This window comes from Mesobaculum littorinae, assembly GCF_004011175.1.
Taxonomy (GTDB): Bacteria; Pseudomonadota; Alphaproteobacteria; order Rhodobacterales; family Rhodobacteraceae; genus Tranquillimonas; species Tranquillimonas littorinae.
Window position 1 is genome coordinate 621,530 of the sequence record NZ_RQXX01000002.1, and the last position, 112,601, is coordinate 734,130.

104 protein-coding genes and 2 tRNA genes (2 of these 106 running past the window's edge) are annotated in these 112,601 nt (G+C 69.5%); 74 read left to right on the forward strand and 32 right to left on the reverse strand.

All coding sequences use genetic code 11. The features are described 5' to 3' along the window. A protein-coding gene (glmM, locus tag EKE94_RS07615; protein ID WP_127905989.1) for a phosphoglucosamine mutase crosses the window boundary here: on the forward strand, nt 1-371 show its 3' end. Its footprint begins 985 nt before the window's first position; the window shows 371 of its 1,356 coding nt (coding positions 986-1,356); its start codon lies off the left edge, out of view; its stop codon occupies nt 369-371. Nucleotides 372-853: 482 nt separating this feature from the next. Here the strand turns inward: glmM and EKE94_RS07620 are convergent, their stop codons facing one another. The 3 genes from EKE94_RS07620 to ccmI all read right to left on the reverse strand — a co-directional run bounded on the left by EKE94_RS07620 (nt 854) and on the right by ccmI (nt 3,176). Continuing rightward, nucleotides 854-1,078: a DUF1289 domain-containing protein gene (locus EKE94_RS07620; RefSeq protein ID WP_235855959.1), complete on the reverse strand. Its 225-nt coding sequence runs from the start codon at nt 1,076-1,078 to the stop codon at nt 854-856. Between the two features lie 122 nt (nt 1,079-1,200). Next, nucleotides 1,201-1,677 (reverse strand): Holliday junction resolvase RuvX, encoded by a 477-nt coding sequence (ruvX, locus tag EKE94_RS07625; RefSeq protein WP_127905991.1) that lies wholly within the window; start codon nt 1,675-1,677, stop codon nt 1,201-1,203. Then, nucleotides 1,674-3,176, reverse strand: coding sequence for a c-type cytochrome biogenesis protein CcmI (gene ccmI / locus EKE94_RS07630; RefSeq protein WP_235855931.1), 1,503 nt, complete (start codon nt 3,174-3,176; stop codon nt 1,674-1,676). Before ccmI ends, ruvX begins: the two co-directional genes overlap by 4 nt. Before the next feature lie 208 nt (nt 3,177-3,384). On the opposite strand from ccmI, the gene EKE94_RS07635 reads away from it, so the two are divergent. From EKE94_RS07635 to EKE94_RS07660, 7 genes are all read left to right on the forward strand, one after another. Beyond that, a complete protein-coding gene (locus EKE94_RS07635; RefSeq protein WP_127905992.1) occupies nt 3,385-4,629 on the forward strand; it encodes a sarcosine oxidase subunit beta family protein in 1,245 nt (414 codons plus the stop codon). Between the two features lie 130 nt (nt 4,630-4,759). Further along, nucleotides 4,760-4,936 (forward strand): hypothetical protein, encoded by a 177-nt coding sequence (locus EKE94_RS18635; protein ID WP_164870856.1) that lies wholly within the window; start codon nt 4,760-4,762, stop codon nt 4,934-4,936. A 168-nt stretch (nt 4,937-5,104) separates the two neighbouring features. Beyond that, nucleotides 5,105-5,476, forward strand: a complete 372-nt coding sequence (locus tag EKE94_RS07640) for a hypothetical protein (protein ID WP_127905993.1) — start codon at nt 5,105-5,107, stop codon at nt 5,474-5,476. Nucleotides 5,477-5,788: 312 nt separating this feature from the next. Next, nucleotides 5,789-6,106 carry a sarcosine oxidase subunit delta gene (locus EKE94_RS07645; protein WP_127905994.1) on the forward strand — a complete coding sequence of 106 codons (318 nt, stop codon included), beginning with the start codon at nt 5,789-5,791 and terminating at the stop codon, nt 6,104-6,106. Beyond that, nucleotides 6,103-9,108, forward strand: coding sequence for a sarcosine oxidase subunit alpha family protein (locus EKE94_RS07650; protein WP_127905995.1), 3,006 nt, complete (start codon nt 6,103-6,105; stop codon nt 9,106-9,108). Before EKE94_RS07645 ends, EKE94_RS07650 begins: the two co-directional genes overlap by 4 nt. Beyond that, nucleotides 9,101-9,730, forward strand: coding sequence for a sarcosine oxidase subunit gamma (locus tag EKE94_RS07655; protein WP_127905996.1), 630 nt, complete (start codon nt 9,101-9,103; stop codon nt 9,728-9,730). Before EKE94_RS07650 ends, EKE94_RS07655 begins: the two co-directional genes overlap by 8 nt. A gap of 415 nt (nt 9,731-10,145) precedes the next feature. After that, nucleotides 10,146-10,745 (forward strand): superoxide dismutase, encoded by a 600-nt coding sequence (locus EKE94_RS07660; protein ID WP_127905997.1) that lies wholly within the window; start codon nt 10,146-10,148, stop codon nt 10,743-10,745. A 182-nt stretch (nt 10,746-10,927) separates the two neighbouring features. Here the strand turns inward: EKE94_RS07660 and EKE94_RS07665 are convergent, their stop codons facing one another. Together EKE94_RS07665 and EKE94_RS07670 are read right to left on the reverse strand one after the other, a co-directional pair. Beyond that, entirely contained in the window at nt 10,928-11,122 is a 195-nt protein-coding gene (locus EKE94_RS07665; protein ID WP_127905998.1) for a hypothetical protein, read from the reverse strand. 403 nt (nt 11,123-11,525) lie between these two features. Then, nucleotides 11,526-12,146, reverse strand: a complete 621-nt coding sequence (locus EKE94_RS07670; protein ID WP_127905999.1) for a DedA family protein — start codon at nt 12,144-12,146, stop codon at nt 11,526-11,528. Nucleotides 12,147-12,446: 300 nt separating this feature from the next. Here EKE94_RS07670 and EKE94_RS07675 point away from each other — a divergent pair, with 300 nt between their 5' ends. Together EKE94_RS07675 and EKE94_RS07680 are read left to right on the forward strand one after the other, a co-directional pair. Beyond that, the gene (locus EKE94_RS07675; protein ID WP_127906000.1) at nt 12,447-12,692 is read left to right on the forward strand and encodes a hypothetical protein; all 246 of its coding nucleotides are present in this window, start codon (nt 12,447-12,449) and stop codon (nt 12,690-12,692) included. Between the two features lies 1 nt (nt 12,693). Next, nucleotides 12,694-13,137, forward strand: coding sequence for a host attachment family protein (locus tag EKE94_RS07680; protein WP_127906001.1), 444 nt, complete (start codon nt 12,694-12,696; stop codon nt 13,135-13,137). Between the two features lie 309 nt (nt 13,138-13,446). Here EKE94_RS07680 and EKE94_RS07685 read toward each other — a convergent pair whose 3' ends face one another. Then, nucleotides 13,447-14,007 (reverse strand): LOG family protein, encoded by a 561-nt coding sequence (locus EKE94_RS07685; RefSeq protein WP_127906002.1) that lies wholly within the window; start codon nt 14,005-14,007, stop codon nt 13,447-13,449. A 150-nt stretch (nt 14,008-14,157) separates the two neighbouring features. Between EKE94_RS07685 and EKE94_RS07690 the strand changes: the two genes are divergently transcribed. The 8 genes from EKE94_RS07690 (at nt 14,158) to EKE94_RS07720 (ending at nt 24,728) form a co-directional block, all read left to right on the forward strand. Next, on the forward strand, nt 14,158-16,737 hold the full coding sequence (locus EKE94_RS07690) for a LysM peptidoglycan-binding domain-containing protein (RefSeq protein WP_127906003.1): 2,580 nt from the start codon (nt 14,158-14,160) through the stop codon (nt 16,735-16,737). Between the two features lie 78 nt (nt 16,738-16,815). After that, entirely contained in the window at nt 16,816-18,672 is a 1,857-nt protein-coding gene (locus tag EKE94_RS07695) for an ABCB family ABC transporter ATP-binding protein/permease (RefSeq protein ID WP_127906004.1), read from the forward strand. 346 nt (nt 18,673-19,018) lie between these two features. Continuing rightward, entirely contained in the window at nt 19,019-19,669 is a 651-nt protein-coding gene (locus EKE94_RS07700) for a hypothetical protein (RefSeq protein ID WP_127906005.1), read from the forward strand. Nucleotides 19,670-19,994: 325 nt separating this feature from the next. Beyond that, nucleotides 19,995-21,326 carry an outer membrane protein assembly factor BamB family protein gene (locus EKE94_RS07705; protein ID WP_235855932.1) on the forward strand — a complete coding sequence of 444 codons (1,332 nt, stop codon included), beginning with the start codon at nt 19,995-19,997 and terminating at the stop codon, nt 21,324-21,326. Nucleotides 21,327-21,417: 91 nt separating this feature from the next. Continuing rightward, on the forward strand, nt 21,418-22,881 hold the full coding sequence (der, locus tag EKE94_RS07710; RefSeq protein ID WP_127906007.1) for a ribosome biogenesis GTPase Der: 1,464 nt from the start codon (nt 21,418-21,420) through the stop codon (nt 22,879-22,881). Between the two features lie 272 nt (nt 22,882-23,153). Further along, the gene (locus EKE94_RS18640) at nt 23,154-23,327 is read left to right on the forward strand and encodes a hypothetical protein (protein ID WP_164870857.1); all 174 of its coding nucleotides are present in this window, start codon (nt 23,154-23,156) and stop codon (nt 23,325-23,327) included. A 6-nt stretch (nt 23,328-23,333) separates the two neighbouring features. After that, on the forward strand, nt 23,334-23,909 hold the full coding sequence (locus EKE94_RS07715; RefSeq protein ID WP_127906008.1) for an ankyrin repeat domain-containing protein: 576 nt from the start codon (nt 23,334-23,336) through the stop codon (nt 23,907-23,909). A 3-nt stretch (nt 23,910-23,912) separates the two neighbouring features. Then, on the forward strand, nt 23,913-24,728 hold the full coding sequence (locus EKE94_RS07720; protein WP_127906009.1) for a hypothetical protein: 816 nt from the start codon (nt 23,913-23,915) through the stop codon (nt 24,726-24,728). Between the two features lie 80 nt (nt 24,729-24,808). On the opposite strand, the gene serS is transcribed toward EKE94_RS07720, so the two are convergent. Then, nucleotides 24,809-26,098 (reverse strand): serine--tRNA ligase, encoded by a 1,290-nt coding sequence (gene serS, locus EKE94_RS07725; RefSeq protein ID WP_127906010.1) that lies wholly within the window; start codon nt 26,096-26,098, stop codon nt 24,809-24,811. An 88-nt stretch (nt 26,099-26,186) separates the two neighbouring features. Then, nucleotides 26,187-27,737, reverse strand: a complete 1,551-nt coding sequence (locus EKE94_RS07730) for a pentapeptide repeat-containing protein (protein ID WP_127906011.1) — start codon at nt 27,735-27,737, stop codon at nt 26,187-26,189. A gap of 256 nt (nt 27,738-27,993) precedes the next feature. Here EKE94_RS07730 and yajC point away from each other — a divergent pair, with 256 nt between their 5' ends. The 5 genes from yajC to EKE94_RS07755 are packed head-to-tail and all read left to right on the forward strand — an operon-like array spanning nt 27,994 to nt 32,110. After that, entirely contained in the window at nt 27,994-28,317 is a 324-nt protein-coding gene (gene yajC, locus EKE94_RS07735) for a preprotein translocase subunit YajC (protein ID WP_127906012.1), read from the forward strand. Nucleotides 28,318-28,326: 9 nt separating this feature from the next. Continuing rightward, nucleotides 28,327-29,988: a protein translocase subunit SecD gene (secD, locus tag EKE94_RS07740; protein ID WP_127906013.1), complete on the forward strand. Its 1,662-nt coding sequence runs from the start codon at nt 28,327-28,329 to the stop codon at nt 29,986-29,988. Nucleotide 29,989: 1 nt separating this feature from the next. After that, entirely contained in the window at nt 29,990-30,967 is a 978-nt protein-coding gene (secF, locus tag EKE94_RS07745; protein ID WP_127906014.1) for a protein translocase subunit SecF, read from the forward strand. Between the two features lie 7 nt (nt 30,968-30,974). Next, nucleotides 30,975-31,742, forward strand: coding sequence for a TSUP family transporter (locus tag EKE94_RS07750; RefSeq protein WP_127906015.1), 768 nt, complete (start codon nt 30,975-30,977; stop codon nt 31,740-31,742). 14 nt (nt 31,743-31,756) lie between these two features. Next, nucleotides 31,757-32,110: an Mth938-like domain-containing protein gene (locus EKE94_RS07755; RefSeq protein ID WP_127906016.1), complete on the forward strand. Its 354-nt coding sequence runs from the start codon at nt 31,757-31,759 to the stop codon at nt 32,108-32,110. 182 nt (nt 32,111-32,292) lie between these two features. On the opposite strand, the gene EKE94_RS07760 is transcribed toward EKE94_RS07755, so the two are convergent. Further along, nucleotides 32,293-32,925, reverse strand: coding sequence for a DnaJ domain-containing protein (locus EKE94_RS07760; protein ID WP_127906017.1), 633 nt, complete (start codon nt 32,923-32,925; stop codon nt 32,293-32,295). 74 nt (nt 32,926-32,999) lie between these two features. Between EKE94_RS07760 and EKE94_RS07765 the strand changes: the two genes are divergently transcribed. Continuing rightward, a complete protein-coding gene (locus EKE94_RS07765; RefSeq protein WP_127906018.1) occupies nt 33,000-33,257 on the forward strand; it encodes a BolA family protein in 258 nt (85 codons plus the stop codon). 15 nt (nt 33,258-33,272) lie between these two features. On the opposite strand, the gene EKE94_RS07770 is transcribed toward EKE94_RS07765, so the two are convergent. Continuing rightward, on the reverse strand, nt 33,273-33,773 hold the full coding sequence (locus tag EKE94_RS07770) for a DUF4177 domain-containing protein (RefSeq protein ID WP_127906019.1): 501 nt from the start codon (nt 33,771-33,773) through the stop codon (nt 33,273-33,275). A 148-nt stretch (nt 33,774-33,921) separates the two neighbouring features. Then, complete coding sequence (gene gatB, locus EKE94_RS07775; protein WP_127906020.1) at nt 33,922-35,433, reverse strand: Asp-tRNA(Asn)/Glu-tRNA(Gln) amidotransferase subunit GatB; 1,512 nt, start codon at nt 35,431-35,433, stop codon at nt 33,922-33,924. Nucleotides 35,434-35,602: 169 nt separating this feature from the next. Here gatB and EKE94_RS07780 point away from each other — a divergent pair, with 169 nt between their 5' ends. Next, entirely contained in the window at nt 35,603-36,190 is a 588-nt protein-coding gene (locus EKE94_RS07780; RefSeq protein WP_127906021.1) for a transglycosylase SLT domain-containing protein, read from the forward strand. 89 nt (nt 36,191-36,279) lie between these two features. Continuing rightward, nucleotides 36,280-37,089 carry a transglycosylase SLT domain-containing protein gene (locus EKE94_RS07785; RefSeq protein ID WP_407940877.1) on the forward strand — a complete coding sequence of 270 codons (810 nt, stop codon included), beginning with the start codon at nt 36,280-36,282 and terminating at the stop codon, nt 37,087-37,089. Nucleotides 37,090-37,387: 298 nt separating this feature from the next. Here EKE94_RS07785 and EKE94_RS07790 read toward each other — a convergent pair whose 3' ends face one another. The 3 genes from EKE94_RS07790 to pepN all read right to left on the reverse strand — a co-directional run bounded on the left by EKE94_RS07790 (nt 37,388) and on the right by pepN (nt 41,811). Continuing rightward, a complete protein-coding gene (locus EKE94_RS07790; protein WP_127906022.1) occupies nt 37,388-38,269 on the reverse strand; it encodes a lysophospholipid acyltransferase family protein in 882 nt (293 codons plus the stop codon). A 148-nt stretch (nt 38,270-38,417) separates the two neighbouring features. After that, on the reverse strand, nt 38,418-38,978 hold the full coding sequence (locus EKE94_RS07795) for a type 1 glutamine amidotransferase domain-containing protein (RefSeq protein ID WP_127906023.1): 561 nt from the start codon (nt 38,976-38,978) through the stop codon (nt 38,418-38,420). 265 nt (nt 38,979-39,243) lie between these two features. Then, complete coding sequence (gene pepN / locus EKE94_RS07800) at nt 39,244-41,811, reverse strand: aminopeptidase N (protein WP_127906024.1); 2,568 nt, start codon at nt 41,809-41,811, stop codon at nt 39,244-39,246. A 136-nt stretch (nt 41,812-41,947) separates the two neighbouring features. Between pepN and EKE94_RS07805 the strand changes: the two genes are divergently transcribed. The 5 genes from EKE94_RS07805 (at nt 41,948) to EKE94_RS07825 (ending at nt 48,100) form a co-directional block, all read left to right on the forward strand. Then, nucleotides 41,948-42,181, forward strand: a complete 234-nt coding sequence (locus EKE94_RS07805) for a hypothetical protein (RefSeq protein ID WP_127906025.1) — start codon at nt 41,948-41,950, stop codon at nt 42,179-42,181. A gap of 211 nt (nt 42,182-42,392) precedes the next feature. Beyond that, nucleotides 42,393-43,172, forward strand: coding sequence for a gamma-glutamyl-gamma-aminobutyrate hydrolase family protein (locus EKE94_RS07810; protein ID WP_127906026.1), 780 nt, complete (start codon nt 42,393-42,395; stop codon nt 43,170-43,172). Between the two features lie 919 nt (nt 43,173-44,091). Continuing rightward, nucleotides 44,092-44,784, forward strand: a complete 693-nt coding sequence (locus EKE94_RS07815; protein WP_127906027.1) for a D-lyxose/D-mannose family sugar isomerase — start codon at nt 44,092-44,094, stop codon at nt 44,782-44,784. A gap of 237 nt (nt 44,785-45,021) precedes the next feature. Beyond that, nucleotides 45,022-46,596 (forward strand): Re/Si-specific NAD(P)(+) transhydrogenase subunit alpha, encoded by a 1,575-nt coding sequence (locus EKE94_RS07820; protein WP_127906028.1) that lies wholly within the window; start codon nt 45,022-45,024, stop codon nt 46,594-46,596. A 13-nt stretch (nt 46,597-46,609) separates the two neighbouring features. Beyond that, a complete protein-coding gene (locus EKE94_RS07825) occupies nt 46,610-48,100 on the forward strand; it encodes an NAD(P)(+) transhydrogenase (Re/Si-specific) subunit beta (RefSeq protein WP_127906029.1) in 1,491 nt (496 codons plus the stop codon). A 137-nt stretch (nt 48,101-48,237) separates the two neighbouring features. Here EKE94_RS07825 and EKE94_RS07830 read toward each other — a convergent pair whose 3' ends face one another. Next, complete coding sequence (locus EKE94_RS07830; protein WP_127906030.1) at nt 48,238-48,936, reverse strand: corrinoid protein; 699 nt, start codon at nt 48,934-48,936, stop codon at nt 48,238-48,240. 235 nt (nt 48,937-49,171) lie between these two features. On the opposite strand from EKE94_RS07830, the gene EKE94_RS07835 reads away from it, so the two are divergent. Continuing rightward, a complete protein-coding gene (locus EKE94_RS07835) occupies nt 49,172-50,254 on the forward strand; it encodes a PA0069 family radical SAM protein (protein WP_127906031.1) in 1,083 nt (360 codons plus the stop codon). A 93-nt stretch (nt 50,255-50,347) separates the two neighbouring features. Here the strand turns inward: EKE94_RS07835 and EKE94_RS07840 are convergent, their stop codons facing one another. Together EKE94_RS07840 and EKE94_RS07845 are read right to left on the reverse strand one after the other, a co-directional pair. Next, nucleotides 50,348-51,031: an NUDIX hydrolase gene (locus tag EKE94_RS07840; protein ID WP_127906032.1), complete on the reverse strand. Its 684-nt coding sequence runs from the start codon at nt 51,029-51,031 to the stop codon at nt 50,348-50,350. A 58-nt stretch (nt 51,032-51,089) separates the two neighbouring features. Then, entirely contained in the window at nt 51,090-51,488 is a 399-nt protein-coding gene (locus EKE94_RS07845) for a DUF983 domain-containing protein (protein WP_127906033.1), read from the reverse strand. Between the two features lie 175 nt (nt 51,489-51,663). On the opposite strand from EKE94_RS07845, the gene EKE94_RS07850 reads away from it, so the two are divergent. From EKE94_RS07850 to EKE94_RS07865, 4 genes are all read left to right on the forward strand, one after another. After that, nucleotides 51,664-52,287, forward strand: coding sequence for an EF-hand domain-containing protein (locus EKE94_RS07850; RefSeq protein WP_127906034.1), 624 nt, complete (start codon nt 51,664-51,666; stop codon nt 52,285-52,287). Nucleotides 52,288-52,385: 98 nt separating this feature from the next. Beyond that, nucleotides 52,386-52,976 (forward strand): RNA polymerase sigma factor, encoded by a 591-nt coding sequence (locus tag EKE94_RS07855; protein ID WP_407940878.1) that lies wholly within the window; start codon nt 52,386-52,388, stop codon nt 52,974-52,976. Next, nucleotides 52,963-53,439: a hypothetical protein gene (locus tag EKE94_RS07860; protein WP_127906036.1), complete on the forward strand. Its 477-nt coding sequence runs from the start codon at nt 52,963-52,965 to the stop codon at nt 53,437-53,439. Before EKE94_RS07855 ends, EKE94_RS07860 begins: the two co-directional genes overlap by 14 nt. Nucleotides 53,440-53,442: 3 nt before the next feature. After that, a complete protein-coding gene (locus EKE94_RS07865) occupies nt 53,443-54,114 on the forward strand; it encodes a periplasmic heavy metal sensor (protein ID WP_127906037.1) in 672 nt (223 codons plus the stop codon). A gap of 112 nt (nt 54,115-54,226) precedes the next feature. Here the strand turns inward: EKE94_RS07865 and EKE94_RS07870 are convergent, their stop codons facing one another. Then, complete coding sequence (locus tag EKE94_RS07870) at nt 54,227-55,651, reverse strand: diguanylate cyclase (RefSeq protein ID WP_127906038.1); 1,425 nt, start codon at nt 55,649-55,651, stop codon at nt 54,227-54,229. 105 nt (nt 55,652-55,756) lie between these two features. Between EKE94_RS07870 and EKE94_RS07875 the strand changes: the two genes are divergently transcribed. Beyond that, entirely contained in the window at nt 55,757-56,035 is a 279-nt protein-coding gene (locus EKE94_RS07875; protein ID WP_127906039.1) for a DUF3572 domain-containing protein, read from the forward strand. Nucleotides 56,036-56,045: 10 nt separating this feature from the next. On the opposite strand, the gene EKE94_RS07880 is transcribed toward EKE94_RS07875, so the two are convergent. Then, nucleotides 56,046-56,492: a MarR family winged helix-turn-helix transcriptional regulator gene (locus EKE94_RS07880; RefSeq protein WP_127906040.1), complete on the reverse strand. Its 447-nt coding sequence runs from the start codon at nt 56,490-56,492 to the stop codon at nt 56,046-56,048. A 35-nt stretch (nt 56,493-56,527) separates the two neighbouring features. On the opposite strand from EKE94_RS07880, the gene EKE94_RS07885 reads away from it, so the two are divergent. From EKE94_RS07885 to EKE94_RS07900, 4 genes are all read left to right on the forward strand, one after another. After that, entirely contained in the window at nt 56,528-57,283 is a 756-nt protein-coding gene (locus tag EKE94_RS07885) for an HAD family hydrolase (RefSeq protein WP_127906041.1), read from the forward strand. A gap of 420 nt (nt 57,284-57,703) precedes the next feature. Beyond that, on the forward strand, nt 57,704-59,734 hold the full coding sequence (locus EKE94_RS07890; RefSeq protein ID WP_127906042.1) for a DUF4153 domain-containing protein: 2,031 nt from the start codon (nt 57,704-57,706) through the stop codon (nt 59,732-59,734). A gap of 321 nt (nt 59,735-60,055) precedes the next feature. Then, nucleotides 60,056-60,733, forward strand: coding sequence for a heme NO-binding domain-containing protein (locus EKE94_RS07895; RefSeq protein ID WP_127906043.1), 678 nt, complete (start codon nt 60,056-60,058; stop codon nt 60,731-60,733). Next, nucleotides 60,730-61,785, forward strand: a complete 1,056-nt coding sequence (locus EKE94_RS07900) for a diguanylate cyclase domain-containing protein (RefSeq protein WP_127906044.1) — start codon at nt 60,730-60,732, stop codon at nt 61,783-61,785. The genes EKE94_RS07895 and EKE94_RS07900 overlap by 4 nt, the downstream gene beginning before the upstream one ends. Nucleotides 61,786-62,123: 338 nt before the next feature. On the opposite strand, the gene EKE94_RS07905 is transcribed toward EKE94_RS07900, so the two are convergent. Together EKE94_RS07905 and EKE94_RS07910 are read right to left on the reverse strand one after the other, a co-directional pair. Next, the gene (locus EKE94_RS07905) at nt 62,124-62,918 is read right to left on the reverse strand and encodes a lytic murein transglycosylase (RefSeq protein ID WP_127906045.1); all 795 of its coding nucleotides are present in this window, start codon (nt 62,916-62,918) and stop codon (nt 62,124-62,126) included. Between the two features lie 154 nt (nt 62,919-63,072). Next, on the reverse strand, nt 63,073-63,645 hold the full coding sequence (locus EKE94_RS07910) for a hypothetical protein (RefSeq protein ID WP_127906046.1): 573 nt from the start codon (nt 63,643-63,645) through the stop codon (nt 63,073-63,075). Nucleotides 63,646-63,881: 236 nt separating this feature from the next. On the opposite strand from EKE94_RS07910, the gene argS reads away from it, so the two are divergent. The 9 genes from argS to EKE94_RS07955 all read left to right on the forward strand — a co-directional run bounded on the left by argS (nt 63,882) and on the right by EKE94_RS07955 (nt 72,347). Next, nucleotides 63,882-65,603 (forward strand): arginine--tRNA ligase, encoded by a 1,722-nt coding sequence (gene argS, locus EKE94_RS07915; protein ID WP_127906047.1) that lies wholly within the window; start codon nt 63,882-63,884, stop codon nt 65,601-65,603. Nucleotides 65,604-65,722: 119 nt separating this feature from the next. After that, complete coding sequence (locus EKE94_RS07920; RefSeq protein WP_127906048.1) at nt 65,723-66,844, forward strand: SPOR domain-containing protein; 1,122 nt, start codon at nt 65,723-65,725, stop codon at nt 66,842-66,844. 3 nt (nt 66,845-66,847) lie between these two features. After that, entirely contained in the window at nt 66,848-67,855 is a 1,008-nt protein-coding gene (locus EKE94_RS07925) for a glycoside hydrolase family 3 N-terminal domain-containing protein (protein WP_127906049.1), read from the forward strand. Then, nucleotides 67,848-68,666: a segregation and condensation protein A gene (locus EKE94_RS07930; RefSeq protein WP_235855933.1), complete on the forward strand. Its 819-nt coding sequence runs from the start codon at nt 67,848-67,850 to the stop codon at nt 68,664-68,666. Before EKE94_RS07925 ends, EKE94_RS07930 begins: the two co-directional genes overlap by 8 nt. 250 nt (nt 68,667-68,916) lie before the next feature. Further along, entirely contained in the window at nt 68,917-69,480 is a 564-nt protein-coding gene (gene scpB / locus EKE94_RS07935; RefSeq protein ID WP_127906325.1) for an SMC-Scp complex subunit ScpB, read from the forward strand. A 118-nt stretch (nt 69,481-69,598) separates the two neighbouring features. Beyond that, nucleotides 69,599-70,390, forward strand: a complete 792-nt coding sequence (locus EKE94_RS07940) for a midas domain-containing protein (protein ID WP_127906051.1) — start codon at nt 69,599-69,601, stop codon at nt 70,388-70,390. 86 nt (nt 70,391-70,476) lie between these two features. Then, on the forward strand, nt 70,477-71,313 hold the full coding sequence (locus EKE94_RS07945; protein WP_127906052.1) for a cytochrome b/b6 domain-containing protein: 837 nt from the start codon (nt 70,477-70,479) through the stop codon (nt 71,311-71,313). After that, complete coding sequence (locus tag EKE94_RS07950) at nt 71,310-72,071, forward strand: molybdopterin-dependent oxidoreductase (protein ID WP_127906053.1); 762 nt, start codon at nt 71,310-71,312, stop codon at nt 72,069-72,071. Before EKE94_RS07945 ends, EKE94_RS07950 begins: the two co-directional genes overlap by 4 nt. 63 nt (nt 72,072-72,134) lie before the next feature. Continuing rightward, complete coding sequence (locus EKE94_RS07955; protein ID WP_127906054.1) at nt 72,135-72,347, forward strand: hypothetical protein; 213 nt, start codon at nt 72,135-72,137, stop codon at nt 72,345-72,347. Between the two features lie 432 nt (nt 72,348-72,779). On the opposite strand, the gene EKE94_RS07960 is transcribed toward EKE94_RS07955, so the two are convergent. After that, nucleotides 72,780-73,649 (reverse strand): hypothetical protein, encoded by an 870-nt coding sequence (locus EKE94_RS07960; RefSeq protein WP_127906055.1) that lies wholly within the window; start codon nt 73,647-73,649, stop codon nt 72,780-72,782. Between the two features lie 374 nt (nt 73,650-74,023). Here EKE94_RS07960 and EKE94_RS07965 point away from each other — a divergent pair, with 374 nt between their 5' ends. The 4 genes from EKE94_RS07965 to EKE94_RS07980 all read left to right on the forward strand — a co-directional run bounded on the left by EKE94_RS07965 (nt 74,024) and on the right by EKE94_RS07980 (nt 76,058). Next, on the forward strand, nt 74,024-74,377 hold the full coding sequence (locus EKE94_RS07965) for a hypothetical protein (protein WP_127906056.1): 354 nt from the start codon (nt 74,024-74,026) through the stop codon (nt 74,375-74,377). Beyond that, nucleotides 74,377-74,874 (forward strand): lipocalin family protein, encoded by a 498-nt coding sequence (locus tag EKE94_RS07970; RefSeq protein WP_127906057.1) that lies wholly within the window; start codon nt 74,377-74,379, stop codon nt 74,872-74,874. Before EKE94_RS07965 ends, EKE94_RS07970 begins: the two co-directional genes overlap by 1 nt. Before the next feature lie 161 nt (nt 74,875-75,035). Beyond that, nucleotides 75,036-75,938, forward strand: coding sequence for a DMT family transporter (locus EKE94_RS07975; protein WP_127906058.1), 903 nt, complete (start codon nt 75,036-75,038; stop codon nt 75,936-75,938). Between the two features lie 44 nt (nt 75,939-75,982). Then, a tRNA-Thr gene (locus tag EKE94_RS07980) sits at nt 75,983-76,058 on the forward strand. 415 nt (nt 76,059-76,473) lie between these two features. Here EKE94_RS07980 and EKE94_RS07985 read toward each other — a convergent pair. Next, nucleotides 76,474-77,724 carry a hypothetical protein gene (locus EKE94_RS07985; protein WP_127906059.1) on the reverse strand — a complete coding sequence of 417 codons (1,251 nt, stop codon included), beginning with the start codon at nt 77,722-77,724 and terminating at the stop codon, nt 76,474-76,476. Nucleotides 77,725-78,158: 434 nt separating this feature from the next. Between EKE94_RS07985 and EKE94_RS07990 the strand changes: the two genes are divergently transcribed. Then, on the forward strand, nt 78,159-79,034 hold the full coding sequence (locus EKE94_RS07990; protein WP_127906060.1) for a helix-turn-helix domain-containing protein: 876 nt from the start codon (nt 78,159-78,161) through the stop codon (nt 79,032-79,034). Nucleotides 79,035-79,118: 84 nt separating this feature from the next. Here the strand turns inward: EKE94_RS07990 and EKE94_RS07995 are convergent, their stop codons facing one another. Then, nucleotides 79,119-81,293, reverse strand: a complete 2,175-nt coding sequence (locus tag EKE94_RS07995; protein WP_127906061.1) for a TonB-dependent siderophore receptor — start codon at nt 81,291-81,293, stop codon at nt 79,119-79,121. Nucleotides 81,294-81,631: 338 nt separating this feature from the next. Between EKE94_RS07995 and EKE94_RS08000 the strand changes: the two genes are divergently transcribed. The 6 genes from EKE94_RS08000 (at nt 81,632) to EKE94_RS08025 (ending at nt 88,607) form a co-directional block, all read left to right on the forward strand. Beyond that, nucleotides 81,632-82,597, forward strand: coding sequence for an iron-siderophore ABC transporter substrate-binding protein (locus EKE94_RS08000; RefSeq protein WP_206615031.1), 966 nt, complete (start codon nt 81,632-81,634; stop codon nt 82,595-82,597). After that, on the forward strand, nt 82,594-83,634 hold the full coding sequence (locus EKE94_RS08005) for a FecCD family ABC transporter permease (RefSeq protein ID WP_407940879.1): 1,041 nt from the start codon (nt 82,594-82,596) through the stop codon (nt 83,632-83,634). The genes EKE94_RS08000 and EKE94_RS08005 overlap by 4 nt, the downstream gene beginning before the upstream one ends. Beyond that, nucleotides 83,631-84,677: a FecCD family ABC transporter permease gene (locus EKE94_RS08010; protein ID WP_235855934.1), complete on the forward strand. Its 1,047-nt coding sequence runs from the start codon at nt 83,631-83,633 to the stop codon at nt 84,675-84,677. Before EKE94_RS08005 ends, EKE94_RS08010 begins: the two co-directional genes overlap by 4 nt. Continuing rightward, nucleotides 84,674-85,495, forward strand: coding sequence for an ABC transporter ATP-binding protein (locus tag EKE94_RS08015; RefSeq protein ID WP_127906063.1), 822 nt, complete (start codon nt 84,674-84,676; stop codon nt 85,493-85,495). Before EKE94_RS08010 ends, EKE94_RS08015 begins: the two co-directional genes overlap by 4 nt. Then, on the forward strand, nt 85,492-86,526 hold the full coding sequence (locus EKE94_RS08020) for a siderophore-interacting protein (protein ID WP_127906064.1): 1,035 nt from the start codon (nt 85,492-85,494) through the stop codon (nt 86,524-86,526). Before EKE94_RS08015 ends, EKE94_RS08020 begins: the two co-directional genes overlap by 4 nt. Before the next feature lie 464 nt (nt 86,527-86,990). Further along, nucleotides 86,991-88,607, forward strand: coding sequence for an FMN-binding glutamate synthase family protein (locus EKE94_RS08025; RefSeq protein WP_127906065.1), 1,617 nt, complete (start codon nt 86,991-86,993; stop codon nt 88,605-88,607). A gap of 887 nt (nt 88,608-89,494) precedes the next feature. On the opposite strand, the gene EKE94_RS08035 is transcribed toward EKE94_RS08025, so the two are convergent. Continuing rightward, nucleotides 89,495-90,520: a Hint domain-containing protein gene (locus tag EKE94_RS08035; protein ID WP_127906067.1), complete on the reverse strand. Its 1,026-nt coding sequence runs from the start codon at nt 90,518-90,520 to the stop codon at nt 89,495-89,497. A gap of 373 nt (nt 90,521-90,893) precedes the next feature. Here EKE94_RS08035 and EKE94_RS08040 point away from each other — a divergent pair, with 373 nt between their 5' ends. Next, nucleotides 90,894-91,673, forward strand: coding sequence for an SDR family oxidoreductase (locus EKE94_RS08040; RefSeq protein WP_127906068.1), 780 nt, complete (start codon nt 90,894-90,896; stop codon nt 91,671-91,673). A 231-nt stretch (nt 91,674-91,904) separates the two neighbouring features. Here the strand turns inward: EKE94_RS08040 and EKE94_RS08045 are convergent, their stop codons facing one another. From EKE94_RS08045 to fabI, 4 genes are all read right to left on the reverse strand, one after another. After that, nucleotides 91,905-92,321 carry an ASCH domain-containing protein gene (locus tag EKE94_RS08045; protein ID WP_127906069.1) on the reverse strand — a complete coding sequence of 139 codons (417 nt, stop codon included), beginning with the start codon at nt 92,319-92,321 and terminating at the stop codon, nt 91,905-91,907. Between the two features lie 146 nt (nt 92,322-92,467). After that, nucleotides 92,468-92,974 (reverse strand): xanthine phosphoribosyltransferase, encoded by a 507-nt coding sequence (gpt, locus tag EKE94_RS08050; RefSeq protein ID WP_127906070.1) that lies wholly within the window; start codon nt 92,972-92,974, stop codon nt 92,468-92,470. Between the two features lie 7 nt (nt 92,975-92,981). Further along, complete coding sequence (locus tag EKE94_RS08055) at nt 92,982-93,596, reverse strand: LysE family translocator (protein WP_127906071.1); 615 nt, start codon at nt 93,594-93,596, stop codon at nt 92,982-92,984. A gap of 13 nt (nt 93,597-93,609) precedes the next feature. Continuing rightward, the gene (gene fabI / locus EKE94_RS08060) at nt 93,610-94,416 is read right to left on the reverse strand and encodes an enoyl-ACP reductase FabI (protein ID WP_127906072.1); all 807 of its coding nucleotides are present in this window, start codon (nt 94,414-94,416) and stop codon (nt 93,610-93,612) included. A gap of 107 nt (nt 94,417-94,523) precedes the next feature. Between fabI and pdxH the strand changes: the two genes are divergently transcribed. The 4 genes from pdxH to EKE94_RS08080 all read left to right on the forward strand — a co-directional run bounded on the left by pdxH (nt 94,524) and on the right by EKE94_RS08080 (nt 96,410). Next, nucleotides 94,524-95,129, forward strand: coding sequence for a pyridoxamine 5'-phosphate oxidase (gene pdxH, locus EKE94_RS08065; RefSeq protein ID WP_127906073.1), 606 nt, complete (start codon nt 94,524-94,526; stop codon nt 95,127-95,129). Between the two features lie 114 nt (nt 95,130-95,243). Continuing rightward, nucleotides 95,244-95,771, forward strand: coding sequence for a cold-shock protein (locus tag EKE94_RS08070; protein WP_127906074.1), 528 nt, complete (start codon nt 95,244-95,246; stop codon nt 95,769-95,771). Continuing rightward, a complete protein-coding gene (locus EKE94_RS08075; RefSeq protein WP_127906075.1) occupies nt 95,768-96,292 on the forward strand; it encodes a DUF192 domain-containing protein in 525 nt (174 codons plus the stop codon). The genes EKE94_RS08070 and EKE94_RS08075 overlap by 4 nt, the downstream gene beginning before the upstream one ends. A gap of 41 nt (nt 96,293-96,333) precedes the next feature. Then, nucleotides 96,334-96,410: transfer RNA gene (locus EKE94_RS08080), tRNA-Pro, on the forward strand. A 1,011-nt stretch (nt 96,411-97,421) separates the two neighbouring features. Here EKE94_RS08080 and EKE94_RS08085 read toward each other — a convergent pair. Together EKE94_RS08085 and EKE94_RS08090 are read right to left on the reverse strand one after the other, a co-directional pair. Next, nucleotides 97,422-98,195, reverse strand: a complete 774-nt coding sequence (locus tag EKE94_RS08085) for an alpha/beta hydrolase (RefSeq protein WP_127906076.1) — start codon at nt 98,193-98,195, stop codon at nt 97,422-97,424. Next, on the reverse strand, nt 98,195-100,303 hold the full coding sequence (locus EKE94_RS08090; protein WP_235855935.1) for a TonB-dependent siderophore receptor: 2,109 nt from the start codon (nt 100,301-100,303) through the stop codon (nt 98,195-98,197). The genes EKE94_RS08085 and EKE94_RS08090 overlap by 1 nt, the downstream gene beginning before the upstream one ends. Before the next feature lie 159 nt (nt 100,304-100,462). Between EKE94_RS08090 and EKE94_RS08095 the strand changes: the two genes are divergently transcribed. The 7 genes from EKE94_RS08095 to ureG all read left to right on the forward strand — a co-directional run bounded on the left by EKE94_RS08095 (nt 100,463) and on the right by ureG (nt 110,511). Next, nucleotides 100,463-101,395: a helix-turn-helix domain-containing protein gene (locus tag EKE94_RS08095; protein ID WP_127906077.1), complete on the forward strand. Its 933-nt coding sequence runs from the start codon at nt 100,463-100,465 to the stop codon at nt 101,393-101,395. Between the two features lie 672 nt (nt 101,396-102,067). Continuing rightward, nucleotides 102,068-105,727 carry a vitamin B12-dependent ribonucleotide reductase gene (locus tag EKE94_RS08100; protein ID WP_127906078.1) on the forward strand — a complete coding sequence of 1,220 codons (3,660 nt, stop codon included), beginning with the start codon at nt 102,068-102,070 and terminating at the stop codon, nt 105,725-105,727. A gap of 520 nt (nt 105,728-106,247) precedes the next feature. After that, a complete protein-coding gene (ureC, locus tag EKE94_RS08105; protein WP_127906079.1) occupies nt 106,248-107,957 on the forward strand; it encodes an urease subunit alpha in 1,710 nt (569 codons plus the stop codon). A gap of 246 nt (nt 107,958-108,203) precedes the next feature. Beyond that, nucleotides 108,204-108,863, forward strand: coding sequence for an urease accessory protein UreE (locus EKE94_RS08110; protein WP_127906080.1), 660 nt, complete (start codon nt 108,204-108,206; stop codon nt 108,861-108,863). Next, on the forward strand, nt 108,860-109,141 hold the full coding sequence (locus EKE94_RS08115) for a YrhK family protein (protein ID WP_127906081.1): 282 nt from the start codon (nt 108,860-108,862) through the stop codon (nt 109,139-109,141). Before EKE94_RS08110 ends, EKE94_RS08115 begins: the two co-directional genes overlap by 4 nt. Further along, a complete protein-coding gene (locus EKE94_RS08120; RefSeq protein ID WP_127906082.1) occupies nt 109,134-109,865 on the forward strand; it encodes an urease accessory protein UreF in 732 nt (243 codons plus the stop codon). The genes EKE94_RS08115 and EKE94_RS08120 overlap by 8 nt, the downstream gene beginning before the upstream one ends. Nucleotides 109,866-109,890: 25 nt before the next feature. Continuing rightward, nucleotides 109,891-110,511, forward strand: a complete 621-nt coding sequence (gene ureG / locus EKE94_RS08125) for an urease accessory protein UreG (RefSeq protein WP_127906083.1) — start codon at nt 109,891-109,893, stop codon at nt 110,509-110,511. Between the two features lie 310 nt (nt 110,512-110,821). Here ureG and EKE94_RS08130 read toward each other — a convergent pair whose 3' ends face one another. Beyond that, complete coding sequence (locus EKE94_RS08130; RefSeq protein ID WP_127906084.1) at nt 110,822-111,529, reverse strand: pyridoxamine 5'-phosphate oxidase family protein; 708 nt, start codon at nt 111,527-111,529, stop codon at nt 110,822-110,824. 64 nt (nt 111,530-111,593) lie between these two features. Here EKE94_RS08130 and pdxR point away from each other — a divergent pair, with 64 nt between their 5' ends. Further along, nucleotides 111,594-112,601: the 5' portion of a MocR-like pyridoxine biosynthesis transcription factor PdxR gene (pdxR, locus tag EKE94_RS08135; protein WP_127906085.1), read on the forward strand. 513 nt of this gene lie beyond the right edge of the window; 1,008 of the gene's 1,521 nt are visible here — the first part of the coding sequence; the start codon lies at nt 111,594-111,596; the stop codon falls past the right edge of the window.

The following is a 112,601-nucleotide window of genomic DNA, read 5'->3' on the forward strand; positions in this document are numbered from 1 at the left end:
CCGGCCACATCGTGATGACCGACCATGCCACCACCGGCGACGGCCTGATCGCCGGGTTGCGCTTTCTCAGCGAGATGGTGCGCACCGGCCGCCCCGCCAGCATGCTGCGCCAGCAGTTCCAGACGGTGCCGCAAAAGCTGCGTAACGTGCGGTTCATGGCGGGCTCGACCCCGCTTGAGGCGAAACCGGTGAAAGAGGCGATCCGCGCGGCCGAAGAGCGTCTGGGAAATGGCGGGCGGATCCTGATCCGCAAGTCCGGGACCGAACCGCTGATCCGCGTGATGGCCGAATGCGGCGACACGGCGATCCTGTCCGAGGTCGTCGACAGCATCGTCGACGAAATCGCCGCCGCCGCGGGCGCCGAGGCCTGACTCCTTCCCCGCGACGCCGGGTCACACCCGCGTCGCAACCTCGCGCAGGCAAGGGCGCCGCGCCGGACGGATGGTCCGACAGGGCAGGCGAGACGGGTCTGCCCCGAGGTGCCCCGGGTCGTTTGCCGGTGCGGTGACGCGTGGTGACGGCCATCGACGCCGCGGTGTCTTGCCAATCTTCCCGATCATCCCGTGCGCCCGGGCCGTCGGATGTGCGCGGGCGGGCGATGGTGTCGGCGTCCCGACACTGCCGCGGAGGACGGCCAGCCCCCGATCCGGACCTCGACGTCCCGGGGGCGCCATCGGCTGCGTCTTCGATCGCAAGGCGGCCGGAAGGCGGCTTATCACCTTCCTCGTGATTATGCCGAAGATGGGACCTTATGCGCCGCCTGGGCGCCGCCACGCGCGGTCATGCCCAAAGACGGGGCGGCAGGCTTGTCCGCAGAGGCCTGCGACCTGCCGCAACAATACCGGGCCGGACGTCAATCACCGTTGCGCGACAGGCGTCCGGCGCGGCCGCCGCGGCGGCGTTTCAGCAGCGCGCCTCGGTCGGGCAGGGCGGCCAGGACCGCGCGCCGTTCGTCGTTGCTCATCCCGGGCCAGGCGGCGATTTCTTCGAGGCTTCGCAGGCAACCGGTGCAGATCCGCGCCTCGGAATGCACCACGCAGATCTTGATGCAGGGCGAGGGGACGGGCTCTTCGGGCACGAACTCGGCCGGTGCGCCGGTGTCCGGCTGCGCCTCAAGGCTCGGGCCGTCGTCTTCGCCGGACTGCCAGCTCCAGGTGTCCGGCATGTCGGGAGGGCTCCATGGGGGCGAGCCCGCGGGTGTCATGACGCCCGCCGCAGATGGCCCAGCCGATCCAGAACGCCCTGCAGGATATAGCCTGCTGCGACATGGTCGATCACCTCGCCACGCCGGGCGCGCGAGGTGTCGGCCTCGAGCAGGGCGCGTTCTGCGGCGACGGTCGACAGGCGTTCGTCCCAGAACCCGATCGGCATCTCGATCAGCCGCGACAGGTTGCGGGCAAAGGCGCGGGTGGACTGGCAGCGCGCGCCTTCGCTGCCATCCATGTTGCGCGGCAGGCCGAGGATCAGACCGGCGATGTCGCGGGCCGCGATCATCGCCAACAGCTTTTCGGCATCGGCGGTGAACTTGGTGCGGCGAATCGTTTCCAGCGGGGTGGCGATGGACAAGACGCCGTCGGACACCGCGACGCCGATGGTCTTTGTCCCGAGGTCGAGCCCCATGATTGCCCGGCGCGGCAACAGCGCGGCGGCGAAATCCGTGATGTCTTCGTGGATCATTCCGGCTCTCCTGCGTCGGCGGCGGCGTTTGCGTCGGGCGCGGCGTCCTGTACACGCGCCCCGAAGAGGGCCGGCGCCTTCTGGGTGCCCGGATCGGCGCGGGCCGGCCTGTCCGAATCCGACGCCCGGTCGCTCGTTTCTGCCGCCTCGCCGGCGGTCGCGCTCCCGCCCGAGGGCGCCGGGGCCCCGGCGACACCCGCGCGTTCGGCGGCAGACCGCAGCGCGGCCAGTGCGGCGGGGTCGGCGGCAAAGACGCCCTGCGCCTCGTCCCACACCGCGCGGGCCGAGACGGTTTCGCCCAGGACGCCGTAGGCCGCGATCAGGCGCGCCCAGTCCGTGGCCGGGCCGCCGTCTTCGGCCAGCCGCGCGGCGAGGCCCGAGACCATGCCGCGGATCATCTCGTCCCGCTCTTCGCCCGTCAGGTCCTGTGCGGCGTTGATATCGGCCATCGAGGGGCCCCCGGCGGCCGGGTCCGGCGCGATGTAGTCGACCCCGGCAAGTCGCGCCAGCGGGCCGATGCGTGCACGGATCGGCGCGATCCATGGCGCATCTTCGGGTCCCGCCTCCAGAAGCCCGCGCCAGAGGCGGAAGGCCAGGTCGGGGCGCCCGGTCTGCGCGTGCATCAGTCCGAGGTAATAGAGTGCGCGCGCCTCGCCCGGGTCCAGCCGCAGGGCTTGCGTGACGGCGGCCTCGGCCTCGGGTGTGACGACGCCGCCCGCGGCATAGACAAGGTAGTCGGCCAGCGCGGCGTAGTCCCCCGCGGTCACATCCTCGGCCCGCAGGTCGATCACGTGGCGCTGGGCCTCGATGGCAGCGGTCATGTTGCCCAGGGCCGCTTCGTTCCGGGCCAGCAGCATGGTGCCCTGCAGGTCGTCGGGGCGGTCCTTCAGGGTGGCGCGCAGCTTGGTCATGAGGTCGAGGAACGCCGGATCGGGCGCGGGCGCTTCCGGGCTGGGCAGGGCGGAGGCCTGCGCCTCGGCCTCGGCCTGGGTCGGACGCGCCTCGCGGGCCGCGGCGGCGCGGTCGTAGCGCAGGGCGAGCGGCTGGTCGCCGTAGCCCGGCCGCCCCAGAACCCCGTAAAGCGCCAGCGTGCCGCCCAGGACGACACAGACCACCGCCGCTGCGGCGACACGGGTCAACCAGCGCGGGGCGCGGGCGTCGGGCGTCCGCGTCGCGGCGGCGCGGTCGGCGTCCAGCAGGCGGCGCGACACCTCGATCCGCGTGCGCTCGGCCTCGGCCTCGGTCAGAACGCCGCGGGCGCGGTCACGGTCGATTTCGGCCAGCTGGTCGCGGTAGATGCGCAGGTCCGACGCGGCGGATCCCTGTTCCGGTGCGGGCGGAGGGGCGGCCCCCGGCGTCGGCGCGCCCTCGTCGCGCCCGCGGCTGCCGGGGTCGCCGCCGCCGGGGTCGCCGTCGCCGTCGGCCCCACGCAGCAACGCCGCCAGAAGCAGCGCCGCCGCAACCGCCGCAAGTCCTGCCGCCGTGATCCAGAACACCATGCGCGCCTCTTCCTGCGGCCCCCGGGGCCGCGCCAAAACCTGCCCGTTACCTAACCCCTGCGCCGCGTGGGCAAAAGCCCGGGAGGCGGGGCGGGGCAAGCTGTCGCAAGGCGATGTCGCATTCACCCCGCGGGATGACGCAGAAGGGCCACCCCCCGGGCCCCCTCTTTCGTCAAAAGGAAGGAACGTCCAGCCACGGGATTCGCCGATGCAACGCTATTCAGTCTTCGCCCTCGCGCGGCGGGCTTTCGACGACCACACCTCATGGGGCCGCGCCTGGCGCGATGCCACGCCCAAGCGCAGCTACGACACCGTCATCATCGGCGCGGGGGGGCATGGCCTGGCCACCGCCTACTGGCTGGGCAAGCGGTTCGGCATCACCAACGTCGCGGTGATCGAAAAGGGCTGGCTGGGCGGCGGCAACACCGGCCGCAACACCACGATCATCCGCTCGAACTACCTGCAGGATCCCTCGGCCGCGATGTACGAGAAATCCCGCGCGCTCTACGAAACGATGAGCCAGGACCTGAACTTCAACGTGATGTTCAGCCCCCGCGGCGTGATGATGCTGGCCCAGACCGAACACGAGGTCCGAGGCTACCAGCGTACCGCCGAGGCCAACGCGCTGCAGGGCGTGTCGACCGAGTTCATCGGGCCCAACCGGGTCAAGGAGTTGTGCCCGATCATCGAGACGAAGGGCCCGCGCTATCCGGTCCTGGGCGCGCTCTGGCAACCCCGGGGCGGCACCGCGCGCCACGATGCGGTGGCCTGGGGCTACGCGCGGGCGTGCTCGGACATGGGGATGGACATCATCCAGCGGTGCGAGGTCACGGGCGTGCGCAGCGAAGGCGGCCGCGTCACCGGCATCGACACCACGCGCGGGCAGATCGACTGCAAGCAGCTGGCGATGGTGGTCGCGGGGTCGTCGAGCGTTCTGGCCGACATGGCCGGCTTCCGCCTGCCGATCGAATCCGTGCCGTTGCAGGCGCTGGTCAGCGAACCGATCAAGCCCTGCATGGACGTCGTGGTGATGGCCAACACCGTGCACGGCTACATGAGCCAGTCCGACAAGGGCGAGATGGTGATCGGCGGCGGTACCGACGGCTATAACGGCTACACCCAGCGCGGGTCCTTCCACCACATCGAAGAGACGGTGCGCGCGCTGGTCGAAACCTTCCCGATGATCTCGCGGCTCAAGATGCTGCGGCAGTGGGGCGGGATCGTCGACATGACCGGCGACCGCTCGCCCATCATCTCGAAGGCCCCGATCGAGGGCATCTTCCTCAACTGCGGCTGGGGCACCGGCGGGTTCAAGGCGATCCCCGGCTCGGGCTGGGCGATGGCCGAGCTGATGGCCAAGGGCACCTCGCCGCTCGCCGAGCCCTTCTCGCTCTCGCGTTTCCAGGAAGGCCGGTTCATCGACGAAAGCGTCGCCGCCGGGGTGGCGCATTGATCCGGGGCGTCATGGCGTGGGGTTCCGGCCACAGGGCGGCGCCGTCCCGCCTGCCGGGTGCGGCGGGATGGAACGCCCGCGCGCCGGGCAGTGTTGCCCCCGTGCCTGATAAAACGAGGGGAGTGGGCTTATGCTGCGTAACATCATCATCGCGATCATCGCGATCATCGTCATTCTGGTTGTCTTGGTCTTCTGGGGCGTCATCGAACTGGGCGGAGAAGTCGCCGAGAGCGTCGCGGACGAACCGGCGGTCACCGCCGATGACGGCGTTGCCGTCGACGACGACGCCGTCGAAGTGGACGACTGACACGACAGGGGCGCGGTCCGTCCGCGCCCCGTTTCCCCCGGCCGCCGCGGTGCGCGGGGACGGGTCCCGCAAGGCTCAGGCGGAATTCCGCCATGATGCCGAGGGGCGGGAACACGACGATCTCCGGACGGTTGAGCGGTCAAACCTGACCCTATCGGAGAGACTGACATGGCGACACCGCCGGATCCGCACCGCAACACCCACACCGAAATCCGCGAAACCCGTACCGAGCGCGGGTCGTCATCGACCATGGCGTTCATCATCGGCGGCCTCGTGGTCGCCGTCGCCATCATCGCATGGCTCTTCTTCGCCGGCGGTGACGTGGATACCGCCGGTGGCACCGCGAGCGATGCCGGTGGAGACGTCAGCGTCACCGTCGACGGCGCCGAAAGCAGCGCCGAGGGCGCGGCCGAAGCTGTGGACGACACTGCGGGCAACGACACTGCGGGCGACGACACGGCGGGCGACGCCGCCGGGACCACCGGCGATGCTGCTGGTGGCGCCTCGGCCGATGCCGAAGCGGACGCCGTGGTCGACTGATCCGCGTCCCACCGCGCGGCTCTGCGCGGCCGCGACGATTCTTTGCCCTGCGGGGCCGGCGCCGATGGCGTCCGGCCCCGCAGTCACGTCCGGCCCCGCAGTCACGTCTGGCCCCGCCGTGCCCGCCGCCGCCGCCCCACGCTCGAGGCATGCGGCTGCCCGGATCGCAGGTGGCCGGGCGCCGCACCGGCAGGCCCCCCGCCTTTTCGGGGCACGTAGGGCCGATGTTACCGGCCGCGGCCCCGGACTGCGCGGCGCGGTCGGCGTTCCGGCTTTCTCTTCTCCCTTCACCGTTTCGCCCGGAGGTTGCCCATGCTGCTGCTGAGATGTCCGTATTGCGGCGTTGACGCCGACGAAACCGAGCTGGCCCCCGGCGGCGAGGCGCACCTGACGCGCGAGGGGCCCAACAGCTCGGACGCGGCGTTCGAGGCCTATGTCTTCCTGCGCCGCAATCCGCGCGGCGTGCATTTCGAACGCTGGCGACATGCCTATGGCTGCGGCAAGTGGTTCCATGCCGCGCGCGATACGGCCACCAACCAGGTCTTCGGGACCTACACGGCACAATGCTCCGCCCCGCCGCAGGACCTGCTGGACCGGATCGCGGACGCGACCGGAGGAGAGCGCGCATGAGCTACCGTCTGGAGCAGGGCGGCCTGCGGATCGACCGCAGCCGCCGGATCGGGTTTTCCTTCGACGGCCGCGGCACCGAGGGCTTTGCCGGTGACACCCTTGCCTCGGCGCTTCTGGGCACGGGGCGGCGGGTCATGGGGCGGTCGTTCAAGTACCACCGCCCCCGCGGCCCGGTCACCTGCGGCGCGGATGAGCCCAACGCGCTGGTCAACCTCGGGCAGGGCGGCCGGGCCGAGCCGAACCAGCGCGCCACCGTCACCGAGCTGTTCGAGGGGCTGACCGCCACCTCGCAGAACCGCTGGCCCAGCCTTGCCTTCGACGTGGGCGCGATCAACGCGCGGCTGTCGCGGTTCCTGCCCGCGGGCTTTTATTACAAGACGTTCCTCTGGCCGCGGTCCTTCTGGAAGCACGTCTATGAGCCGGTAATCCGCGCTTCGGCCGGCCTGGGGCGTCCGCCCGAGGGCCCGGATGCCGACCGCTACGAACACCTGAACGTCCACGCCGACCTTCTGGTCGCGGGCGGCGGCGTCGCCGGGTTGCAGGCGGCACTGATGGCGGGCCGGGCGGGCGTTTCGGTCCTGCTGGTCGAAGAGACGGCCCATTGGGGCGGCCGCGCGGTGATCGATGCCGCGACCGACGGCGCCCGGATCGACGGCCAGCCTGTTGCCGACTGGGTCGCCGCCGCCGTGGCCGAGCTTGGGTCCATGGCGAATGTCACCATGCGCCTGCGCACCGTGGCCGCGGGGCTTTACGATCACGGCTTTGCCCTGGCGTGGGAGAGGGTCACCGACCACCGCCCGTGGGACGACGCCCCGCGTCACCGCCTGTGGCGGATCCGCGCGCGCCACGTCGTCACCGCCACCGGCGCGTTGGAGCGGCCCATCGCCTTCCCGGGCAACGACCTGCCCGGCGTCATGCTGGCGGGGGCGGTACGGGAATACCTGACGGGCTACGGCGTGGCCGTCGGGCGCGAGGTCGTGGTCGTCACCAACAACGATGACGCCTATCGCACCGCCCATGCGCTGAAGGCCGCGGGCGTGCGGGTGCCGGCCATCCTCGACGTCCGCTCGGGCGTGGCTTCGGGTGCGCCCGCCGCGGCGCGCGAGGCCGGGTTCCGGGTGCTCGAACGCTCGGCCATCGCCAAGGTCACGGGCGGCAGCAGCGTCGAGGCGGTCACCCTGACCAGCGGCGAGACGATCATCTGCGACGCGGTGGCGATGTCGGGTGGCTATTCCCCCGTCGTTCACCTGTGGTCGCACACCGGCGGCAAGCTTCTGTGGGACGAAACGCAGGCGCATTTCCGGCCCGACCCGGACCGCGCCCCGCTGGCCGCCGACGGCGGTGCCGCGGCGACCGCGGCAGGCGCCGCGACCGGCGGCCTGACCCTGGCCGAGACGCTGGCATCGGGCGGGCAGGCAGCGCAGGCGGCCCTGACGCGGCTGGGGCACGCCGAGGCCGACGCGGCGACCATCGCCACGGCCGAGCCCGAGGATGTGCTGCCGATGAAACCCGTCTGGATGATGCCGGCCGAGGCGACGGCGGCGCAGCGGCAGAAGATGTGGCTGGACTACCAGAACGACGTCAAGGTCTCGGACGTCCAGCTGGCGCAGCGCGAAGGCTACGAAAGCGTCGAGCATGCCAAGCGCTACACCACGCTGGGCATGGCGACAGATCAAGGGAAGCTTAGCAACATCAACGGCTTGGCGATCCTGGCTCAGGCAAAGGGTGAGGCGATCCCGCAGGTCGGCACCACGACCTTCCGCCCGCCTTACGTGCCGATCTCGATGGGGTCGATCGCGGGCGAGGCGCGGGGCGGGCTGTTCCAGCCGATCCGCCGCACGCCGATGCATGCGCTGCACGACGAGGCCGGCGCGGTGTGGGAGCCGGTGGGTCACTGGCGCCGCCCCTTCGCCTATCCGCAGAAGGGCGAGACGCGGGACGAGGCGGTGCAGCGCGAAATCGCGCAGGTGCGTGGCCGGGTGGCGATGCTCGACGCCTCGACCCTGGGCAAGATCGTGGTCAAGGGGCCGGACGCGGGCCGGTTCCTCGACATGATCTACACCAACATGATGTCGACACTGAAGGTGGGGCGCTGCCGCTACGGGCTGATCTGTTCTGAGAACGGGTTCCTGATCGATGACGGCGTGGTGGCGCGGCTGGGCGAGGACGAGTTCCTGTGCCACACCACCACCGGCGGGGCCGATCGCATCCATGGCCACATGGAGGAATGGCTGCAGACCGAATGGTGGGACTGGCAGGTCTACACCGCCAATGTCACCGAGCAATGGGCCCAGGTCGCCGTCGCCGGGCCGAAGGCGCGCGAGGTTCTGGAAAGCCTCGGCGGGCTCGACCTGGCGCGCGACACGCTGCCCTTCATGTCGTGGACCGAGGGCCGGCTGGGCGACATCCCCGCCCGCGTCTTCCGCATCTCCTTCTCGGGCGAGCTGTCCTACGAGATCGCGGTGCCGGCGTCGCGGGGGCCCGAGCTGTGGCGCGCGCTGCGCCGGGCCGGCAAGCCGCACGGAATCGTTCCCTACGGGACCGAGGCGATGCACATCCTGCGCGCCGAGAAGGGCTTTGTCATGATCGGCGACGAAACCGACGGCACCGTCATCCCGCAGGACCTGGGGCTGGACTGGGCGATTTCGAAGAAGAAGGACGACTATATCGGCAAGCGCGCGCAGATGCGCCCGCACATGGCCGATCCCGAAAGGTGGAAGCTCGTCGGCCTGGAAACGCTCGACGGGTCGGTCCTGTCGCACGCCGCGCTGGCGCTGGAGGACGGGCAGAACGCCCTGGGCCAGCGGCGCACGCAGGGGCGCGTGACCTCGACCTACCGCTCGCCGACTTTGAACCGCGGCATCGCCATGGGGTTGGTGCGGCACGGGCCCGACCGGATGGGCGAGGTGCTTGAGTTTTCGCGCGTGACCGGCGGCACGGTGCAGGTGCGCATCGTCGACCCGGTGCTCTACGACAAGGAGGGGAAGCGGCAAGATGTCTGAGTTTCTAAGCCGGCCCTACGAGGGCTTTGCCCGGGTGGAGCAATCCGCCCCCCGCGCGATGGTGTCGCTGCGCGGCGACCTGGGATCGCAGGCGATGGCCGCCGCGGTGTCCGAGGTCTCGGGCTGCGCGATCCCCGAGCCGCTGCGGCTGACGCAGGCGGCGCAGGATGACGATCGGGGCGGGGGCCAGACCTCAGGCCAGTCCGGGGCGCAACACGGGGGGCAGTACGGCGCCGCATGCCTGTGGATGTCGCCTGACGAGCTGTTGCTGCTGGGGCCGGCCGGGACCGGTCCGGAGCTGGCTGCACGTCTGACCGAGGCTCTGGCGGGCCAGCATCACCTGGCGGTCGACGTCTCGGAGGCGCGCGCGCTTTTCCGCGTATCGGGACCCGCCGCGCGCGAGGTGATGATGAAGATCACCCCGGCCGACGTGGCGCGGATGGGCCCGGGCGACGCCCGGCGCACCCGCCTGGCCCAGATCGCCGGCGCGCTCTGGATGGAGCGTGAGGCTGCGATCGAGGTCGCCTGCTTCCGGTCGGTCGGGGCCTACGTGGCCGAGCTTCTGACCACCGCCGCCCGCAGCGGCGGAGAGGTGGGCCTTTTGCACCCCGCCGCAACCTGACCCGGCGCCGGGGGGGCGGGCAACGCCCGCATCCGCCCCCCGGGCCGTGCCGTCCGCCCCGGACGTGCATTGCGAACCGTCCAACGCGACACCCGCGCTTCGGTCGACGGCCGATGCGGGGCCTGCGCGCGGGATGCCCCTGCGGACCGTCGCCACCGGCCCTTCGCCCCGGCGTTCGTGCCAAGGCCGTTCGCCGGGCGGCGGGCCCGCTCGACCCACGGGCGGCGGCCCTTGCCCACCCTGGCGCAGCGATCGGCAACGGCCCGCCGGTCGGCCGCTTCGGTGCCAAGCGGCAATCCGGCCGGGGAACAGCCGGCGGCCCGCCCTCGTTTCCCGCTCAGTCAATACCTTGACGCCGCCGCGAGGCGGGCACAGGTATCGTCCCGAATTGAAGCAAAATTGAAAGGACTGCGAAATGGCTTTCGAACTTCCCGATCTTCCCTATGCCCACGACGCTCTGGCCGACCTCGGCATGTCGAAAGAGACGCTCGAATATCACCACGACATCCACCACAAGGCCTATGTCGACAACGGCAACAAGGCGATCGCCGGGACCGAGTGGGAAAACAAGCCGGTCGAAGAGATCATCAAGGGCACCTACCAGTCCGGCGCCGTGGCCCAGAACGGCATCTTCAACAACGCCTCGCAGTACTGGAACCACAACCAGTTCTGGGAAATGATGGGCCCGGGCGAAAAGAAGATGCCCGGCGAGCTTGAAAAGGCGCTGACCGAGGCGTTCGGGTCGGTCGACAAGTTCAAGGAAGACTTCGCCGCGGCCGGCGGCGGCCAGTTCGGTTCGGGCTGGGCGTGGCTGGTGAAGGACACCGACGGCAGCCTGAAGATCACCAAGACCGAGAACGGCGTGAACCCGCTGTGCTTTGGCCAGACCGCTCTTCTGGGTTGCGACGTGTGGGAGCACTCCTACTACATCGATTTCCGCAACAAGCGCCCGGCCTACCTGCAGAACTTCCTCGACAAGCTGGTGAACTGGGAAAACGTCGCCAGCCGCATGTAATCGGCGCGGGTATAGGCGCTGGCGCGGGCTGCTCCCGCGCCGCGTCTGCCCGGATCGGGTTCCGTGCCCGGTATCATGGCCCGCCCCCGACGTCAGGGGGCGGGCCTTTTTGCGCGGTCATGTGCCGCGTCGGACAGGGGCAGCGGCCCCCGGGGCTGCGGGACGGCGCGGGGCGCCGGCGGTCAGCACGGTGGGCCGTGCCAGCGCCGCGGGGGCGGCTCGGTCGGCGGCAGGCCGATGTCGCGTCGCAGGTGATCGCTCAGCTCGTCGCGCAGCCGGGGCGTGGGCGCCTCGGCAGGCCGCGGGCGGCGATGCGGTTGCAGCAGGCTGGCGGCAAGGGCGCGCAGCACGCGCCATGTGCCGTGGGTGGTCAGCAAATGATCGATAACGGTCCGCGGCGGCGCGGCCGGCGGCAAAGGTCCTATGGGAATCATGTAAAATCGCCGGAAGGGATCCGGCCCTCGTCGTCGGAAAACAGGGGGCCACGCATTCCCATGGGGATCACGCCTGTCAGGGCGTGGCTCTGCGGATCATGCGTGGGTGGCTCGCATCAGCACCGGGCGGGGGCAGGTGTCGGCCCCGGCGGGTGCGGAAAGGATCAGTGGCGTCGGAGGCCGAACATGGCGTGCGACGGACCATAACCCGTGAGGGTGCGAATGATGACCATAAGGCGCCCTCCTGTGTTGCGAGCGGGGTTGGTGCCAGATCCGTAGCCGGGCGCGCGCCGCTGCGGCAAGCCCTTTCGGGGCCTGCCCTGTTTCGGCGCCCCCCTGTGGCGGATTAGTCGCGGTTGGTTTCCGCGGGAACGCGGCGGCGGTAGGTCGCGACGCGGTAGAGGTAAATGCCGACGAGAATCACCACAACGCCGGTCGACACCGGGTTCAGCCACGACGACACCCGGTCGTACTGGCTTTCCAGCAGGTAGCCCGCGATGGTCAGGAAGCTGGTCCAGACCACGGTGCCTACGGAGGTGTAGGCGAGGAACTTCCAGAACGGCATGTCGGCCACGCCCGCGGGCACCGAGATGAAGGTACGCACCGTGGGGATCAGGCGGCCGACCAGCACCGCCAGCCCGCCATGATTGCGGAACCACGCGTTCGACTGCTCGATCTCGTCCGGCGTGATGGTCAGCCAGCGGCCATGCCTGCGGGCCAGCCGCTTCAGCCGGTCGGTGCCCAGCTTCATGCCGATCCAGTACCACAGCACGGCGCCGGCCAGCGACCCCACCGTGCCCGCCACGATGGCCACGATCAGCGAACTATCCCCCGTGGCGGCGTTGAAGCCCGCAAGCGGCATGATCAGCTCCGACGGGATCGGCGGAAAGACGTTCTCGATGAACATCAGAAAGGCGATGCCGACCGCTCCGACGCTGTCGATAATCGAGGTGATCCAGTCGAACACGGCAAACCTCCTGCCTGATGCGGGTCACAAGTTCCGGCGCTTCTGCACGGTCGCGGGGGGGTGTGACAAGCCCAACCTTGTGGGACCCAAGCTTGTGGAGCCCGGCGTGCAAGCGCGGGTGTCCGGGGGCGGGCCCGTGGCGCCGGTCCTTGGGGCCACCCCGCCGGGCCTGTGCCGGGGCGGCGCCGGATCCAGCGCAGAAGGCTTCCGTGGCGAGAGGGCCGGGACCGGCGCCGTGGCAGGAACCGGCGCCCGGACGCGGGTGTTTCACAGGTGAAGCAGATGGATAGGAGAGATGAGATGGCAGATCGCATCCGATCTCAGGACCACAGCCGCGATACGGACAAGCTTCTTTCCGACGCCGATGCCCCCGAACAGGGCGGCCGGTCGGGCGGCGAGCTGGAGCGGCAGGTCGGCACCCGCGACGAGGCGAAGCGCGCAGAAAAGGGCGAACAGGCCGGGGCCACGCGTGTCACCAAGTCCGATGAAAAGGGGCAGGGCAACCTCGGCGGGCTGCACGGCACCGGAGACGAGGAGGGCTCCTGACATGAGCAAGATCACGACGGGCACCTATGTTCTGGTTGCCGACGGAGAAAAGGCGCTGTTCCTGCGCAATGACGGAGATGCCGAGGATCTGCATCTCGTCGTCGCCAGCAAGAAAGAGCAGGAGAACCCCGCGACCCATGATCAGGGCACGCACAAGCCCGGCCGGATGGGCGACACCGGCGTGGGCCAGCGTTCCGCGCTTGCAGATACCGACTGGCACCAGCTGGCCAAGGATCGGTTTGCCGATGACCTGGCCGACCTGCTCTACACCCGCGTCCATAAGGGCGAGATCGAGCGTCTGGTGATCGTCGCGGCCCCCGGCGTGCTGGGCGAGTTGCGCGACAAGCTGCACAAGGAGGTCGAGGCCTGCGTCGTCTCCGAGGTGCCAAAGACGCTGACCAACCATCCCGTGGACGAGATCGAGAAATCGGTCGCCGCAGCCTAGGGAACCGTAGTCGTCGAACGGACCAGTCGCGCCGCCCGAAGCCATTCGGGCGGCGCGCTGTGTTTCGGGTCCCTTGCCAGCGGTCGAGGTGAACCTCGGTGCAGACTGCCCGGGCTTGTCGCCGGTCTCGACCCTCTGCACACCCTCTCGGGGCCGAAGTCTTTGCCGTTGTTTTGCGGGCACCCCTTTGCGGGAAAACCGCCGAGAGGTGCCCATCGGCCCGATGAGGCAAGTATGGCCGTCAGGGCGGATACGGTGCCGCCCGACCCAAGGGGGGTCGCGGCGGCCGGATCCGCCTTGTGTCGGGCGTCAGGCGGCAAGCCGCTCTTTCAATCGGGCCATCAGGGTCTCGACATCCGGCGCGCTGTCGACGAACCCGGCGAGGGTGTCGTCGGCAAAGCCTTCGGAGATGGTGTGGTCCACCAGCGCGGTCAGCGGCGCCCAGTACCCTTCGGTATCCAGCAGGAAGATCGGCTTGGCATGCAGGCCCAGCTGCCGCCATGTCAGGACCTCGAAGAACTCGTCCAGCGTGCCCGCGCCGCCCGGCAGCACCACGATGGCGTCGGCGTTCATGAACATCACCTTCTTGCGCTCGTGCATCGTCTCGGTGACGACAAAGCGGGCGAGATCGCGCTTGCCGACCTCGCGGTCGACGAGGTGGCGCGGGATCACCCCGAAGGTGTCGGCGCCACCGGCCTGCGCGGCGCGTGCCACGCGGCCCATCAGCCCCACGTCCCCCGCGCCGTAGACCAGGCCCCAGCCCGCCTGCGCAAGCGCCGTGCCCAGCGTGTCGGCCGCGGTGGCATAGGCCGGGCGGGCGCCATCGCGCGAGCCGCAGTAGACGCAGATTCGGGGGGATGTCTCGGACATGGGAAGGGACCTTCTTTCCTGTTTTGACCCTGCCTAGCCCCATTGGTAAGGTCGCTCAAGCATCCGTGATGGGGCGGCGCGGGCCTGCGGTCCGCGAGACGCCGCGGCGCGGCGACGGGGCCCGCGGGCCCGTGACTGGGGAGAGGGTCGATGGCAGGCGCGTCTGATACGCGACGCGGCGGCGGGCCGGGTCTGGCCTTGGCCGCGGCGATCCTTGTCGCCGCGGGCATCGGTGGCGTCTGGTACGCGGGGCGGGAGGACGACACCGTGCCGCAGGCCACGGGGCCCACCGAAGAAACCGCGACCGCACCCAGGGGCGGTGACGCCGACGGACAGGCCGCGTTGACCGCGCCCGCCGATGCGACGGGTGGCACGGCGGGCGGCCCGGCGGACAACACGGCGGACGGCGCCCCGGATGGGCAGGCCGCGACCGACGCCACCGCTCTGGAACGCCAGGCATCCTCCGGCGACAGCGCGGTCGGAGGGTCCCCGGACATGGAGACCGGCCCGGCGAACGCCGACGGCGGATCCGCCGCGTCCTCTGGCGCGCAGGAGGAGCAGGAGGAGACGGTGCAGGACGCGGCAGGGCCGGGCGTTACGCCCAGCTTCGACCTTGTCCGCGCCGATCCGGGCGGCACGACGGTCGTGGCCGGACGCGCGGCACCGGCCTCGGACGTGGCGGTCCTGCTGGACGGCGAAGAGATCGCGCGTGCCGAGACGGGGCCGGATGGCAGCTTCTACGTGATCCTCGACATCCCCCCCGCCGAAGCCCCCCGGGTGGTATCGCTGCGCGCCGAGTTGGGCGATGGCGAAACGGCGATCTCCGGGCAATCCGTCATCCTTGCCTCCCCCCGGTTGGCCCCGGACGGGGGCAAAACCGCGGCAGGCGATCCCGTGGGCGCCGAACCTCTGACCGCGGCCGACGGGAACGCGGGCACCGGCCCGGAAGGCGACGGCGCAATCCCGGAGGGGGAGACCTCGGACAACGAGGACGCCGGCGCGGCGCGGGGCGAGGATTTGGTCGCCGACGCCGAAGGGGCCGGGACGTCTGCCCGGGCGGGCGGTGACCCATCTACCGACGCGGGGACGCGTCTGGCCGACCTCGCCCCGGATCGGGCGCCCGACCGTCCGGTGCCGGATCGCGAGGCCGAGGGGGAGGCAGGTCGGCCCATGGGGCAGTCCGCCTTGGATGATCAGGCGACGAGTCGGGATGCCGAGACGTCCGATGCGGCTGATGACGCTGCCGGGCCGGGGGCGGCTGACCTGGGCCGGGCAGGCGGGACGCTTGCCGAAAAAAGGCCCGCCGATGGACCCGTAACCGGCGCCGCGACGCGGGCCCGCACCGACGGCGGCGAAGCCGTCGACGCGCCCGAAGGGGAAGAGTCGGACAGCGAAGCCGTCGCCGGGCGAGGTGACGCCGGGTCGGACGATGCGGGGAGCGCGTCGTCCCCCGGCAGCGTCACGATCGCGCAGGGAGACGCCATGGCATCGTCGGAGGCGGCGACCGACCCGACCTTGGTTCCGCGCGGTCCATCGGTTGGCGCCGCGACGTCCGATGGGGCCTCCGACGAGGATGCGACCGACACCGAGGGTGCGGCGCCCGATGGCCCCTCGGGGCCGACCCCGCCGGGCGGCGCGGGCGACGACGGGCTCGTCCCACCGCGCGAAGCCGTGACGCCAGGTCAGATGCGTCCGCCCCTGCCGGACACGGGGACCTCCCCGGGCGTGACGACGGGCCAGGCCACGGCGGACCCGCAGCCCGGCAGCGAATCGCAAGGCACCCTCTCCGGGGTTGCCGATGCGCCGGACACCCCGGCAGCCGACACGCCGGAACTGACGGCGCGCGGCGCCCCGGACGAGACGGCCCCGGGTGGAGAGCCCTCGGCCCCGCCCGAGGGCGTCACGGCGGTGGGCACCGCGGCCGAACCGGCGCCGGGGGCAGACCCCGGGGTGTCCGCGACAGCGCCGCAGATCGCCACGCCAGGGACCGGAGCGGAGGGTGACCCGCTTGACCGGTCCGCCCGCCCCGATGGGCCCGGACCACGGGTTCTGATGGCCGATTCCGGGGGGATCCGCGTGGTGCAGGACCCCGGCACCCCGCCCGAGGTGCAGCAAAGCGTGTCGATCGACACGATCAGCTACGACGATGCTGGCGAGGTCACGCTGGGCGGCCGCGGGCGGGGCGCGCGCTTCGTCCGGGTCTACCTCGACAACGCGCCGGTGCGCACGGCGCAGATCGCGCCGGATGGCCAGTGGCGCGCCGAGCTGCCGCAGGTCGGGCAGGGCACCTATACCCTGCGCGTGGACGAGGTGGACGACGCGGGACAGGTCTTTTCCCGCGCGGAAACGCCGTTTAGGCCCGAGGACCCCGAGACGCTGGAAAACCTCGCCAAGGCCCGCAAGAGCGGCGATGTGCAGGTGGTGACGGTGCAGCCGGGCTTTACCCTCTGGCGCATCGCGCGCGAAAACTACGGCGAGGGGATCCTCTATGTCCGGGTGTTCGAGGCCAATGCCGACAAGATCCGCGACCCCGACCTGATCTATCCCGGCCAGATCTTCACCGTGCCCGAGGGGGAAGAGGCCGCCTCCGCCAACGCCCCCGCAACCTCGTCACCTGCCGCAGCCTCCCGGGCAGCCTCCGCGCCCGCGCCCGCGACCTCGGATCCGGCCTCCGATCCAGCGTCCGATCTGGGCGCCGCCGCCACCACCACCGATACCGCCACCGATTGACGCGCAGGCGGGGCCGGGCGCGCCTACGGCGCCGTTCTTCTAGCCCGCGCGCCGTCCAGGCCGCATGAAAGACCATTGATGGCAAAGCCCCGCCCCGCGGCCGACACCGCGCCCGACGCCCCCCGTGATCCCGCGGATCAGCCCGCGCGGGAGGCCAGCGCGCGGCAGGTGATCGCCCGCGTCGCGCCCTATCTCTGGCCCAAGGGGCAGGGATGGGTGAAGCGGCGGGTGGTGGGTGCGCTGGCGGCCCTGGTGCTGGCCAAGCTCGTCGCCGTGTTCACCCCGTTCCTCTACAAGGCCGCGGTCGATGCGCTGTCGGGCGAGGCCGCGCAGAACGCGGGCTGGACGCTGGGACTGGGCGCCGTGGGCCTGACCGTCGCCTACGGGGGCGCGCGCCTGATGGGCACCGTGTTCCAGCAGCTGCGCAACGTGGTCTTCGCCGCCGTGGGGCAGCGCGCGCTGCAACGCATCGCGCTTGAGACCTTTTCGCACATCCACGCGATGTCGATGCGCTATCACATCACCCGCCGCACCGGCGGGCTGTCGCGGGTGATCGAGCGGGGGGTGAAGGGGGTCGACTACCTCCTGCGTTTCCTGCTATTCTCGATCGGACCGCTGGTGCTGGAGCTGGGGATGATCGCGGTGATCCTCGCGATGACCTTCGATCTGGCCTACCTGGGCATCGTCGCGGTGACGATGGCGGTCTACATCCTCTTCACCTTCCGCGTGACCGAGTGGCGGGTGAAGATCCGCCGCGAGATGAACGCGCAGGACACCGACGCCAACCAGAAATCCATCGACAGCCTGCTGAACTTCGAGACCGTGAAGTACTTCGGCGCCGAGCGGCGCGAGGCCGCGCGCTACGACGCCGCGATGGAGGGCTATGTCGCGGCGTCGCTGCGCACCGCCTACACCTTGGCGATGCTGAACGCAGGGCAGGCGCTGATCCTGGGCGTGGGACTGGTCACCGTAATGGTGATGGCCGCGCAGGGCGTGGCCCGGGGTGACCTGTCGACCGGCGATTTCGTCCTGGTGAACTCCTACATGATCCAGATCACCATGCCGCTGAACTTTCTGGGCTCGGTCTACCGGGACATGCGTCAGGCCCTGATCGACATGGCCGAGATGTTCGGCCTGCTCGATCGCGCGCCCGAGGTCCGCGACCGGCCCGGTGCCCGGGAGCTGCGCGTCGCGGGCGGCGAGATCCGGTTCGACGGCGTGGCCTTCGGCTACGAGCCCGGGCGCGAAATCCTGCGCGATCTGTCGCTGACGGTGCCGCCGGGCGGCAGCGTCGCCATCGTCGGCCCGTCGGGCGCGGGCAAGTCGACCATCGGGCGGCTTCTGTTCCGGTTCTACGACGTCACCGGCGGGCAGCTGCTGATCGACGGGCAGGACGTGCGGGACGTGACGCAGAAGAGCCTGCACGCGGCCATCGGCGTGGTTCCGCAGGATACCGTGCTCTTCAACGACACGCTCTATTACAACATCGCCTACGGCCGCCCCGAGGCGACGCGGGCCGAGGTCGAGGCCGCCGCCCGCGCCGCCCGCCTGCATGGTTTCGTGGCGTCCCTGCCGCAGGGCTACGACACGGTCGTGGGCGAGCGGGGGCTGAAGCTGTCGGGCGGCGAGAAACAGCGCGTGGGCATTGCGCGCACGCTGCTGAAGGACCCGCCGATCCTGCTGCTGGACGAAGCGACCAGCGCGCTCGACACCGAGACCGAGCGCGAGATCCAGGGCGCGCTGCGCGCGATGAGCGCGGGGCGCACGGTGCTGACCATCGCGCATCGGCTGTCGACCGTCGCCGAGGCCGACCGCATCGTGGTGCTGGAGGACGGGCGCGTCGCGGAAAGCGGCACGCATGCCGAGCTTCTGGCGCTGGGCGGGCGATATGCCAGCCTCTGGGCCAACCAGGAGGGCGGGGAGGACGCCGCCTGACACCGCGCGCGTCCATGGGGGCGGAACGCTCCGGCGGCGGGCCTTGCCGCCACGGCAGGCGGCTTCAGCCCCGCACTGCCCTTCGGGAGGGGGCAGTTTCCCGGGAAGGTCGGCGATCCGCCCCGCGCCGGGCGGACCTGCCGATGCGCCGGGCCTAGCCGAGGGGGGCGGGCGGCGTCGCTCCAAGGTGGCGCGCATCCCCCCTGGATCTGGCGCAGAAGCCGCCTTTGCACCATGTCGCCGGCGGCGGTGGGATGCCGGGGGCGGGGGCTCTCTGCGCGATCCCTTGGCAATCGAGGAAATTCCGGGTTAAGACGACCCCTGAATGAGGGCGCGGGAGCCGGGGATGAGCAACAGCGACAGCTTTTTCGAAGAAGTCTCCGACGAGGTGCGGCGCGACCGGCTGTTCGGCCTGATCCGCCGCTACGGCTGGATCGCCATCGCGCTGGTCATCGTGCTGGTGGTCGCCGCGGCGATCTACGAATGGCGCGAGGCGCAGCGGCAGGCAGCGGCGCAGGATCTGGGCGATGCCATCCTTGCCGCGAACGAGGCCGGCACCCCCGAGGCGCGGCGCGAGGCCTTGGCGGACCTTCAGACCGAGGGCACGCCCGCCGCGGTCGTGGCGCTGCTGCGCGCCGACGATGCCGCCGACGCCGACACCCGTGCGGCCGCGCAACAGGCGCTGGACGACGTGGCCGCCAACGGCGCGATCCCGGCGGTCTATCGCCAGCTCGCGACGCTCAAGCGGGTGATGATCTCGCCCGACATGGCCCCGGATGAGCGGATCCGTATGCTCGACCCGCTGGCCGAGGCGGGGGCGCCGTTCCGCCTGCTCGCAGGCGAACAGATCGCGCTGGCCGAGATCGAGGCGGGCGACCGCGACGCCGCGCTTGACCGTGCGCAGGATCTGCTGCGGCAGGACGGCATGACCAGCGCGCTGCAACAGCGCCTGCAACAGCTGATCGTCGCTCTGGGCGGCACGCTGGACGCGGCCTGACGTGGGCGAGCGCGAGGTGGGCAGGCGCGTGCGCAGGCAGGGAACCGCTGGCATGGCGACAGGATGCGACGCGACGCCCGGCCGCGGCGCCTTCGGGGCGCCCCCCGCGCGCGGCAACAGCTGGTCCCGCGGCAGGACGGGACGCGATGGGGTGGATCAGCGGACCATGGGCTGCCCCGACAATGACGGACAGGCAGGAGAGCGCAGGGTGACGGCTGGCATGACGGGATGCGCGACGCGGGGCGGAACTGCGGGCGAAACGGCGGGCGCAGCAACGGGCGGAACGGCGCGACCGTCGGCGGGCGCAACGCGCGGGATGACCGCGATGCGCGGGAAGACGGCGTCTCGCGGGTTGGCCGCGCTTTGCGGCGTCCTTGCGCTGGCGGGCTGCGAGCAGGAATTCATGCTTCCCGGCGAACGTCAGGACCTGCGCGACATGCCCTCGCAGTCAGCCGTGGTCGACACCACCCCCGACGCCGCGCAGCCGATTTCGCTGCCGCCCGCGACGCGCAACGCGACCTGGACGCAGAAGGCGGGTGGACCCACCCATGACATGGGTCACCCGGCGCTTTCGTCCGCGCCGCAGTTGATCTGGTCGGCCCGGATCGGCGAAGGCGATGGCCGCCGCCACCGCATCACCGCCGATCCCGTGACCGACGGCGCGCGCATCTACACCGTGGACAGCCGCGCCCGCGTCATGGCGCACGACACCTCGGGACGCGCCGTCTGGTCGGCCGACCTGACGCGCCCGGGCGACAATTCGGGCGATGCCTCGGGCGCGGGGCTGGCGGTGGCCGATGGCACGCTCTATGCCGCCACCGCCTTCGGACAGGTCGTGGCGCTCGTGGCCGCGACCGGCCGGCGCCTGTGGGTGCAGGAGATCGAGGCCGCCGCCGCGGGCAGCCCCACGGTCGCGGGCGGCAAGGTCTACGTCGTTGCGCGCGATGCGCGGGTCTGGGCGCTCGACCCGGCCGACGGGCGGGTCGACTGGACCCTTGCCGGCACCCCCAGCCAGGCCGGCGTCGTCGGCGGCGCGGGGCCGGCGGTCGCGCCCGGCATGGCTGTGGTGCCGTTCTCCTCGGCCGAAATGGTGGGCGTGCTGCCCGAAAGCGGGCTGGAACGCTGGACCGGCAACGTCGCCGGCCGCCGCCTGGGCGAGGTCTATGCCCGCATCAGCGACATCAGCGGCGATCCCGTGATCTCGGGCACGACCGTCTACGCGGGCAGCCCCTCGGGCCGGACCGCCGCCTTCGACCTCGACAGCGGCGACATGCTGTGGTCGGCCCGCGAAGGCGCGATGAGCCCGGTCGCCGTCGCAGGAGGCTCGGTCTTTGCCGTCACCGACAAGGCGCAGCTGGTGCGGCTGGACGCCGCCACCGGCCAGCGGATCTGGGGCGCCGACTTGCCCATCGAACCGCCCGAGCGGCGGTTCCTGCCGCGGCGCCGCGACGCGGTCTACGCCCATTACGGCCCGATCCTGGCTGGCGGTCGCCTGTGGGTCGCGTCCTCGGACGGGGCGCTGCGCGGCTTCGATCCGGCCTCGGGCGCGCTGGTCGCGCAGGCCGATCTGCCGGGCGGGGCAACCACCAACGCCGCGGTCGCCAATGGCACGCTCTACGTCGTGTCCGCCGACGGCACGCTTCTCGCTTTCCGTTAGGCGCGACGGCGTGTAAGGAGCGGAGCTTCACCCCCGGGGCGGGCCGTCTGGCCAGCCTGCGGGGCCTTCGGAGATTCGGGAGCCCTGCGCCATGAGCCTCACCCTCGCCATCGTCGGCCGCCCCAATGTCGGCAAGTCGACCCTGTTCAACCGCCTGGTGGGCAAGCGCCTGGCGCTGGTCGACGACCAGCCCGGCGTCACCCGCGACCTGCGCGAGGGCGACGCGCGCCTTGGCGACCTGCGCTTCACGGTCATCGACACCGCGGGCCTGGAAGAGGCGACCGACGAGTCGCTGCAGGGCCGCATGCGCAAGCTGACCGAGCGCGCGGTCGAGATGGCGGATGTCTGCCTTTTCGTCGTGGATGCCCGCACCGGCATCACGCCCACGGATGAGGTCTTTGCCGAGATCCTGCGCCGCAAGTCCGCGCGCGTGATCCTTGCCGCCAACAAGGCCGAGGGCCGCGCCGCCGATGCCGGCGTGATCGAGGCCTACGGGCTGGGTCTGGGCGAGCCCATCCGCATGTCGGCCGAGCATGGCGAGGGGCTGAGCGAGCTTCTGGCCGAGCTGCAGCCGCTGGCCGATGCCGCCGATGCGCGCGCAGCCGAGACCGCGCCCGAGACCGACGTCTCGGTCCCCGAAGAGCCCGAGAACGAGGCCCCCGACTGGCATCCCACGCCCGAGCGTCCCCTGCAGGTCGCCGTGGTGGGACGGCCCAACGCCGGCAAGTCCACGCTGATCAACCGCCTTCTGGGCGAAGAGCGTCTGTTGACGGGCCCCGAGGCCGGGATCACCCGCGATGCGATCTCGCTCCCGCTAGACTGGGACGGGCTGCCGGTGCGGATCTTCGACACGGCCGGAATGCGCAAGCGGGCCAAGGTGCAGGAAAAGCTGGAAAAGCTGTCTGTGTCGGACGGTCTGCGCGCGGTCAAGTTCGCCGAGGTCGTGGTGGTTCTTCTCGATGCCGAGATTCCCTTCGAGACGCAGGATCTGCGCATCGCCGATCTGGCCGAGCGCGAAGGCCGCGCCGTGGTGGTCGCCGTCAACAAGTGGGATCTCGAGGCCGACAAGAACGGCCGTATCCGCGAGCTGCGCGAAAGCTTCGAACGCCTCCTGCCGCAGCTGCGCGGCGCGCCGCTGGTCACCGTGTCGGCGCGCACGGGCCGAGGGCTCGACCGTCTGCGAAAGGCGGTCGAGGATGCGCATGCCGTCTGGAACCGCCGGATTTCGACGGCGAAGCTGAACCAGTGGCTGAGCGCGATGATCGAGGCGCATCCGCCCCCGGCGCCGGGCGGCCGCCGGATCCGTCTGCGCTATATCACCCAGGCCAAGACGCGGCCGCCGGGGTTTGTCGTGATGTGCTCGCATCCCGACAAGCTGCCCGAGAGCTATTCGCGCTACTTGGTCAACGGCTTGCGTGAGGATTTCGCGATGCCGGGTACGCCGATCCGCCTGTGGTTCCGGTCGCAATCGGACCAGAACCCCTACAAGAACCGCAAGAAATCGACCCCCTCGCGGCTGCGCAAGCACCTGGGCAAGGGGCCGGCGGACAGCTGACAGCTCTGCGCGGCGGCCCGGTCTCGCCGGGCTGCCTGACTCACGCCGCCGCGCGCGGCGGAATAGCAGGCAGGGCGGTCGGTTCCGCCCTTACCCCGCCAACAGAAGTCCGATGGCAGCACGGCCCGCGCCGGGAAGGCTGGCAGGACGCCGTCGGGCATCACCACCGCGGTGCAGGGACCGGGTGCGGAAGACACAGCGACGCGTTGTAACCACGCCGCGCCTTGTGCGCCTTTCCCCTGTTTTCGTAGGTTGCGCGGCGATCCACAGATATGGCGACCGTCCTGCACGCCGCTGTCGGCGCCGACATGCCCTTGCCCGTGCTGGATGCGCTTCGCCGGCAGACGGGGGAGGACTGGCCCAGCATGCTCTCCCGCATCGACCTCGAGGGCAGGACAGCCCTGCACGTGGCTGCGGAGCACTCCAGCGACCCCAATGTCCTGTGATGGCTGTTGCACTGGGGCGCCGAGGTCGACGCCGTTTACTCACCGGTCGAATATTGGAATCCGATGAGGTCCAATCGCGGGATCACGCCCCTTCATCTGGCCGTGCAACGGCCTGATGCGATCCGGCTTGTCGATGTGCTGCTGACCGCCGGCGCATCGGTTCAGGCGCGCCATTCTCATGCCGGGTGGACGCCGGTGATGTACGCTGCGAGGACGGCAGAGGATCCTTGGGTCCTCATGGCCCTCGCCAATGGCGGCGCGGACGTCTCGGACAGGGATGAGGACGGCAATACCGTGCTTCATATCGCGGCAGCCTATGACCGGTCGCCGAATATACTGTCTTTCCTGATCGAAACGGGCGCCGATCCCGATGCCACGAACGACTCCGGCGAAACACCGCTTCATCAAGCGGCGTGGCGGGCCACGGATGCCGACGCAATCCGGGGTCTCGTCGCCGCGGCCGAGGCACCCTGTCAAGCGCACGAGGGCGACGCTCCGGTATCCATGCTAGGCGAAAATGCTGCCCTGAGGGAGGATGATCGCCTTGTCCGGCTGTTCCACGAAACCTGTGCGGAGGAATGACCTGTGCGTTTCCTGGGGCGGCTGTTTGCGCGGACGACGATCCTCGTCACCTTCGTCGTGGTCTTGATCGCCAGCAATATCGCGGTTCTGACGGTGGATGCCGTCTATGATCTGGGGCGGCGTAGGCTTTGGGCTGCCACGCGAAGCATCAGCGATGCCCCCGCGCCCCCGAAACTGACGGAGATGCGCACGCAGGCTGCCCGTTCCAAGGAGCGCGCCGTGCAACTCGAAGCCGCCAACGGCAAGCTCGAAGCACGTGTCGGTCGGCTTGAAGGAGAGGCCCGCGATCTCGACCGTCAGCGGCGCCAGCTTATCGCCCGGGTCGACAACCTGGAGGGCGATATAGGCCGGGCGAACGCGCGGGCCGCGCGGCTGACGGAGGAGAGCGCCGCGGGCAGTGCAAAGTTTCGGTGCCGGGCACGGGACCTCAACGCGCGGATTGCAGGACGCACCTCTCGATCGATCACGGCCAACGTATCATCAATGTCGGTCGAGGCCTTGCCCTGGGTCGGCGGTGCGGCCGTGTTGGGCGTGACCTTCCTCGAGGTGCGCGATGCCTGCGCCACGTTGTCGGAAACCCGGCAGTTGGCGGCTTTGCTGGACGGAACGCCGGTCGAAGATGTTCCGGCCTGCGGATATTCCGCGAGCGAGTTCAAGGATCTGCTTCTGGGAACACCGGACAGGCAGAGGTGCGAAGACCTGAACCGGGACATCCCCGAGGACCTTCGCCTTCCCTGTACGCAGATCAGTCTTCCGGGCGAAACCGCCGCGCCCGCGGAAGAGGCCGGGCGCATCGACCTGTCGCTTCCCGGAGAATAGGGCAGCCGCGGGAACGGTCGCGCTCCTCCGCTGGGGGGAAGGCGACCGGCAAAGCGTCGTCCCGGTCTGCCGGGGCGCGATCAGGCCAGCACGCCCTCGGCCGTCACGGTCAGCTTGCCGCCGAGGTAGGGGGCCAGCACCTCGGGCAGGGCGATCGAGCCGTCCTCCTGCTGGCCGTTTTCCAGCACCGCGATCAGGCAGCGTCCGACGGCGAGCCCCGAACCGTTCAGGCTGTGCACGAATGTGGGTTTGCCATCGGCGTCCCGCGTCCGCGCATTCATCCGCCGCGCCTGGAAATCGCCGCAGGTCGAGACCGAGGAGATCTCGCGATACGTGTTCTGCCCGGGCAGCCAGACCTCGATGTCATGCGTGCGCCGCGCGCCAAAGCCCATGTCGCCGGTGCACAGGATCACCGTGCGGTAGGGCAGGCCCAGCCGTTCGAGGATATCCTCGGCACAGCGCGTCATCCGCGCGTGTTCGTCGTCCGAGGCATCGGCGGCGGTGATCGACACCATCTCGACCTTCTCGAACTGGTGCTGGCGCAGCATGCCCGCGGTGTCCTTGCCGGCCGACCCGGCCTCGGACCGGAAACACTGGGTATGCGCCACGTTGCGGCGGGGCAGGGTGGCGGGGTCGAGGATCTCGCCCGCGACGAGGTTGGTCAGCGTCACCTCGGCGGTCGGGATCAGCCACCAGCCGTTGGTCGTGCGATAGCTGTCCTCGGCGAACTTCGGCAGCTGGCCGGTGCCGGTCATCGCCTCGTCGCGCACCAGCACGGGCGTGATGGTTTCGGACAGGCCATTCTGGTCGACATGGGTGTCGAGCATGAACTGTGCCAGCGCCCGGTGCAGCCGCGCCATGGCGCCCGTCAGAACGGCAAAGCGGCTGCCCGACAGCTTGGCCGCCGTCTCGAAGTCGAGGCCTGCGCGGGCGCCGGGGATCTCGTAGTGTTCCTTCGGGGCGAAGCCCAGGTCGGGCGGGGTGCCCCAGCGGCGCAGCTCGACATTGTCGTCTTCGTCCGCGCCCTCGGGCACATCATCGGCGGGCAGGTTGGGCAGGCCCATCAGCAGCTCGGTCAGCTTGGCGTCTGCCGTGCGCGCGGTGTCTTCCAGCCCGGCCATCTCGGCCTTCTTCTCGGCCACCAGCGCGCGCAGGCGCTCGAACTCGGCCTCGTCGCCGCGGGCCTTGGCGGCGCCGATCTCCTTCGAGGCGGCGTTCTGCTCGGCCTTCGCGGTCTCGGCGGCATGGATCGCGCTGCGGCGCTCCTCGTCCAGCGCCAGAGCCTGCGACGACACGCCCGACAGCCCGCGCTTGGCCATGGCGGCGTCGAAGGCATCGGGATTGTCGCGGATCGCGCGGATGTCGTGCATGGGGTCTCTCCCGCAGGGCTGTGGCTACGTGAGCGGTTCATGCCGCAAAAGGGGCCCGGGGTGAACCGGAAAAGGGTTACCGCGGGGGTCAGTACTCGATGGAGCGCTGGAAGGCGCGCCAGCGAGTGCGGAATTCCCCTTCGTTCAACTCGGCATCGTTCTCCCAGTGATCTGGACGCACGTCGTCAGGATGTAGGGTCACGGATCGGTCGCCGAATGTACTCCCCAGGATATTGCTTCCCAAGAGATAGGCGCTCAAGTCGATTTCCCTCAAGCCGGCGCCGCGTAACGTCGCAGGTGAAAACTCGCCAACCTTCGGAAGTGTCCGCGCGATCGTTGAAGGGCTGAATTCTATCCCTTCCATGTGAACATCGTGGGCATAGGCGTCTTTCCAAGTTGACCCGGTAAGATCAGCCTCGTTGAGAACCGCCGATGTGAGGACCGCGCCTCTCAGGCTGGCCTGCTCGAGGTTCGATAGCGTGAAATGAGCTTTGGGGAGCATCGAGACATCTAATCGGACACGCTCTAGATCCGCCCCGTCAAGACGAGCCTCCAATAGGTTTGTCCCTTCCAGTCTGCTACCCTGCATCCTGGCGTCCTTCAGATTGGCCTGCTGCATATCAGCGCCTTGAAGGTTGGTCCCTTGCAGGTCGATCCTGTACCCATTCCGCGCTTCGAACTTGAGCCGATCTGGTGCGCGCCTACCGATCACGCTGATCGCGGTTTGGATATCGATTGGCGCCGGAGAAAGTGAATCGGCCCAAATATGGAGGTTGGCGGTGTCGAGTTCAGTGGGGTTCCAACCGAAACCACGGTTCGCGCCCCGATAGGTCTGATGCCGGAATGCATCTTCGGGATGCAGGCCCTCGCCGTATTCAGTGTTTTTTGTGAGGCGCTTGAACACCGCATGCGGGCTATCTTGTGCCTTCGATGCGGGAGCGTTCTGGCGGATGTACGCGCAAAGGATCTCCATGACCTGTATGTGATCGCGTTCGCTGTCCTGCGAGATGCGCTCCAGCGCATAGATCGCACCGACGCGGACCACGAGGTTGGGGACCGTCTGCGCAATCTGCGTCCAAGATTCCTCTTCCAACGTGCCGGGGTCGATTGTCGGGAGGTCAACCGGAGTATCCATCCATTCGAATTCGGTCGCGCTGTCGCCCTGCAACTTGAAGCGCACGGTTCTGCCCAGCCGGTTGACCTCTTTGTTCGCACCTAAGTTCGCGACCGCCTTGTTGATGCGGTCGGTGATCAGGCCTTCCTCGGTGGCCTTGGTCTGCCGCTCTGTCGTCACCACCCGGATCAGGGCGAGCGGCGCGCTGACGAGGCCCACCAGCATCGTCGTGCTGCCGACGATGGCCAGGACGTGCCAGCGCAGCGCCTCGCCCTGATCGAGTTGGGGAGGATGCTCAGCCAGGAGGATCAGCTGCCAGATCGCCAGCACCAGAAGGCTTACCCACACCGGGGACAGCAAAGCCGCGAACCATCCGAGTGCCGCGAGATAGCGTTCCTCAAGCCGTCGCGGCGAAGCGCCGACACCTTTTGTGGCCAAATAGATCATGACAAAAAGAACGTTGATCAGAAACAGGGTTGCAAGGATACCCGGTGCGTCCGGCACTTCCGGCCAAGAAATCCTCATGTAACCCAATCCCGTTCCTCTCTGCAGGGTGCGCGCTTGCCCACACTCCCCGCACTCTGTTCCGCCCGCCGCCAGTTACCGCCGCTATACCGTCGCGCAACCAATGCGGGAACCCCCGGCGCCCAGGCCCCTCACCGAACCGTCAATCCGCCGCAGCGGGGCTCGCTTGCCAAGGTTCCGGGCCACGGATAGGGTGCGCGCCAATTGCCGAGGGGGGCCATGCGCCGCCCCGAACCCCTATTCAGAAGGACCAGACATGTTCGTCACACCTGCCTACGCACAAGCGGCCGGAGGGGCCGGCGGCGCACTCGCAAGCTTCGTGCCGCTGATCCTGATCTTCGCGATCATGTATTTCCTCTTGATCCGCCCGCAGCAGCGCAAGGTGAAGGAGCACGCCAAGATGGTCGAGGCCCTGCGCCGCGGCGATCAGGTCGTGACCGCCGGCGGCCTGATCGGCAAGGTCTCGAAGGTCAAGGAAGACGGCGAGGTCGAGCTGGAGCTTTCGGAGAACGTCCGCGTCCGCGTCGTCCGCTCGACCATCGCGCAGGTTCTCAACAAGACCGAACCGGCCAAGGGCTAAGGCCAGACGATGCTGCACATCCCCCTCTGGAAGCGCGTGGTGATCTGGGGCCTCGTGCTCTTCGGGCTCGCCTATGCGCTGCCCAATGCCTTTTACGGCCGCGTCGAAAGCCATAACGACGCGGTCGCCGCGATCGAAACGCAGGGCGAAACGCCCGAGCGCGCCGCGGCTGCCTCGGGCTGGCCCGACTGGATGCCCTCGAGTCTCGTCAACCTCGGGCTCGACCTGCGGGGCGGTGCGCATCTGCTGGCCGAGGTGCAGGTCGCCGACGTCTACGAGGACCGGATGGACGGCTACTGGCCCGAGATCCGAGACGCGCTGCGCGACGCCCGCGACGAGGTCGGCACCATCCGCCGGCAGGACGCGGCGCCCGGCACGCTGTCCATCCAGATCTCGCGCCCCGAAGCGATGGGCCGCGCGCTGGAGATCGTGCGCGGACTGGCAAGCCCGGTCGCGTCGCTGTCGAACGCCGGCGCGCGCGACATCGAGGTCGCGGGGCAGGGGGACACGCTGACCGTTCAGCTGTCGGAGGCCGAGAAACAGGCCACCGACGACCGCACCATCCGCCAGAGCCTCGAGATCATCCGCCGTCGGGTCGACGAGGTCGGCACCCGCGAGCCGACGATCCAGAGGCAGGGCGCCGACCGGATCCTGATCCAGGTCCCCGGCATCGGCTCGGCCGCCGAGTTGAAGGACCTGATCGGCACCACCGCCCAGCTGACCTTCAACCCCGTCGTCAGCCGCACCACCAATCCCGACGCCGCGCCGGGACCGCGCAACTCCCTGCTGTCGTCGATGGACGAAGAGGGCGTCTACTACGTCATCGAGGATACGCCCGTCGTCACCGGCGAGCAGCTGACCGACAGCCAGCCCAGCTTCGACCAGAACGGTCGCCCGGCCGTGACCTTCCGGTTCAACCCGCAGGGCGCGCGCGCCTTCGGCGACTACACCGCGCAGAACATCGGCTCGCCCTTCGCGATCGTGCTGGACGACGAGGTAATCTCGGCCCCGCGGATCAACGACCATATCCCCGGCGGCTCGGGCATCATCACCGGCGACTTCTCGATCGACGAATCGACCGAGCTGGCGATCCTGCTGCGCGCCGGCGCCCTTCCGGCCGAGCTGAGCTTTCTCGAAGAACGCACCATCGGTCCCGAACTGGGGCAGGACAGCATCGAGGCCGGGCGCATCGCCTGCATCGTGGCCTTCGTCGCGGTTCTCGCCCTGATGTGGGCGTCCTACGGGCTGTTCGGCTTCTTCGCCAACGTGGCGCTGATCCTGAATGTCGGGCTGCTCTTCGGCCTGCTGTCGATGATCGGGGCGACGCTGACGCTGCCCGGCATCGCGGGCATCGTGCTGACCATCGGCATGGCAGTCGACGCCAACGTGCTGATCTTCGAGCGCATCCGCGAAGAGCTCAAGACCGCCCGCGGCCCGGCCCGCGCGATCGAGCTGGGCTATGACCGGGCGCTGAGCGCGATCATCGACGCCAACATCACCACCTTCATCATCGCGGTGATCCTGTTCCTTCTGGGCTCGGGTCCCGTGCGTGGCTTCGCGGTGACGCTGGGGCTGGGGATCGTGACGTCGGTCTTCACGGCGATCTACGTCACCCGCCTGATCGTGGTGACGTGGTTTGAACGCCGCCGCCCCAAGACGATAGAGGTCTGAGATGCGTCTGAAATTCGTCCCCGACGAGACCAACTACGACTTCTTCAAGTACCGCTACGCCACCTTCGGCGTGTCGGTCGTGGCGATGGTGCTGTCGCTGATCATCTGGCTGACGGTCGGGTTGAACTTCGGCATCGACTTCCGTGGCGGCACGACGATCCGCACCCAGTCGACCGAGGCGGTGGACGTCGGCGCCTATCGCGATGCCATAGCCCCGCTCGAGCTGGGGGACGTCGCGATCTCGGAGGTGTTCGACCCCTCCTTCGGAGAGGACCGGAACGTGGCGATGCTGCGGATCCAGGCCCAGGGCGAGGAAGAGAGCATCACCGCCGAGACCATCGCCGAGGTCGAGGCCGCGCTGCAGGAGGTCGACCCTTCGATCACGTTCCCCTCGGTCGAATCCGTGGGGCCCAAGGTGTCGGGAGAGCTGATCCAGACCGCGTTCCTGGCGGTCGGCGCCTCGCTCGCGGCGATCCTGATCTACATCTGGCTGCGGTTCGAATGGCAGTTCTCGGTCGGGGCGGTGGCGGCGCTATTCCATGACGTCGTGCTGACGATCGGGATATTCTCGCTGCTTCAGATCCGCTTCGACCTGGCGACCATCGCCGCGCTGCTGACGATCATCGGCTACTCGATCAACGACACGGTGGTGATCTTCGACCGACTGCGCGAGAACCTGATCAAGTACAAGCAGCGCGCGTTGCAGGACGTGATGAACCTCAGCGTGAACGAAACGCTCAGCCGGACGATCATGACCTCGGGCACCACGCTGATCGCGCTGATCGCGCTTCTGGTGCTTGGCGGCGACGTCATTCGCGGCTTCGTCTTCGCGATCACCTGGGGCGTGGTCGTGGGGACCTATTCGTCGGTCTACGTCGCCAAGAACATCGTCCTGTGGCTGGGGGTCAAGCGCGACTGGTCCAAGGACAGCAGCGGCCCCGGCGACAAGGGCAACCAGTTCGCCAACATCGACGCCTGACCCGGGCATGAGCCCCGGCGCGCTGGTCGAGGCCCTTTCGGGGGCCGCACAGGCGCCGGGGCTGGGTTGGCTGATCCTCGCCGCGGTGCTGGGCGGGATCGTGCGCGGATTTGCCGGTTTCGGCACCGCGCTGGTCTACCTGCCCATCGCGGGCCAGCACCTGCCCCCTTTCGCCGCGATCTCTACCATGCTGGTGATGGACCTCGTCGGGCCGATGCCCAACGTCGTTGCCGCGCTGCGACAGGCCCGCTGGCCCGATGTCGGGCGGCTGGCCGCGGGCTTCGTTCTGGCGCTTCCCCTCGGCGTCTGGCTGCTGGGCGCGGTGGCGGACGAGACGTTCCGGCTGGGTGTCTCGCTTCTGTCGATCCTGCTGCTCGTCTGTCTCGCCTCGGGCGCCGTCTATCGTGGTCCGATGCCGGGCCCCGCGGTGATGGGGGTGGGCGCCGCGGGCGGTTTCCTGGGCGGTGCCGCCGGGCTGGCCGGCCCGCCGGTGATCCTGTTCTACGTGGCCCGCGCGCTGCCGGTTTCGGTGACCCGGGCGAACCTGCTGATCTACCTCGCGCTCAGCGACATCGCCATGGTGGCGCTGTTCTGGGGTGGGGGGCTGATCGCGGCGCAGGCGCTCTGGATCGGGGTCCTGCTGATCCTGCCCTACATGCTGGCCAATCTGGCAGGGGCGGCTATGTTCCGGCCCGAGCGCGAGCGCCTCTACCGCGGGGTGGCCTACGCTATCGTGGCGGGATCGGCCGTGTCCGGCCTGCCGTTTCTCGACTGAAAGGAGGCAGGCTGATGCGCCTCAACGAAATCACCTACACCGATGCACGTCCGGTCGACGGCTACGGCCCCGGGTTCTTCCGCGTGGGCGGCGAGGTCATGCAGGGCGGCGTCCTGCTTCTGCCCGACGGCCTGCGCCCCTGGGCGGGCTACGCGGCGCTGGACCCGGTGCTGGGCGCGGCGGGCAAGGTCGACTTTCTCTTCATCGGCACAGGGGCCGAGCCTGCCTATCTGCCGCGTGACTTCCGCGAGGCGCTGGAGGCGGCCGAGATCGGGGTCGAGAGTATGGCCACCCCGGCGGCCTGTCGCACGTACAATGTCCTGTTGTCCGAAGGCCGCCGCGTCGGCGCCGCGCTGCTGGCGGTCTGAGACGCGGCGGGGCCGCACCCCCTGTCATGAATCGAGGGATGCTGTGCCTTGCGCTCCGCTGCCTGCGCCCGTGATCCTGCTGGGCGCTGCCCAGTGTGCTTGGGGCGCGGATGCCTGACGGCCCGGGGTTGGCGCCCGTAATCCGCTGAAAACCGTCCCCTGGACGGTTTTCCGGGCGCGGATCACCCCGTGAAGTTGCGGCTGTCCTTGATCTGGTCCCAGGCCCAGACGACCTCTTGCAGCTGCTCCTCGTGACCGCGGTCGCCGCCGTTCATGTCGGGGTGCAGCACCTTGATCAGCGACTTGTAGGCGCGGCGGATCTCAGACTTCGTCCAGCTGTCCTTGGCGTCGAGGATGTCCAGCGCGCGCCGTTCGGTCGGCGGCAGCTTGCGCCCCGCACCGCCCTTGCGGCCGGGGTTGCGGGTCGCGTTCTCGCCCAGAACCTCGTGCGGGTCGTCGACGCCCAGACGCGCCCAGGCGCGCTGCTCTTCGGCCTTGCGCCCGAAGGGCTTGGTCTCGCGGCCCCAGACCCGGTCCTTGTCGATCTGGTCGGCGAACTCGTCCTCGGTCTGGCCGTTGAAAAAGTTCCACTTGAGGTTGTATTCCCGGACGTGGTCCTTGCAGAACCAGTAGAACTCGTCGAGGTGATCGGGCGATTTGGGCGCGCGGTACTGCCCCGCCTCCTGGCAGCCGGGGTGTTCGCAAACCCGGCGCGAGGTCTCGAACGCACCCGACATGCCGCGTTTGCCGCGCGGGTTCTTCTTCTTCGATGCCTTGACCCGGAGGTCGAATCCGAAGGGATCGTTCTTGTCCATCCTACCCACCTTTCCGACTCGGACCCGCGAGTTTAGACCTCTGATCTCACAAGGGAAGAGGAGAGCCCGTAAAAATGCCCCTGACCGACACCATCCATGAGCGCCTGACCGAGGCCTTCGACCCGCGAGAGCTGGACGTCGTCGACGACAGCGAAAGCCACCGCGGGCATGCCGGATACCGCGAGGGTGGCGAAAGCCACTTCAACATCCGTATCCGGTCCGAGGTGTTCGACCCGATGAGCCGGATCGAACGTCATCGCGCCATTCACCGCGCGCTGGGGGCCGATGTCGTCGGCCGCATCCACGCGCTGGCGCTGGACGTGGCGGGATAGGCCCGCCCGCCGTCCCTAGCGGTTGCGGATGCCGGGGCCGGGCAGGGGGTGCACGGTCGACCCCGGCGCGCCCTTGGACGCGCCGCCCAGGCCCGGTGTCGCGCCGCCGTCCCGCGCGGGCTCCGGGGCGCGCAGCGGCGCGCCCGAGACCGCCCGGGGGTCCGGCGCGGACCCGGAGGCGCCCGCCGCGTCATGCGGGGCGGGATCTTCGGCGAAATGCCGGTCGGGGTCGTGCGCGAAGGCCATGTCTTGCGCGGAGGCGGCGGGCCACGCGCCTTCGCCCGGCCGCGGACGGCGGAAGACCAGCAGGTTCTGCACCACCCGCGTCTTGCCGATCATGCCCGAGCGTTCCTCGGACGGCAAAGCCTCGGCGCGCAGGTATTCCCAGCCCTCGACCGCCTTTTCGTTGATAAGTTCGGTCAGGGCATGGGCAAAGCGCGCCTCGGTACCCCGGACGCCGCGGGCCTTTGCGCCCTTCTTGGGGGCGGGCACGACTGTGTATTCGTAAAGCGGCATGCCGCCTCCCGTATCGGATTGCGATGACAGACGGGACCCTATCAGCCCCGCCCTGCGAGTTCCAGATGAAGCCGGGGTGCCACGCGAAGCTCCGCCACCCACGTGACACCCCCTGGGGGACCGCGCCCGGCGGGCGCGGCGGGTGCGGTCAGAGCCCGAGCTTGGCGTTGACCAGATCGTTGACGGCCTTGGGGTTCGCCTTGCCGCCCGTGGCCTTCATCACCTGGCCCACGAACCAACCGGCCAGCTTGGGATTCTGCTGGGCCTTTTCGACCTGCGAGGGGTTGGCGGCGATGATCTCGTCGACCGCGGCCTCGATCGCGCCGGTGTCGGTCACCTGCTTCATGCCGCGCGCTTCGACGATCTGCGCCGGATCGCCGCCCTCGGTCCACAGGATCTCGAACAGGTCCTTGGCGATCTTGCCGGAAATCTCGTCCCGTCCCAGAAGGTCGAGCATGCCGCCCAGCTGCGCGGCCGAGACGGGGCTTTCCGAAACCTTGAGATCGTCCTTCTTCAGCCGGCCGAAGAGTTCGTTGATGACCCAGTTCGCCGCGACCTTGCCGTCGCGTCCGGCGGCGACCTCTTCGAAGAACACCGCGTTCTCGACCTCGGCCGTCAGGACGCTGGCGTCGTATTCGGTCATCCCGTAGTCCAGCACGAAGCGCGCGCGCTTTTCGTCGGGAAGCTCGGGCAGGGTGGCGGCGATGTCGTCGACCCAGGCCTGCTCGATCTCAAGAGGCAGCAGGTCGGGGTCGGGGAAGTAGCGGTAATCCTGCGCCTCTTCCTTCGACCGCATCGAGCGCGTCTCGCCCTTGTCGGGGTCGTAAAGCCGGGTCTCCTGTTCGACCTTGCCGCCGTCCTCGAGGATGGCGATCTGGCGCCGTGCCTCGTAGTCGATCGCCGCCTGGATGAAGCGCATCGAGTTCATGTTCTTGATCTCGCACCGCGTGCCCAGGTGCGAGAAGTCGCCGGTTTCGACGAAGCGCTCGTAATCCCCCGGTCGGCAGACGCTGACATTGACGTCGGCGCGCAGGTTGCCGTTCTGCATGTTGCCATCGCAGGTGCCGAGATAGCGCAGGATCTGGCGCAGCTTGCCCACGTAGGCCGCCGCCTCTTCGGGGCCGCGGATGTCGGGGCGGCTGACGATCTCCATCAACGCGACGCCCGCGCGGTTGAGATCGACGAAGGACGCCGCCGGATCCATGTCGTGGATCGACTTGCCCGCGTCCTGTTCAAGGTGGATGCGTTCGATCCGCACCCGCCGCGCGATGCCGGGCGCCATGTCGACCAGCACCTCGCCCTCGCCCACGATGGGGTGGTAGAGCTGGCTGATCTGGTAGCCCGCGGGCTGGTCGGGATAGAAATAGTTCTTCCGGTCGAAGGCCGAGTAGAGGTTGATCGCCGCCTTCAGCCCCAGCCCGGTCTTCACCGCCAGCGCGACGCAGCCCTCGTTGATCACGGGCAGCATCCCCGGCATGCCCGCGTCCACGAACGCGACGTTCGAGTTCGGTTCGGCCCCGAATTCGGTCGAGGCGCCCGAAAACAGCTTGGCCTTGCTGGAGACCTGGGCGTGGACTTCCAGCCCGATGACCAGTTCCCAGTCCTCTTTCGCGCCCTGAATGACCTTCGGTTTCGGGGCCTCGTAGGTAAGATCGAGCATGGCTGCGCCTTCCGTTGCGGATCGGCCTCATCCTCTAGGCAATCGGCGGAAAAGGGGCAAGGGGCGCGAGTTTTCGCTCATCTCCCGGGCGGGTGATTGCCCATTAACCCGAATCCGGCAATTTTCCGGCCGCCGCGCCTTGGGGAGCGTGGCGTTAAGGGGACCAAACATGACACGGATTTTCCTTGTGCTCGCACTGGGCGCAATGCTGGCCGGTTGTGCCACGAAACCGGAACCGACCGAACCTTCCGCGACGCGGCCCGTGATGCGCTGGGACCACCGGCCCGAAGCGCCGCTGTGGACCGATGCCGCGCTCAACGCGCTGCAAAGCAACGGCGCGGCGCTGCCGAACTTCACGCCCGCCGACATCGAAACCTACTGCCCGGGATATGCCACCGCCTCGACCGAGGATCGCGCGGCGTTCTGGGCAGGGCTGTTTTCCGCGCTGGCCGAGCACGAAAGCACTTGGAACCCCGGCGCCGTGGGCGGTGGCGGTCAGTGGTACGGATTGCTGCAGATCCTGCCCTCGACCGCGCGCAGCTATGGCTGCCGCGCGACCAGCGGCGCCGCGCTCAAGGACGGGGCGGCGAACCTTTCCTGCGCGGTGCGCATCGCCAGCCGCCAGGTGCTGAGCCGCGGCAACGTCAGCCGGGGCATGCGCGACTGGGGCCCGTTCCACTCGGCCTCGAAGCGATCCGAGATGCAGGCCTGGACCCGCGCGCAGCCCTATTGCGCCGTCAAGGTCAAAGCCAAGTGACGACGCGGGTCGGCGCCCGGGCGCCGATCCCTGCCGCCGGACCGGTCCCGGGGCTTGTCAACCCGCGACGCGGCTGGGTAGGAGGGGCCATGCGTTTGTTGTTACCCAACCGCCTCGCCTCGGCCGTCTCGGTCGCCGCGCTGTGCCTCTCTGCCCTTTCCGGCGGTGCGATGGCCGCGGACGTGCCCTCGATCCGGCCGAAGCCGCGCCCGACGGTCGTCCATGTCGACCCGGTCGCGCGGTGGGATTTCCGCAATGACGGCGCCGCCTGGAGCGCCGAGGTGCTGAGCGCGCTGCGCCGCCACGGTGCCCCTTTGGTCAAGACCGTGCCACGCGACATCGCGACATGGTGCCCGGGCTACGCGAGCGCCCCGCCCGAGGCGCGGCGCGCCTTCTGGAACGGGTTCCTGTCCGCTCTGGCCAAGTATGAAAGCACCTATCGTCCCACCGCCGTCGGCGGCGGCGGACGCTGGTACGGCCTCCTGCAGATCCTGCCTGCCACGGCGCGTCATCACGGCTGCAAGGCGGGAACGGGCGGGGCGCTGAAGGACGGCGGGGCGAACCTTTCCTGCGCGATCCGCATCATGTCCCGAACAGTCACCCGCGACGGCGTCATCCATGCGAAATCGCCGCGGTGGAGCGGGGTTTCCGCCGACTGGGGCCCGATGCGATCGGACGAGAAGCGGGCCGAGATGGCCAGGTGGTTGCGGGGTCAGCCCTATTGCGCGCTCTTCGCCTCGCCGCGGCCGAAGTGGAAGGAGCGGCCCGAGGGCCTTGTCGCCGGGCCGATCCTGCCTGAGCTGCGGCCCGAACCGCGCCCCGAATCGCGTCCCGCGCTGCGGCTGGCGATGCTCGACCCGGCGGACCTGCTGCCTCCAAGACGGCCCGGCGCGCGCTGAGCCTTCGCGGGCGGCGCAGCGGGCGATCGCCATCCCGCGCCAGCCGGCATGGGCATCGGAAGGCGCCCTGAGGTTCCCGGTCACACCCCTCTGACTGCCGCGCAAGGGTACAGGCTATCGCGCAACGCAGGTTCGGCGCGTCTGCGTGGTTTCCAGACATGTCGATATCGCCGCCGGGGGCCGCTTCCCATCTTTGTCCAGCAAGTCTGCACCGAAATTGGCGTCAGCACGGCCATGGGCCCGCTTCGCCTGATCGCAGAGTACCCGGACGGCCCGCGCGGCGGCGCCGTCCGCAGGATTACATCCTGATCTGTACCCGACGTTTCGACAGGCTGGGCAAGCCGGTGCTGTCGACGAGGCTGACGGTCGGCGCATAGCGACCGCCGAGGGCCAGGGTCTGCTGTCGCAGCACTTCGATCCCGCCTTCCGAGGTGCCGACCAGCGAGCGGGGCGAGATCGGCTCGCCCACAGTCACGCGATAGGGCTGGCGGTACTTGTTCAGCGTCTCGTGAAACAGGGTGATGTCGCGCAGGGTGGGGTGGATCAGGTCGAAGAGGTAGAAGATGGCAGAGTTCCGGGCCCGGATGTTCAGCGGAATGACGGGCAGGTCGAACTTGCGGGCGATCATCGCGGCCGAGGCCATCCACGGCCGTTCGTATAGCCGCAGGCCACGCCGTTTCGCCAGCCGGCCCGAGGGGAAGATCACGCCCAGCCGCCCGGCGTCGATCGCCTTGCGCGTATAGGCCATCGTTTCGCGCGTCTTGCCATGGCTGCGCTTGTCGGGGCGCCACTCGACCGGCGCGATCAGCGATTCGAACTGCGGCAGGATCCGCAGGATGTCGGCATTCGCGTAGATGAAGAGGTCGGGCCGCAGCGGTGCGATCAGGTGATGCAGGATGATTCCGTCGGCGATCCCCGTGGGGTGGTTCGCGACGATCAGGGCCGGTCCCTGGCGGGGGATGTTCTCAAGCCCCGTAACCTCGAGGTCCTGGGCGAGGTAGTTGCCCAGCGTGCCCATGATCTCGGGCGTGGGCTTGTCCTTGAAATATTCGGCCAGCCTGAGCGTTTTTTCATAGCTCAACATCCGGTCGAGGATCTTGTGCGCGATGGCGGTTCCGGGTCGTCCCGACTGTAGCCAGGGAGCCCGTTCAGCGATCAGCGGGTCGAATCTCTCGCGCATATGTTCAGTCACCAGAACGCCTTATCAATATCGTGACATTCTGCCCAATACGGGCTCCGAAGGGAATGCGCGAGTTCGAAATAACCCTCGGGCGCTCGATTCGGGACTGGTCCCGGGGCGCAAAGGCCCCGGAAACAGGGATCTCGGGTTAGGCGGCCGTCCGCTCGTGGCGGCCTTCCTCGACCTCTTCGATGATCTTAGCCACGAAAGCATCCAGATCGTCGGGATTGCGGCTGGTGACGATGCCGTTGTCGCAGACGACTTCCTTGTCGACCACATTCGCACCCGCATTGCGCAAGTCCGTGCGGATCGAGGGGAAGGATGTCATCTCGCGTCCCTTGGCAACGCCCGCCTCGACCAGAAGCCACGGGCCGTGGCAGATCGCGGCGACGATCTTGCCCGCGTCGGCAAAGGCCTTGATGTGCGCTACCGCGTCGGTATCGGTGCGCAACTGGTCGGGGTTGATCTGCCCGCCGGGCAGGACGACCGCGTCGTAATCGGCGACGGACACGTTCGAGATCTTGAGGTCGACATCGGCCTTCTGTCCCCAGTCGGTCTTGTCCCATCCCTTGATGGCGTCGCCCGAGGGGCTGGCCACGTGGACGGTCGCGCCAGCGGCGCGCAGCTTGTCACGGGGGACCTCAAGCTCGGATTGTTCGAAACCGTTGGTTGCCATGATGAGGATCTTCGCAGCGTTAATGCTGGGCATTGTCTGCTCCTTTCCTTTGCAGGGTTCGGGCAGAGAACGATCCACCGGGCCGCCGGGTTCCTGCCGCCCCGACTGCCGCACCGCACCCGCGCGGTCAGGCAGGCCGGGTGAGGCGCGCAGGGACAGTCATGGACGAGGCTAGGTATGGGCAACGGTGCATCGCGAAAGGCGTGCCCCCGCCGGGCTGTCGCGGACCGGCCCATGGGCGCGGCGCCCGCCGCCCCCAGGGCTCGCGACCCGGGGGGGCCGGGCCGCGATGACGATATCAGGCGTCTCCCAGGATCCGGCCCACCATCTCGGCGCTGTCGCGGCTCAGCCCCCGGGTCGCGCGGATGCGTTCCAGCGCGGCGCGCATCATGTCGCGGCGGTCTGCATCGTAGCGGTGCCACGTCTCGAACAGCGTCGTCATCCGCGCGGCCGTCTGCGGGTTCACCGGGTCCAGCCGGATCAGCCAGTCCGCGACCAGCTCGTAGCCCGCCCCGCCTGCCGCGTGAAAGCCTGCGTGGTTGCCGCCCAGCCCACCGATGACCGAGCGGAACCGGTTGGGGTTCTTCCAGTCGAAGGCGGGATGCTGGGTCAGCCGGGCCGCGACGTCCGCGGCATCGGCGGGCGCGGCATAGCCCACCTGCAGCGCGAACCACTTGTCCAGCACCAGCCGGTCATCGGCCCAGCGACGGTAGAACGTCGCCGTGGCCTCGTCCCCGCCATCCGCGCGGATCAGGCAGGCCAGCGCGCCCAGCTCGTCGGTCATGTTGTCGGCGGCGGCGAACTGCTTCTGCGCCCGCGTGCCGCCGTCGATCCGGCTGAGAAGGCCAAGCGCCGTCTGCCGCAGCGCGCGGGCGTTGGCGGCCTTGGGATCGGGGCTGTAGGGGCCGGGGCGTTCGAGCGCGTCGTAAAGGTCGCCCAGGACCGCAGAAAGCTCCTCGGCGATCCGCAGGCTCAGCTTTTCGCGCGCGGTCCAGATCGCCAGCGGATCCGGCGTCACGCCGGAATCGGTCAGCGTCTGCGCCATGTCGTCGTCGGACGGCAGCGCCAGAGCCAGCGCGCGGAACGCGGGGTCGAGCGTGTCGTCCTGCGTTACCCGCCGCAGCGCCGACAGGTAGTCGGGGCCGGGGGCCGCGTCGTCGGTCACCATGCGTGACAGCACGTCCTTGGCCAGGGTACGCCCCGCCTCCCACTTGTTGAAGGGGTCGGTGTCATGCGCCAGCAGGAAGGCGCGTTCCTCGGCCGTGCTCTGCCGCGTCAGGATCACCGGCGCCGAGAAGCCGCGCAAAAGCGACGGGATCGGCCGTGTCTCTTGGCCGGGGAAGGTAAAGCTCTGCTCGGTCTCGGTGATCTCCAGCACGCGGGTCGGCATCGTCTCGGACCCGTCCGGCGCCAGCAGGCCGAGCGCCACGGGGATCACCTGCGGGCCCTTCTCGGGCTGGCCGGGGGTGGGCGGCGTCTCTTGCCGGAAATGCAGCCGATAGACGTTGTCGGTGTAGTCTTCGCGCACCGACAGCCGGGGCGTGCCCGACTGGGTGTACCACCGCTTGAATTGGGTCAGGTCGCGGCCCGTGGCATCCTCGAACACACGCAGCCAGTCCTCGATGGTGCAGGCCTGCCCGTCGTGCCGGTCGAAATAGAGGTCGAGCGCGGCGCGATAGCCCTCCTCGCCCACGAGGCGGCGCAGCATGCCGATGACCTCGGCCCCCTTTTCGTAGACGGTGGCGGTGTAGAAGTTGTTGATCTCGATATAGCTCTCCGGTCGGACCGGGTGGCTGAGCGGGCCGTTATCCTCGCGGAACTGGCGGGCGCGGAGGGTCAGCACGTCGTCGATCCGCTTGACCGCGTGGCTGCGCTGATCGCCCGAGAACTGCTGATCGCGGAACACGGTCAGCCCCTCTTTCAGGCACAGCTGGAACCAGTCGCGGCAGGTGATGCGGTTGCCGGTCCAGTTGTGGAAATACTCGTGGGCGATGATCCCCTCGATCATCTCGTAATCGCGGTCGGTCGCGGTTTCGGGGCTGGCCAGCACATACTTCGAATTGAAGATGTTGAGCCCCTTGTTCTCCATCGCCCCCATGTTGAAATCGTCCACCGCGACGATGTTGAAGGTGTTGAGGTCGTATTCCCGTCCGTACTCGGCCTCGTCCCACGCCATCGAGCGTTTGAGCGCATCCATCGCGTAGGCGCATTTGCCCTCGTCGCCGGGACGCACCCAGATGCCCAGGTCGACCTCGCGTCCGGACAGGGTGCGGAAACTGTCGGCGTGGCGCACCAGGTCGCCCGCGACCAGCGCGAAGAGGTAGGCGGGCTTGGGCCAGGGGTCCTGCCACTCGGCCCAGCCGTCGCCCGCGACGGTCGGGTTGCCGTTCGACAGAAGCACGGGGCAGGTGGCGGGGTCGGCCTCGATCCGGACCGAGAAGGGCGCCATCACGTCGGGCCGGTCCGGATAATAGGTGATCTTGCGAAAGCCCTCGGCCTCGCACTGGGTGCAGTACATGCCGTTCGACATGTAAAGCCCTTCCAGCGCGGTGTTGTCGGCGGGCGCGATCTCGACCTCGCATTCCCAGTCGAAGGCGGTGGCGGGCGCGGGGCAGGTCAGCCCGTGATCATCCACCGTCACGTCGGCGGGGGCGCCGTCGATGGTGGCGCGGATCAGGCGCAGGCCTTCGCCGTCCAGCCGCAGGGTGCCGGCGGCGGGGCCGTCGGGATTGGGGCTGAACCGGATCTGGCTGACGACCCGGGTGGCCTTGGGGTCCAGTCGGACCTGCAGCGACACATCGTCCAGCAGATAGGGATAGGGGGCGTAGTCCTTCAGGTGGACGGCGCGGGCGGCAGCCTCTTTCATTACGTAAAACCTCGGCGCGGTGTGCGAACTTTTCCAGACCTTCGGACGTTATGCCCGCAATTGGGGCGCTACAACCCGCGCCCCGCCGGAACCTTTCCGAGGCTATGCCTTCGGAGCCGATGACGAGGTAACTATCATGTCCGCACCCCATACAGACGTCGAGCGCCAGGAAAAGCGCCATCGCTTCCCTCTCATGGGCATGGGGGGTGTCGTGCTCTTCGCGATCCTGCTTCTGGTGCTGTGGATCGCGTGGCTGGCCTTAGCCGGAAACGACCCCGATACGGCCGAGCAGCAGATCGACGGGCGCACCGGCGCGGTCGAGATGCAGGAGGACGGCGCCGCGGCGGCTGTCGATACCGACGGCGAGTGACGCCGACGCCTGCTGCTTCTGCATGACGGGGGCAGCCTACGGCAATAGTCGCTGAAAGGCGGGGCGGCGGTCCCGCCTTTCGCACGTTTGGCGGGCGGTTCACGACTCCTTGCGTCCTGCGCCGATCCTTGCCGGGATCCTGAGCCTTGTGAGACGCGGCACAGGCCCGATATGCTGACCTGCAGGCACAGCAGGCAAGGCAGGGTCGCGCATGGCACGTCCGGTCGTCGGGATCATCGGCAACCCCCATACCATCAACGGTGAATACGAACTTCACGGTGCGGGGGTGATGAACACCGAAGCCGTGGCCGAGGCGTCGGGCGCGATCCCGGTCATCATCGCCGCCGACCCGCGGTTCGTCGGCGTCGACGAGCTGATCGAGGTCTGCGACGGGTTCGTCTTCACCGGAGGACGTCCGAACGTTCATCCCGAAGCTTATGGCGAGGTCGAAACGCCCGCCCACGGCGCCTTTGACCGGGCCCGCGACGCGGTGACGCTGCCGCTGATCCGCAAGCTTGTCGCGCGGGGGCAGCCCTTTCTGGGCATCTGCCGCGGGTTTCAGGAGGTCAACGTCGCCATGGGCGGCACGCTCGACCCCGAGATCCGGGATCTGCCGGGACGGATGAACCACCGGATGCCGCCCGATGGCACGCTGGAAGAGAAGTTCGCGCTGCGCCACAAGGTCAGCTTTACCCCCGGCGGGGTCTTCGCGCGGCTGATGGGGGCAGACGCGGTGATGACCAACACCCTGCACGGTCAGGGCATCCGCCGGGCAGGGGCGCGCATCGTCGTCGATGGCCACGCCCCCGACGGCACGGCCGAGGCGATCTATGTCGACGGCGCGCCGGGCTTCACCCTGGCTGTTCAGTGGCATCCTGAGTATCGCGCGGCGACGGATCCTGTGTCCCGTCCCCTGTTTGCGGCGTTTGGGCGCGCGGCCGCGGTCTGGGCCGCGGAACGCTCTCCGGTGCCTGTGCGAAGGATTGCGTGACGGGCTCGGTCCCGAAGACCCGCCCGCCGAAGCTGCGCGCCGCCTCGATCACCGGCAGGCCGGGATTGGCGCGGCAGAAGATCAGCATCGAGGTCGCGACATCCGTGCTGTCGAGTGCGACCAGTGGCTCGCCCTCGGTCAGCGTGTCGCCCCCGTCGATCCGTCCCGCCATGTAGCCAAGCGCCCAGTCGGCGGCCTGCGCCAGGACGTTCACATTCTCGACCCCCGTGATCTGCCCGCAGGGCTGCAAACCAATGCCGCCGATCCCGGCAGCCTCGGCCGCGGCGATGATGTCGGGGGCGTCGGCGGCTGCGTCTGCGGGGGCCTCGCCGCCCGCGCTGGGGGCGGCCTTTCCGTCTGTGCCTTCCGCCTCGCCCTCGGGCAGAAGCTCTTCGTCGAGGATATCGCCCGCCGCGGGATCTGCCGAAGCGGTGGCCGCGTCCGGGCCGGGATCGGAAGCATCCGCATCCGCGGGCGGTGCCGTGGGGGCGGCAGAGACGGGATCGGCCGCCGGCGCGTCCCCTGCATCGGCGTCTGTCCCTGCGGTGCCCGCCTGCGCGGCGCCGTCATCCGGGGCGGACGGCGCATCGGTGGAGGGCGCATCGGTTGCGGGCGCATCTGCGGGGGCGTCTGCATCCTCCGTATCCTCGCCGATCTCGTCGGGGGCGGCAGGCGGCGGCGCTGTCGCTGCGGGCGGGGTGCTGCCGTCCTCCGACGCCGCGTCGCCCGGGGCGGGGGCGTCCTGCGCCAGGGCGGCAGGGCCCAGCGCAATCCCCGGTGTCACGGTCAGCCACAACGCGGCTAGGCAGGAAAAATTCGGCCTCATGGGGCAGACCCCTCTATACAATCCGTCCCCGGCGCTAGACATCTGCGCAAGGGGCGGCCCGGTCGTGGCCGCGGTAGGACAATGAGGCATTCCATGAAACGTTCCCGCATCAACGCCATCCTGCGCGAAGCGCAAGAGATGATCCGGTCCTACGGCTTTACCCTGCCGCCCTTCGCGAACTGGACCCCGGATGAGTTCCGCGCACGTGCGCCCGAGGCTGCGCGGATCATCGATGCGCGGCTGGGCTGGGACGTGACGGATTACGGCGGCGGCGACTTCGACCGCATGGGCCTGTTCCTCTTCACCCTTCGCAACGGGCTTCTGTCCGACCTGCAGAAGGGGCAGGGCATGTGCTATGCCGAAAAGCTGCTGATCTCCAAGCAGGACCAGCTGTCGCCGATGCACCGCCACACGGTGAAGGCCGAGGACATCATCAACCGCGGCGGCGCTACCCTGATCGTCGAACTCTACGGCTCGGACGACGCGGGCGCCTTTGCCGAGGATCGCGGCGGCACCGTCTGGTGCGACGGCATCCGCCGCGATTTCGCCCCCGGCGACAAGCTGCGCTTTGCCCCCGGCGAAAGCGTGACGCTGATGCCGGGCGACTGGCACGCCTTCTGGGGTGAAGGCGGCGACGTGCTGGTGGGTGAGGTGTCGACCGTCAACGACGACGAGACCGACAACACCTTCCGCGACGATATCGGCCGTTTCAGCCAGATCGAAGAGGACGAGGACCCGCTGCACCTGCTGGTCAGCGACTACGACGCCCGGCTGGGCCGGAGCTGACGCGCCGTTGATCCGTCGTTGATCCGTCGCTGAGACCACCGGCGGATCGCAAGGCGCACGGCGGGGCGCACGGCCTGCCGGACGGCAGGGCGCGAACCGGGAACCGCCATGCCATATCGCGGCCGCCGACCTTCGGGCGCGGCGGCCTTTGCTTGAGCGTCCCGGCGCCGTGACGTAGCGTCGGTGACACCCGCCCCCGAAACCGGACCAGGCGGGACCGAACAGAGGGGGACAGGTGTGAAGATCGGAACGCCGAAAGAGATCATGGATGGCGAGGCGCGCGTCGCGATGACGCCCGACAGCGCAAAGGCCCTCCAGAAGCTGGGCCATGACTGCGTGATCGAGGCGGGCGCGGGGATGCGCGCGGGCTTTACCGACGCCGCCTATGCCGAGGCCGGGGTCGAGGTGGTCGAGGGGCCGGATGCGCTGTGGTCCGCGTCCGAGATCGTGGCGAAGGTCCGCCCGCCGACCGAGGACGAGACGCGCCGTCTGTACGCCGGACAGACGCTGATCTCGTTCTTCTACCCGGCGTCGAACGCGGCGCTGCTGGAGCTTGCCAAGGATCAGGGCGCGAGCGTCATCGCCATGGACATGGTGCCGCGGATCTCCCGCGCGCAGAAGATGGACGCGCTGTCTTCGATGGCCAACATCGCCGGCTACCGCGCGGTGATCGAGGCGGGCAACAACTTCGGCCGCTTCTTCACCGGCCAGGTGACGGCGGCGGGCAAGGTGCCGCCCGCGAAGGTTCTGATCGTCGGCGCCGGCGTCGCGGGGCTTGCCGCCATCGGCACGGCCACGTCGCTGGGCGCGATCACCTACGCCTTCGACGTGCGCCCCGAGGTGTCGGAGCAGATCGAGAGCATGGGCGCCGAGTTCGTGTTCCTCGATTTCGAGGACACCGCGACCGACGGGGCCGAGACGGGGGGCTATGCCGCGCCGTCCAGCCCTGAGTTCCAAGAGAAGCAGCTTGAGAAGTTCCGCGAGCTTGCGCCAGACGTCGACATCGTCATCACCACCGCGCTGATCCCGAACCGCGATGCGCCCGTCCTTTGGACCCGAGACATGGTCGAGGCGATGAAGCCCGGCAGCGTCATCGTCGACCTCGCCGCCGAGCGGGGCGGCAACTGCGAGCTGTCGCGGAAGGACGAGAAGATCGTCACCGACAACGGCGTGACGATCGTGGGCTACACCGACTTTCCCAGCCGGATGGCCACGCAAAGCTCGACGCTTTACGCCACCAACATCCGCCACATGATGACCGACCTGACGCCCGACAAGGACGGGGTCGTGAGCCATGACATGGAAGACGACGTGATCCGCGGCGCCACCGTGACCCATGGCGGCGAGATCACCTATCCCCCGCCGCCGCCAAAGGTGCGCGCCATCGCCGCCCAGCCCAAGCGCGACAAGCCCAAGGAGCTGACGCCCGAGGAGCGCCGCGCGCAGGAAACCGCGGCCTTCAAGGCGCAGACCCGGCAGCAGGTGACCCTGCTGGCGGTGGGGGCTGCGCTGCTTCTGGCCGTGGGCCTCGTGGCGCCGGCCAGCTTCATGCAGCACTTCATCGTCTTCGTGCTGTCGGTGTTCGTGGGCTTCCAGGTGATCTGGGGCGTCGCGCATTCGCTGCACACGCCGTTGATGGCCGTGACCAACGCAATTTCGTCGATCATCATCCTTGGCGCGCTGATGCAGATCGGGTCGGGGTCGTTCCTGGTGATCCTGCTGGGGGGCCTGTCGGTCCTGATGGCCGGGATCAACATCTTCGGCGGCTTCCTCGTCACCCGGCGCATGCTCGCCATGTTCCAGAAATCCTGAGGGGGGCCTTTTGATGGACTTCGGATTCACCACGGCGGCCTACGTGGTCGCGGCCGTCCTCTTCATCCTCAGCCTCGGCGGGCTGTCGGGGCAGGAAAGCGCCAAGCGCGCGATCTGGTACGGCATTGTCGGCATGGCGCTGGCGGTCTTCGCCACGCTGATCGGTCCCGGATCGGGGCTGTGGCTACTGTCGCTTCTTCTGATCGCGGCGGGGGGCGCCATCGGCGTCGTCGTCGCCAAGCGGGTGCAAATGACCGAGATGCCGCAGCTTGTCGCGGCGATGCACTCGCTCGTCGGCCTTGCGGCGGTCTTCGTGGGTTACAACGCGCATATCGAGCTGGGTCGCGTCATGGCGGCCTTTGCCGCGGCGGGCGTGCCCTATCCCGTCGATGCCTCGGTGCTGCTGCCCGCCGATACCGGAATGGCGCTGCCCGACTTCCGTGGCTTCGCGGAAATCCTCGCCCACAAGACGGCGGTCGAGGTCAATATCCTGCGGGTCGAGCTTTTCCTCGGCGTCTTCATCGGCGCGGTGACCTTCACCGGGTCGGTCATCGCCTACGGCAAGCTCGCGGGCAAGGTCACCTCGACCGCGACCAAGCTGCCGGGGGGGCACCTGCTGAACGCGGGCGCGGCGGCGATCGCTCTGCTTTGCCTCTTCTGGTACCTCGGCTCGGGCAGCTTCTTCCCGCTGTTCCTGATGACGCTGGCGGCGCTCTTCATCGGCTATCACCTGATCATGGGGATCGGCGGCGCGGACATGCCCGTCGTCGTGTCGATGCTGAACAGCTATTCCGGCTGGGCCGCGGCGGCGATCGGCTTTTCGCTGTCGAATGACCTGCTGATCGTGGTGGGCGCGCTGGTGGGCTCGTCCGGCGCGATCCTCAGCTACATCATGTGCAAGGCGATGAACCGCAACTTCGTCTCGGTCATCCTCGGCGGGTTCGGCGGCAGTGCCGGCCCGGCGATGGAGGTCGAGGGCGAGATGGTCGCAACCGATGCCGACGGCGTGGCCGCGGCGCTGGAGGAGGCCGACAGCGTGGTCATCGTGCCGGGCTACGGCATGGCGGTGGCGCAGGCGCAAAGCAACGTGGCCGAACTGACCCGCCGCCTGCGCGCGCAGGGCAAGGAGGTGCGCTTTGCCATCCACCCCGTCGCCGGGCGCCTGCCGGGGCACATGAACGTGCTGCTGGCCGAGGCCCGCGTGCCCTACGACATCGTGCTGGAGATGGAGGAGATCAACGATGATTTCCCCGAAACCGACGTGGTGATCGTGATCGGCTCGAACGACATCGTTAACCCGGCGGCGCAGGACGACCCCAATTCGCCCATCGCCGGGATGCCGGTGCTCGAGGTGTGGAAAGCCAAGCAGGTCTTCGTGTCGAAGCGCGGGCAGGGCACCGGGTATTCCGGGATCGAGAACCCGCTCTTCTTCAAGGACAACACGCGGATGTTCTACGGCGACGCGAAAAAGTCGCTGGACGATCTGCTGACCCGGATCTCCTGATCACTGTCCGGCCCGGGGCGGCCAGACCCCGCCCGGGATGCCTCCTGCGAAAAAGCCCCCGAAGCATGGCTTCGGGGGCTTTCGTTTGACGTTCTCCGCCCCCGACCCACAAGGGCGAGCGTCTATACCTGGGTCGCCTAGTGCGCGGCCGTCTGATTGTGGCGGCGGGCGATGAAGGTCTTCGCCGTTTCGACCGCCACGGCGGCGTCGCGGCAATAGGCATCGGCACCGATGGCGCGGCCGAATTCCTCGTTCAGGGGCGCGCCGCCCACCAGCACGATATAATCGTCGCGGATCCCCTGCTCCTTCATCGCGTCGATCACGACCTTCATGTAGGGCATCGTCGTCGTCAGCAGCGCCGACATGCCGAGGATATCGGCCTCCTCGGCCTTGATCGCCTCGAGGTACTTTTCGACCGCGTTGTTGATGCCCAGATCGACCACCTCGAACCCGGCGCCCTCCATCATCATGCCGACGAGGTTCTTGCCGATGTCATGAATGTCGCCCTTGACCGTGCCGATCACCATCTTGCCCATCTTCGGCGCGCCGGTTTCGGCCAGCAGGGGTTTGAGGATCGCCATCCCGCCCTTCATCGCGTTGGCGGCCAGCAGGACCTCGGGCACGAACAGGATGCCGTCGCGAAAATCGGCGCCGACGATCGTCATCCCCGCGACCAGCGCCCGGGTCAGCACATCGTAAGGCGCCCAGCCGCGGTCCAGAAGGATCTGCACGGCCTCCTCGATCTCGTCCTTGAGACCGTCGTAGAGGTCGTCGTGCATCTGTTGGACAAGCTCGTCGTCGTCCAGTTCGCTCAGGATGATGTCGTCGTCGGCCATGGCGGGCCTCCACGGAGGATTGGGTTTCCAGCGACGCTTATTCGAATCACGCCTTTTGACGCACCGGTTTGCGACACCCGGAGGATATGAGGCGACATATAGCCGCGCATCGCGCATGCAGACAGGCGCAGAGCGCGAAATCGCGCTGAAATCTCTTCAAGACTTTAATCGAAATTTCGGTAGGAGCGCGCGCCTCTCGCTTGCGCATGTTCTATATACGTTCTAGCGTCGCAACATGGAAACGGGTGACAGAATCGATGCCGGACGGCGGCCCGGGCGCGGCGCGGGGGCAAACCCGGCGGGTCGGTTCGAACCCTATGCCCGGCTCCGCGAACCCGACGGCTGGGAGATCGAGGAAGAGCTGCCGCCGTTGCGGACCGAGGTGCGCGTCGAACGCCCCCGCCGGGTGGTGACCCGAAACGACAGTCCCGACCTGGGCTTCGACCGGTCGATCAATCCCTATCGCGGCTGCGAACACGGGTGCATCTACTGTTTTGCGCGGCCCGGTCACGGCTATCTGGGCATGTCGTCGGGCCTCGACTTCGAAACCCGGCTCATTGCCCGCCCGACCGCGCCCGCACGCCTCGCGGAAGAGCTGGCGCAGCCGCGCTACCGCGTCGCGCCGATCGCGATCGGCACCAACACCGATCCCTACCAGCCGATCGAGCGTGACAACCGGATCATGCGCGGCCTGCTCGAGGTCTTGCGCGATTTCCGGCATCCCGTGACCGTGGTGACCAAGGGAACGCTGATCGAACGCGATATCGACCTGCTGGCCGAGATGGCCGCCGACGGACTGGCGAGCGTCGGCGTGTCGATCACCACGCTCGACCCCGATCTGGGCCGCAGGATGGAGCCCCGGGTTCCCGCACCACACCGCCGCCTCAAGACGGTCGCCCGACTGACCGAGGCGGGGATCCCCGTGCGTGTCATGGTTTCGCCCGTCGTGCCCGGTCTGACCGATCAAGAGATCGAGGCGATACTTGCCGCGGCCCGCGATGCCGGCGCCCGTGCGGCCAGCTGGATCATGCTGCGCCTGCCGCATGAGGTCGCGCCCTTGTTCGAGGACTGGCTTGCCGAGCATTATCCCGACCGTCGCGACAAGGTACTGCGGCGCCTGCGCGAGATGCATGGCGGCAAGCTCTACGAGGCGCGGTTCGGCCATCGCATGCGGGGCGAGGGGATCCACGCCCGGATGATTGCCGAGCGTTTCGACCTGGCCGCCCGGCGGCTGGGGCTCGACGGTCCGATGCCGGGGTTGCGCACCAATCTCTTTCGTGTGCCGCCGCGGGTGGGCGATCAGCTGACGCTGTTCTGATCGCCGGGATCGCCGTGCCGGGCAGCAGCCTCAGCGCGGGTCCGGGGTCGGGCGCCGCGCTCGCCTTCGGCGGAGAGGCGAAGCGCTGCGGCGTCAGAGGTCGCCCGCCAGGCGCAGAAATTCGCTTCCGGCCTCGTCGTTGCGAAAGAAGGGCACCGTCGCCGGGGCGGCGAGGTCGGGCAGCTGTGCCGCGACCTCGGCTAGGACGACCGAGGTGATGAAGGGCAGATCGCGGTGGCGCGCCTCCTCGATCGGGACCCAGGCCAGATCGGACAATTCGTCGCCGGCGCGGGAGAAATCGTCGGGGTCGCCCGACAGGCCTGCCGCGTTGGCCACAAAGAAGCGCGCGTCGAACCGGCGCGGGCGGTCGGGCGGTGTCAGCGCGCGGAACACGAAGCGCAGGCCGCCCGGCGCGGGCAGATGCCCGGTCGCGGCAAAGCTGCGCCACGCCTCTGGCGGCGTCCCCAGCCACCGGTGCGGGCGCCCGAGGATCAGCCCGGTCTCTTCCCAGAGCTCGCGCACCGCGGCGGCGGCGAGCGTGGCGGGGGCGAGATGCCCGGCCTCTTCGGTCAGGCGTCGCGCGCAGATCCCGCTCATCGGGCGGGCCATCGGCACGCCCTTGTCCTCGGGCGACACGACGCCACCGGGAAAGACGTATTTTGCCGGCATGAAGGACGCCGCATCGGCCCGCCGTCCCATCAGCACGCGCGGCACCGGCCCCGCCGGATCGCGCAGGAGGATGATCGTTGCCGCGTCTTGCACCGCGTTTGCCGTCATTGCCTTTACTCCGGCCGCTGCGTCGGCTTCAGGCGACACCGCCGCGCGCCGCACGGGATCAGAAACCATGCATCCGCCGCGCCCATTGGAAGCTCACCATCGACCCTTTTAGCCGTGGAAGCAGGTAGAGGGACAGCGCCACCGAGCCCATCGCGAACAAGCTGAACAGCGTCGCGGGGGCAGGGCGGAAGGCGGTGAAATACCACAGCAACACCGGCGCCATGACGTGTCCGACGATCAGGATCGTCAGGTAGGCAGGCCCGTCGTCCGCACGTTGGCATGTGAAGTCCTGCCCGCAGACCGGGCAATGATCGCGCACCGTCAGGTATCCTTTCAGAAGCGGCCCGTGGCCGCAGGCCGGGCAGCACCGACGCCAACCGCGCCAAAGTGCCGTCGCAACCTCGCGGGGGGCGCGCGACGTGTCCGCGGCATCCGCTGCAAGGGGGTCGTCGTACATGGGCGGCACCAGACTGCTTCGGGCTGCACAGGACTATGTATCGCGAACGGCCCGCAGCAAAAGACCGATCCGCAAGATTGCGGCGCGATGTCGCAAAAATTCGGCATGACTTCGACGGAGACGCCCAGCCGGTCCGTATCAGTCGGGTATCGCAAGGCAAGGAGGCCGCAAAGTCATGTCACGCAAACTCATCCTCACGGCGGGGCTGTCTGCCGTTGCCCTGACCGCCATCGCCGGCCTCGGCGCCCGGGCCGAGATCGCCGCCGCGCCGCCCGCGGTGCAAAGCGTTTCGGACGGCGGTACCAGAGCCGATCAGGGGCGTGGGCGCCGCGGCCCCGACTTCGCCACTCTGGATACGGATGGTGATGGCCGCTTGACGGCCGAGGATGTGGCCGCCGCCCGCACCGGGCGGTTCGAGGCGGCGGATACCGACGGGAACGGAACCCTGGATGTCGAGGAGATCGCCGCCGCCGCGCAGCGCCGCATGGCGCGCCGGATGGTCGAGCGCTTCGACGGCAACGGGGACGGCGCCCTGTCGCCGGACGAGATGCCAGATCGCGGCGCGGGTCAGCTGGCGCATCTGCGCGCCATGGATGCGGATTGGGACGGCGCAGTGACCGAAGCCGAGTTCGCTGCCCGACCCGCACAGCGCCGGGGCCGTCCCCACGGGGCCGGGCAAGGCTGGCACCACCATGCGCCGCACGGTCCGGCGCGGGGCGGGGCAATGCCCGACGTCATGCCGGAGGTCCGCGCGCCCGAAGCGATGGGCGTGCCCGATGCGCCCGGCGCGGCCGACTAGGACAGGCCGGTCGTCGCCCCCCGAACCGGCAGAGGCCCCGGCACGTGCCCGGGCGCCGATTGCCGGATCGCGGGGGATCGGCTAGGCCGCAGGGCAGGATGTCCATGGCGCTCGACGATCATCATGACACGCCGGACGAGGCGTTGCTGATCGCCTTCGGCAACGGGGACGCCGGGGCGGCGCGGCTCTTGACCGCGCGGCTTCTGCCGCGCGTGCTGGCCATCGCGTCCCGGCTTCTTACCGGCGACCGGGCCGAGGCCGAGGACGTGGCGCAGGAGGCGATGCTGCGGCTGTGGCGGATCGCGCCCGACTGGCGCAGCGGCGAGGCGAAGGTGACGACGTGGCTCTACCGCGTGACCTCCAACCTGTGCATCGACCGGATCCGGCGGCGCGGCCGGTCCGTGGCGCTCGAGGCGGCGGGCGATCCGCCCGATCCGCACCCCGGGGCGGCCGCGGCGCTTCTCGCGGCCGACCGCAGCGCCGCGTTGGACGCCGCCCTGGCGCGGCTGCCGGACCGGCAGCGGCAGGCCGTCGTGCTGCGCCATCTGGAAGAGCTCGCCAATCCGCAGATTGCCGAGATCATGGAAATTTCGACGGAGGCGGTCGAAAGTCTGACCGCCAGGGGCCGACGCGCGCTGGCTGCCGCGCTGACCGCACGACGTGAGGAGCTGGGCTATGACGCAGAGTGACGGGACGCCCCCGACGGACCCGGGCCGGGATGATCCGCTGGATGCGCTCTTTGCGCAGGCGCGCCGCACGTCGCCCGTGCCCTCGGCCCGGCTGATAGACGCGGTGCTGCGCGATGCCGCGGCAGAGGCATCGGCGCAGGCGCCCGCTACGCAAAAGGCCGTGCGCCACGGGAACGACGCGCGCCACGGCAACGCCGCGCGCCGCGGCTGGCTTGCCCGGTTGGGCGGCGCTCTGGGCGGCTGGCCCGGTGTCGCGGGGCTGACCGCCGCCGCGGCTGCCGGTGTCTGGATTGGTGCCGCGGCCGGGCAGGGCACGGGCACGCTGTCCCGCATAGCCCAGCTGGCCGTCCCCGGCGCCGCGTCCGGGATCTACGCGAGCGCCCCGCAAAGTACGGAGGAGGAGGCGGCAAGCTACGTGCTGGCCGACCTGCTGCCCGCGATCCCCCTTGGCGAAGAGGAATGAGCCATGGCTGACCCCGCATCCCGCCGCGTGAAAATCGCCCTGATCCTGTCGCTTGCCCTGAACCTGCTGGTCCTGGGCGTCGTCCTGGGGGCCGTTCTGGGTGGCCCGCCGCATCATGGCCCGAGGGGGGCGCACGGCTCAGGCGCGCCCGGTGCCCACCTCTGGCCCATGCAGGAGCGGGGGCCGCACCACGGGCCCGGTGCCGGGCGGCGCGACCGCGACGGCGGGCCGCCGCCGCGCGGGCTGGCCCCGATGCCCTACCTCATGGCTCTGGAACCTGAGGATCGGCAGGCCCTGTTCGAGGCAATGCGCCGCAATCCAGACGGCTTTCGCAGCCGGTTTGCCGCGCTCAAGGAGGACTTCGACGCGTTCCTCGCTGTTCTGCGCGCGCCGGACTTCTCGCCCGATGCCGCGCGCGCGGTGCTTGACCGGCAAAGGGACGCGGCGACGGCTCAGCAGTCCGAGGGCGCGGAGCTGCTGATCGCTCGGCTGGCAGAGCTGCCCCCCGAAGCGCGGCTGGCCTATGCCGACCGGCTGGACCGGTCGCTGTCGCGCGGGCCGGGGCGGCGCGGGGATGACGGGGAAACGCATGTACCGGGTGTCGCGCGGGCCCCCGGTCGCGATACCCCGACCGACGCGCCCGCCGACGCGCAACCCGGCACAGCGGCGGACTGATCGGAGCCTTCGAGAGGGGGATACCCGTCGCGCCCGGGTGTGCCGCCGCGCGTCAGGGGGCGGCTCCCCGCGCCAATAGCCCCGGGGACGGGGTCGCGGATCCAGACGGGAATCAGGCGCCGCCCGCGCCCCGCGTGGGGTAGATCGGGCCCGACGTCGGCGCACCGGGCACCTCGGGTCCCGCGACCTGGACGCGATTGCGGCCCCCGGACTTGGCCCGGTAAAGCGCCGCGTCGGCGCGGGCGATCACTGATGTGGAAGACTCCGTGCCGTCGCTTTCGGCCAGTCCGATGCTGGCGGTCACGGTGATCGCGCCGCCGTTCGGCAACGCCACCGGGCTTTGCGACAGGCGCGCACGGATCCGGTCGGCGATGGGCTCGGCCTCGGCCCGGCCGCAATCGGGCAGCACGATCAGGAACTCCTCGCCCCCGATCCGCGCCAGCAGGTCCGGCCCGCGCAGGTCGTCGCGCAACCGCAGCGCGGTTTCGCACAGCACCGCGTCGCCACCGCCATGGCCATACCGGTCGTTGACCCGCTTGAAATTGTCGAGGTCCAGCATCAGCACGGAAAAGCTTTGCTGCATCCGTCGCGCGCGGTCGACCACCCCGGCGAGGTGGTTCTCGGCATAGCGCCGGTTGTAGAGCCCGGTCAGCGGATCCAGCGCCGCCAGCTTCAGCCCGGTGTCGAAGGCAAGCTGCAGGCGGTCGGCCTCGCGCTTGCGGGCGAGTTGGGCGGTGATCCTGAGGCCCAGCTCCACCGGGTCGAAGCCGTCTTCGAGCAGGTCGTTCGCGCCGTAGTCCAGCGCGTGCTCGGCCTCGGCGCCGTCGTCGTCGGGATGCACGACGAGGATCGCGGCATGCCGGGTCGCGGGGCGGCTGCGCAGTTCCGCCAGCAATGCCGTGCCCGCCGCCGGGGCGATCACCTCGGAGGCCAGGACGAACACGTCGGGGGCCCCCCGCGGCGCCACTTCGAGCGCCGAATCGGGGTCGAGCAGGACGATATCGTGGCGGAACCCGCCGCGCAGCAGGGCCTCTTTCCAGATGCGCCCGGCGGCCGGGGTAGCGCCGACCAGCGCCACGCGGCCGGGCCGTTCGAACCCGGCCGCGGGTTCGGCAAATCCCAGGTCGCGGGCGGTGCTTTCGCGCATCCGCAGCTCGGCCCGCGTTTCCGCGGCGCGCAGCAGCGACCGTACGCGGGCTTGCAGCGCGGCGGGGCGCACGGGCTTCGAGATCACGTCGTCGGCGCCCGCGGCCAGCACGTCGAGCCGCAGCTGCCGTTCCTCCCGCCCCGCAAGCACGAGGATCGGTACCGTCGCGGTCTGGGGATCGGCGCGCAGCTTGCGGCAGAGCTCGGGCGCGGGCGTGCCCGGCAACCCGCCGTCGAGCAGCAGCAGCGCAGGGCTGCGATGGGCCACGGCGGCATAGACATCGTCGGCCGAACTTGCTTGGATCACATCATGATGGGCCCGGACCAGGATCGCCTTGAGCGCGATCCGGCCGGTCGACATTGTCGCCGCGATCAGGATCCGGCCGGGCATCCGCAAGCCTCGCCATTTTGAGTCGATTTCGTATAGTATAGAGAAAGTGTGGGGAAAGGGGTTAACAAACCCTTTCCATCGGCAAGGATTCGCAGGAGGCGCCGTGTGACCGAAGATCAGGCCGAGACGATTGCCGCCCAGGCGCTGGGGTGGCTGGCCTCGGATCCGGACCTCATGGGCGTGTTCCTGGGGGCCAGCGGCATGTCGATCGACGATCTGCGCGGCGGCGCCGGATCGCCCGAGATCCTGGGCGCGGTGCTGGATTTCGTCTGCATGGACGACGATTGGGTCGTGCGGTTCTGCGACGACACCGGCCGCCGCTACGAGGATCCAGCCCGGGCCCGGGCCGTGCTGGCCGGTCCCGCGGGGATGCACTGGACGTGACCGGCCGCGCCTACAGCTGCGGCAGCGACACCGGCTCGCCCTCGGTGATGCGCGCCAGCAGGCGGCGCAGGTCCTGCCGCTCGGCGGGCGACAGCTTGGCATCCATCATCTCGTTGTTGGCCTGCGCCATCGGAACGCCCGCGTCCAGCGCGTCGCGCCCCGCGGCGGTCAGGCCCACGCGCGTGGTGCGCCGGTCGGTCTTGCCGCTTTGACGTTCGACCAGTCCCATCGCCTCCATCTGCTTCAGCGCGCGGGAGGTCGCGGTGCGGTCGATGCCGACGAACTGCGCCAGGTCCGAGGGCTGGGTCAGCCCCTCGTTGCCGACGCCGAGAAGGACGCACCACATGATGCGGGTCAGGCCGAGGGTCTTCAACTGCTCGTCCAGCCGCCGCTCCTGAAGGCGGGAGGCGAGCGAGAGGCGATAGCCGAGAGAGTCGTGCAGGCTGTAGGCGGTCATGCGCGACAGGGTCGGCAGTTTGCCAGGGGGTGTCAATGAAGCGTGACGGAACCGGCGGGCGCGGTGGCGGGATTCCGGCCCTGCGCTGCGTGGTCTTCGACAAGGACGGAACGTTGTTCGATTTCCACGCCACCTGGTCGGCCTGGGCCGCGGCGGTGATCGCGGACCTCTCACAGGGGGACGCGGCGCGGGCCATGCGGCTGGGCCATGCCATCGGGTTCGATACCGAGGCGGGGCGGTTCCTGCCGGGCTCGCCCGTGGTCGCGGGCACCCCGGACGAGATCGCGGCGCTGATGGCGCCGCATGTGACGCCCGCGCAGCGCGAGGGACTGACCGAGAGGCTGAACGCCGCCGCGACGCGGGCGCCGCAGGTCGAGGCGGTGCCGCTGGCGCAGCTTTTCGACCGGCTCGCGGCCTCGGGCGTCGCCGCGGCCGTCGTGACCAACGATGCCGAGGCCGCGGCGCTGGCGCACCTGAGGGCCGCCGGGGTGGCGGAGCGGTTCGTCACGGTGATCGGTTTCGACAGCGGGCACGGCGCCAAGCCCGGGGCCGGGCCACTGCTGGCCGCTGCCGCCGCGGCCGGTGTCCCGCCCGAGGACTGCGCGATGGTCGGCGACAGCCTGCATGACCTTGCCGCCGCCCGCGCCGCGGGGATGGCCGCGGTCGCCGTGCTGACCGGCCCCGCGGGCGCAGACGAGCTGGGCCCCGCCGCCGATGTCGTGCTGCCCGACATCTCGGCCCTGCCCGAATGGCTGGCAGCCCGGAACGGCGCCGCGGCCGAGGACGACTGAGGGCTGTCCGGCCGCCCGCCCAACCGCGGTCCCACCGCGATGACCGGCCAGAGTATGGGGCCAAAGTTGAGGGGCCTGATTGGTGGGCCAGAGTGGCGGGTTGACCTGGTGGGTCGGGGTCGCCTCTGGGTCGGGGCGGAAAGCGGGGTGGTGGCCGGGGCGGCGCAGGCGGTCCCCGGGGCTCTCTTCCCGGTGGTGGGGAGCTGCGACCCGCCCCCGGACGGCCGTGCATCCGGACGGGAATGCACACTGACGGAAATGCACACGGACGGGCTTGCATCCTGACGGGCGGATGGCCGGGTCCGTGACCCTTGCGACTGTGCCCCTGTGCCCCCCGCGCCCCCGTGCGACCGGGGTGGTGGGAGGCTTGTCCCGGGGGTAGACAGTGCGCGGTAAGGCAGGCGCGAGCGAGGTAACGACATGCAGCCACACGTCAGGCAGGCCGAGGCAGGACCGGAGCACACACTTCTGCTGGCCGCGATCGGCGCGCTGGGCGGTGCCTCGGCATGGTTCGTTCTGGAAGAGCTCGACACTCTTCTGACCAATCAGCGGCTCTTGCTCGCGGCGCCCGTTGCGGTGGGTGTCTTCTTCCTGTCCCTGCTGGCGATGGCGGGGCCGCTGCGACTGACCCGGGCCGCGCCGGTCGCGCTGCTTTGCGCGGCCGCCGCCACGCTGCTTGCCGTCTGGGCCAGTTTCCGCTTCGACGAGGTCGGGCCCTTTATCGAGACGGCCAAGCCCACGGCGGCGCTGATCATCCTTGTCGGCCTCGCGCAGCCCTTCCTGATCGCCGCGCAGCGCCACGATCAGGACTGGGCGAATTACGCGGCGCTTTTCGACAATGCATGGGGGATCGTGATCCGCGGCCTCTGGGCGCTGATCTTCGCGATACTGGTCTGGGGCGTGCTGATGCTGTCCGACGGATTGCTGAAGCAGGTCGGAATAACGCTCATCTCGCGCCTGCTCGAGGAACCGGCCGCGGGCTTCGTCATCACCGGGCTGTCGGTCGGGCTGGCCGTGGGCGCCGCGCTCGACCGGCGCATCTACGCCTCGCCGCACCTTGCGCTGGGGCTCCTGCGGCTGCTGCTGCCGCCCGTGCTTCTGGTCACGGTCGTCTTCCTTGCCGCGATGGTGCCTCAGGCGCTGGCGGCGGGCGGCGATCTGGGCGAGATCTTCGGAGAGTTCTCGGCCGCCTCGGTCCTGATGTCGATGACCTTCATGTCGATCCTGCTGGTCACCTCGGCACTGGACCGCGGGCCGGCCGAGGCGGTGCAGGCGCGCCCGATGCGGATCATGGCCCGTCTGCTGGCGCTGACGGTGCCGGCGATGGCGGGGCTTGCGCTGTTTGCGGTGCTGCTGCGGGTCTCGGACCACGGCTGGACACCCGAGAGGCTGGCCGCCGTCTCGGCCGCGGGGATGCTCTGTGCCTATGGCGTGGTCTACGCGGTGACGGCGCTGGTGACGCGCGACTGGATGCGGCATCTGCGCCGCGGCAACACGGCGCTGGCGCTGCTGACCATCCTCCTTGCGGCGCTGTGGCTGACCCCGGTCCTGGACGCGCAGAGGATTTCGGCCCGCGACCAGCTGGCGCGTATCCTCGACGGTCGCGCCGCGCCCGAGCCCGATACGCTTTGGCTGCTGGGGCATGACCTGGGGCGGGCCGGTACCGTGGCGCTGGCCCGGCTGGAAGAGCGGAGCGAGGATGCCGAGCTGATCGCGCGGATCGAACGCCTGCGCGAAACGGAACTCCGCTACGAATTCCTGCAGGACGAGCAGGGCGAGACCGTTCGCGCGCGTCGGATCGAAGACGATCTGACGGTGGTCCCCGCGGGCGCGGTCCTGCCCGAGGGCACGATGGACGACGTGCCGGAGTATCAGCAGAGCATGATCGTCGATGGCTGCGAGACCCGGACGCCGGGCGGGCGGCCGGGGTGCCTGGCCGTCGTCGCTGATTTCCTGACCGACCGTCCGGGCAACGAGGTCCTGTTCGTGTTCCAGCTGCCAACGGGCGGCATGATGCTGACCGCGCCGCACGAGATGGAGCAAACCGACTGGGGGCTCTCCTACGACTATCAACGGGATGTGCTTGAGGCGGACCTGATCGACCGTCTTGTCGAGGAAGGCGTCACCCTGGTCCCTGCGCCGGTGCAGTTCCTGCGCCTCCCCGATGGTCCGGCGCCGGTCACCGAGACCGCGCCGCAGGACGGCGGGGCGGGGGATGGCTCGCCGGGCGAACCGGACGCCGCCCCCGGCACCCCCGAAAGCCCGTCCGCGGAACGGCCGGGCTCTGCGCAGGACGGCCCCGAAGAGCCGGGGGGCCGAGAGCCCGGGGTCGACATGCCCGGGTCCGGCACCTCAGGCGCCGAGGCCACCGATTTCGGGCGGCAGAGGGCGGTGACGCCCGGGCCCGAAACGCCCGATGCAGAGGTCGAGGCAGAGCCCGACGACAGCTAGGGCACCGCGCGCCAAGCGGGGCCCGGCGCTAGGCCACCCGACGTTGAACTACCCCCGGGGCCACCCCGGGCCGACAGCGCATCGGAGGGACTCCGGTGGCAGGCGGACTGGGTCGCCTTTCGGTCACAGCCCGCCGCCGGCACCCCGCGCTACAGGGGCGGATGCCACGGCCGCGGTGAGTGCCGATACCGGGCCGACACCGGGGCCGACCCGGCGTCGCAAAGGCGACGTTTCGCGGGAAAAGCCTGTGTACCGCGCGCTTGTCGACCTGCCGTTGGCGGTTTTTTAAACGCTGCCGCCTATTGTCCCTGTCGGGGACACATGACGGGGTACGTTATGCACGGGCTATTCAATCGGGCCCTGCAGAGATTTGTGCAGGACACCTACGGGGCGGATGTCTGGGACGACATCGCCCGCTCGGCCGACCTGGGGCTGGTCTGTTTCGAAGCCTTGCTTGTCTACGACGACGACCTGACCGAGGCCGTTCTGCGCGCCGGGTCCAAGCGGCTGGACAAATCGCGCGAGGCGCTGCTTGAGGACATGGGCACCTACCTCGTGTCGCATCCCAAGGTGACGGCGCCGCGCCGCCTCCTGCGCTTCGGCGGCGAGGATTACGTGGCCTTCCTGCATTCGCTCGACGACCTGCCCGACCGCGCGCGGCTGGCGGTGCCCGACCTCGACCTGCCGCAGATGCGGGTGCGCGAGGGGCGGGACGGCCGGTACCTGGTGCATTGCCGCTGCCGCTTTGCGGGCGAGGGGCTGGTGCTGCTGGGGATCCTGCGCGGGATGGCCGACGACTACGGCGCGCTGGCCTCGTTCGATGTCCAGCCCGCCGCCTGGGGCCTGGGCGGCTTTGCCGACCCCGACGCCGCTTTGGAGCGCGGCGATCTGGACGGCGCGGCGCCGGGGGCGCCCGGCGTGGGCCTTGTCATCGAAGTCGACATCCACCTGCTGGACTATGCCGCGGGCCGGACCTTCGCACTGGCGGAGCAGGCATGACCGCACTGCGTCTCCAGTCCGCGGCGCTCGATCGCCTGATGCCCATGCACCTGCAGCTGGATCGGACCGGGCGGCTGCTGCATGCGGGGCCCACGCTGCGCCGGCTGATGCATGACGTATGCTTCGACGGGGCGACCCTGCTGGATCTCTTCGACGTGCGCGGGCTGCAGCCCGTCACGTCGTTCGACACCCTGCGCGGCATGACGGGCAGCGCGCTGCACCTGCGCGGCCGCCACCCGGAGGGGATCAAGTTCCGCGGCCTGATCGTGGACATGGACGAAGCCGCGGAAGGGGACGAACCGTTGCGCGGCCCGGCCACGGCGGCCTATGTGCTGAACCTGTCGCTGGGGCTGAACGAATTGTCGACGCTGTCCGACACCTCGCTGACCGCGGCGGATTTCCCGGCTACCGACATGGTGGCGGACATGCTGTACCTGATCGAGGCCAACAGCGCCGCGATGGGCGAGGCACGGCGCCTGATCGGCCGCCTGCAGGAGGCGCAGACCGAGTCCGAGCGGCTGGCGTTGACCGACGACCTGACGGGGCTCGGCAACCGCCGGACACTCGACAGCGTGCTCAGGCGATACTCGGTCCGGGCGCGGCCCTTTGCGGTCACGCATATTGATCTGGACGACTTCAAGCTGATCAATGACACGCATGGCCATTCGGCCGGGGACCGCGTGCTGCGCGGCGTCGCCAAGGTCCTGTCCGAGGAAACGCGCGAGTCCGATACCGTGGTCCGGGCGGGCGGCGACGAGTTCGTGCTGATCCTTGACGACATAACCGATCCGGCGGTGGTCGAACGAGTGGCGGCGCGGATCATCGCGCGGCTGTCGGCGGCCGAGGTGTCGGGCGCGCCGGGCATCACCGTCTCGGGGAGCCTCGGCACGACGCTGTCATCCTTTTACACCCGGCCTGACGGGGCGCGGATGCTGCGCGACGCCGACGTTGCGCTCTATGCCTCGAAGGCGGCGGGCCGGGCGCGACATGTCCTGTGGTACGAGGGCCTGACCCACGGCCTTGGCGACACCTCGGAGGAAGCGGCTGGCTGACCGCAGCCGCGCCGGGGAACGGCAGATCCCGTCAAGCGCCCCGGTGGGGCGCAGCTTCGTGCAAGGTCGGATCTGTTGACCGCCCCTGCGCCGGCAGCGGAAGAGCAGGAGTGCGGACAGGTGTGGAGGCTAGACGAGCACGAGGGCTGAACGGGCCTGCAGGCAGGGGCGGGTGCGAAGGAGGAGAGGCGAGAAGCCGGATCAGGCGCGGCTGCCGGGAAACCGGACACTCCGCGCTTTTATACCTCGGGCCCGGATTGGATCGAACCACCTGAGGGGGTCCGATCCTGACCCGGGTGGGCGGTAAACCGGCCCGGCGAGTTTGGCCGCGAAGCCGGTCAGCCGTCGATGCGGGCGGCCATGATGGCGATGGCCTGCTGGTAGACCGTCGCCGCGTTCCATTCCTGGATCACGCGATAGTTCGGCTGGCCCTGCTGGTAGCCGGCGCCGGGCTGCCAGCCCTTGGCGCGCAGGTAGTTCGCCGTCGATGCCAGAGCGTCGGTCTGGTTGGTCAGGTCGATGCGGCCGTCGCCATTGCCGTCGACCCCGTAGGCCAGCGCGTTGCCCGGCAGGAACTGGGTGTGCCCCAGCTCGCCATGCATCGCCCCGATCGAGGAGGGCGAGATCGTGCCGCGGTCCACCAGTTTCAGCGCGGCCAGCAGGTGCCCGGTGAAGAAGTCGGACCGTCGGCAGTCATAGGCCAGCGTCGAGATCGCCGACAGCACGTTGCTGTCGCCCATGAAGTTGCCGAACGCCGTCTCCATCCCGTGGATCGCGATCAGGACGCCCGCGGGAACGCCGTAGCTGCTTTCCAGCGCCTGGTAATAGGCCGGGTCGCCAGCCTTGCGGCTGCGGCCCTGCGCCACGATGGTGTCGGCGCCGCGGACCTGCATGAACTTGTCCAGCGTGTAGCTGAAGCTTTTCTGGTTGCGGTCGGCATTGATGGTGCGCTGGGCGTATTGCGTGCCCATCAGCGCGTCGATGCCGCGCTGACCGACACCGGCCGCCTGCGCTTCGCGCGCCATCTGCGGCTTCCAGTTGGCAAAGCCGCTGGCGTCATTGCCGCAGGGCGCGGAGATCGCGGCCCCGGCGAAAAGGGCGAAAGCGGTGGCGAGGCCGGACATCCTGAACATCACGATCCAACTCTGATTACTGCGTGGGCATAAATGAACTGGACAGAATATTAGGACAGGCCGTCCGACGGGCCAGCCATCGCCCCGGCGTCGCGGCCGGGGCGTGCCTTCGGTGCAACATGGCCCGGGCGGTGGGCCCGGGACCTTGCGGCGCTTATTCGGCGGCCTCGGTGCCGATGTAGAACACCGCCCAGACCTGCAGCGGCTGCATCATCGCATAGGTTTCGCTGTCCTCCAGCACCGGGAAGACAACCATCGTCGGGCCGTTGCCGCCGATGGGCAGCGGCGCGCCGTCGGCGCGGGTGGCCAGGATCGGGCCGTGGTCCACCATGTCCTGCCACGCGATCTCGACCTGGTAGCCGTCCAGGGCCATCGGCATTGCCGGCTGGCCCTCGGCCCCTGCGGCGGTCAGCACGTCGGTCAGCAGCGGGCCGGAATAGGTCACCATGTCGGACGTGCCCGGCAGGTTCGACTCGACCTCGACCATACCCAGCGTCTCAAGCTCGGCATCGGTGAAGGCGATGTCGCCCTCGGGGTCGATGCCGAACCCGGAATAGAGCGTCGCGGCCTCGGGATGGGCGGCGGGCAGGTCGCCCGTGTCGCCCTGAACCGTGACGATGGTGCGGCCCGGCGCGTCTTGCGCCATGGCGGGCGCGCCGAGGAGGGCGGCGAGCGTGATGGCGACGCTTGTGGCAATCGGTCGGGCGAGGGTGGGGAGGGTGCGCATTCTTCTGTCTGTCCTTCGTGGTCACCGGGCCTTTGCGGCCCTTTTGTGGCACGATATTGCGGTAAATGTGGCGCGCCGGGCAAGCGGGTTGTGGCCGGTGACGGTCATGCGGGGCCCGGCGACGGGTCACCTGTGGCATCGCGCACGTTGACGTGGGCGGGCGGAATGGTAGAGACCGCCCCTGGCCCGCCGCCACGCAGCGGCCGGACCGGCCTTAGACAGCGGAGCGGCAGATCATGAACATTTTCGCGGATATCCGGGCGCGGGTGATCGAAGCGCTTGAGACGATGACCGAGGCGGGCACCCTGCCGCACGGCCTGTCGTTCGAGGCCGTCACGGTCGAGCCGCCGCGCGACCCGGCGCATGGCGACATGGCCACCAACGCGGCGATGGTGCTGGCCAAGCCCGCGCAGAAGAAACCGCGCGACATCGCCGAGGCGCTGGCGACCGAGCTTGCCGCCGATCCCCGGATCGACCTGGCCGAGGTCGCGGGGCCGGGGTTCCTCAACCTGCGGCTGGCGCCGTCGGTCTGGCGCGACGTGCTGGGGGCGGTGCTGTCCGAGGGCACGGCCTATGGCCGGTCGGACCTGGGGCAGGGGCGGCGCGTCAACGTCGAATACGTCAGCGCCAACCCCACCGGCCCGCTGCACGTGGGCCATACCCGGGGCGCGGTCTTCGGCGACGCTCTGGCCTCGCTGCTGGACTACGCGGGCCACGACGTGACGCGGGAATACTACATCAACGACGGCGGCGCGCAGGTCGACGTGCTCGCCCGCTCGGTCTACCTGCGGTATCTCGAGGCGCACGGGCAGGAGGTCGCCTTCGAGGACGGCACCTATCCCGGCGACTACCTGATCGGGGTCGGGCAGGCGCTGAAGGACAAGGTGGGCGATTCCTACCTGGGCCAGGGCGAAGAGGTCTGGCTTGAGGACGTGCGCGTCTTTGCCACCGAGGCCATGCTGGATCTGATCCGCACCGACCTGAAATCGCTCGGCGTCGAGATGGACGTGTTCTATTCCGAAAAGTCGCTTTACGGCACTGGCCGGATCGAGGCGGCGCTGGAAAGCCTCGACGCCAAGGGCCTGATCTACGAAGGCGTGCTGGAGCCGCCCAAGGGCAAGGTGCCCGAGGACTGGGAGCCGCGCGAACAGACGCTGTTCCGCTCGACCCAGTATGGCGACGACGTGGACCGCCCGGTGAAGAAATCCGACGGTGCCTGGACCTATTTCGCCCCCGACATCGCCTATCACTACGACAAGGTAAGCCGCGGCTTCGACGAGCTGATCGACATCTTCGGCGCCGACCATGGCGGCTATGTCAAGCGGATGAAGGCCGCGGTCGCCGCATTGTCGGACGGGGACGTGCCGCTGGACGTGAAGCTGACGCAGCTGGTCAAGCTCTACAAGAACGGCGAGCCCTTCAAGATGTCCAAGCGGGCGGGCACCTTCGTCACACTGAGCGACGTGGTCGAGCAGGTGGGCCCCGATGTCACGCGGTTCCACATGCTGACGCGCAAGAACGACGCGCCGCTGGACTTCGACTTCGACAAGGTGACCGAGCAGTCCAAGGACAACCCGGTCTTCTACGTGCAGTACGCCCATGCCCGGATCCGGTCGGTCCTGCGCCGCTGCGAGGCGGAAGGGATCGAGGAGATCGGCCCGAACCTGTCCGACCCGGCCGAGATCGCGGTGGCCAAGTCGCTGGCCGAATGGCCGCGGCTGGTCGAGATCGCGGCGCGCAACCACGAACCGCACCGCGTGGCCTTCTACCTCTACGACCTTGCGCAGGCTTTCCACGCGCTGTGGAACCGCGGCAACGACGTGCCGGGCCTCAAGTTTTACCAGGAGGGTGACCCTGAGGCCACGGCCGCCAAAATAGCGCTGCCACGGGCCGTCGCCGTTGTCATTTCCGCCGGTCTTGGTATTCTTGGCGTGACCCCGGTCGAGGAAATGCGCTGACGCCACCGCAAGGTGGTGGGATAACAGGCGCCCCGGCCGGATTGGTCGACGAGCAGTCGAGACAGACAGGACCGGGGCGCATTTCCGCCACCGGACCGATTGGGGCAGTGAGGCAGGACATGGCGGATATCGAGTTCGGAGATTACGAGGCCGGCGAAGCCGCGCGGACGGGGGCCTTTACCCACCTGGTCAACTGGACCGGCGGGTTGCTGTCGCTTGCTCTGGTGGGCGGTCTGGGCGTCTGGGGCTACCAGCTTCTGGTGCGGGACGTGACCGGGGTGCCGGTGGTCCGCGCGCTGGCCGGACCGATGCGCGTCGCGCCCGAGGATCCGGGCGGCACGCTGGCCGATCACCAGGGGCTTGCCGTCAATGCCATCGCCGCCGAGGGCGTCGCCGCTGGCCCCGCGGAACAGGTCATGCTGGCCCCGCCCGAGATGCGGCTTGAAGATGGCGACCTGCCCGTCGCGCAGCTGCCGAAACCGTCGGCCGAGTCGCCCGGCACTGCGACGGGTCAGACCCCCGCCGGGAACAGCGACATCGACGACGACCTCGATCCCGCCTTCGAAGGCGAGACGATGCAGGCGATGGACGAGCTTCCGGCCGAGGATGACAGCGTCGAGATGGCCGCCGACGACGGCAGCGTCGAGGACATGCCCGATGACGTTCTGGCCACCGATGCCGCCGTGGCCCGCGCCCTGTCGAACGACGCCGGCACTTCGGGCGACCCCGAGGCCGACGCACGGGCCCTGGCCGACGCCCTGTCGAACGGGGTCGAGCCGCTTGATGGCGGTGACGAGATCGACGACATCGCCGTGGCTCAGACCGATTCCCGCGGTCTGTCCCGGTCGCCGCGTCCGCAGTTCCGGCCCGCGTCGCTGACCATGGCCAAGCCCGCCGTCCTGCGGGCCGAGGATGCGCCCGTCGCCGTCCAGACCGTGTCTGCCGCGGGCCCCGAGGTTGCCGAGGAGGTGCCCGCCGACCAGATCGCCGCCGGCACCCGCCTGGTGCAGCTGGGCGCCTTCGACAGCGCCGAGACCGCGCGCGACCAGTGGCAGAAGATCTCGGGCCGGTTCGACGACTTCTTCGTCGGCAAGAGCCGGGTCGTGCAGCGCGCCGAATCGGGCGGCAAGATCTTCTACCGCCTGCGCGCCACCGGGTTCGAGGACCTCGCCGACGCGCGGCGCTTCTGCTCGGCCCTCGTCGCGCAGCAGGCCGACTGCATCCCCGTCGTCGTACGCTGATCCTTGGGGCGGGGCGCGGTCATTCTTGGGCCCGAGGGCCCGTGGCTCACGCCCCGCGAAAAGGCCTTCTTCCGCGAGGCCGACCCTTGGGGCTTCATCCTCTTTGCCCGCAACATCCACGACCCGCGCGCGGTGCGCGGGCTGATAGCCGACCTGCGCGAGGCGGTGGGCTGGGACGCGCCGGTCCTGATCGACCAGGAGGGCGGGCGCGTGCAGCGCCTGCGCGGGCCCGACTGGCGGGTCTGGCACCCGCCGCTGGAGCAGGTGCGCCGCGCGGGGCCCGAAGGCGCGGCCCGCTCGATGTGGCTGCGCTATCGCCTGATCGCGCAGGAGCTTTCGGACCTCGGGATCGATGTGAACTGCGCCCCGCTGGCCGATGTCGCGCTGCCCGAGACCCATCCCTTCCTGCGCAACCGCTGCGTCGGCGACACCCCGGACGAGGTGACGCGGAACGCCCGCGCCGCGGCCCGGGGCCTGACCGCGGGCGGGGTGCTGCCGGTGGTCAAGCACATCCCCGGCCATGGCCGCGGGCAGGTGGACAGCCACCTGTCGCTGCCCGTGGTCGCGGCCGAGCGTGAAGAGCTCGAGGATATCGACTTCGCTCCCTTCCGCGCCCTCGCCGACCTGCCGCTGGGAATGACCGCGCATATCGTCTACCCCGCGCTCGACGACCGCCCGGCCACGGAATCGCCCGAGGTCGTGCGCCTGATCCGCGAAGAGATCGGGTTCGGGGGCCTTCTGATGACCGACGACATCTCGATGCAGGCGCTGGAGGGCAGTATCGCGCAGCGGGCCGCGCGCTCGATCGCGGCGGGCTGCGACCTGGTGCTGCACTGCAACGGCGATGCGGCCGAGATGGCGCAGGCGGTGCAGGCGGCGGGCACCCTGTCCCCCGACGCCGCCGCCCGGGCCGACCGGGCCCTGGCGCTGCGGCAGCCGCCCGAGGCGCTGGACATCGCCGCCGCCGAGGACGAGCTCGCCCGGTTGCTGGATGGCCATGTCTATGACTGACGACACCACGGTCGACACGGGCACGCAGGAGAGGGACGCCGCGCCGCTCTCCGTCGCCGACCGGCTGGCGGCCGAGGCGCTGATCGTCGATGTCGAGGGGTTCGAGGGGCCTCTCGACGTGCTGCTGACGCTCGGGCGCAGCCAGAAGGTCGACCTGCGGCAGATTTCCGTGCTGGACCTGGCGCGGCAGTACCTCGCCTTCGTGGAGCGCGCCCGCGCGCTCAGGATCGAGCTTGCGGCGGATTACCTGGTGATGGCGGCGTGGCTCGCCTTTCTCAAGTCCCGCCTGCTGCTGCCGCCCGACCCGCGCGATGACGGCCCCTCGGGCGAGGAACTGGCCGCGCATCTGGCCTACCAGCTGGAGCGTCTGGCCGCGATGCGCGAAGCGGCGGCCAAGCTGATGGCCCGCGACCGGCTGGGCCGCGATTTCTTCGGCCGCGGCATCCCCGAGACGCTGGAGCGGGTGCGCAAGGTCCGCTACACGGCGACGCTTCTGGACCTGATGCAGGCCTATGCGCGGCTGCGCACGCGCGACGAATTCCGCCCCTTCGTGATGGACCGCGACAGGGTATTCACCATGGAAGAGGCGCTGGACCGCCTGCGCCCGATGATCGGCTATGCCGGCGACTGGATGGACCTGACGACCTACCTGCCCGACGGGTGGGAGGCCGATCCGGTGCGCCGCCGCTCGGCCACCGCGGCGAATTTCGCCGCGTTCCTCGAACTGACCAAGGCCGGACAGGTCGAAATACGACAGGGCGAAACCTTCGCCCCGATCCAGATCCGCCGGAGACGTGCAAATGACGGATGACCGTCCCGAAACCGAAGCCGACGTCGAAGTTGGCTCCGAAACCGGCCCCGAAACCGATCGCGAGGCCGAGCCGACAGCCGCACCCGCCGCAGCGCCCGACGGCGATTGGGACGGGGACGGCACGCTGCCCGGCGACGGCGACGAAGGCGAGGTGCCGGCCGACCTCGTTCTCCCGCCTACGCCCGATGCAGAAGATCCCGGCCCGCGCGAAACCCTGTTCGAGGCGCCGCCCGAGTTCGAGCAGGAGCGCATGGTCGAGGCGCTGCTTTTCGCGTCTGCCGAGCCACTGAGCCTGGCCGAGATGAATGGCCGTATGCCGCATGGCTGCGATGCCGCCACGGCCGTCGCTCGCCTGCGCACCCGTTACGAGGGGCGGGGCGTCGCCATCGTCCGGGTGGGCGAGGCCTGGGCGATCCGCACCGCGCCCGACCTGGGCTACCTGATGCAGAAAGAGACGGTCGAGACGCGCAAGCTGTCCCGTGCCGCGATCGAGACGCTGGCGATCATCGCCTACCACCAGCCCGTCACCCGCGCCGAGATCGAGGAGATTCGCGGCGTTTCGGTGTCACGCGGCACGGTCGATCAGCTGCTGGAGCTTGAATGGATCCGCTTCGGCCGTCGCAAGATGACGCCGGGGCGGCCCGTGACCTACATCGTCACGCCCGCCTTCCTCGATCACTTCGGGCTGGAAAGCGCGCGCGACCTGCCGGGGTTGCGCGACTTGCGTGCCGCCGGGCTGCTGGACAACCGTCCGCCCCCGGGCACCGACACGGGCGAGGATGACGGTCAGGACGAGCTGTTCGACGACGGCTAACTCGCGAAACCGTGTAGACCGCCGCCTGCCGCTACGGCATCCGTCGCGGATCTTTCTGCCCCGGGCCCGCGTTTCCCGGTCCGAGGTGCCTGCACCATGCAGCCCCAGGGAGGATCCTATGAAACGTTTTTACATGACCTGCGCCGCCATGGCGCTCGCATCCGGCCCGGCCCTTGCCCAGAGCGGCGCGGCCTCCGGCGACGCGATGGTGGCCGAAGACATGACCTGCGCCGATTTCGTGGCGCTTGACGACGCGCAGAAGCTCTTGGCGGTCGAAGCGATCGAGCTTGCGTCGCTGGATGACAGCGCCGATGCCTCTGCGTCGACCACGATGTCGGGGGGGATGTCGGGTGACACGTCCGGCGACATGGCGTCGAGTGACGTAGGCGCGGCCGAGATGACGACCGACGATGTCGGCGTCGACGAAACCGCCGATGCCTCGGCCACCACGTCAGGCGACATGGAGAGCGACAGCTCGGACATGGCATCGCGCGACATGGCTTCTGGCGACATGAGCGCCGACAGCGAGGGTGACGACATGGCGTCTGACACCGGTTCGGAGATGTCGGATACCGCCTCCACCGATATGTCGTCGGACACCGGGTCCGAGATGTCGGATACGGATGCCACCGACATGGCGTCTGAGACCGGCTCCGAGATGTCGGATACGGACGCCACCGATATGGCGTCGGACACCGGTTCGGAGATGTCGGATACCGACTCCACCGATATGGCATCGGACACCGGTTCGGACATGTCGGACACGGACACCAGCGACATGGCGTCGAACAGTTCCGAGGATCCGGCCATGGCGGCGAGCGAAGAGAAGGTCGCAGCCCTGACCGCAGCCTGCGGCGACGACAGCGACATGTCGGCGATGGACGCCATGGAAATGGCCGAGGACAAGTAGGGCCGATGATTGCGCGGGGCGGCGATAGCTGCCCCGCGGCACGTCCCGTTGCCGGGCGACGGATCGGTGCATGAGGGGGAGGGCGCATGGGTTCGGACGACCGGCCACTGCAAGGCGGCGACCTCATCCGGCGGCACCGGCTTTCGACACGTCTGTGGCATTGGGTCAACGCCGCTGTTCTCGTCGTTATGCTGGGAAGCGGTTTGATGATCTTCAACGCGCACCCGCGGCTTTACTGGGGCCAGTACGGGGCCAATCCCGATCCGGCGTGGCTCGAGATCGGCAATGACGGGGCCGAGGGTTACCTGAGGGTCGCCGGCGCCGAGATTCCCACCACCGGCCTGCTGGGCGTCTGGACCGGCCACGACGGGCAGCCCACGGCCCGCGCCTTTCCCGGCTGGGCCACCATTCCTTCGACCTATAACCTTGCACTGGCCCGCCGCTGGCACCTGACCTTCGCCTGGGTCTTTGCCGTGCCGCTGGTCCTTTACGCAGTTTGGAGCCTTGCAAACGGCCATCTGCGGCGCGACTTGTGGCCGAAGCGGCGCGAGATGCGGCCGCGGCACATCCTGCGCGATGCCGCCGACCATGCCCGCCTGCGACTGCCGCGCGGGACTAAGGCCGCCCGCTACAACATTCTTCAGAAACTCAGCTATCTTGCGGTGATGATCCTGCTCCTGCCGGGCATGGTGCTGACCGGCTTTGCGATGAGCCCAGCAATGGCGGCCGCCTGGCCCTGGCTTCTGGACATCTTCGGCGGGCGGCAATCGGCGCGGTCGCTGCATTTCGTCTTTGCCGCCGCGCTGGTGCTCTTCTTCGTGGTGCATGTCGCGATGGTCCTGCTGGCGGGGCCGGTGAACGAGCTGCGCTCGATGGTGACCGGGCGGTTCCGGCTGCCGCCTGAGCGGGAGCGCCGAGGATGAGCCGCCGTCTGACCCGCCGTCGCGCGCTGGCTACGCTGGGGCTGGGGGCGCCTGCGCTGCTTCTGGGCTGCGACAGGCTGGGACGCGCGCCCAGCTTCCGCGACATGGTCCTGGAGACGGGTGAATGGCTGTCCTACCGCGCCCAAAGGCTGGTCGCGGGGCAGGCACTGGCGCGGGAATACGCGCCCTCGGACATGTCCCCGGTCTTTCGTACCAACGGCAGCACCCGGCCGCGCGATCCCGACTACCTCGCCCATGCCGAAACCGGCTTTGCCGATTGGCGGCTCGCGGTCGACGGACGCGTGGCGCGGCCTGGAACCTTCTCGCTGTCCGACTTGCGGGACATGCCGGCGCGGACGCAGATCACGCGCCACGACTGCGTCGAGGGGTGGAGCGCCATCGGCCAGTGGACGGGCGTGCCGCTGTGGCACCTGTTGCAACAAACCGGGATCCGGGCCGAGGCGCGATACATCGTCTTTCACTGCGCCGACGACTATTCGGGGCGGCCGTACTACGAAAGCATCGACCTGGCCGACGCGGCCCATCCGCAGACGATCCTCGCCTACGCGATGAACGAGGCCGCTCTGCCGATGGGGCACGGGGCACCGCTGCGGCTGCGGGTCGAACGGCAGCTGGGCTACAAGCACGCCAAGTTCGTGATGCGAATCGAGGCTGTCGCGACCCTCGCCGAAACAGGGCTGGGCAAGGGCGGTTTCTGGGAGGATCGCGGGTTCTACGAATGGTATGCTGGGATCTGACGGGGCCTCGAAATCGGCACGATTCGGGGCTATCTGGGTGCGGTTGAGGAGTGCGAGGCAGGTATGAACCAGATTTTCAACATGGTGATCCGGCAGGTCATGCGCCGGCTGGTCGGGCGCGGCGTGGATGCCGGGATCAACCGCGCGCTGGGGCCCAAGGGCGGCAAGCCGCGCGACGACCTGACGCCCGAGGAACGCCGCCGCCAGAAACAGGCCCGCGACACTGCGAAACGCGCGCGCCAGGCCGCCAAGATCACCCGGCGCCTGGGCCGCTGAGGCCGGGCACGCGGTAAGGCTGTTCGGGCGCGACCGCCCGGGGGCGATGACAAGCGTCCATCCTGGGTAAGGCGCCCGGGTTTGCCCAAGGTTCTTCGGTTCCCCCAAAGCGTCGCCGTGCTATCGCGGCGCGCCCGATCCCTGCGCGCGGCGGGTGGCTCGGACCACCCCGGGGCGGATCGCCCGGGGGCGGGGTCGGGACATGCCTCGGGCACCCATGGCCGCGCGGTGCGGGGTGGTGTCAGATCTGCGCAGAACCTGGCGCGGCTTGACGTCAAAACCCGGTAAGGGGGCGCAGCTTCGTGCGGAAGTGTCGGTCCAGCCGTCGGATGGAAGCAAGGTGGACGTCGCTTCGGACCGCAGGTGGCTGCCAGTTCGGCCCCCCGGCGCCGGCTTCGGGCGACGGTCGAGGCCCGTTGGCAGGACACGCAGTCATGGCATTGCGGGGTCGGTCGCGGGCACCGGGGTGGTGGTAAAGCGTCCCCGGTCACGCCGCAGATGCCACCTGGCGAGGGGGGCGGTGCGCGCGCGCAGCCGGTCGAGCTGCCACGCCTGATCCTCCCGCAGCGCCGGTGCAGGCGGGGGAGCGGTCTCTGTATCGCGCCGGCCATCGGCGTCCCCCATGGCCTTCGCCTCGGTTTCAATAGCGGCGCCCGTCCTGGTCCCTGCCGCGGGGCCAGAAGCGGAACCAGAAACGGGGCCAGGCACCTTTCCGGTTTTCTGCGAGTCCCTGTCGCTGCCCGCCTGCAAGGGCTCTGGGGCGGCGGAACGGGCGGTGTGGCGTGGGGCGAGGGACCATCGGCTTTCCACCCCCGGCGCCGCGCCGCCCGGCGTCAGGATCAGGGCGATGGGGGCCGGCCCGGACCGCGACCCGGTTTCCGCGGCCAGATGCAGCCGGCGCACGGGGGTCAGCGCCGGAGGCGCCGGCAGATCCGCCACCACCACCGCGGCGGCCCCGCTGCGCAGCGCCTCTTCCATGCACCACAACCCGTCCTCCGCGCGCCGGGGCGAGACAAAGATCACCCGCCCGGGGTCCAGGATGTCGGCCATGCCGTCGGGGTTCAGCCGGCCCGGGCTCCACGCCGGGGCGATCCAGATGATCTGCGCCGCCGCCGCATTGGCCGCCCCACCGGCCGCCGCATCGGCAACCGCGCGCGCCGCCGCCAGCAGCGCCAGGCTGCGCCGGGCGGGCCCGCAGAATTCATGCGCGCGGCCCAGCGTCAGGGCCATCCCGGGCAGCACCTCCAGCATCTGGTGCGGGCTGCGACGGTCGGGAAGGTGAGAGGCGATCTGCATGTTCATCTTGCCTCTTCCTCTAGCATGTTCTCACTTCGTTCTCAAGCGCCATCCATCGGCAGGCGCCGTGGCAGCCCCACCCGGACACTTGGGAGCAGGCTCGAATGGCGCGGCGCTCCGTGGGACGCCGATCCCCCAACATGACGCAGGGCCCGGCCCCCGCAGGCAGCGACCGACCCCGGGCCCGGCAAGCGGCCGCGCATGGTCTGCCGAATGGGGCCCGGCCGCCGCATTCCCGCTTGCGTCGTGGCGGCGGATGACGTTCCTTCGCCCGGACACCGAACCGGGACCTTCGCATGCCGCGCGACCGCATCTTGCCGGGCCATCCGCCCACGGGCCAAACGGCCGCCCGCGCCCTCCGCTTGCCCGGGGGCAAGGCGGTGAGGCGCGTCATTCTCACTCTGTCGCTGCTTTTCCCGCTGGCCATGCTCACCGCCTGCCAGACCGGAGAGGATGCGGGACCCGAGGCGGCGCTTCCCCCCGTGGGCGAAAGCTATGTCGCCGTGCAGAAGGCCCAGTGCCAGGCCGATGGCGGCCGGTGGGGGCGGGGCGGCAAGGCGGGACATGTCTGCTACCGGACGCCGCAGGATGCCAATGCCAGCTGCAGCTCGGCCGACGACTGTTCGTCGCACTGCCTCGCCCGGTCACGTACCTGCGCGCCGGTCACGCCGCTGTTCGGTTGCAACGAGGTGCTGACCTCCGGCGGCTATCCCGCCACGATCTGCCTCGACTGATGCGCGGGTCCGTCTTCGCCCTGCTGCTTTGCGCGTTGGCCGCCTGCGGCCGCGACCCGGCGCCCGCGCCCGAAGCCGACAGAAGCTACCGCGATACCTCGGTCATCATTTCGTCCTCCAGCCGCTTCGATGCCGCCCGCTTTGCCGGGACATGGCAGCGGCAGGCGACGTTCGGGGCGGCCTATGCCGATCCGCCCTGCCGCGAGGTGCGCTTTGTCGACGTGCCCGGCGGGATGGAGGTCGAGACCTGCCGCGGCGCCGCGCCGAAGCTCTACAGCCAGTCGTCCTACGGCCGGTTGCAGGCCCCGGGGGCCGAGCCGCTGTGGGTCCTGTGGGTCGACGACGATTTCCGCACCGCGGTCGTGGGCACGCCCTCGGGCCGGCTCGGCTGGATCCTCGATCGTGGCAGCCTGCCGCCCGACCGGGCCAGGGCGGCGCGCGAGGTGCTGGCCTTCAATGGCTATGACCTGTCGCAGCTGAGGCCGGTGGCGCCCTAAACCCCGCGGGACCGCAGCGCGGGCGCCCGGGCCGCGCGGTTCGGGCGCGGTGGGCGCGCTTGGGCGACGCCGGCGCTGGCCCGATCATTCGGGTGTCGTTCAGCCGACTGCCGGTATCGCAAGCTCTGGCGCGCGGGAGGAGTGGGGCGCATAAGGGCGCCATGCCCGCATGGATCGCCTTCACCTTCGCCGCCGCCTTTACCCAGACCCTGCGATTCATGGTGCAGAAGCACCTGCGCGGTGCCGGGCTCAGCACCGCGGGGGCGACGTTTTCGCGATTCGTCTTCTCGGCGCCCCTGGTCGCCTGCCTGCTGCCGGCCTACGCGGCGGCAAGCGGGCAGACGCTGCCGCTGCCGGGGCTGCGGTTCTGGGCCTTCGCGCTGGCCGGCGGGGCGGCGCAGATCCTCGCCACCATGTGCGTCGTCGCGCTGTTTGCCACGCGCAACTTCGCCACCGGCATGGCCTTCAAGAAGACCGAGGTGATGCAGACCGTGCTGGTCTCGGCACTGGTGCTGGGCGAGGGGGTGGGTCCCGCCGCCGCGGCCGCCATCGCGGTGGGGTTCCTGGGGGTGCTGCTGCTGTCGGATCCGCCGGGCGGGACGGGTCCGCGCTGGCGGCGGCTGGCGAACAGGGCCTCGGGCCTGGGGCTGTTGTCGGGCGTGTTCTTCGCGATCTCGGCCGTCGGCTATCGCGGGGCATCGCTGTCGCTGCCCGCCGAGGATCCGCTGCTGCGGGCGGGGCTGACGCTTCTGTGCGTGACCACGGTGCAGACGCTGGCCATGGCTGCCTACATGCGGGCGCGCGAGGTCGGTGAGATCGGCCGCGTGCTGCGGGCCTGGAGGGTGTCGGGCCTGGTGGGGCTGACCTCGATGCTGGGCAGTTTCTGCTGGTTTACCGCCTTCACGCTTGAGAACGCGGCCCATGTCAACGCGGTGGGCCAGGTCGAGCTGGTGTTTTCGGTCGCCGCGTCGCTGATCTTCTTTCGCGAAACCATCACACGGCGCGAAGCCGCGGGGATCGTCCTGCTGCTGGCGTCGATCGTGACACTGGTGGTCGTGGCCTGAACCCTTGCGCGACGCGCCGGAACCGCTTAGCACAGGGGCCGGGCGCCCCTATAGCTCAGCTGGTAGAGCATCTGATTTGTAATCAGAGGGTCCGCGGTTCGAGTCCGTGTGGGGGCACCAAATTCTCCAACAGAATCCTCGCTGGTCAAGCCTTCCGTGCCGAAGCTTCCGATTCCGGGTGCGTCTGCCGGGTGGTTCGACCGGCTCACCCTTCGGGCGGGAGAGCGTGAGGCCGGCCCGGCCGTGCGGCTTTGCTGTAGACGGCCATGCGAATGCGTGTAGTTCCGATGGATTTCGGTGGCTTGGGCACGAGGCAATGCCAAGCGATCCTGGCCCCACCGGCACGCATCTTGGACCCGAGCCGAACCTCCGACGTCCCCGTGCGCGCGTGTGAGCTTTGCGGGGAAACCACGCTTTCGAGGGGCGGGTTGGAGTGTCCGGTTTGGTGGATCTCGTAAAAGCTTGTTTTATCGCACCCGGCGCAATTTCGGCTTCGGTCATCTGGGCCCAAACTTGATGCGGAGGCAAAAGGAGATCACGCGCTGGTCACCTGATCCATCAGTGCCTGAATACGTGGCGCGAAATCCATCGCCGACAGGGCGGCGCGCCGCGTCGCGGAGATTGGCAGGTGGTGCAGAGCGAAATTAGCCAGTTGCTGATAATCGTCGGACGCTGAAAGCACGATGTGATGAAACCGCGCCTGCCCCCCAAGTGCGCCCGCCAATGCACCATCCGATAGGCTGGACAATAGGGCTGCGCGGAAGACCTCCACGGGGATGTCGTCGGGCGCGGTTATGTCAGGATCCACCGCCTGGACGCGCACCTGAAGGAGCGGGGCGGCATAGTCGCCAAGCGGCGGCGGTTTGGCTCCGAAAATCCATGTCTTCTTCTCTGGAACGACACGTCCTTCATGCAGGCGGCCTATAATCTCCGTGATCCGCGCGGGCATCTGCGCGGTGAGCGAAAACCGCGGCGGCTTTCCCGGTGGGCCACCGCGTCCGGTCAGCCAGCAGACCTGCCCGATGGCCCCGACCTCGACGCTCGGAGCCATGAAGTAGGGCAATTCGAACGCGTCGAAGCTATCCGTGCCGGGCGAAATCGACGTCAGAATGTCGCTTTCTCCTTCCGAGGTGAAGTGACCGGGCGCGGGCACGACATTCGATGCCTGCCCGGCAGGCATGGGCTGTGACAGGTCCAGGCTATCTTCGGTGTCGGCGGGCGCCGCGCCCGGTTCGGGCAAGGCGTCATTGGCCGGCTCGGACCGCAGGCATATCAGGTCGGGGGGGCGCCGCGCGATCCGTGGTGTCGCGGCCTCATCGGCGGGGGTGAGGGATACGACGTAATTGGCAAAGAGCTTCGCGGCCTGTTCCTCGGGCAGGTCGGCGGCCGTCCATTCGATCGCTGTGACCGTGACGTGCCAAGGCCCGGGGGCAAGCTCGATCCATTGGTCGTCCTGTGGCGTGTCGAAGGAGCGATCCTCATTGGGGAGCAAGTCGCCCCCATCGATCAGGACCCGCCCGGTTGAATTGAGGGGAAAGGTCCACGACGCCCCGGCCAGCTGTTTCTCGTCCTCGGTCAGTCCCTCGGTGGTCAGGCGAATGGCATAGCCGCCATCACCCCCCGTACACCAGGCGACCATATGCTCCGCGCCGCTGACATGTTGCCAAACCGCAGGAGTGTCGTACCAATCGATGGGCCAAGTCGCCGCGTAGCCAAGCGTTTCGGGGTCGAAAATAAAGAAATGGGCGACATCGGTGCCAAGGCTCAGTTTTCGGTTGAATGACATAGCGCGGCGACCCTCCAGATAGCGGCCCGTTTTGAACGGATACGCCCCAATTGGCTTGGCGTTGGAATGACTCTGCAAGTGTTTTGCGCGGGGCTATCCTGAACGCCGAGAGTTGATTGCAAACGACTTTTCCCAAGTTAACGAAATTAGGTCACGGTGCAGCAATTTTTCAAATAGGCGCTCTGCGGATCCGCGCCGAAGTGCGCAGGAACGGCAGCTTCACTTTTGGAAATGCGATTCCGGTCGGCGAGCTGACAGGAGGGCAGCTTGTGTCCGACACCTGACATCGGCCCGGGCGTCCGGCTTCGGCCACCTTGTTTCGGGGCGGGGACGGGGGCATACATCGGCGCGGAACCGGGAGGGATGCCAGACGAAGGGGACGCGTCGCGTCCCGCAGGCATGGTCCCGGGAATTTGACGCGGAGACGGCCCGCCATGGGGTATAGTCACGACTTCACCGGGCTGACCGAGAAGATCCACCCCCTGGCGCCCGTCCAGTGGCGGCAGTTCGCCAACACGCTGGTCGCGCACTGGCAGGCTGCGGGCGATCGCGGGGCCACCGGGCAATATGTCTCGGCCAACCCACGGATCAGCATCTTCTTCGATGACATGAGCTCGATCTCCGCGATCACCGATCTTGGCACCCGGCGGCTGGCCCGCGCGATCTTCGTGCCGGCGGGGATGGAGCTGCGCACCTGCTTCTCCAGGGAGCTGAGCTTTGCGCATCTCGACATTCACATCGATCACGCCTGGGCCCTGCGGCTGCTGTCGGGGGCGTTGCGCAGGCCCGCCGCGCTAAACATCCTCGGCCGCCCGTTCGAGCGGCACGATGCAGCGGAGCTCGAACCGCTGGCGGGCCTTTTGCTGGGGGAGGTCCGCGGGCCGTCACGCCACCCGCTTTTTGCCGAGAACCTTGTCAGTTGCCTGTTGTCGGGCCTTCTGGACCTGGAGGATGCCGAGCAGGCGCCCGAGGATGCGCGCCTGACCTCCGCCCAGATGCGCAAGGTCCGGCTGCGGTTCGACGCGGCCCACGGGCGGCGCCTGAGCACGGCGCAGATGGCGGGGGCGGTGAACCTGTCGGAAAGCTGGTTTTCGCTGGTCTTCCGAAACACCACCGGCCTTTCCCCGTACCAGTGGCAACTGACCCGGCGGATCGAGCAGGCGCAGCAGCTTCTGGCCGACACGGACCTGACCGTGGCCAACATCGCCGACCGTCTGGGGTTCTCGGATCAGGCCCACCTGACAAAGGTGTTCAGCCGGCGCGTGGGCGCCACGCCGGCCAGTTGGCGGCGCGACAGGCAAAGCCCGTGACACGCGCGCCCGGGCGCCTGCGTCCCTGCCGCCGCCGGTCCCGGTTCCGGTCCCGGTTTCGGCCGCGGCAGGGACGGGGTGCGATCACCAGCTTCGGCGCAGGGCCGCGGTGATCGTTCTGCCGGTGTTGTAGTAGTCCGACGTGCCGCGCCCGACGACGTATTGTTCGTCGAAGAGGTTGTTGACGTTGACCTGCAGATCGGTGTTCGGCGCAAGCTCGGTGGTGAAGGATGCGTCGAGATAGTATTGCTCGTCGCTTTCGCCGTTATTGTTGTAGGCGTTGAAGTGGTAGGCGCCCACGTAGCGCGCCCCCAGCCCGATCGACGTATTGCCCAGCGGACCCGTCTCCGGCAGCTCGTAGGTCAGCCAGAGCGAGGCGAGGTGGTTCGGGACCGAGGCGAATTCGTTGCCGTCCACGGATACGCCGCGGACGTTGCCACGGACGAATTCGGGCGCCTGGTAGCTGTAGCCACCGAACAGCGTCAGCCCCGCGGCAAGCTCGGCCCGCGCCTCGACCTCCAGCCCGCGGACCCGCGATTCACCGATGGTCTGCCGCTCGATCACGCCGTTATCCAGCACCACCGGCACCACGACGTTCTGCTTGGTCAGGTCATAGACCGACGCGGTGACCAGCGCGTTGGTGCCGGCGGGCTGGTATTTGACCCCGACCTCGTATTGTTCGCCCCGCTCCGGGTCGGTCCCGATCGAGGGCGGCGCCACGGATTCGACGTAGCTGGCATAGGCCGACACCTCGTCGGTCACCTTGTAGGTCAGCGCCGCGCGATACGAGGTTTCCGAGAAGTCGGCCGCCTCCCGGGTCCCCGCGACAAGATCGGTCGTCTCGATATCCAGCCAGTCGTGGCGGATGCCGCCGGTCGCGATCAGCCGGTCCGAGAAGGACAGGTTCTGCTGCACGAACAGCGATTTGGTGGTGAAATCGCTTTCGTCCCGGGTATCGGGGGTGATGCCCGTGGGCGCGCCCGTGTAGACCGGGTTGGCGACGTCGATCGGCGTGTACCGGGCGTAGAAGGACGACCTGGTGGTCGACGCGTCGCGGAACTCGATCCCCGCCAGCGTGCTGCTGTCGACGGTTCCGAGCCGCGTGTCGTATTGCAGGATGGCGTTGCCGATCAGCTCTTCGGCGGTGCTCTCGCCGCCGTAATAGTCGCGGTTGACCAGCGTTCCGATCCGATCCGCGGTGTCGGACAGGTAGACGTAGCCGAAATCGTCGCTCAGATCGCTGTAACGCAGGTTGGCGTTCAGCCGCAGGCCGTTGTCGAAGTCGTGCCTGAGGCTGGCCGACACCGTGGGACGTTCGACGTTTTGGTAGTTGAACTCGGGCTCGCCGAAGAACCGGTCGCGGTCGTAAAGCCGGTCCAGCGGGTAGCCCCCGCTGTTGGGGGTCGCGTCGCGCCGCAGGTAGTCGATCGTAAAGCTCAGCTCGGTCGCGCTGGTCGGCGCCCAGGCGACAGAGCCCAGGAAGAACCGCGCGTCATCCTGCGAGGTGTCGTATTCCAGTTCCGCGTCCTGCACCTTGCCGACCACGCGATAGGCCAGCGTGCCCTCTTCGTTCAGAAGGTCCCCGAAATCGAACCCGATCTCGGCATGATCATGCGTGCCGAAAGATCCGTAGACCTCGCCCGAGCGTTCGAACCGCGGCGTCTTCGTCACGAAGTTCAGCGTGCCGCCGGGGTCCGATGTGCCGAAGAGGGTCGAGTTTCCGCCCTTGACGACCTCGACCCGTTCGAAGGCGTAGGGCTCTTCGCGCACGCCGCGCATCGAGCCCAGCGTCAGCCCGTCGCGGTAGGTCGAGGCCTGGAACCCCCGCACGAGGTAGTAGTCGTTGCGGTCGTCGGTGCCGTAATAGTCGGTGGTGACGCCGGGGGTGTATTCCAGAACGTCCTCGACCTTGTCTGCGTTGCGCAGCTCGATCTCCTTCTGCGTTACGACCGATACCGTGGCGGGCGTGTCCAGCACGCTCGTCGCCACCTTGCCGCCGGTCCAGAGCTCGGTTGCGATGGTCGAGGCGGCGTCGTCGTCGGGTTCGACGCTGGCGTCGATGAAGATCGTGCCCAGCCGGTAGAAGTCCGAGCTGCCGTCCTCCTGCGCCGCGGCCTGGCCCGTGTCTTGGCCCGCATCCTGCGCGATGGCGGCCAGCGGAAAAGCCACCAGGGCGGTGCAGCCCAGGGCCAGGGCGCCGGCCCGTCCGCGGCGGCGGGCGTGGTCGGACGCGGGGATCGGTGTCGGGGGCTGCTGCATGTCGATGCTCCATTCGTGTGACGTGACCGAGATGCCTCTGCGCGGCCCCGCGGTGCGTGGTTGCTGCGGCCTTGCCATGGCGTGGGCCTCACTGGGGGGGCGGGCGTTCCTGCGGCCGACCTGAGGCGCCGACTAAGTCAGAATTCGCCCGGTGTGTATTGGATAAATTGACTGTTTTTGTAAGACTCTCTGGAAATCTGACAAAAACCGACAGATATTGGGCACGAAGCCGCTGCAGCAGCTTGACGGGTCTTCGGCGGCGGGCATAAGCGAAGCCTGCCGCAGCCGGTGGGGTATCAACGTGGAGCTTCCTCATGTCATTGTTTCGATGTGGAAAAATGGGCGTCTTGGCCTGGAGTGCCTGGATGCTTGGCGCGCCTTCGGCCGGTGCGCAGGAGTTTCCCGTGACCGTGCAGCATGCCTTCGGCACGACGACCGTTTCGGCGCAGCCCGACCGAGTGGCGACCGTGGCCTGGGCCAATCACGAGGTTCCGCTGGCCCTGGGCATCGTTCCGGTGGGCTTTGCGCGCGCAAATTTCGGCGACGATGACGGCGACGGCCTGCTGCCCTGGGTAGCGGAGCGGCTGGATGAGCTTGGGGCCGAGGCGCCGCCACTGTTCGACGAAGGCGACGGGATCGACTTCGAGGCAGTCGCCGCGATCCGACCCGACATCATCCTCGCCGCCTATTCCGGGCTGGACCGCGCGGAGTACGACACCCTGAGCAAGATCGCCCCGGTAATCCCCTATCGCGACGGGCCGTGGTCCACCGGGTGGCGCGAGATGATCCGCCTGAATGCCACGGGCCTCGGCCGCGCCGAGGAGGGCGAGGCGCTGATTGCCGATATCGAGGCGCAGATCGCCGAAACCGTCGCGCAGGTGCCCGAGCTTCAGGGCAAGCGGGCGATGTTCCTGACCCATCTCGACGTGCGCGACCTGAGCGTGGTCCGCTTCTACTCGGCCAACGACACGCGGGTGCGGTTTCTCGCGGATCTGGGCCTGCGCTCGCCCCGCGCGGTCGAGGAGGCGACAGCCCCCGGCAGCTACTCCGGCGAGATCAGCGCCGAGCGGCTGGATGTCTTCGAGGATGTGGACATCGTCGTGACCTATGGCGGGCAGGCGCTGTTCGACCGGCTGCGCCAGAACCTCCTGATGTCGCGCATGGGCACGGTCGAGGATGGTGCCGTCGTCCTTCTGGGCAATGATCCCGTGGGGACGGCCGCGAACCCGACGCCCCTGTCGATCCCCTGGGTGCTTGAGGACTATGTCGCGGACCTCGCCGACGCGGCCCGCAAATCGGAATGATGGCGGCGGGTGCGCCCCGGGCCGCGGTGGTGGCCCTGCGCCGGCGACGCCGCGGCCGGGTCGCCACGCTGGCCGGCGTCGGGGCGATGCTGGCGCTGGCCTGCGTGCTGTCTGTCAGCCTGGGCACGCGCAGCGTCGGCTGGGCCGATATCGGCGCGGGCCTTCTGGGTCGCACGGACACGATGGCCCAGGCGGTCGTGGCCGTGCGGGTGCCGCGCACGCTGCTGGCCTGCCTCGCGGGGGCGGCGCTGGGACTGGCGGGCGCGGTGATGCAGGGGATCACGCGAAACCCGCTGGCCGATCCCGGCATCCTGGGCGTGAACGCGGGCGCGGCGATGGCCGTGGTGATCGGCATCGCGTGGTTCGGCATGGCGACACTGTCGGCCTTTATCTGGACGGCGATCCTGGGCGCCGGGGCGGCGGCATGCTTCGTCTACGTCATCGGCTCGCTGGGACCCGGGGGCGCGACCCCGCTGAAGATGGCGCTTGCCGGAGCGGCGACCACGATCGCCACCTCGTCCTTCACGGTCGCCATCCTGCTGCCGCGCAACGACATCGCGGGCGGCGTCCGGTCCTGGCAGGTGGGGGGCGTCGGCGGCGCGGCATTCGATGCGATGTTGCCTTGCCTGCCGGTCCTGGCGGCCGGGCTGGTCCTCTGCCTGATGTCGGCGCGCGGCCTCAACCTGCTGGCCATGGGCGACGACGCCGCGGCCGGGCTGGGCGCCGGCATTGCCCGGACACGGGCGTTGGCGGCGCTGGGCGCGGTGCTGCTGTGCGGCGCGACCACGGCGATCTGCGGGCCGATTGGCTTCGTCGGCTTGGTCGTGCCGCATCTCTGCCGGCTTCTGGTCGGGGTGGACCACAGGTGGCTTCTGCCGTTTTCGGCCCTGACCGGGGCGATCCTGCTGATCCTGTCGGACGTCGCGGGCCGGATCGTCGCCCGCCCGTCCGAGATGGACGTGGGCATCGTCACGGCCTTCCTCGGGGCGCCGGTCTTCATCTGGATCGTGCGCAGGCGCCGGGTGCGGGACCTGTGACCGGCGCCGTCCCCCCATCCACCGCCGCGCGGATCGCCGGGCTGCGCGCGGCGCGGCACAGGCATCGCGGGCGCCGGATCGCGGCGATGCTGGCGCTGGTGGTCGCGGGCGTCGCGCTGACCCTGGTGACGGGGCCCAGCCTGACGCCGCCGCTCGACGTGCTGCGGGTGCTGGCGGGGCAGGAGGTGCCGGGCGCGGGCTTTGCCGTGCTGGACCTGCGCCTGCCGCGTGCCACCCTGTCGATCCTCGCGGGCATGAGCTTTGGTCTGGGCGGCGCGGTCTTCCAGACGCTGCTGCGCAATGCGCTGGCCAGCCCCGACATCATCGGCATCAGCGCCGGCGCCAGCGCGGCGGCGGTTCTCGCCATCGTCGTTCTGGGATGGAGCGGGGCGGCGGTGTCGCTGCTGGCCGTGGCAGCCGGGCTGCTGGTGGCGCTGCTGATCTTCGGGCTGGCGTGGCGGGACGGACTTGCCGGGGCGCGGCTGATCCTGATCGGCATCGGCATTTCGGCCATGCTCGACAGCATGATCGCCTATGTCCTGTCGCGCGCCCCAGCGTGGAGCCTGCAGGACGCCCTGCGCTGGCTGACGGGCAGCGTGAACGGCGCGACGCTGGGACAGGTCTGGCCGCTCGCCTTGGCGCTGATGCTCCTGGGCGGGGTTCTGCTGCTGCGGCGCGCCAACCTCGAGGCGCTGCGCCTGGGCGATGACGCCGCGGCGGCGCTGGGCGTGCCGATCGCGCGGGAAAAGCTGGTCACCGTGATGGCCGCGGTGGGGCTGATCGCGGTGGCCACGGCCGTCGCGGGCCCGGTTTCGTTCGTGGCCTTCCTCTCGGGCCCCATCGCCCGGCGCATCGCCGGTGCGGGCCGCTCGCCGCTGATCGCCGCGGCGCTGGTCGGCGCGCTTCTGGTGCTGCTGGGCGATTATGTCGGGCAGCATCTTCTGCCTGCGCGGTATCCCGTGGGTGTCGTGACCGGTGCGCTTGGGGCGCCTTATCTCATCTATCTCATCATCCTGTCGCATCGAACGGGGAGGCCCGCATGACAAGGCTCGCCGCCGAAGGGCTTTCGGCCGGGTATGGCCAGACCCCGATCCTGCGCGACCTGACGCTCAAGGTGCCGACCGGGGCGATCACCGCCATCGTCGGCGCGAATGCCTGTGGCAAGTCCACCCTGCTGCGCTGCATGTCCCGGCTGTTGCGGCCCTCCGCGGGCCGGGTCGTGCTGGACGGTCGGCCGGTGCAGGGCATTCCGACCCGCGCGCTGGCGCGCGAGCTGGGTATGCTGCCGCAGTCGCCGATCGCGCCGGACGGGATCACGGTGGCGGACCTCGTCAGCCACGGACGGCATCCGCATCAGGGGCCGCTGTCGCGGTGGACCGCCGCCGACGATGCCGCGGTCGCCACCGCGCTCGAGGCGACGCGGATCGTCGATCTCGCCGACCGAGACGTCGATCAGCTGTCCGGCGGTCAGCGGCAGAGGGTGTGGATCGCCATGGCGCTTGCGCAGGAGACCGACGTCCTGCTGCTGGACGAACCGACGACGTTCCTCGATATCGCCCACCAGGTCGAGATCCTCGATCTGCTGGTCGACCTGAACCAGTCCCGCGGCACGACTATCGTCATGGTCCTGCATGACCTCAACCTTGCCGCGCGCTACGCCGATCACCTGATCGCGGTCCGCGCGGGGCGGGTCCACGCCGCAGGGCACCCCGACACCGTGTTGACCGAAGACACCGTGCGCCAGGTCTTCGGCGTCGCCTGCCGTATCCTGCCCGACCCCACCTCGGGCCGGCCGATGATGCTGCCGCTGGGGCGCCACCGCACGACCGCCGACCCCTCGCACCGAAAGGACGCGCCATGACCCGGACCTCCAATGCCTCGGCAACCTTTGCCGGGCCCCTGCCACCGGACCTGCTGCCGCAGATCGCGGGCTTTGCGCAGGACGTCGATCTTCATGTCGTCCGCTCGGACACCGCACTTCGCCTCGCGGCCCCGCGTGCGCGGATCGACTTGGCCGTCGCGCCCGCATCGCTGGCCGTCCGCGTTGAGGCCGAGGATATCTCGGTCCTGCACATGATGCGCGACTACCTGCTTTACTTGCTGGACCAAGCCGCGCCGGGGCTGGCCTCGGGCGAGGACTGGCAGGGCGACATCCTGCGCAATCGGCTGCCGCCGAATTTCTGCACCGCGACGGTGCGCAGCGTCCGGCGTGTGGCGCCCCGCTTCCTGCGGGTCGAGCTGGAATGTGCCGAAACCGGCAGGCTGGCGCGCGAGCCGGGCATGCATTTCGCGCTGCTTCTCCCGCCGCGGGGCCGGGAACCAGTCTGGCCGCGGCTGGACGGGGCGGGCCGGACCGTGCTGCCCGAGGGGGCCGACCGGCTGCACCGCGCGGCCTATACCTTTGTCGATCTCGACCCCGACCGCGGCCGCTTCACCTTCGACGTCTTCGAACACGAGGGCGGGCGCACGACCGCCTGGGCCCGAACGGCCGAAGCGGGCGAGGTCGTGGGCATCACCGGGCCCGGCAGCGGCGACCTTCCGCCGGGGCGCGACGTGCTGATCGCCGGTGACGAGACGGCGCTGCCCGCGATCCGCTGGATCCTGGCCGCGTCGCCGGCCGACCGGCGCGGCCGCGCCTTTGTCGAGGTCGGGACCGCGGCCGAGATCTGCGACATGCAGCGGCCCGAGGGCGTCACGATGACATGGCTGAGGCGGGATCGGGGGGAGGGGCTGTGGGATGTCCTCTCGACGGCGGACCTGCCCGGCGGGCCCGACCGCTATGTCTGGGTCGCGGGGGAGAAACAGCTGCTGCGCAAGGCAAAGTTGCGGTTCAGGACCACGCTGGGGCTTGGCGCCAAGGAAGGCTATTTCGCCCATTACTGGGAGGCCTGAGGGCGACATTTCCCAAGCCATCCAATGGCTCCGGGCACGCCTGCGCCGCGTTTCGCGCCTTATGGCGGCCGGGACGCCATTGGCGGCGCGGGTCGCGGACAGGCCGAAGACCCGCCCCCCTGCGCGCGCGAGGGTCCCGGGGGGTGGCCGCCCGTAATCCGGTGGTATCGTAGCCCAGGACCCCGGGCCCAGAACCCCGGGCCCCGGCGTTGCGGTGCCGGGCGCCGGCGGGGGCTTTCGCCGCGCCGATCCGCTCTTTCCCCTATTTAATCGGCCGTTGACGCCGGGCGCGCGGGATCTTCATGGCCGGTCGCGGGGTTGGGGACGGCGGCAGGACCGACGGCACGAATGGTTGAGAAATCGGGACGGGTCTGGCCTAAGGGGACGGGCGCGGCGCACCTCGTGCCGCGGAACCGGCGCCGCGCGAAAGGGGCCGGGAGGTCCGATGGGGAAGGGATGACATCATGGCATACAGCACGCTGGAACGGACGACGCGGTTCGGGGTCTTCGGCGCGGCGGCCGTGCTGGCCGTGGGGTCGGCTGCGGCGCTGCTCTGGACCGGGTGGATGGCGATCCCGCTGATCCTCTTCGGTGCGCTGACGCTGCTGGGCTGCTGGGACCTGCTGCAGAAACGCCATTCGATCCTGCGCAACTACCCTGTCATCGGGCACATGCGGTTCCTCTTCGAAGGCATCCGCCCGGAAATCCGGCAGTACCTGATCGAAAGCGATCAGGACGAAGAACCCTTCAGCCGCGAGGATCGCAGCCTTGTCTACCAGCGCGCCAAGGGGGTCGAGGACAGCCGCCCCTTCGGAACCCGGCGGCATGTCTACAACGCGGGCTACCAGTGGCTGACCCATTCGATCCAGGCCCGGCACCTGGCCGACCACAATTTCCGTGTGACGATCGGCGGGCCGGACTGCCGCAAGCCCTATTCGGCCTCGGTCTACAACATCTCGGCGATGAGCTTCGGCTCGCTCTCGGCCAACGCGATCTCGGCGCTGAACCGGGGCGCGCAGGCGGGCGGCTTTGCGCATGACACGGGCGAGGGCGGGATCAGCCGGTATCACCGCGAGGGCGGGGGCCCCCTGATCTGGGAGATCGGGTCGGGCTATTTCGGCTGCCGCACCGACGAGGGGCGGTTCGACCCCGACAAGTTTGCCGAACAGGCCGCCGACGAACAGGTCAAGATGATCGAGATCAAGCTCAGCCAGGGCGCAAAGCCCGGCCATGGCGGCGTGCTTCCGGCCTCGAAGATCTCGGAAGAGATCGCCGAGGCGCGTGGCGTGCCGATGGGGCGGGACTGCGTCTCGCCGCCGTCACACTCGGCCTTCGACACGCCTGTGGGGCTGTGCCGCTTCATCGGCCAGCTGCGCGATCTGTCGGGCGGCAAGCCGGTGGGGTTTAAGCTGTGCATCGGGCATCGGCGAGAGTTCATGTGCATCGTCAAGGCGATGCTGGAAACCGGGATCGCGCCGGATTTCATCGTGGTCGATGGCAAGGAGGGTGGCACCGGGGCCGCGCCGGTCGAGTTCACCAACCATGTGGGCATGCCGATGGTCGAGGGGTTGACCTTTGTGCACAACACCCTGCGCGGGGCAGGGCTGCGCGACCGCATCCGCATCGGGGCGGCGGGCAAGATCGTCACCGCCTTCGACATCGCACGGGCGCTTGCGATCGGGGCGGACTGGACGAATTCGGCCCGCGGGTTCATGTTTTCGGTCGGGTGCATCCAGGCGCAGGCCTGTCACACCAACGAATGCCCGGTGGGCGTGGCCACGCAGGACGCCGTGCGCCAGCGGGCGCTGGTCGTGCCCGACAAAGCCGAGCGCGTGCGGCGGTTCCATGAGAACACGATGAAGGCGCTGGCTGAGATGACCGGTGCGGCGGGGCTGAACCACCCGGCCGAATTCCTGCCGCGTCACTTCATGGCGCGGGAAAAGGACAACGAGATGGTGACCGGCGACGAGGCCTGGCCCTACCTGCCCGAAGGGTTCCTGGTGCAGGAGCAGGCCGACGATTTCGGCTATCTCGCCCGCTGGCACCGCGCCCGGGCCGACAGCTTTGTCCCCGTGGACTGACACGGGCTGTTGCCCCGGGCGGCTGCCACGGGCAGCCAGCGTAGCCGCCTGCCACGGCGCGAAATCCCGGTGTCGCGCGGCACTGCTTGCGCGACACCGTAGGCCGAAGGACACTCTACGCCGTGAGCCGTGAGCCGTGAGCCGTGAGCCGTGAGCCGTGAGCCGTGAGCCGTGAGCCGTGAGCCGTGAGCCGTGAGCCGTGAGCCGTGAGCCGTGAGCCGTGAGCCGTGAGCCGTGAGCCGTGAGCCGTGAGCCGTGAGCCGTGAGCCGTGAGCCGTGAGCCGTGAGCCGTGAGCCGTGAGCCGTGAGCCGTGAGCCGTGAGCCGTGAGCCGTGAGCCGTGAGCCGTGAGCCGTGAGCCGTGAGCCGTGAGCCGTGAGCCGTGAGCCGTGAGCCGTGAGCCGTGAGCCGTGAGCCGTGAGCCGTGAGCCGTGAGCCGTGAGCCGTGAGCCGTGAGCCGTGAGCCGTGAGCCGTGAGCCGTGAGCCGTGAGCCGTGAGCCGTGAGCCGTGAGCCGTGAGCCGTGAGCCGTGAGCCGTGAGCCGTGAGCCGTGAGCCGTGAGCCGTGAGCCGTGAGCCGTGAGCCGTGAGCCGTGAGCCGTGAGCCGTGAGCCGTGAGCCGTGAGCCGTGAGCCGTGAGCCGTGAGCCGTGAGCCGTGAGCCGTGAGCCGTGAGCCGTGAGCCGTGAGCCGTGAGCCGTGAGCCGTGAGCCGTGAGCCGTGAGCCGTGAGCCGTGAGCCGTGAGCCGTGAGCCGTGAGCCGTGAGCCGTGAGCCGTGAGCCGTGAGCCGTGAGCCGTGAGCCGTGAGCCGTGAGCCGAGGAACAGAGGCAAAGCGGCGGCGCGGGGCACGCGTGCTACAACACGGCCCGGCGAGGCCGCGGACCGCGCCTAGCCCGAGGAGGCGCGGCGCAGCAGATCCACCGTGTCGCGACCGCGCAGCGTGCCTTCGCCCAGCTCGACGCCCATCCGCCCCGCGGCCGAGGCGTCGGTCGCCGGAAGCGCCTCGCGCAGTTCGGCGGGCAGGGTGGCGCTGGTGGTTGGGTCGACCATCAGGCTTTCGGCGGCGATGCCCTCGGCATAGATGATCTCGTGTCGGTCGAAGAGCAGCTGAAAGTAATCGACGAAGCCGCCGTCGGTGCGGGTGACGGTGTCGCCGTTGACCAGGTACTTGGCCTTCACAAGCACCTCGGCCCGTCCCGCCCGGACAGCATCGTGACGCTGGTAGACGAAGAGCCGGTGGTTGGGGCTGACGATCAGGTCGCCCGCGTTGTTCAGCGCGCCCGCGGCGATGCGGATTGGGGCAAAGTCGCCCGAGGCGCGCACTGTCTGCTGGCCGATCCAGCGGACCTTCTGCACGCCGTGATCGCGCGTCAGGACCGCATCGCCGGGTTGCAGATCCTCGATCGGGACCTGCCGGCCCGACCCCATGGTGATGTGCGTGCCGCGGGTAAAGGACACGCAGGCGGTTTCCGCGAACCGGGCCCGGGCCGTTCGGGTGTCGATGCTGACCAGCGCGTAGGTCTGTTTCTGCAGGATCTTTGCCAGCGGAAACAGCCAGGTCCCGGCGATCATCCCCTCGTCGTCGGTTTCGACGAACACCAACGCCTCGACCGTGCGGCCGTCGGGTGACATGAAGGTCAGGCAGCAATCCAAGTGTATCTCGGACCCGGGGCTCCCGCACTCGGTCGCGGGCGAAACCGTCAGCCCGTCGCCGCGCGGCGTCTGCATCGTGTGGACCGACAGGCGGCGCCGCTTCGACCGGGGGGCGAGGGTATACACGTCTCCGGCGATCAGGTCCGCGGCATCGGTCACCGGATCGCCCAGGTTGGCACCGTCGATCACGGTAAAGCAGGCCGCGTCATAGACCGGCAGGGACTGGGCGGGGTCGGCCGCATCGGGAAACTTGTCACGCATCGACACACACTCACCTCGGGCGCGGCGGGGCCCAAGGGCGGCCCCCGGGGCCGTGTCACGGCCGGAAAGCCGGGCGACGGGCCCACCGCGAAGATAGGTATACCTAGGGTCAGCAAGGCCGCTGCGTCAATCGTCACGGGCCGGTCGGGCCCGGGACGTCCGGGAATTTTGCCCGATGTGGAAACGATCTACAGCGAACGGCCAATTTGGTTCCGAAAGGGCGCGTCGCTGTGCACCGACCCCTTCGGACGATTCGCGGCATCAGCCGGCTTCCTGCGTGGCAAACGCGGTGCTAGGCAAAGGGGGTGCAAGGCCGGGGCGGGCGCCGACATGGCGCGCCGCGGCAGGGACGACCGACAGGGAGAGAGACGACATGGATCTGGGGATCAAGGGAAAGCGCGGCCTGGTGACCGCCTCGTCCAAGGGGCTGGGGCTGGGATGTGCCCGGGCACTGGCCGCGGCGGGCGTCGATCTGGTGATGAACGCACGCGGGGCCGAGGCGCTGGAGGCCGCGGCCGATGAGATCCGGCGCGAGTTCGGCGTCGCCGTGACCACCGTCGCCTGCGACATCACCACCGAGGCGGGGCGCACCGAAGTGCTGGAGGCCGCGGGCGCGGTCGACATCCTGGTGACCAACGCGGGCGGGCCGCCGCCGGGCATGTGGACCGACTGGGACCGCGACGATTTCATCGGGGCGCTCGACGCCAACATGCTGACCCCGATCCTTTTGATGAAGGCCTGCCTGCCGGGGATGATGGAGCGGGGCTGGGGTCGGGTGGTCAACATCACCTCGCAATCGGTGAAGTCGCCGATCGGGGTGCTGGGGCTCTCGAACTCTGCCCGGGCTGGCCTGACCGGCTTTGTCGCGGGCACCGCGCGGCAGGTCGCGCCGCAGGGGGTGACGATCAACAACCTGTTGCCCGGCATCCACGATACCGACCGCGCGGTCTCGCTCGACCAGGGGGTGTCGCAGGCGCAGGGGATCAGCTTCGAGGACGCGCGCGCGCAAAGGATCAAGACGATCCCCGCCGGGCGCTACGGCAGCGCGGCCGAGTTCGGCGAAACCTGCGCCTTTCTCTGCTCGCAGCATGCGGGCTTCATCGTGGGGCAGAACCTGTTGGCCGATGGCGGGGCCTTCAACTCGACGCTCTGATCCCGGGAAACGGGGGGGCTCGGCGTGGTGCCGGGCCCCCGACGCGGGGTCCGCGTAAAGGGGCGTGTGGGATAAAGCCAAAGCGGACACCGCGTGCCCCTGGACGTTTCGCCGTCATGGGAGGGGACAGACCGCTGCGAAGAGCTGGACGGAGGACGCCCCTGCGCCCCCGACTGCGCCCCGGTCCACATCCTCGGTGGCGGCGGGCGGGGGCCGACCCGGCGGCGACCTTCAGCCCAGGTCTTCGATAAGCTCGAACCTTTCCCAGAGAAGCGGCATGTCGGGGGAATAGCCGCCGTTGCGGGCAAAGAAGTCGCGATGCCCGCGGCGCCAGCCGTCAAGCGTCTCGTCCTCGCCCTCGGCCAGTGCCATGGCTTCGGTCAACTCGTCGAACCGGCAGCGGACCAGCTCGCGCGTTTCGATGACCAGCGCGGGCGTGCCGTCCCACCTCAGCGCGATATCCCGGCGTCCGACCATCGGCAGGGGCTCGCCCGCCTCGAAATCCCGTATCGCGCCGCAGGTGGCGACCTTCTTCCCGGCGCGGACCAGGTCCAGCAGGGCGGCGCACAGGTCGGGGCCGTCGCCGAAGGTGAAGGTCTCCGCCCCCGGGTAGCGGCGTTTCAGGTCGTCGATGTCCGGCGCGGTCATTGTGACCTCGGCTCAAGCGCGGCAGCCCCGACGCGCGAAGGATGGCAGGGCGGCGAAGCCGGCGCGCCCCGAGGCGCGGGGCAGGACGACATCGGCCCATGCTGCGACAGGCGCGCGCCGGGGCTCGCTAAGACGGGCGGTGCGGGTCAGTCGCGGCCGCGGTAGGGCTCGACATATTGCAGGGCCATGTCCCACGGAAAGAAGATCCACGTGTCCTGGCTGACCTCGGTGACAAAGGTATCGACCATCGCGCGGCCCTTGGGCTTGGCATAGACCGTCGCAAAATGGGCCTTGGGATAGAGCGAGCGGACGAGTTCGAGCGTCTTGCCGCTGTCGACCAGATCGTCGACGACCAGGATGCCTTCGCCGTCGCCCATCAGCCCGGCGTCGGGGGCCTTCAGGACCTCGGCCGCCGCGCGGGTCTGGTGGTCGTAGCTTTTCACGCTGACGGTATCGACGGTGCGGATGCCCAATTCGCGGCTGACGATCATCGCGGGCGCCATGCCGCCGCGGGTGATCGCCACCACCGCCCGCCAGCCACCATCGCCGGGGCCGTTCCCGTCCAGCCGCCAGGCCAGCGCGCGGGCGTCACGGTGGATCTGGTCCCAGGAGACATGGAACCCCTTTTCGTGGGGCAGGCGCGTTTGGGTCATGGTGCAATCATCCTATCGCGATACGCAGTCCGAACATGGCGATCAGCCCGCCGAAGAGACGGTCAATCGTGGCTTTCGCCCGGGTATAGGCCGCCCGCGCCCGGCCCGTCGACAAAAGACGGGCGACGAGGACATACCAGAGCGTTTCATTGACGAAGATCACCGCCAGAAGCGCGCACAGCGCCAGCGGCCCGGCATCCGCGGGCACGAGGCCCACGAAGACCGCGCCGAAGAACACCGCGGGCTTGGGGTTGGCGAGGAAGGTCGCCAGCCCCAGCCGCACCGCGGCGGCGATCCCGCGCGGCGGCGCGTCGGGGTCGGGGCGGTCGATGGGGGCGTCGGCATGGCGCCACATCGAAATGGCGATCCAGATCAGAAAGGCGGCGCCGGCCAGCTTGAGCACGAGGAACAGCTGCGGCAGCACCTCGAACAGCACGGCCAGACCCAGCAAAGCCGCCGCGGCCCAGATCGCCGCGCCGATCCCGAACCCAAACGCCAGCGCGGCGCCGGTGCGGAACCCCTCGGACGCCGAGATCCGCGCCGACAGGACGAAGGAGGGGCCGGGGCTTATCGCCGCCAGAAGGTGGATCGCCGCGATCGACAGGAAGGTGGCGAGGCTCATCCCGGCCTCGCGCTCAGGCCTTGGTCACGTCGGGGGCGTCGACGGCCTTCATCCCGACCACGTGGTAGCCGGCGTCGACATGCAGGACCTCGCCGGTCACGGCCGAGCCAAGGTCCGACAGCAGGTAGAGCGCGGATTTGCCGACCTCTTCCTGCGTCACGGTGCGGCGCAGCGGGGCGTTCAGCTCGTTCCACTTCATGATGTAGCGGAAATCGCCGATGCCGCTGGCGGCCAGCGTCTTGATCGTGCCCGCGCTGATCGCGTTGACGCGGATGCCGTCCTTGCCCAGATCCTCGGCCAGGTAGCGCACGCTGGCCTCGAGCGCGGCCTTGGCCACGCCCATCACGTTGTAGTGCGGCATGACCTTCTCGGCGCCGTAATAGGTGAGCGTCAGGGCCGATCCGCCCTCGGTCATCAGCTTTTCGGCGCGCTGCATCACGGCGGTGAAGGAGTAGACGGAGATGTCCATCGACATGCGGAAGTTCGCGGGGCTGGTGTCGACGTAGCGCCCGCGCAGCTCGCCCTTGTCCGAGAACCCGATGGCGTGAACCACGAAGTCCAGCTTGCCCCAGCGCTCCTCGATCTGCGCGAAAAGCGCGTCGAGCGAGGCGGGGTCGCCCACGTCGCAGGGCACCACGAAGTCCGATCCAAGTTCCGCCGCCAGCGGCTGGACCCGCTTCAGCAACGCCTCGCCCTGGTAGGAGAATGCCAGCTCCGCGCCCTGGGCCGCCAGCGCCTTGGCGATGCCCCAGGCAATGGACTTGTCGTTGGCCAGACCCATGATAAGGCCGCGTTTGCCGTTCATGAGCTCCATCGCCATGGCCCTGTTCCCTGTCACCCGGTCTTTACAGTCGGGGTCGTTTAGGCGATTGCGTGAACCGCATCAAGGGCGGTTGGCGCGCCGACAGAAGAAGGACCGCGACGCTGATGGGCGAAGGTGACAGTATATTCGGGGCCGAAGATCCCTTTGACCTGACACGGACCTGGATGGCCGAGGCGCAGGCGACCGAACCCTCGGACGCCAACGCGATGTCGCTGGCCACCATCGCCCCCGACGGCATGCCCGAGGTGCGCATCGTCCTGCTTAAGGAGGTCGAGCGCGACGCGCTGGTCTTCTACACCAACTACGACAGCGCCAAGGGCCAGGCCCTCGCCGCGCACCCCGTCGCCGCGCTGAACCTGCACTGGAAGACGCTGGAACGTCAGGTCAGAGTGCAGGGCCATGTCGAGAAGGTCCCGGCCGAACAGTCCGACGCCTATTATGCCTCGCGCCCGCTCGACAGCCGGCTGGGGGCCTGGGCCTCGCAGCAGTCCCGCCCGCTCGATACCCGCGAAACTCTGATGGCCGGGGTCGAGGCGGCGCGCACGGCGCATGGCGAGGATCCCGCGCGTCCGCCGCACTGGGGCGGATACCGTGTCCGGCCCGTCAGCTTCGAATTCTGGGCGGCGGGGGCTTACCGCCTACATGACCGAGAACGCTGGACGCGCGGGGCAGACGACTTACTATGGCGCCGCCAGCGACTTTATCCGTAGTTTGCCGATCCGGCATTTAGTTCCAAGTTTGCCAGCCTGAGACAGCGTGCCGCGTGAGGCGCACCAATTATTTAACCGAGTACTCAAAGGGTTAAAAGGTATGGTAGGGTCCGAATGACCGAGGACAAAGTAACCCGGACCGTCAAGGGCCGGGTCAAGTGGTTTGATCCGGCGAAGGGTTTCGGATTCGTCGTGGCCGACGAGGGTGGCGACGATATCCTGTTGCATGCGAATGTTCTGCGCAATTTCGGCCAGTCGTCGGTGGCCGATGGCGCCTATGTCACCATCTCGGTGCAAAGTACCGCGCGCGGCGAACAGGCGGTCGAGGTGATGGCGCTGGCGCCGCCCGACCTCGAGGCCGAGCCGTCGGAGACCGGCGACCTGTCCGAGGGCTTGGTCGGCGGCCCGCTGGAGCCGGCGCGGGTGAAGTGGTTCGACAAGGCCAAGGGGTTCGGCTTCGGCAACGTCTTCGGTCGTCCGGCCGACGTGTTCATCCATATCGAGGTTCTGCGCCGGTCCGGTCTGGCCGACCTGCAGCCCGGCGAGGCCGTGGCGATGCGGGTGGCCGAGGGGCGCAGGGGGCAACTGGCGACACAGGTGACAACATGGGAAGCAGGCACGCAAGCAGAGGTCGTGGAATGAGCGGGCGCGCAGTGCGGGCCGCCGCGATCGCGGCGCTGGTCGCGGCATGCGGTCCGGCGCTGGGGCAAAGCCGCGCGGCCACCGTCGCCGATGCGAAAGAGGCGTCCGGGGCGGTCTGCGCGACCGACCGGGTCGATCTGCGCGGCGACTGGGGGCAGGCGCAGTTCCGCATCGAGATCGCAGACGATGCCGCCGAGCGGGCGCAGGGCCTGATGCACCGCGAAACGCTGGGGCGCAGCCGGGGGATGCTGTTCGTTTACGACGATCCGCGCCCGGTGTCCTTCTGGATGCGCAACACGCTGATCCCGCTCGACATGGTCTTCGTGGGTCCCGACGGGGTGGTGACGCGGGTGCACGAAAATGCGCAGCCGCTGGACGAAACCCCGATCGACGGCGGGCCGGGCGTGCTCGCGGTGCTCGAGATCAACGGCGGACTGGCCGGGCGCATGGGGATTGCCGAGGGCAGCCAGCTGCGCCATCCCGCTTTCGGGCCGGATGCCGCGTGGTCTTGCGACGACTGACCCTTTTCTTTGCCGCCGGGCTTGCGTATGGAGGCCCCTGTCGGGGCGTGGCGCAGCCTGGTAGCGCGGCGGTTTTGGGTACCGTAGGTCGTAGGTTCGAATCCTATCGCCCCGACCATTCCGGCAGCGCCCCCCGTGGCCCATGGCCCGGGGGGCGCCGCGGATCCGGCGCCGCCGATCTTTTTCTCCGAACTTTCCCGCCGATCCGTCCCGTCGCCTGAACCGCCGCCGCTCTGATCTCGTCCCCGGTGCTTTGTCAGGACATCCGCCCCTTCCGGGCCGCTGGAAGTCGGCCGCCAGAATTCGCCCGTCTGCAAAAGCCTCCGCCGTGGCGCATGGCGCTTGGCACGGAGATTCCGCACCCGCATCGCGAAGACGGGCGTATGCCGGCCAGCCTCGATCTCGATCGCATCGCGCAATTGGCTGCCGCCTGCGATGGGAGTGACGGTCAGTGTGGGGCGCCAGCTATGCCCCCCGCGCCACCTTCGGACGCGTGAAGGACATGGCGGGCGTCGTCGCACGCCCGCACCTCCATGTGGCGGTCTCGGGCGGGCAGGACGGCGGAAGGCGATACCATCACGGTAAACGCCGGGCCCCTCCGGCTGCGCCTCCGGGGCAGACCGTCCAGCCGCACGGAGGCCCCGCATCACGCGGGCCGGGGCCTCTTAGTCCGTCACAGGCGTCCAAAGCCTGCCGGGCGGCACCGGGTAGCCGAATTGGGTCCGCAGGGTCTTCACGACATCCCCAGCCTGCCGCGTCGACGGTGTCCTGCCGGAAGCACCCGGCGGCCCAAGCTTCGCCGTGACGGGGACAGGGACCCGGGCGCAGACCGCCGGGCAGGTTCGCCTCGGCCCCGATCCCGTCGGTATCGCGGTCGGCGATGGCGAGGCGCGCGCCCACCGCCCGCAGCCTTTCAACCATCACGCGGCCCATGCCGCCCGCGGGGCCGGTGACGCGGGCTGTCCTGCCGGAAAGCCGCATGTCCCTCGCCCTTGTTCGATGCCCGCACGACAGGGACAGGGACCGGGCGGCGCGGGGCCACGGACGTGCCGTCGGTAGGCGCTGCATGCCTCGGGGGTCGGCCCGCGCGGGACCAGGGGCGCGCGGGCGCCGGGGCCGACGCCGTGGTCTAGCCCTCGGACCAGAGGAACCCCACGGCGTCGGCCAGCAGGCCGGGGATCAGCGACCCGTGGTCTTCGCCCGGGACGATGCGGAACGTGGCGCCGGTCCGGTGCGCGGCATCACGGGCGCGTCCGATCATGTCGCGCCGGGCCATCTTCTCTGCACGCGCCGGGTTGTGCATGGGAGGGTGGGCGCCTTCCTCGCCGCCCACGGCGATCAGCACGTGGTCTCCGGGGTGCCGGGTCAGCGGCAGGTCCGGCACGGCCCAGACCGACGGGCTGCCCGCGACCCAGTGGCTGGCGATCCCCGGTCGCTCTTCCAGCGCATAAAGCACGAAGGCCGCGCCGAAGGAGTGGCCGAGGATCATCCGCCGGTCGGGATCCAGCGGAACGCGCGCCGCCACCCGGTCCACCGCGGCCTCGACCGTGTCCAGCATCTGGTCGCGGTGTGGACCCACCAGGTCGGCCTTGCGCGCGGGCTGGTCGATGAGGTTCTCCGTGGGGTAGCCCAGCCCGACCACGACGGTCGGGCGGACCCCGGTCACGCCGCCGCGTTGGGCCTGCAGGCCGGCGGTGTCGCGCAGCGTGGCAAAGGTCCAGCCCGCGTCCAGCGCCACGATCAGCCCGTAGCCCGCCGCGGGCGGCGGCGCATCGGGCCAGGCGATCACCGCCCGCCGGGGACCGAGGTCCAGCACCTCGGTTCCGGCGAGCGTCAGCGGATCGGCCGCAGCCGCCTGCGCGGGGCCGGCGAGGGCCAGCATCAGCGCCAGGACCCGCCGCATCAGAACCGCCGGGTCAGCGACGCGGTGAAGGTCCGCGGCGCGCCGCGGAAGTTGAAGAGGGCCGTGGATCCGACGCGGCTATAGTAGTCCTTGTCGAACACGTTCTCGACGCCCACGCGCAGTTCGGTGCCCATCACCTCGCGCCCGGCCGACAGGTCGACCACGCCGTAGCCGGGTGCCTCGACCCCGCGCGAGGATACGCCCGACTGCACCCGCAGCCGCCCGCCCAGGCTCCACCCGGCCAAGGGTCCGGTATCGACGTCGTAGACGGTCGACAGCTTCAGCATGTGCTCGGGCGTGACGGTGGAGAAGACATCGCTTGCCGCCGCGCCTTCGGTGATCTCGGTGTCGGTGTAGGTGTAGCCCGCCGCGACGTGCCAGACCGACGAGATCTCGCCCGCGGCCTCAAGCTCGATGCCCTGTGCGCGCACCTCCTCGTCGGCGACCGAGTAGTTTTCGCCCACGACCGCCTGCGGCCGGTTCACCTGGTCCAGCCGGAAATACGCGGCCGAGACGTTCAGCCCGTAGCCCAGCTCCGCCTTCGCGCCCAGCTCGACCTGGCGGCCCTCGACGGGGTCGAGCGTGGCTCCGTTCACGTCCACCGCCGTCTGCGGCTGGAAGATCTCGGAGTAGCTGGCATAGAGCGTGACGGGGCCGCTGACGTCATAGGTCAGGCCCGCGAAGGGGGTCAGGTGCGCATCTTCGCTGGCGCTGCCGGTTGTGGCGCCGCCGGTGGAGTTGGTCGCCTCGTACCACGTCAGCCGGGCACCGCCGATCACGGTCAGGTCCGCCGTCGGATCCAGCCGCATTTGGGTATAGAGCCCGGTCGCGCTGTACTCGGTCTCGTCCGCCGGGCCGAAGTCGAGCTCGGGCCGGGCGACGCCGCTGACGTCCCAGTCGTCGAGGTCATAGGTCCCCGCCAGCCGACCGCGCGCGGTCGTGACGGTCGAACTTACGTCCTGATGATCCACGCCCACCAGCGCCGTGCCGTTCATCCCGCCCAGCGTGAAAGGCAGCTCGGCATGGGCGTCGAGCGACAGCGCGTCCTGGTCGAAGCCGCGGCCCAGATAGGCCAGCCCCTCGATTTCATTGTCGGCATTGGCCGGGCTGCCGCCGTAAGCATAGAGGAAATCCGCGGTCTGGTCGGACTGGCGCGCCGAGAACTTCAGCCGCCCGCCCCCGGCCAGACGATGTTCGACGGCAAAGGTGTAATCCGTCACCTCGTTGTCGAAGTCGTTCCAGTCGGCCGCGGTCGTCGTCTCGGGGTCGAGCCACAGCAGGCTGCCGTCCTCGTAGGTGGGCAAGCCGTTGAACGGGGCGATGTCGCGCTCCATCCGGCTGGCCGAGAAGGTCAGCGTGGTGTCGGGCGTCACGTCCCAGGCCAGCGTGCCGTACCCGACGGCGACGCCGTTCTCCTGCTTGTCGACGAAACCGTCGCCCTCGCCATAGGCCAGCACCGCGCGGCCGCGCAGCGACCCGTCGGCGTTCAGGGCGCCGGTCACGTCGCCTTCGATCCGCGCGTGGCCATTGCTGTCGACGCTGCCCGTCACGTAGCCGCCGCGCTCGGCCTGTGCCTGCTTCAGCCGCATGTTGATCGACCCCGCGGGTTCACCCGTGCCGATGAACAGGCCCGAGGGGCCCTTGAGCACCTCGACATGGTCGATGATCGCCAGGTCGGGCTGGGTGCCGTAGATCGAACTGACCGGGGCGGGCAGGCCGTCGAAATAGAGGTAATCGAACTCGAACCCGCGCGAATAGATCGACGACCGCCCGACGTCGTTGTTCAGAAGCAGAAGCCCCGGCGCGTCGTTCAGCGCCTCTTCCAGCGCGGTATAGCCGCCCTCGGCGATCTGCTCACGCGTGACGACGGTGGTCGATTGCGGAACCTCGCGCCAGTTCATCGCGCTTTTCTCGCCGACCGAGACGAGATCGGTGGCGAAGCTGTCGCTGCCCTCGGTCTCGTAGCTGGCGCCCGGCAGCTCGATCCGGCCCAGCATCGCGCCGGCATCCGCGGCCTCCTGGGCGGTGGCGGGCATGCCGAGCACCGCCAGGACCGGGGCGACGCTGGACAGAAGCGCAAGGCGCAGGGGTTGGGCACGCAGGGGCATGGGGCAGGCTCCGGGGTTAGTTGACAATTTTCGTCAGCCTTAATACCCGGGCCGAGGCCGCTCTATCTCCCCCGCCTTCGCGGTGGCGTCAAAAGACTTCGCGGCAGCGTCAATTTCGCGGCTGATCCGCAGACCGCCCATGCCCGGACCACTGCCCCCATGTCTTTCGACCGGATGCTGACCACCTCGATCGACGATATCGCGACGCTGGTCGAGGCGCGGGGCGGCGACTTCGGTGCGTCCTGCAGCCGCGACACCCAGGTCATCGCGGGGCTACGCCGGACGCAGGGCGTGGCACAGGGAATGGCTTTGCGCGTGTCCGATGCCACGGTGCTGCGCCGGGTCGAGACCTGGGCGCTTTGCCCCGCGGGGGCGGTCCTGCACGTCACCTTCGCGGGGGCGCCACGGGCCACGATGAACGGCGTGCCCCTCGCGATGGAGCGGCGGGCCGGCGGCCCCGTGCGGCTGGTCGTCGTGGCCAACGACCATAGCGCGACGCTGCACCGCGTCCTGCGACCGGGCGAGGCGATGTGCAAGATTGCGCTGGCCGTCGGCCCCGACTGGCTGGCCGCACGCGGGCTGGACCTTGCCGCCTTGCCGCGCCGCGCCGGCGTGGCGCAGGGGGCGTGGACCGCGACGGGGGACGAGATCGCGGCGGCCGACCTGCTGCGCAGTCCCGGGGCGCAGGGCGATGCCGCGCGCGCGCTCGGGGCCGAAGCGGCGGCGCTGCGTCTTTGGGCCGGGGTGGCGCGGCGCCTGGCGCAGGCGGGCGGGGCGACCGAGACGCCGGGCGGCGACAAGCTGGCGCGGATGGAGCAGGCGGGCCTGCGCCCGGGGCCGATGCCCAGCCCGGCCGAGATCGCCCGCGCCGGCGGTGTCAGCCTGTCGACGATGCGCCGGCTGTTCCTCGGCGCCCACCGGCAGGCGCCCGCCGCCTACCTGCGCCTCAGGCGGCTGGAGCGGGCCCGCGCCGAGCTGGCCGCCGGTGCGCGGGTCGCGGATGCCGCGTGGCGGGCGGGCTATGCCCGGCCCACCGCCTTTGCGACCGCCTTTCGCGCGGCCTTTGGTCAGTCGCCGAGCGCCGCGCGCTGACGGCGCCATTGTTTCCGACTGGTGGACAAGTCGCGACCCCGGCCGCCGGTCGGGCGCGCGGTCTGCCTGCGACAGGGTGCCTGAAGCCCGGTGACGACTCACCGCGATGGCTTGAGGCTGGCACAACCTGGTGTGGGGCGGGGGCGTCGCGCCACGACATCTGCGCCGAAGCCTGTGGGCAACCCGACACGGTCAAACGCCGGGATCGCGGTGCTCGGCAAGCTTCCGCTGCGTCACTGCCCTGTGGATGAATCGGGGGGCAACCTTGAGCAACTTTTCAATATCGCGCCCAAGCCGTTTGCCGGAAGGGGGTTTTTCCGATCCCGGGTTTCCCCGGTTTTGTCCGCAGGTGTGAGTAATTTCCGTCAAGGTGAAAGCCGCGGGGTGGCCCGTAAAAATTCCGTTGACCACGGCGCAAGAACGGCTGCACATTGTGGGCGCCGATTGGGGTGACACTAGATGTGGTGATCTTGGACCGGCTTAACGCGAGGAACGATTCGATGCGGCCTGGCAGGCCGCCGGGTGCGGGTACCTGCGCCCGGCACGCCGGTTGGCGTTTCGCATCCGGCGTGCGCCCCTTGCCCGATGCGGACCGCATCTCGGCACCACGGGACACCGGGCACGGCGGAACACGACGACCGCACGAGCGACAGACGAGAGGTCAGGGACAAGATGAAGATCGACCGTACATTCACGACCCCCGATGGCGGCGCCTACGGCACGCTCGACTTCACCACGACCTCTTCGGAGATCCGCAATCCCGACGGCACCACGGTGTTCCGTCTGGACGACTGCGAGGTGCCCGCAGGCTGGAGCCAGGTCGCCTCGGACATCATCGCGCAAAAGTATTTCCGCAAGGCCGGCGTGCCCGCGCGGCTCAGGAAGGTGCGCGAGGCGGGCGTGCCCGAGTTCCTCTGGCGGTCTGTCGCGGACGAGGCCGCGCTGGCCGACCTGCCGCAGGACGCGCGCTACGGCGGCGAGCAGAGCGCCAAGCAGGTCTTTGACCGGCTGGCGGGCGCCTGGGCCTACTGGGGCTGGAAGGGCGGCTATTTCTCGTCCGAGGCCGATGCCGAGTCCTACTACGACGAGATGCGGTTCATGCTGGCCACCCAGCAGGCCGCGCCGAACAGCCCGCAGTGGTTCAACACCGGCCTGCACTGGGCCTACGGCATCGATGGCCCGGGGCAGGGGCACTACTACGTCGATCACAAGACGCAGAAGCTCACCCGGTCGAAATCGGCCTACGAGCATCCGCAGCCGCATGCCTGTTTCATCCAGTCGGTGGCCGACGACCTTGTGTCGGACGGCGGCATCATGGACCTGTGGGTGCGCGAGGCGCGGCTGTTCAAGTACGGCTCGGGCACCGGCACCAACTTCTCCAGCCTGCGCGCCGAGGGCGAGCGGCTGTCGGGCGGCGGCAAGTCGTCGGGCCTGATGGGGTTCCTCAAGATCGGCGACCGCGCGGCTGGCGCGATCAAGTCGGGCGGCACCACGCGGCGCGCCGCCAAGATGGTGATCGTCGATGCCGACCACCCCGATATCGAGGATTTCATCAACTGGAAGGTCACCGAAGAGCAGAAGGTCGCCAGCCTCGTCGCCGGGTCGAAGATGCACGAGCAGAAGCTCAACGCCATCTTCTCCGCGATCCGCGCCTTCGACGGCGCCGTCGATCATGCCTATGATCCCAAGGCCAACGCCGGCCTGAAAGCCGCCGTGAAGGACGCCAAGCGCGTCGCGATCCCCGAAACCTATATCAAGCGCGTGCTGGATTACGCGCGGCAGGGCTATGGCTCGATCGAGTTTCCGACTTACGACACCGACTGGGACAGCGAAGCCTATGCCAGCGTCTCGGGCCAGAACTCGAACAACTCGATCCGCATCACCGATGCCTTCCTCAAGGCGGTGAAGGAGGACGGCGACTGGGAGCTGATCCGCCGCACCGACGGCACGGTCGCCAAGACGATCAAGGCCCGCGACCTGTGGGAGCAGGTGGGCCACGCCGCCTGGGCCTGTGCCGACCCGGGCATCCAGTTCCACGACACCGTCAACGCCTGGCACACCTGCCCCGAGGACGGGCCGATCCGCGGGTCGAACCCGTGCTCGGAATACATGTTCCTCGACGACACGGCCTGCAACCTTGCCTCGATGAACCTGCTGACCTTCTGGAAGGACGGCGCGTTCCAGGCCGGGGACTACATGCATGCCACGCGCCTGTGGACCCTGACGCTGGAGATCAGCGTGACCATGGCGCAGTTCCCCAGCAAGGAGATCGCGCAGCGATCCTACGACTTCCGCACGCTGGGCCTGGGCTATGCCAATATCGGCGGCCTGCTCATGAACATGGGGCTGGGCTACGACAGCGCCGAGGGTCGCGCGATGTGCGGGGCGCTGACCGCGCTGATGACCGGCGTCAGCTACGCCACCTCGGCTGAGATCGCGGGCGAGCTTGGTCCCTTCCCGGGCTATGCCAAGAATGCCGACCACATGCTGCGGGTCATCCGCAACCACCGCACCGCCGCGCAGGGCAAGTCCGGGGGCTATGACGCCCTCGCGGTCCCGCCGGTTCCGCTGGACCACGGCAACTGCCCCGATGCGCGGCTGGTCGACCTTGCGCAGGCGGCCTGGGACGAGGCGCTGAGCCTTGGCGAAACCCACGGCTACCGCAACGCGCAGGTCAGCGTGATCGCCCCCACCGGCACCATCGGCCTGGTGATGGACTGCGACACCACCGGGATCGAGCCCGACTTCGCGCTGGTGAAGTTCAAGAAGCTCGCGGGCGGCGGCTATTTCAAGATCATCAACCGCTCGGTCCCGTCGGCGCTTGAAACGCTGGGCTACGGACCCGCGCAGATCGAAGAGATCGTGAGCTATGCCGTGGGCCACGGCACCATCGGCAACGCGCCGGTGATCAACCACACCTCGCTGATCGGGCACGGCTTCGGCGCGGCCGAGCTGGAAAAGATCGAGGCCGCGCTGCCGCAGGCCTTCGACATCCGCTTCGTCTTCAACCAGTGGACGCTGGGGGCCGAGTTCTGCACCAAGACGCTGGGCATCCCCGAAGCCAGGCTGAACGACCCCACCTTCGACCTGCTGCGCCACCTGGGCTTCACCCGCAAGGATATCGAAGGCGCCAACGACCACGTCTGCGGAACCATGACGCTGGAAGGCGCGCCGCATCTCGATCCTGCGCATTACCACGTCTTCGACTGCGCCAATGCCTGCGGCCGCAAGGGCACGCGGTACCTGAGCGTCGAAAGCCACATCCGCATGATGGCGGCGGCGCAAAGCTTCATCTCGGGCGCGATCAGCAAGACGATCAACATGCCCAACAATGCCACGATCGAGGACTGCCAGAACGCCTACGAACTGTCCTGGAGCCTCGGCACCAAGGCCAACGCGCTCTACCGCGACGGCTCGAAGCTGAGCCAGCCGCTGGCCGCCGCGCTCGTCGAGGATGACGACGAGGCCGAGGAGACGCTCGCCACCGGATCGCAGCAGGAAAAGGCCGCGGTGCTGGCCGAGAAGATCGTCGAGAAGATCATCGTCAAGGAGGTCGCCAAGGGCCGCGAGAAGATGCCCGAACGGCGCCGCGGCTATACCCAGAAGGCCATCGTCGGCGGGCACAAGGTCTACCTGCGCACCGGCGAATACGGCGACGGCAAGCTGGGCGAGATCTTCATCGACATGCACAAGGAAGGCGCGGGCTTCCGCGCGATGATGAACAACTTCGCCATCGCGGTGTCGGTGGGCCTTCAATACGGCGTGCCGCTCGAGGAATTCGTCGACGCCTTCACCTTCACCAAGTTCGAACCCGCGGGCATGGTGCAGGGCAACGAGACGATCAAGAACGCGACCTCGATCCTCGACTACATCTTCCGCGAACTGGCGGTGTCGTATCTCGACCGCACCGACCTGGCGCATGTAAAGCCCGACGGGACGTCCTTCGACGATCTCGGCCGGGGCGAGGAAGAGGGCAAGCGCAACTTCTCCGAGGTGCCCGACAGCCGCGGCTCGTCGCCGCTGGAGGTGCTGAAGCAGGTCGCCTCGACCGGGTACCTGCGCAACCGACTGCCGCAGGAGCTGGTGCTGCTGCAGGGCGGCATGTCGGGCGCGCAGCTGCGCGAGACCGGCGCCGTCGCCACGATCGAGCCTGGGCAGGGCGAGGCTCAGGCCGCAGGGTCCGCGGCGCCGCTGTCGATGGACGCCCGCGCCAAGGCCCGGATGCAGGGCTACGAGGGCGAGGCCTGCGGCGAATGCGGCAACTACACGCTGGTGCGCAACGGCACCTGCATGAAGTGCAATACCTGCGGCAGCACGAGCGGGTGCAGCTGAGCGGGCGCGACGCACCAGTCACGGGGCCCGGGCGTTCGCGCCCGCGCGCCCCGGATGCCGGTCAGGGCGCAGGCAGAACACAGCGACGGGCAGCAACGAGTGATCCTGACAAGCAAAACTGGGGGCCTTAGGCCCCCTTTTTCTTGGCCGGGCATCGCCCCCGTGCCGCGCCGGTCGTACAGGGAGTGGCGCAAAGGCGGGGCGACGCGGCCCATCCCGCGGGAGCGGGGAAGGACGTGATCCCCGGCCCAGTCGGGCGGCGCGAAACGGGGGCGCCGTGGCCGGGCATAGTCGGCGCGCTCGGACACGGCCCGCGGACGGCGCCGATGGACGGGCCTCACGGACGGGGCCACAGGCGGGAGGCCCGAATGGGGTCTGCCTGCGCGGGGTGCACAAAGTCTCGGCACTTCGCCGGCTGGGCAGGGGAAACCGCCACCGATCCCGGGGCTTTGCATTGCCCCTGCCGGGCGGCGCGGCCATGCTGCGCGCGACCAGTCTGGAACCTCACGAAGGGACGACGATGCCCGCCACCATCTCCCGCGCCACCTATGCCGACATGTACGGCCCCACCACCGGCGACCGCGTCCGGCTGGCGGATACCGAGCTTTTCATCGAGGTCGAGCGTGACCTGACCACCTACGGCGAAGAGGTGAAGTTCGGCGGTGGTAAGGTGATCCGCGACGGCATGGGGCAATCCCAGGCGACGCGGGCCGAGGGCGCGGTCGACACCGTGATCACCAACGCGCTGATCCTCGACCACTCGGGCATCTACAAGGCGGATATCGGCCTGCGCGACGGGCGCATCGCCGCCATCGGCAAGGCCGGCAACCCCGATACCCAGCCCGGCGTCGACATCATCGTGGGTCCGGGGACCGAGGCCATCGCCGCCGAGGGGCGCATCGTCACCGCCGGCGGCTTCGACAGCCACATCCACTTCATCTGCCCCCAGCAGATCGAGGATGCGCTGCATTCGGGCGTCACCACCATGCTGGGCGGCGGTACGGGGCCGGCGCACGGGACGCTCGCCACCACCTGCACGCCGGGGCCCTGGCACATCGGGCGGATGCTGCAGGCCGTCGACGCTGTGCCCGTCAACATCGGGCTGTCGGGCAAGGGCAATGCCTCTCGCCCCGCCGCGCTGGTCGAGATGGTCGAGGCCGGGGCCTGCGCGCTGAAACTGCACGAGGATTGGGGCACCACCCCCGCGGCCATCGACTGCTGCCTGAGCGTGGCCGACGACATGGACGTGCAGGTGATGATCCACACCGACACGTTGAACGAAAGCGGCTTCGTCGAAAACACCATCGCCGCGATGAAGGGCCGCACGATCCACGCCTTCCACACCGAAGGCGCGGGCGGCGGCCACGCCCCCGACATCATCAAGGTCTGCGGGCTGGACCACGTGCTGCCCTCGTCGACGAACCCGACGCGGCCCTACACGGTCAACACGCTGGAAGAGCATCTGGATATGCTCATGGTCTGCCACCACCTCGACCAGTCGATCCCCGAAGACGTGGCTTTCGCCGAAAGCCGCATCCGCAAGGAGACCATCGCGGCCGAGGATATCCTGCACGACATGGGCGCGTTCTCGATCATCGCCAGCGACAGCCAGGCGATGGGCCGGGTGGGCGAGGTGCTGATCCGCACCTGGCAGACCGCCGACAAGATGAAACGCCAACGCGGGCGGCTGCCCGAAGAGCAGGGCGACAACGACAACCTGCGCGCCCGCCGCTACATCGCGAAATACACCATCAACCCGGCGATCGCCCACGGCATGAGCCACGAGATCGGCAGCATCGCGGTGGGCAAGCGCGCCGACCTTGCGATCTGGTCGCCCGCCTTCTTCGGGGTGAAGCCCGAGATGGTGCTGGTCGGCGGCACCATCGCCTGCGCGCAGATGGGCGACCCCAACGCCTCGATCCCGACGCCGCAGCCGGTCTATTCGCGGCCCATGTGGGGCACGATGGGTCGGTCGGTCGAACGCGGCGCGGTGACCTTCGTGTCCGCGGCCGCCGCCGCCGGATCGCTGCGCGCCGACCTCGGGCTGGCCAAGGACATGGTCGCCGTGCGCGGCACCCGCGATATCGGCAAGCGCGACATGGTGTTGAACGACGCCACGCCCGAGATCGAGGTGAACCCCGAAACCTACGAGGTGCGCGCCAACGGAGAACTGCTGACCTGTCCGCCCGCCGACGTGCTGCCGATGGCGCAGCGGTACTTCCTGTTTTGAGGCGGGCCCGACGCTTCCGGCCCGTCGCCCCCGGCCCGCCCCTCCTGGCCCGAAGCGCCCCGTCCGGACCCTGGCCCGCGGCAGCCATGCGAGGTGCCGGCTGTCGCGGCGGCGGCCTTGCATCCGGCGCCTTGGGGGAATTTCATGTGACCGGGTCCGCAGGCGATCGCGGGCGGCAGGCAAGGGGAGGCGGGCGATGACCCCATCCGATACGACACCCCGTATCTCGGGCGCGACGGTGCGGCGATGACCGATCTGCCCCGCGCCCACGTCGTATTGCGCCGCGACGGGCTCCCCGCCTCGCCCGGGCAGGCGGGCCCGCAGGGTGGCCGGCAAACGACCCCGCATGCCGCCCCAACGGACCATATCGAGATGGACTACGAGGCCCGTTTCCTGCGGCGACGGCGGGTGACCACCGCGGCGGGCGAGGACGTGCTGGTCGACCTGCCCGAGACGACCGACCTGCGCGACGGCGACGCACTGGTGCTGGACGACGGGCGGCACATCGCCGTCGTTGCCGCGTGCGAACCGCTGCTCGAGGTGCGCGGCCCGTCGCTGGCCCGCCTCGCCTGGCATATCGGCAACCGCCACACCCCCTGCGAGGTGCGCGCGGACTGCCTGCGCCTTCAGGCCGACCACGTTCTGGCGCAGATGCTGTCGGGGCTGGGCGCCGACCTGCGCGAGGTTTCGGCTCCCTTCACGCCCGAGGGCGGCGCCTATGGCACCGGCCGCACGCTGCCGCACAGCCACGGCCCCGGAGAGGCGGCCGAGCACCACCGCCATAGCCACGGCGCAAGCGGGGCCGCCGAACATCATCACACCCACAGCCATGCCGCGGGCGGCGACACGCAGGTCGCGCCGACCTCTCCCCGCCGGCCGGGCGCACCGATCAAGGAGGATCCGTGAAGCTATTCCACCCGCAGAACCGCCATGTCAGCGACCGCCACGCCAAGCTCTGGGCGCATACCGAAATCGCCTACACCATCGTCGATTTCGGCGCGGCGCTCTGTTTCGTCGTGGGCTCGGTCATGTTCTTCTTCGAGACGTGGCAGACGCCGGGCACGTGGCTGTTCCTGATCGGCTCGATCCTCTTCGCGGCCAAGCCCACGATCCGGCTCTGGCGCGAAAGCAGGCTGCTTGCGCTGGGCGATCCGCAGGACGTGGCGAAGAAACAGCGTGGCTGACACCGATCACCTGACGCTGGCGCAATGGGTGTCGCCGGCCTTCCCGATTTCCTCCTACGCCTATTCGCACGGGCTGGAGCAGGCCATCGCCACGGGCGACGTGACCGGGCCCGACGCCCTGCGCGCCTGGATCGCCGCGGTGGTGCAGGACGGATCGGGGCTGGCCGACGCGGTGCTGGTGCACGCCACCTTGCGCGGCGAGGACGTGGCCGACTGGGCCGCGGCCCTCGCCACCTCGCGCGAGCGGTGGGAGGAGACGCGCGACCAGGGCCGGGCCTTCGCACGGATGGTGGATGATCTCGACAGGCTGGAGGGTGCCCGGGAAGACAGCTGGGACCGGCGCCGCGAGGGTGCGCTAAACGGGGGGCAAGACGGTGAGCCGGGTGGACGCCGGGATCGCGGGGCCGCCGGCGTGCCCACCGATGGCGTGGCCTACCCCGTGGCCTTTGGCCGGGCGGCGCGGCGGCTGGATCTGCCGGCCGACGTGATCGTCGCGCGCTATCTTCAGGCCTTTGCGGCCAACCTCGTCTCGGCGGCGGTGCGGCTGATGCCCCTGGGGCAGAGCGCGGGGCAGGGCGTGCTGGCGGCGCTGGCCCCGGTGATCGCCGCCACCGCGACGCGGGCGCGCGGGCTGGGCTGTGACGACATCGTGCTGGCGACGCCGGCGGCGGATCTTGCGGCGATGTGTCACGAAACGATGGCAGTGCGGCATTTCAGGACATGAGACGGACAGTCACGAGGGATCGGGGATGAACGCAACACGGACCAACGGCCCCTTGCGGGTGGGCATCGGCGGCCCGGTGGGCGCCGGCAAGACCACGCTGACGGCCGAGCTCTGCCGCGCGATGGCGGGGCGCTATTCGATGGCGGTCGTCACCAACGACATCTACACCCGCGAGGATGCCGAGTTCCTGATCCGCGCCCAGGTCTTGCCCTCGGACCGCATCCGCGGGATCGAAACCGGGGGCTGCCCGCATACCGCGATCCGCGAGGACGCCTCGATCAACCTCGCCGCGGTCGCGGACCTGCGCGGGGCCTTCCCCGATCTCGACCTCGTGCTGATCGAATCCGGGGGCGACAACCTTGCCGCCACCTTCAGCCCCGAGCTGGCCGACCTGACGCTTTATGTCATCGATACGGCCGCCGGGCAGGACATCCCGCGCAAGAAGGGGCTGGGGATCACCCGGTCGGACCTTCTGATCGTCAACAAGACCGACCTTGCCCCGCATGTGGGCATCGACCCCGTCCTGTATCGGCAGGATACCGAGAGCGCGCGCGCCGGGCGGCCCTTCGTGATGGCCAGCCTGCGCGACGGCCGGGGCATGGACGAGATCGTCGCCTTCCTCGAACACGCGGGTGGACTGGGATAGCACCCTCGCACCCCGGGCGGCCGACCGACGCGGCTGCCCGCAGGGCGGAGCGCCGCGGGATGCAGCGCCGCTTGACATGGCGGGGGCGCAGCCCGTCCGCCCCCGCGGTCGCGGCAAGAGAGGGGCGCGGCGCGGTCGAACCGCAGCGGGCCACGACCGTCGCCTGCGCAGGAAGGCCGGGACGGTGAGGCAAGGTCGGGCCGGCCTCGGCGCGTCTGTAACGGACAGGCCCCGAAGGCGGGGGACACTGGGCGGGGTGGGCGCTGCGTCGGGCGCCCGACGCAGCGCCCGCTTGCGTGATAAGGCGCTCTCAGCCGACGGGGCGGAAGTGGCGCAGGTGGTCGGGCGGGGTCAGGCCGGGCGCGTTGCGGGGGTCGGGGGTCAGTCCGGTGGCGCGGGTCTGGACCTCGATCACGCCGGCCCAGAGGGGCAGGGCGTAATCCTCGGGCTCGTCCACCGGCGGGCCCGAGCGGACTTTGGCGCTGCCCTCGGCAATGGGCATCGACAGAAGCGTCGTCGCCTTGCGCTCGGTTTCGGTGTTGGGGCGCAGCATCGCCGCGCGGCCCGGCCAGAGCCTGTCGACGAAGGCGCAGAGCCGCGGCTCCTTTTCCGCGTCGGGCACCAGCTGGGCCCGGCCGAACAGCATCACCGACCGCGAGTTGACCGAGTGGTGGAAGCCCGAGCGCGCCATGACGTAGCCATCGAGGATCGCCACCGTCAGGCAGACCTCGGCTTCGCGCGAGGCGCGCAGCGCCCGCGACGCCGAAGAGCCGTGCCAGTAGACGCGATCGCCCTCGCGCCATTGCAGCGTCGGCGTGACGTAGGGCCGTCCGTCGATCACGTAACCCACCGAACACATCGGCTGCGCATCCAGGATCGCGTTCACGACATCGCGGTCGAAACTGCCGCGGGCATGCGACCTGCGCAGGCGGCTGCGGTCGGTGCGCGACAGCTGGGCGCCCCGGGGGACATCCTGTGGCGCATCCTCGGGGGCGTCGGTTTCCGGGCGGTCTGGCATCGGGGGCTCCATGGGCAGAAATGTCTTGCATGGGCCGGTTTGCCGGTAAATTGGTCATTGAGAAATGACCAGTTCAGATAAATCAGACAGGGCCAATTTCGAGGCCGCGCTGTTGGCGCTCGGGCTCGACCGGGCGGGGGCCGTGGGGTTGCAGGCACAGCTGGGCGCCGCCCTGCGCGGGATGATCCTGTCGGGCGCGGCCCGCCCCGGGCAGCGGCTGCCGGCCAGCCGGACCCTTGCCCGCGATCTGGGCCTGTCGCGGGCCACGACACTGGGCGTCTACGACCAGCTTCTGGCCGAAGGCTATGTCGAGACGCGGCAGGGCGCGGGCACCTTCGTCGCCGCCGACCTGCCGCCACGCCCGGCCCTTGCCACGGACGCGCCGCCGGCCGCCCGCGTATCGCGCGGGGCGGACGCCGGCAGAGCTTCCGGCGGGACCGCGGGATCGGCGCCGGCCATCACCGACGTCCGCCCCGCAGAGCCCATGCCCGCCGATGGGCGGCCGCGCCCCTTCGACCCGGGTCTGCCGGACATGGCCCGCTTCCCCCATCGCCACTGGGCGCGGCAGCTTGAGCATGCATGGCGCGACCCCGAACCCGCCCTGCTGGGCCGGGCCGATCCCCTTGGCTGGCTCGCGCTGCGCGCCGCGATCGCCGCGCATCTGGGCGCGTGGCGCGGGATGCACTGCCGCGCGGCGCAGGTGTTCGTCACCAGCGGCTCGGGCGAGGCCTTCGATCTGCTGGCGCGCCTGCTGCCGCCCGCCGCGCGCGTCCATGTCGAGGCGCCGTGCTACGGTCCGATGCGCGACACGCTCGAGGCGGCGGGACATCTCTGTGCGCCGCTCGCCGTGGATGACGAGGGGCTCGATCCCGCCGGGCTGTCGTCGCGGGCGGCAGCAGTCGTGGTCACACCGTCACGGCAGTATCCGCTGGGCATGACGATGCCGCTGGGCCGGCGTCTGGCCCTGCTGGACTGGGCCGCAGAGGGCGACCGGCTGGTGATCGAGGACGACTACGACAGCGAATTCCGCTTTGCCGGGGCGCCGCTGCCGGCGATGGCCAGCCTTGAGCCG

Excerpts from the sequence above, each read along its gene's own strand:
- EKE94_RS18635 (WP_164870856.1), top strand. The coding sequence starts at position 4,760 with ATGCTGCGTAACATCATCATCGCGATCATCGCGATCATCGTCATTCTG.
- EKE94_RS08100 (WP_127906078.1), top strand. The coding sequence starts at position 102,068 with ATGAAGATCGACCGTACATTCACGACCCCCGATGGCGGCGCCTACGGC.
- EKE94_RS07645 (WP_127905994.1), top strand. The coding sequence starts at position 5,789 with ATGCTGCTGCTGAGATGTCCGTATTGCGGCGTTGACGCCGACGAAACC.
- EKE94_RS07760 (WP_127906017.1), bottom strand. The coding sequence starts at position 32,925 with ATGGACAAGAACGATCCCTTCGGATTCGACCTCCGGGTCAAGGCATCG.
- EKE94_RS07975 (WP_127906058.1), top strand. The coding sequence starts at position 75,036 with ATGCCCGCATGGATCGCCTTCACCTTCGCCGCCGCCTTTACCCAGACC.
- EKE94_RS08035 (WP_127906067.1), bottom strand. The coding sequence starts at position 90,520 with ATGCGTGACAAGTTTCCCGATGCGGCCGACCCCGCCCAGTCCCTGCCG.
- ureC (WP_127906079.1), top strand. The coding sequence starts at position 106,248 with ATGCCCGCCACCATCTCCCGCGCCACCTATGCCGACATGTACGGCCCC.
- EKE94_RS07990 (WP_127906060.1), top strand. The coding sequence starts at position 78,159 with ATGGGGTATAGTCACGACTTCACCGGGCTGACCGAGAAGATCCACCCC.
- EKE94_RS07655 (WP_127905996.1), top strand. The coding sequence starts at position 9,101 with ATGTCTGAGTTTCTAAGCCGGCCCTACGAGGGCTTTGCCCGGGTGGAG.
- EKE94_RS07870 (WP_127906038.1), bottom strand. The coding sequence starts at position 55,651 with ATGCCCGGCCGGATCCTGATCGCGGCGACAATGTCGACCGGCCGGATC.
- EKE94_RS08070 (WP_127906074.1), top strand. The coding sequence starts at position 95,244 with ATGACCGAGGACAAAGTAACCCGGACCGTCAAGGGCCGGGTCAAGTGG.
- EKE94_RS07920 (WP_127906048.1), top strand. The coding sequence starts at position 65,723 with ATGGCGGATATCGAGTTCGGAGATTACGAGGCCGGCGAAGCCGCGCGG.
- EKE94_RS08090 (WP_235855935.1), bottom strand. The coding sequence starts at position 100,303 with ATGCCCCTGCGTGCCCAACCCCTGCGCCTTGCGCTTCTGTCCAGCGTC.
- EKE94_RS07730 (WP_127906011.1), bottom strand. The coding sequence starts at position 27,737 with ATGAGGATTTCTTGGCCGGAAGTGCCGGACGCACCGGGTATCCTTGCA.
- EKE94_RS07795 (WP_127906023.1), bottom strand. The coding sequence starts at position 38,978 with ATGCCCAGCATTAACGCTGCGAAGATCCTCATCATGGCAACCAACGGT.
- EKE94_RS07995 (WP_127906061.1), bottom strand. The coding sequence starts at position 81,293 with ATGCAGCAGCCCCCGACACCGATCCCCGCGTCCGACCACGCCCGCCGC.
- EKE94_RS08055 (WP_127906071.1), bottom strand. The coding sequence starts at position 93,596 with ATGAGCCTCGCCACCTTCCTGTCGATCGCGGCGATCCACCTTCTGGCG.
- EKE94_RS07945 (WP_127906052.1), top strand. The coding sequence starts at position 70,477 with ATGGGTTCGGACGACCGGCCACTGCAAGGCGGCGACCTCATCCGGCGG.
- EKE94_RS07750 (WP_127906015.1), top strand. The coding sequence starts at position 30,975 with ATGAGCCCCGGCGCGCTGGTCGAGGCCCTTTCGGGGGCCGCACAGGCG.
- EKE94_RS07970 (WP_127906057.1), top strand. The coding sequence starts at position 74,377 with ATGCGCGGGTCCGTCTTCGCCCTGCTGCTTTGCGCGTTGGCCGCCTGC.
- EKE94_RS07900 (WP_127906044.1), top strand. The coding sequence starts at position 60,730 with ATGACCGCACTGCGTCTCCAGTCCGCGGCGCTCGATCGCCTGATGCCC.
- EKE94_RS07950 (WP_127906053.1), top strand. The coding sequence starts at position 71,310 with ATGAGCCGCCGTCTGACCCGCCGTCGCGCGCTGGCTACGCTGGGGCTG.
- EKE94_RS07835 (WP_127906031.1), top strand. The coding sequence starts at position 49,172 with ATGGAAACGGGTGACAGAATCGATGCCGGACGGCGGCCCGGGCGCGGC.
- EKE94_RS07695 (WP_127906004.1), top strand. The coding sequence starts at position 16,816 with ATGGCAAAGCCCCGCCCCGCGGCCGACACCGCGCCCGACGCCCCCCGT.
- EKE94_RS08110 (WP_127906080.1), top strand. The coding sequence starts at position 108,204 with ATGACCGATCTGCCCCGCGCCCACGTCGTATTGCGCCGCGACGGGCTC.
- gatB (WP_127906020.1), bottom strand. The coding sequence starts at position 35,433 with ATGCTCGATCTTACCTACGAGGCCCCGAAACCGAAGGTCATTCAGGGC.
- ruvX (WP_127905991.1), bottom strand. The coding sequence starts at position 1,677 with ATGATCCACGAAGACATCACGGATTTCGCCGCCGCGCTGTTGCCGCGC.
- EKE94_RS07940 (WP_127906051.1), top strand. The coding sequence starts at position 69,599 with ATGAAACGTTTTTACATGACCTGCGCCGCCATGGCGCTCGCATCCGGC.
- argS (WP_127906047.1), top strand. The coding sequence starts at position 63,882 with ATGAACATTTTCGCGGATATCCGGGCGCGGGTGATCGAAGCGCTTGAG.
- EKE94_RS07890 (WP_127906042.1), top strand. The coding sequence starts at position 57,704 with ATGCAGCCACACGTCAGGCAGGCCGAGGCAGGACCGGAGCACACACTT.
- EKE94_RS07960 (WP_127906055.1), bottom strand. The coding sequence starts at position 73,649 with ATGAACATGCAGATCGCCTCTCACCTTCCCGACCGTCGCAGCCCGCAC.
- EKE94_RS07805 (WP_127906025.1), top strand. The coding sequence starts at position 41,948 with ATGTCCGCACCCCATACAGACGTCGAGCGCCAGGAAAAGCGCCATCGC.
- EKE94_RS07830 (WP_127906030.1), bottom strand. The coding sequence starts at position 48,936 with ATGGCCGACGACGACATCATCCTGAGCGAACTGGACGACGACGAGCTT.
- EKE94_RS07675 (WP_127906000.1), top strand. The coding sequence starts at position 12,447 with ATGGCAGATCGCATCCGATCTCAGGACCACAGCCGCGATACGGACAAG.
- EKE94_RS07705 (WP_235855932.1), top strand. The coding sequence starts at position 19,995 with ATGCGCGGGAAGACGGCGTCTCGCGGGTTGGCCGCGCTTTGCGGCGTC.
- EKE94_RS08075 (WP_127906075.1), top strand. The coding sequence starts at position 95,768 with ATGAGCGGGCGCGCAGTGCGGGCCGCCGCGATCGCGGCGCTGGTCGCG.
- EKE94_RS07905 (WP_127906045.1), bottom strand. The coding sequence starts at position 62,918 with ATGTTCAGGATGTCCGGCCTCGCCACCGCTTTCGCCCTTTTCGCCGGG.
- EKE94_RS07885 (WP_127906041.1), top strand. The coding sequence starts at position 56,528 with ATGAAGCGTGACGGAACCGGCGGGCGCGGTGGCGGGATTCCGGCCCTG.
- EKE94_RS08000 (WP_206615031.1), top strand. The coding sequence starts at position 81,632 with ATGGGCGTCTTGGCCTGGAGTGCCTGGATGCTTGGCGCGCCTTCGGCC.
- EKE94_RS08085 (WP_127906076.1), bottom strand. The coding sequence starts at position 98,195 with ATGCGGCGGGTCCTGGCGCTGATGCTGGCCCTCGCCGGCCCCGCGCAG.
- EKE94_RS07860 (WP_127906036.1), top strand. The coding sequence starts at position 52,963 with ATGACGCAGAGTGACGGGACGCCCCCGACGGACCCGGGCCGGGATGAT.
- EKE94_RS07690 (WP_127906003.1), top strand. The coding sequence starts at position 14,158 with ATGGCAGGCGCGTCTGATACGCGACGCGGCGGCGGGCCGGGTCTGGCC.
- EKE94_RS07855 (WP_407940878.1), top strand. The coding sequence starts at position 52,386 with ATGTCCATGGCGCTCGACGATCATCATGACACGCCGGACGAGGCGTTG.
- EKE94_RS07895 (WP_127906043.1), top strand. The coding sequence starts at position 60,056 with ATGACGGGGTACGTTATGCACGGGCTATTCAATCGGGCCCTGCAGAGA.
- EKE94_RS07755 (WP_127906016.1), top strand. The coding sequence starts at position 31,757 with ATGCGCCTCAACGAAATCACCTACACCGATGCACGTCCGGTCGACGGC.
- EKE94_RS07930 (WP_235855933.1), top strand. The coding sequence starts at position 67,848 with ATGACTGACGACACCACGGTCGACACGGGCACGCAGGAGAGGGACGCC.
- EKE94_RS07845 (WP_127906033.1), bottom strand. The coding sequence starts at position 51,488 with ATGTACGACGACCCCCTTGCAGCGGATGCCGCGGACACGTCGCGCGCC.
- EKE94_RS07880 (WP_127906040.1), bottom strand. The coding sequence starts at position 56,492 with ATGACCGCCTACAGCCTGCACGACTCTCTCGGCTATCGCCTCTCGCTC.
- EKE94_RS08130 (WP_127906084.1), bottom strand. The coding sequence starts at position 111,529 with ATGCCAGACCGCCCGGAAACCGACGCCCCCGAGGATGCGCCACAGGAT.
- der (WP_127906007.1), top strand. The coding sequence starts at position 21,418 with ATGAGCCTCACCCTCGCCATCGTCGGCCGCCCCAATGTCGGCAAGTCG.
- EKE94_RS07765 (WP_127906018.1), top strand. The coding sequence starts at position 33,000 with ATGCCCCTGACCGACACCATCCATGAGCGCCTGACCGAGGCCTTCGAC.
- EKE94_RS07640 (WP_127905993.1), top strand. The coding sequence starts at position 5,105 with ATGGCGACACCGCCGGATCCGCACCGCAACACCCACACCGAAATCCGC.
- gpt (WP_127906070.1), bottom strand. The coding sequence starts at position 92,974 with ATGACCCAAACGCGCCTGCCCCACGAAAAGGGGTTCCATGTCTCCTGG.
- EKE94_RS08025 (WP_127906065.1), top strand. The coding sequence starts at position 86,991 with ATGGCATACAGCACGCTGGAACGGACGACGCGGTTCGGGGTCTTCGGC.
- EKE94_RS07955 (WP_127906054.1), top strand. The coding sequence starts at position 72,135 with ATGAACCAGATTTTCAACATGGTGATCCGGCAGGTCATGCGCCGGCTG.
- EKE94_RS07815 (WP_127906027.1), top strand. The coding sequence starts at position 44,092 with ATGAAACGTTCCCGCATCAACGCCATCCTGCGCGAAGCGCAAGAGATG.
- pepN (WP_127906024.1), bottom strand. The coding sequence starts at position 41,811 with ATGAAAGAGGCTGCCGCCCGCGCCGTCCACCTGAAGGACTACGCCCCC.
- EKE94_RS08095 (WP_127906077.1), top strand. The coding sequence starts at position 100,463 with ATGTCTTTCGACCGGATGCTGACCACCTCGATCGACGATATCGCGACG.
- EKE94_RS07825 (WP_127906029.1), top strand. The coding sequence starts at position 46,610 with ATGGACTTCGGATTCACCACGGCGGCCTACGTGGTCGCGGCCGTCCTC.
- serS (WP_127906010.1), bottom strand. The coding sequence starts at position 26,098 with ATGCACGACATCCGCGCGATCCGCGACAATCCCGATGCCTTCGACGCC.
- EKE94_RS07790 (WP_127906022.1), bottom strand. The coding sequence starts at position 38,269 with ATGCGCGAGAGATTCGACCCGCTGATCGCTGAACGGGCTCCCTGGCTA.
- EKE94_RS07650 (WP_127905995.1), top strand. The coding sequence starts at position 6,103 with ATGAGCTACCGTCTGGAGCAGGGCGGCCTGCGGATCGACCGCAGCCGC.
- fabI (WP_127906072.1), bottom strand. The coding sequence starts at position 94,416 with ATGGCGATGGAGCTCATGAACGGCAAACGCGGCCTTATCATGGGTCTG.
- EKE94_RS08005 (WP_407940879.1), top strand. The coding sequence starts at position 82,594 with ATGATGGCGGCGGGTGCGCCCCGGGCCGCGGTGGTGGCCCTGCGCCGG.
- ureG (WP_127906083.1), top strand. The coding sequence starts at position 109,891 with ATGAACGCAACACGGACCAACGGCCCCTTGCGGGTGGGCATCGGCGGC.
- scpB (WP_127906325.1), top strand. The coding sequence starts at position 68,917 with ATGGTCGAGGCGCTGCTTTTCGCGTCTGCCGAGCCACTGAGCCTGGCC.
- EKE94_RS07685 (WP_127906002.1), bottom strand. The coding sequence starts at position 14,007 with ATGTCCGAGACATCCCCCCGAATCTGCGTCTACTGCGGCTCGCGCGAT.
- EKE94_RS07770 (WP_127906019.1), bottom strand. The coding sequence starts at position 33,773 with ATGCCGCTTTACGAATACACAGTCGTGCCCGCCCCCAAGAAGGGCGCA.
- EKE94_RS07680 (WP_127906001.1), top strand. The coding sequence starts at position 12,694 with ATGAGCAAGATCACGACGGGCACCTATGTTCTGGTTGCCGACGGAGAA.
- secD (WP_127906013.1), top strand. The coding sequence starts at position 28,327 with ATGCTGCACATCCCCCTCTGGAAGCGCGTGGTGATCTGGGGCCTCGTG.
- EKE94_RS07785 (WP_407940877.1), top strand. The coding sequence starts at position 36,280 with ATGCGTTTGTTGTTACCCAACCGCCTCGCCTCGGCCGTCTCGGTCGCC.
- yajC (WP_127906012.1), top strand. The coding sequence starts at position 27,994 with ATGTTCGTCACACCTGCCTACGCACAAGCGGCCGGAGGGGCCGGCGGC.
- EKE94_RS08045 (WP_127906069.1), bottom strand. The coding sequence starts at position 92,321 with ATGACCGCGCCGGACATCGACGACCTGAAACGCCGCTACCCGGGGGCG.
- EKE94_RS07840 (WP_127906032.1), bottom strand. The coding sequence starts at position 51,031 with ATGACGGCAAACGCGGTGCAAGACGCGGCAACGATCATCCTCCTGCGC.
- EKE94_RS07810 (WP_127906026.1), top strand. The coding sequence starts at position 42,393 with ATGGCACGTCCGGTCGTCGGGATCATCGGCAACCCCCATACCATCAAC.
- EKE94_RS18640 (WP_164870857.1), top strand. The coding sequence starts at position 23,154 with ATGGCGACCGTCCTGCACGCCGCTGTCGGCGCCGACATGCCCTTGCCC.
- EKE94_RS07985 (WP_127906059.1), bottom strand. The coding sequence starts at position 77,724 with ATGTCATTCAACCGAAAACTGAGCCTTGGCACCGATGTCGCCCATTTC.
- pdxH (WP_127906073.1), top strand. The coding sequence starts at position 94,524 with ATGGGCGAAGGTGACAGTATATTCGGGGCCGAAGATCCCTTTGACCTG.
- EKE94_RS07780 (WP_127906021.1), top strand. The coding sequence starts at position 35,603 with ATGACACGGATTTTCCTTGTGCTCGCACTGGGCGCAATGCTGGCCGGT.
- EKE94_RS07700 (WP_127906005.1), top strand. The coding sequence starts at position 19,019 with ATGAGCAACAGCGACAGCTTTTTCGAAGAAGTCTCCGACGAGGTGCGG.
- ccmI (WP_235855931.1), bottom strand. The coding sequence starts at position 3,176 with ATGGTGTTCTGGATCACGGCGGCAGGACTTGCGGCGGTTGCGGCGGCG.
- EKE94_RS07660 (WP_127905997.1), top strand. The coding sequence starts at position 10,146 with ATGGCTTTCGAACTTCCCGATCTTCCCTATGCCCACGACGCTCTGGCC.
- EKE94_RS08020 (WP_127906064.1), top strand. The coding sequence starts at position 85,492 with ATGACCCGGACCTCCAATGCCTCGGCAACCTTTGCCGGGCCCCTGCCA.
- EKE94_RS07850 (WP_127906034.1), top strand. The coding sequence starts at position 51,664 with ATGTCACGCAAACTCATCCTCACGGCGGGGCTGTCTGCCGTTGCCCTG.
- EKE94_RS08015 (WP_127906063.1), top strand. The coding sequence starts at position 84,674 with ATGACAAGGCTCGCCGCCGAAGGGCTTTCGGCCGGGTATGGCCAGACC.
- EKE94_RS07635 (WP_127905992.1), top strand. The coding sequence starts at position 3,385 with ATGCAACGCTATTCAGTCTTCGCCCTCGCGCGGCGGGCTTTCGACGAC.
- secF (WP_127906014.1), top strand. The coding sequence starts at position 29,990 with ATGCGTCTGAAATTCGTCCCCGACGAGACCAACTACGACTTCTTCAAG.
- EKE94_RS08040 (WP_127906068.1), top strand. The coding sequence starts at position 90,894 with ATGGATCTGGGGATCAAGGGAAAGCGCGGCCTGGTGACCGCCTCGTCC.
- EKE94_RS07910 (WP_127906046.1), bottom strand. The coding sequence starts at position 63,645 with ATGCGCACCCTCCCCACCCTCGCCCGACCGATTGCCACAAGCGTCGCC.
- EKE94_RS07865 (WP_127906037.1), top strand. The coding sequence starts at position 53,443 with ATGGCTGACCCCGCATCCCGCCGCGTGAAAATCGCCCTGATCCTGTCG.